The organism is Stenotrophobium rhamnosiphilum (genome assembly GCF_003052265.1).
GTDB lineage: Bacteria > Pseudomonadota > Gammaproteobacteria > Nevskiales > Nevskiaceae > Stenotrophobium > Stenotrophobium rhamnosiphilum.
In genome coordinates this window covers 115343-230685 of sequence record NZ_QANS01000003.1, presented here as the reverse complement: position 1 = coordinate 230685, position 115343 = coordinate 115343, and the positions used below count along the sequence as shown (strand labels likewise).

100 protein-coding genes and 1 pseudogene (2 of these 101 running past the window's edge) are annotated in these 115343 nt (G+C 54.9%); 52 read left to right on the top strand and 49 right to left on the bottom strand.

Annotated features, from left to right (window positions below):
* The 9 genes from dnaA to CJD38_RS08520 all read left to right on the top strand — a co-directional run.
* On the top strand, positions 1 to 548 hold the end of the coding sequence (dnaA, locus tag CJD38_RS08560; RefSeq protein WP_107939922.1) for a chromosomal replication initiator protein DnaA. The gene continues 811 nt to the left of window position 1, outside the view; 548 of the gene's 1359 nt are visible here — the last part of the coding sequence; its start codon lies beyond the left edge, outside the window; its stop codon occupies positions 546 to 548.
* A gap of 249 nt (positions 549 to 797) precedes the next feature.
* Positions 798 to 1898: a DNA polymerase III subunit beta gene (dnaN, locus tag CJD38_RS08555; RefSeq protein WP_107939921.1), complete on the top strand. Its 1101-nt coding sequence runs from the start codon at positions 798 to 800 to the stop codon at positions 1896 to 1898.
* Between the two features lie 13 nt (positions 1899 to 1911).
* Positions 1912 to 2988: a DNA replication/repair protein RecF gene (gene recF / locus CJD38_RS08550; protein WP_107939920.1), complete on the top strand. Its 1077-nt coding sequence runs from the start codon at positions 1912 to 1914 to the stop codon at positions 2986 to 2988.
* Positions 2989 to 3015: 27 nt separating this feature from the next.
* Complete coding sequence (gene gyrB, locus CJD38_RS08545; RefSeq protein ID WP_107939919.1) at positions 3016 to 5430, top strand: DNA topoisomerase (ATP-hydrolyzing) subunit B; 2415 nt, start codon at positions 3016 to 3018, stop codon at positions 5428 to 5430.
* A 163-nt stretch (positions 5431 to 5593) separates the two neighbouring features.
* Entirely contained in the window at positions 5594 to 6538 is a 945-nt protein-coding gene (locus tag CJD38_RS08540) for a DegV family protein (RefSeq protein WP_107939918.1), read from the top strand.
* Between the two features lie 100 nt (positions 6539 to 6638).
* A complete protein-coding gene (locus CJD38_RS08535; protein ID WP_107939917.1) occupies positions 6639 to 7385 on the top strand; it encodes a ParA family protein in 747 nt (248 codons plus the stop codon).
* Between the two features lie 67 nt (positions 7386 to 7452).
* Positions 7453 to 7917, top strand: coding sequence for a styrene oxide isomerase (locus tag CJD38_RS08530; RefSeq protein WP_107939916.1), 465 nt, complete (start codon positions 7453 to 7455; stop codon positions 7915 to 7917).
* 182 nt (positions 7918 to 8099) lie between these two features.
* Positions 8100 to 8798, top strand: coding sequence for a hypothetical protein (locus CJD38_RS08525; protein ID WP_146165956.1), 699 nt, complete (start codon positions 8100 to 8102; stop codon positions 8796 to 8798).
* Positions 8799 to 8825: 27 nt separating this feature from the next.
* The gene (locus tag CJD38_RS08520) at positions 8826 to 9581 is read left to right on the top strand and encodes an O-methyltransferase (RefSeq protein ID WP_107939914.1); all 756 of its coding nucleotides are present in this window, start codon (positions 8826 to 8828) and stop codon (positions 9579 to 9581) included.
* A 63-nt stretch (positions 9582 to 9644) separates the two neighbouring features.
* Here the strand turns inward: CJD38_RS08520 and CJD38_RS08515 are convergent, their stop codons facing one another.
* A complete protein-coding gene (locus CJD38_RS08515) occupies positions 9645 to 10823 on the bottom strand; it encodes a cation:proton antiporter (RefSeq protein ID WP_107939913.1) in 1179 nt (392 codons plus the stop codon).
* 103 nt (positions 10824 to 10926) lie between these two features.
* Between CJD38_RS08515 and can the strand changes: the two genes are divergently transcribed.
* Both can and CJD38_RS08505 read left to right on the top strand, forming a co-directional pair.
* Positions 10927 to 11577, top strand: coding sequence for a carbonate dehydratase (can, locus tag CJD38_RS08510; protein ID WP_107939912.1), 651 nt, complete (start codon positions 10927 to 10929; stop codon positions 11575 to 11577).
* Complete coding sequence (locus CJD38_RS08505; RefSeq protein ID WP_107939911.1) at positions 11574 to 12461, top strand: DMT family transporter; 888 nt, start codon at positions 11574 to 11576, stop codon at positions 12459 to 12461. The genes can and CJD38_RS08505 overlap by 4 nt, the downstream gene beginning before the upstream one ends.
* A gap of 6 nt (positions 12462 to 12467) precedes the next feature.
* Here the strand turns inward: CJD38_RS08505 and CJD38_RS08500 are convergent, their stop codons facing one another.
* From CJD38_RS08500 to CJD38_RS08480, 5 genes are all read right to left on the bottom strand, one after another.
* Positions 12468 to 13232: an ion transporter gene (locus CJD38_RS08500; RefSeq protein WP_107939910.1), complete on the bottom strand. Its 765-nt coding sequence runs from the start codon at positions 13230 to 13232 to the stop codon at positions 12468 to 12470.
* Positions 13233 to 13317: 85 nt separating this feature from the next.
* Entirely contained in the window at positions 13318 to 13671 is a 354-nt protein-coding gene (locus CJD38_RS08495) for a hypothetical protein (RefSeq protein WP_206362928.1), read from the bottom strand.
* Positions 13672 to 13846: 175 nt separating this feature from the next.
* Positions 13847 to 15073 (bottom strand): esterase/lipase family protein, encoded by a 1227-nt coding sequence (locus CJD38_RS08490; protein ID WP_107939909.1) that lies wholly within the window; start codon positions 15071 to 15073, stop codon positions 13847 to 13849.
* A 184-nt stretch (positions 15074 to 15257) separates the two neighbouring features.
* Positions 15258 to 16382 carry a fatty acid desaturase family protein gene (locus tag CJD38_RS08485; RefSeq protein WP_107939908.1) on the bottom strand — a complete coding sequence of 375 codons (1125 nt, stop codon included), beginning with the start codon at positions 16380 to 16382 and terminating at the stop codon, positions 15258 to 15260.
* A 15-nt stretch (positions 16383 to 16397) separates the two neighbouring features.
* Positions 16398 to 17522: a ferredoxin reductase gene (locus tag CJD38_RS08480; RefSeq protein ID WP_107939907.1), complete on the bottom strand. Its 1125-nt coding sequence runs from the start codon at positions 17520 to 17522 to the stop codon at positions 16398 to 16400.
* 114 nt (positions 17523 to 17636) lie between these two features.
* Between CJD38_RS08480 and fabR the strand changes: the two genes are divergently transcribed.
* From fabR to CJD38_RS08465, 3 genes are all read left to right on the top strand, one after another.
* Positions 17637 to 18365, top strand: a complete 729-nt coding sequence (gene fabR, locus CJD38_RS08475; RefSeq protein ID WP_107939906.1) for an HTH-type transcriptional repressor FabR — start codon at positions 17637 to 17639, stop codon at positions 18363 to 18365.
* Between the two features lie 188 nt (positions 18366 to 18553).
* A complete protein-coding gene (locus CJD38_RS08470) occupies positions 18554 to 19435 on the top strand; it encodes a crotonase/enoyl-CoA hydratase family protein (RefSeq protein WP_107939905.1) in 882 nt (293 codons plus the stop codon).
* A gap of 32 nt (positions 19436 to 19467) precedes the next feature.
* The gene (locus CJD38_RS08465; RefSeq protein WP_107939904.1) at positions 19468 to 20127 is read left to right on the top strand and encodes an NAD-dependent epimerase/dehydratase family protein; all 660 of its coding nucleotides are present in this window, start codon (positions 19468 to 19470) and stop codon (positions 20125 to 20127) included.
* A 16-nt stretch (positions 20128 to 20143) separates the two neighbouring features.
* On the opposite strand, the gene CJD38_RS18675 is transcribed toward CJD38_RS08465, so the two are convergent.
* Positions 20144 to 21235 (bottom strand): Fic family protein, encoded by a 1092-nt coding sequence (locus CJD38_RS18675; protein WP_107939903.1) that lies wholly within the window; start codon positions 21233 to 21235, stop codon positions 20144 to 20146.
* A 221-nt stretch (positions 21236 to 21456) separates the two neighbouring features.
* Between CJD38_RS18675 and CJD38_RS18920 the strand changes: the two are divergent.
* The 13 genes and pseudogenes from CJD38_RS18920 to CJD38_RS08400 form a co-directional block, all read left to right on the top strand.
* Positions 21457 to 21552, top strand: a pseudogene (locus CJD38_RS18920) (epimerase); the annotation flags it as partial.
* Between the two features lie 101 nt (positions 21553 to 21653).
* Positions 21654 to 23129 (top strand): type I restriction-modification system subunit M, encoded by a 1476-nt coding sequence (locus CJD38_RS08455; protein WP_107939902.1) that lies wholly within the window; start codon positions 21654 to 21656, stop codon positions 23127 to 23129.
* Positions 23126 to 24223: a restriction endonuclease subunit S gene (locus tag CJD38_RS08450; RefSeq protein WP_161554194.1), complete on the top strand. Its 1098-nt coding sequence runs from the start codon at positions 23126 to 23128 to the stop codon at positions 24221 to 24223. Before CJD38_RS08455 ends, CJD38_RS08450 begins: the two co-directional genes overlap by 4 nt.
* Positions 24224 to 24226: 3 nt before the next feature.
* Positions 24227 to 27709 (top strand): DEAD/DEAH box helicase family protein, encoded by a 3483-nt coding sequence (locus CJD38_RS08445; protein WP_107939900.1) that lies wholly within the window; start codon positions 24227 to 24229, stop codon positions 27707 to 27709.
* A gap of 219 nt (positions 27710 to 27928) precedes the next feature.
* Positions 27929 to 28690, top strand: coding sequence for an MbnP family protein (locus tag CJD38_RS08440; protein WP_107939899.1), 762 nt, complete (start codon positions 27929 to 27931; stop codon positions 28688 to 28690).
* Positions 28690 to 30105: a cytochrome-c peroxidase gene (locus tag CJD38_RS08435; protein WP_107939898.1), complete on the top strand. Its 1416-nt coding sequence runs from the start codon at positions 28690 to 28692 to the stop codon at positions 30103 to 30105. Before CJD38_RS08440 ends, CJD38_RS08435 begins: the two co-directional genes overlap by 1 nt.
* Positions 30102 to 33206, top strand: coding sequence for an efflux RND transporter permease subunit (locus tag CJD38_RS08430; RefSeq protein WP_206362927.1), 3105 nt, complete (start codon positions 30102 to 30104; stop codon positions 33204 to 33206). The genes CJD38_RS08435 and CJD38_RS08430 overlap by 4 nt, the downstream gene beginning before the upstream one ends.
* 506 nt (positions 33207 to 33712) lie before the next feature.
* Positions 33713 to 36331, top strand: a complete 2619-nt coding sequence (locus tag CJD38_RS08425) for a hypothetical protein (RefSeq protein ID WP_146165955.1) — start codon at positions 33713 to 33715, stop codon at positions 36329 to 36331.
* Between the two features lie 94 nt (positions 36332 to 36425).
* Positions 36426 to 37328 carry a peptidylprolyl isomerase gene (locus CJD38_RS18915; protein ID WP_161554192.1) on the top strand — a complete coding sequence of 301 codons (903 nt, stop codon included), beginning with the start codon at positions 36426 to 36428 and terminating at the stop codon, positions 37326 to 37328.
* A 2-nt stretch (positions 37329 to 37330) separates the two neighbouring features.
* A complete protein-coding gene (locus tag CJD38_RS08415) occupies positions 37331 to 38002 on the top strand; it encodes an ankyrin repeat domain-containing protein (RefSeq protein ID WP_107939895.1) in 672 nt (223 codons plus the stop codon).
* A gap of 7 nt (positions 38003 to 38009) precedes the next feature.
* Positions 38010 to 38858: an efflux RND transporter periplasmic adaptor subunit gene (locus CJD38_RS08410; protein ID WP_107939894.1), complete on the top strand. Its 849-nt coding sequence runs from the start codon at positions 38010 to 38012 to the stop codon at positions 38856 to 38858.
* On the top strand, positions 38855 to 39997 hold the full coding sequence (locus CJD38_RS08405) for an efflux RND transporter periplasmic adaptor subunit (protein WP_107939893.1): 1143 nt from the start codon (positions 38855 to 38857) through the stop codon (positions 39995 to 39997). The genes CJD38_RS08410 and CJD38_RS08405 overlap by 4 nt, the downstream gene beginning before the upstream one ends.
* Positions 39998 to 40070: 73 nt before the next feature.
* Positions 40071 to 41270, top strand: coding sequence for a choice-of-anchor tandem repeat GloVer-containing protein (locus CJD38_RS08400; protein ID WP_107939892.1), 1200 nt, complete (start codon positions 40071 to 40073; stop codon positions 41268 to 41270).
* 67 nt (positions 41271 to 41337) lie between these two features.
* Here the strand turns inward: CJD38_RS08400 and CJD38_RS08395 are convergent, their stop codons facing one another.
* From CJD38_RS08395 to CJD38_RS08335, 12 genes are all read right to left on the bottom strand, one after another.
* Positions 41338 to 42069, bottom strand: a complete 732-nt coding sequence (locus CJD38_RS08395) for a queuosine precursor transporter (protein ID WP_107939891.1) — start codon at positions 42067 to 42069, stop codon at positions 41338 to 41340.
* Between the two features lie 138 nt (positions 42070 to 42207).
* A complete protein-coding gene (locus tag CJD38_RS08390) occupies positions 42208 to 43773 on the bottom strand; it encodes a hypothetical protein (RefSeq protein ID WP_107939890.1) in 1566 nt (521 codons plus the stop codon).
* A complete protein-coding gene (locus CJD38_RS08385; RefSeq protein ID WP_107939889.1) occupies positions 43773 to 43979 on the bottom strand; it encodes a hypothetical protein in 207 nt (68 codons plus the stop codon). The genes CJD38_RS08390 and CJD38_RS08385 overlap by 1 nt, the downstream gene beginning before the upstream one ends.
* Before the next feature lie 13 nt (positions 43980 to 43992).
* A complete protein-coding gene (locus CJD38_RS08380) occupies positions 43993 to 46566 on the bottom strand; it encodes an efflux RND transporter permease subunit (RefSeq protein ID WP_107939888.1) in 2574 nt (857 codons plus the stop codon).
* A complete protein-coding gene (locus tag CJD38_RS08375) occupies positions 46563 to 47597 on the bottom strand; it encodes a WD40/YVTN/BNR-like repeat-containing protein (protein WP_107939887.1) in 1035 nt (344 codons plus the stop codon). Before CJD38_RS08375 ends, CJD38_RS08380 begins: the two co-directional genes overlap by 4 nt.
* Positions 47594 to 49420: a DUF1329 domain-containing protein gene (locus tag CJD38_RS08370; protein ID WP_240783570.1), complete on the bottom strand. Its 1827-nt coding sequence runs from the start codon at positions 49418 to 49420 to the stop codon at positions 47594 to 47596. The genes CJD38_RS08375 and CJD38_RS08370 overlap by 4 nt, the downstream gene beginning before the upstream one ends.
* Positions 49421 to 49608: 188 nt before the next feature.
* Positions 49609 to 50481 (bottom strand): alpha/beta hydrolase, encoded by an 873-nt coding sequence (locus tag CJD38_RS08360; RefSeq protein ID WP_107939886.1) that lies wholly within the window; start codon positions 50479 to 50481, stop codon positions 49609 to 49611.
* Positions 50482 to 52401, bottom strand: a complete 1920-nt coding sequence (locus CJD38_RS08355) for an Lnb N-terminal periplasmic domain-containing protein (RefSeq protein WP_107939885.1) — start codon at positions 52399 to 52401, stop codon at positions 50482 to 50484.
* A 77-nt stretch (positions 52402 to 52478) separates the two neighbouring features.
* Entirely contained in the window at positions 52479 to 52961 is a 483-nt protein-coding gene (locus CJD38_RS08350; protein WP_107939884.1) for a DUF3015 family protein, read from the bottom strand.
* Between the two features lie 288 nt (positions 52962 to 53249).
* On the bottom strand, positions 53250 to 54695 hold the full coding sequence (locus CJD38_RS08345; RefSeq protein ID WP_107939883.1) for an NAD(P)(+) transhydrogenase (Re/Si-specific) subunit beta: 1446 nt from the start codon (positions 54693 to 54695) through the stop codon (positions 53250 to 53252).
* Positions 54696 to 54701: 6 nt separating this feature from the next.
* Positions 54702 to 54995 (bottom strand): NAD(P) transhydrogenase subunit alpha part 2, encoded by a 294-nt coding sequence (locus tag CJD38_RS08340; RefSeq protein ID WP_107939882.1) that lies wholly within the window; start codon positions 54993 to 54995, stop codon positions 54702 to 54704.
* Positions 54996 to 55138: 143 nt separating this feature from the next.
* Complete coding sequence (locus CJD38_RS08335; RefSeq protein ID WP_107939881.1) at positions 55139 to 56263, bottom strand: NAD(P) transhydrogenase subunit alpha; 1125 nt, start codon at positions 56261 to 56263, stop codon at positions 55139 to 55141.
* A gap of 294 nt (positions 56264 to 56557) precedes the next feature.
* On the opposite strand from CJD38_RS08335, the gene CJD38_RS08330 reads away from it, so the two are divergent.
* Positions 56558 to 57040 (top strand): FKBP-type peptidyl-prolyl cis-trans isomerase, encoded by a 483-nt coding sequence (locus CJD38_RS08330; protein ID WP_107940336.1) that lies wholly within the window; start codon positions 56558 to 56560, stop codon positions 57038 to 57040.
* A 93-nt stretch (positions 57041 to 57133) separates the two neighbouring features.
* Positions 57134 to 57970, top strand: coding sequence for a class I SAM-dependent methyltransferase (locus CJD38_RS08325; RefSeq protein ID WP_107939880.1), 837 nt, complete (start codon positions 57134 to 57136; stop codon positions 57968 to 57970).
* Between the two features lie 49 nt (positions 57971 to 58019).
* Here CJD38_RS08325 and CJD38_RS08320 read toward each other — a convergent pair whose 3' ends face one another.
* The 10 genes from CJD38_RS08320 to CJD38_RS08275 are packed head-to-tail and all read right to left on the bottom strand — an operon-like array spanning position 58020 to position 68018.
* Positions 58020 to 58955, bottom strand: coding sequence for a response regulator transcription factor (locus CJD38_RS08320; protein ID WP_107939879.1), 936 nt, complete (start codon positions 58953 to 58955; stop codon positions 58020 to 58022).
* Positions 58952 to 62332, bottom strand: a complete 3381-nt coding sequence (locus tag CJD38_RS08315) for a hybrid sensor histidine kinase/response regulator (protein ID WP_107940335.1) — start codon at positions 62330 to 62332, stop codon at positions 58952 to 58954. The genes CJD38_RS08320 and CJD38_RS08315 overlap by 4 nt, the downstream gene beginning before the upstream one ends.
* Before the next feature lie 30 nt (positions 62333 to 62362).
* Positions 62363 to 62944, bottom strand: coding sequence for a HupE/UreJ family protein (locus tag CJD38_RS08310; protein ID WP_107939878.1), 582 nt, complete (start codon positions 62942 to 62944; stop codon positions 62363 to 62365).
* Entirely contained in the window at positions 62944 to 63618 is a 675-nt protein-coding gene (gene ureG, locus CJD38_RS08305) for an urease accessory protein UreG (RefSeq protein ID WP_107939877.1), read from the bottom strand. Before ureG ends, CJD38_RS08310 begins: the two co-directional genes overlap by 1 nt.
* Complete coding sequence (locus CJD38_RS08300; RefSeq protein WP_240783568.1) at positions 63615 to 64325, bottom strand: urease accessory protein UreF; 711 nt, start codon at positions 64323 to 64325, stop codon at positions 63615 to 63617. The genes ureG and CJD38_RS08300 overlap by 4 nt, the downstream gene beginning before the upstream one ends.
* Entirely contained in the window at positions 64315 to 64818 is a 504-nt protein-coding gene (gene ureE / locus CJD38_RS08295; protein ID WP_107939876.1) for an urease accessory protein UreE, read from the bottom strand. Before ureE ends, CJD38_RS08300 begins: the two co-directional genes overlap by 11 nt.
* Before the next feature lie 2 nt (positions 64819 to 64820).
* Positions 64821 to 66533: an urease subunit alpha gene (gene ureC, locus CJD38_RS08290; protein ID WP_107939875.1), complete on the bottom strand. Its 1713-nt coding sequence runs from the start codon at positions 66531 to 66533 to the stop codon at positions 64821 to 64823.
* The gene (locus tag CJD38_RS08285) at positions 66530 to 66835 is read right to left on the bottom strand and encodes an urease subunit beta (RefSeq protein ID WP_107939874.1); all 306 of its coding nucleotides are present in this window, start codon (positions 66833 to 66835) and stop codon (positions 66530 to 66532) included. The genes ureC and CJD38_RS08285 overlap by 4 nt, the downstream gene beginning before the upstream one ends.
* Before the next feature lie 14 nt (positions 66836 to 66849).
* Entirely contained in the window at positions 66850 to 67152 is a 303-nt protein-coding gene (locus CJD38_RS08280; RefSeq protein ID WP_107939873.1) for an urease subunit gamma, read from the bottom strand.
* A complete protein-coding gene (locus CJD38_RS08275; protein ID WP_240783567.1) occupies positions 67152 to 68018 on the bottom strand; it encodes an urease accessory protein UreD in 867 nt (288 codons plus the stop codon). Before CJD38_RS08275 ends, CJD38_RS08280 begins: the two co-directional genes overlap by 1 nt.
* Positions 68019 to 68246: 228 nt before the next feature.
* On the opposite strand from CJD38_RS08275, the gene CJD38_RS08270 reads away from it, so the two are divergent.
* The 6 genes from CJD38_RS08270 (at position 68247) to urtE (ending at position 75083) form a co-directional block, all read left to right on the top strand.
* Positions 68247 to 69350, top strand: coding sequence for a porin family protein (locus CJD38_RS08270; protein WP_107939872.1), 1104 nt, complete (start codon positions 68247 to 68249; stop codon positions 69348 to 69350).
* 60 nt (positions 69351 to 69410) lie between these two features.
* Entirely contained in the window at positions 69411 to 70688 is a 1278-nt protein-coding gene (gene urtA, locus CJD38_RS08265; RefSeq protein ID WP_107940332.1) for an urea ABC transporter substrate-binding protein, read from the top strand.
* A 101-nt stretch (positions 70689 to 70789) separates the two neighbouring features.
* Positions 70790 to 72457: an urea ABC transporter permease subunit UrtB gene (urtB, locus tag CJD38_RS08260; RefSeq protein WP_107939871.1), complete on the top strand. Its 1668-nt coding sequence runs from the start codon at positions 70790 to 70792 to the stop codon at positions 72455 to 72457.
* A 1-nt stretch (position 72458) separates the two neighbouring features.
* Positions 72459 to 73562 (top strand): urea ABC transporter permease subunit UrtC, encoded by a 1104-nt coding sequence (gene urtC, locus CJD38_RS08255; protein WP_107939870.1) that lies wholly within the window; start codon positions 72459 to 72461, stop codon positions 73560 to 73562.
* A gap of 2 nt (positions 73563 to 73564) precedes the next feature.
* Complete coding sequence (urtD, locus tag CJD38_RS08250) at positions 73565 to 74368, top strand: urea ABC transporter ATP-binding protein UrtD (RefSeq protein ID WP_206362951.1); 804 nt, start codon at positions 73565 to 73567, stop codon at positions 74366 to 74368.
* A 13-nt stretch (positions 74369 to 74381) separates the two neighbouring features.
* Positions 74382 to 75083, top strand: coding sequence for an urea ABC transporter ATP-binding subunit UrtE (urtE, locus tag CJD38_RS08245; RefSeq protein WP_107940331.1), 702 nt, complete (start codon positions 74382 to 74384; stop codon positions 75081 to 75083).
* A 27-nt stretch (positions 75084 to 75110) separates the two neighbouring features.
* On the opposite strand, the gene CJD38_RS08240 is transcribed toward urtE, so the two are convergent.
* Both CJD38_RS08240 and metH read right to left on the bottom strand, forming a co-directional pair.
* Positions 75111 to 75779, bottom strand: a complete 669-nt coding sequence (locus CJD38_RS08240) for a hypothetical protein (RefSeq protein WP_107939868.1) — start codon at positions 75777 to 75779, stop codon at positions 75111 to 75113.
* A gap of 73 nt (positions 75780 to 75852) precedes the next feature.
* Positions 75853 to 79638, bottom strand: coding sequence for a methionine synthase (gene metH / locus CJD38_RS08235; RefSeq protein ID WP_107939867.1), 3786 nt, complete (start codon positions 79636 to 79638; stop codon positions 75853 to 75855).
* A 249-nt stretch (positions 79639 to 79887) separates the two neighbouring features.
* Here metH and CJD38_RS08230 point away from each other — a divergent pair, with 249 nt between their 5' ends.
* The 11 genes from CJD38_RS08230 (at position 79888) to CJD38_RS08180 (ending at position 91178) form a co-directional block, all read left to right on the top strand.
* Positions 79888 to 81051 carry an alkane 1-monooxygenase gene (locus CJD38_RS08230; RefSeq protein ID WP_107939866.1) on the top strand — a complete coding sequence of 388 codons (1164 nt, stop codon included), beginning with the start codon at positions 79888 to 79890 and terminating at the stop codon, positions 81049 to 81051.
* A gap of 73 nt (positions 81052 to 81124) precedes the next feature.
* Positions 81125 to 81289, top strand: coding sequence for a rubredoxin (locus CJD38_RS08225; RefSeq protein WP_107939865.1), 165 nt, complete (start codon positions 81125 to 81127; stop codon positions 81287 to 81289).
* Positions 81290 to 81601, top strand: coding sequence for a pyrimidine/purine nucleoside phosphorylase (gene ppnP / locus CJD38_RS08220; protein WP_107939864.1), 312 nt, complete (start codon positions 81290 to 81292; stop codon positions 81599 to 81601).
* Positions 81602 to 81777: 176 nt separating this feature from the next.
* Positions 81778 to 82668 (top strand): DUF4394 domain-containing protein, encoded by an 891-nt coding sequence (locus CJD38_RS08215; RefSeq protein WP_161554191.1) that lies wholly within the window; start codon positions 81778 to 81780, stop codon positions 82666 to 82668.
* Positions 82669 to 82766: 98 nt separating this feature from the next.
* Complete coding sequence (locus CJD38_RS08210) at positions 82767 to 84236, top strand: M20 family peptidase (protein ID WP_107939862.1); 1470 nt, start codon at positions 82767 to 82769, stop codon at positions 84234 to 84236.
* 136 nt (positions 84237 to 84372) lie between these two features.
* Positions 84373 to 86178: a POT-type proton-dependent oligopeptide transporter gene (locus CJD38_RS08205; protein ID WP_107939861.1), complete on the top strand. Its 1806-nt coding sequence runs from the start codon at positions 84373 to 84375 to the stop codon at positions 86176 to 86178.
* 107 nt (positions 86179 to 86285) lie between these two features.
* A complete protein-coding gene (locus CJD38_RS08200) occupies positions 86286 to 86972 on the top strand; it encodes a hypothetical protein (RefSeq protein ID WP_107939860.1) in 687 nt (228 codons plus the stop codon).
* Positions 86973 to 87161: 189 nt separating this feature from the next.
* Positions 87162 to 87503 carry a hypothetical protein gene (locus tag CJD38_RS08195; protein WP_107939859.1) on the top strand — a complete coding sequence of 114 codons (342 nt, stop codon included), beginning with the start codon at positions 87162 to 87164 and terminating at the stop codon, positions 87501 to 87503.
* Between the two features lie 85 nt (positions 87504 to 87588).
* The gene (locus CJD38_RS08190; RefSeq protein ID WP_107939858.1) at positions 87589 to 88527 is read left to right on the top strand and encodes a homoserine kinase; all 939 of its coding nucleotides are present in this window, start codon (positions 87589 to 87591) and stop codon (positions 88525 to 88527) included.
* Positions 88528 to 88559: 32 nt separating this feature from the next.
* Positions 88560 to 89864: an MFS transporter gene (locus CJD38_RS08185; RefSeq protein WP_107939857.1), complete on the top strand. Its 1305-nt coding sequence runs from the start codon at positions 88560 to 88562 to the stop codon at positions 89862 to 89864.
* A gap of 12 nt (positions 89865 to 89876) precedes the next feature.
* Entirely contained in the window at positions 89877 to 91178 is a 1302-nt protein-coding gene (locus CJD38_RS08180; RefSeq protein ID WP_107939856.1) for an MFS transporter, read from the top strand.
* Here the strand turns inward: CJD38_RS08180 and CJD38_RS08175 are convergent, their stop codons facing one another.
* The 3 genes from CJD38_RS08175 to CJD38_RS08165 all read right to left on the bottom strand — a co-directional run bounded on the left by CJD38_RS08175 (position 91179) and on the right by CJD38_RS08165 (position 92740).
* A complete protein-coding gene (locus CJD38_RS08175; RefSeq protein WP_107939855.1) occupies positions 91179 to 91601 on the bottom strand; it encodes a PaaI family thioesterase in 423 nt (140 codons plus the stop codon).
* Between the two features lies 1 nt (position 91602).
* Entirely contained in the window at positions 91603 to 92349 is a 747-nt protein-coding gene (locus tag CJD38_RS08170; RefSeq protein WP_107939854.1) for a sulfite exporter TauE/SafE family protein, read from the bottom strand.
* Positions 92350 to 92410: 61 nt separating this feature from the next.
* Complete coding sequence (locus CJD38_RS08165) at positions 92411 to 92740, bottom strand: hypothetical protein (RefSeq protein ID WP_107939853.1); 330 nt, start codon at positions 92738 to 92740, stop codon at positions 92411 to 92413.
* Between the two features lie 136 nt (positions 92741 to 92876).
* Between CJD38_RS08165 and CJD38_RS08160 the strand changes: the two genes are divergently transcribed.
* Together CJD38_RS08160 and CJD38_RS08155 are read left to right on the top strand one after the other, a co-directional pair.
* Positions 92877 to 93476, top strand: coding sequence for a glutathione S-transferase family protein (locus tag CJD38_RS08160; protein ID WP_107939852.1), 600 nt, complete (start codon positions 92877 to 92879; stop codon positions 93474 to 93476).
* Positions 93477 to 93603: 127 nt separating this feature from the next.
* A complete protein-coding gene (locus CJD38_RS08155; RefSeq protein WP_107939851.1) occupies positions 93604 to 94077 on the top strand; it encodes a hypothetical protein in 474 nt (157 codons plus the stop codon).
* 177 nt (positions 94078 to 94254) lie between these two features.
* On the opposite strand, the gene CJD38_RS08150 is transcribed toward CJD38_RS08155, so the two are convergent.
* The gene (locus CJD38_RS08150; RefSeq protein ID WP_107939850.1) at positions 94255 to 94656 is read right to left on the bottom strand and encodes a CBS domain-containing protein; all 402 of its coding nucleotides are present in this window, start codon (positions 94654 to 94656) and stop codon (positions 94255 to 94257) included.
* Positions 94657 to 94888: 232 nt separating this feature from the next.
* Between CJD38_RS08150 and CJD38_RS08145 the strand changes: the two genes are divergently transcribed.
* Positions 94889 to 95590 carry a pirin family protein gene (locus tag CJD38_RS08145; RefSeq protein WP_107939849.1) on the top strand — a complete coding sequence of 234 codons (702 nt, stop codon included), beginning with the start codon at positions 94889 to 94891 and terminating at the stop codon, positions 95588 to 95590.
* Between the two features lie 40 nt (positions 95591 to 95630).
* On the opposite strand, the gene CJD38_RS08140 is transcribed toward CJD38_RS08145, so the two are convergent.
* The gene (locus tag CJD38_RS08140; RefSeq protein ID WP_161554190.1) at positions 95631 to 96611 is read right to left on the bottom strand and encodes a DUF3187 family protein; all 981 of its coding nucleotides are present in this window, start codon (positions 96609 to 96611) and stop codon (positions 95631 to 95633) included.
* Positions 96612 to 96863: 252 nt separating this feature from the next.
* On the opposite strand from CJD38_RS08140, the gene CJD38_RS08135 reads away from it, so the two are divergent.
* Positions 96864 to 97934, top strand: coding sequence for a 3-deoxy-7-phosphoheptulonate synthase (locus CJD38_RS08135; RefSeq protein ID WP_107939847.1), 1071 nt, complete (start codon positions 96864 to 96866; stop codon positions 97932 to 97934).
* Positions 97935 to 98005: 71 nt separating this feature from the next.
* On the opposite strand, the gene CJD38_RS08130 is transcribed toward CJD38_RS08135, so the two are convergent.
* The 13 genes from CJD38_RS08130 to CJD38_RS08070 all read right to left on the bottom strand — a co-directional run bounded on the left by CJD38_RS08130 (position 98006) and on the right by CJD38_RS08070 (position 113864).
* Positions 98006 to 99943 (bottom strand): CocE/NonD family hydrolase, encoded by a 1938-nt coding sequence (locus CJD38_RS08130; RefSeq protein ID WP_107939846.1) that lies wholly within the window; start codon positions 99941 to 99943, stop codon positions 98006 to 98008.
* 98 nt (positions 99944 to 100041) lie between these two features.
* Positions 100042 to 101079, bottom strand: a complete 1038-nt coding sequence (locus CJD38_RS08125) for a DUF5924 family protein (RefSeq protein WP_161554189.1) — start codon at positions 101077 to 101079, stop codon at positions 100042 to 100044.
* A gap of 153 nt (positions 101080 to 101232) precedes the next feature.
* Positions 101233 to 103215, bottom strand: a complete 1983-nt coding sequence (locus CJD38_RS08120) for an SDR family oxidoreductase (RefSeq protein WP_107939844.1) — start codon at positions 103213 to 103215, stop codon at positions 101233 to 101235.
* Positions 103216 to 103436: 221 nt separating this feature from the next.
* On the bottom strand, positions 103437 to 103952 hold the full coding sequence (locus tag CJD38_RS08115; RefSeq protein WP_146165954.1) for a hypothetical protein: 516 nt from the start codon (positions 103950 to 103952) through the stop codon (positions 103437 to 103439).
* Positions 103953 to 103963: 11 nt separating this feature from the next.
* Entirely contained in the window at positions 103964 to 104551 is a 588-nt protein-coding gene (locus tag CJD38_RS08110) for a hypothetical protein (RefSeq protein ID WP_146165953.1), read from the bottom strand.
* Positions 104552 to 104772: 221 nt separating this feature from the next.
* Positions 104773 to 105693: an outer membrane beta-barrel protein gene (locus CJD38_RS08105; protein ID WP_107939841.1), complete on the bottom strand. Its 921-nt coding sequence runs from the start codon at positions 105691 to 105693 to the stop codon at positions 104773 to 104775.
* Between the two features lie 63 nt (positions 105694 to 105756).
* Positions 105757 to 106608: an Aq_1264-related membrane protein gene (locus tag CJD38_RS08100; protein ID WP_107939840.1), complete on the bottom strand. Its 852-nt coding sequence runs from the start codon at positions 106606 to 106608 to the stop codon at positions 105757 to 105759.
* Positions 106609 to 106614: 6 nt separating this feature from the next.
* Positions 106615 to 107475, bottom strand: a complete 861-nt coding sequence (locus CJD38_RS08095; RefSeq protein WP_107939839.1) for a thrombospondin type 3 repeat-containing protein — start codon at positions 107473 to 107475, stop codon at positions 106615 to 106617.
* Between the two features lie 9 nt (positions 107476 to 107484).
* On the bottom strand, positions 107485 to 109203 hold the full coding sequence (locus tag CJD38_RS08090) for a hypothetical protein (protein ID WP_107939838.1): 1719 nt from the start codon (positions 109201 to 109203) through the stop codon (positions 107485 to 107487).
* Positions 109196 to 109828 (bottom strand): hypothetical protein, encoded by a 633-nt coding sequence (locus CJD38_RS08085; protein WP_107939837.1) that lies wholly within the window; start codon positions 109826 to 109828, stop codon positions 109196 to 109198. The genes CJD38_RS08090 and CJD38_RS08085 overlap by 8 nt, the downstream gene beginning before the upstream one ends.
* Positions 109829 to 109915: 87 nt before the next feature.
* A complete protein-coding gene (locus tag CJD38_RS08080; protein ID WP_107939836.1) occupies positions 109916 to 112351 on the bottom strand; it encodes a hypothetical protein in 2436 nt (811 codons plus the stop codon).
* Positions 112352 to 112485: 134 nt separating this feature from the next.
* Positions 112486 to 113433, bottom strand: coding sequence for a sterol desaturase family protein (locus tag CJD38_RS08075; RefSeq protein WP_107939835.1), 948 nt, complete (start codon positions 113431 to 113433; stop codon positions 112486 to 112488).
* A 5-nt stretch (positions 113434 to 113438) separates the two neighbouring features.
* Positions 113439 to 113864 carry an HIT domain-containing protein gene (locus tag CJD38_RS08070; RefSeq protein ID WP_107939834.1) on the bottom strand — a complete coding sequence of 142 codons (426 nt, stop codon included), beginning with the start codon at positions 113862 to 113864 and terminating at the stop codon, positions 113439 to 113441.
* Positions 113865 to 113955: 91 nt separating this feature from the next.
* On the opposite strand from CJD38_RS08070, the gene CJD38_RS08065 reads away from it, so the two are divergent.
* Positions 113956 to 114603 (top strand): NAD-dependent epimerase/dehydratase family protein, encoded by a 648-nt coding sequence (locus CJD38_RS08065; RefSeq protein ID WP_107939833.1) that lies wholly within the window; start codon positions 113956 to 113958, stop codon positions 114601 to 114603.
* A protein-coding gene (locus tag CJD38_RS08060; protein WP_240783564.1) for a cation:proton antiporter crosses the window boundary here: on the top strand, positions 114603 to 115343 show its 5' portion. 459 nt of this gene lie beyond the right edge of the window; only the first 741 of its 1200 coding nucleotides appear in the window; its start codon is at positions 114603 to 114605; its stop codon lies off the right edge, out of view. Before CJD38_RS08065 ends, CJD38_RS08060 begins: the two co-directional genes overlap by 1 nt.

Sequence of the window (115343 nt, the reverse complement as noted above, 5' to 3'; positions counted from 1 at the left end):
GTTTTACCTGGGGACTTTCGGTTGCTGTTGAACCGCCAGAACTCGAAACGCGCGTCGCCATTCTTTTGGCCAAAGCTGAGCAGAACAAAGTTCGCCTGCCAGAAGACGTCGCGTTTTTCGTGGCACAACGCATTCGCTCCAACGTTCGTGACCTCGAAGGCGCGCTGGCCACGCTGTCCGCCACCGCACGCCTGCGCGGCGAACCGCTAACCGTAGAGTTCGCCCGCTCGACGCTGAAGGATCGCCTGGCCGCTTACGAGCGCATGGTGACGATGGACAACATCAAGCGCACGGTCAGCACCTATTACAACATCCGTCTCACGGACCTAAGCTCGCCGCGCCGTACGCGCTCGCTGGCGCGTCCAAGGCAGATTGCCATGGCCTTGTCTAAGGAACTGACGCAACACAGCCTGCCGGAGATTGGAGAGGCCTTTGGCAAGGACCACACGACCGTTCTGCATGCTTGCCGCAAGGTGGCAGAGCTGCGGCATGAGGACCTAAAGATCCGTGAAGATTACGAAAACCTGCTTCGGCAGCTCGGTTATTGAAAGTTGTTAGAAAGTACTTAGGAAAATCTAGAATTAATTGTGGATATGTGCGGGATAAGTCGACTTAACAGATTAATTAAGTGCTTATCCACAGCTCGCTCTAGGATGAAATGACAGTATTGCAAGCAGTAAAAACGTTTATTAGTTATTGATTTTCAAGAAGAAAATTTAGTTATCCAAATAAATCTGTGTCGCCTAATACTACTGTTTAATTATCTTTTTTAAAAAATATACTTAATTGGTGATGACATGAAACTTCAAGTCGGCAGAAACGAACTTCTTTCTGCATTACAAGCCGTAATCGGTGTGGTTGAGCGCAGACAGACCCTTCCAGTTCTGTCGAACTTCCTTTTGGAAACGAAGGATGACGAACTGATCGTGACCGGTACTGATCTCGAGATCGAACTGGAAAGCCGCGCTCGCGTGCAGAACATCGCGCCTGGCCGTATCACCGTGCCAGCACGAAAGCTGTTCGACATCTGCCGAGGTTTGCCAGAAGGCGCCGAGATTCAATTGGAATCCACGGCCGACAAAGCAACGCTTAAATCAGGTCGCAGCCGTTACTCACTGGCTTGCTTGAAAGCGGATGAATATCCAGCGATGGGTCAGGTTGCCGATGGTCGCTCGCTGACTTTGAAGCATGGTCAGCTCAAAGCTATTTTTGAGCGCACGCAGTTCGCAATGGCGCAGCAGGATGTTCGTTATTACTTGAACGGCATGTTGCTCGAGATCACCGCAAACCGCGTTCGCACGGTTGCTACCGATGGTCACCGTTTGGCGATGAGCGAAGTAACGCTCGAAACCGGTTTCAAAGAAGCCACGCAAATCATCGTTCCGCGCAAAGCCATCATCGAGTTGCTGCGCGTGTTGGAAGCAGGGGACGAAGAAGTCACCCTCAAGATTGCAGCCGGTCAGCTGCAGGCAGACCTTGATGTTGTCCGTCTCACCACCAAATTAATTGATGGTCGTTTCCCAGATTACGAGCGCGTTATTCCTGAGTCAGGCGACAAGCGTTTGCAGGCAAACCGCGAGTTGGTGAAGCGTGCGCTGGGCCGTACCGCAATTCTGTCTAACGAAAAATTCCGCGGTGTTCGTCTTCAGTTGGAAAACTCCAAGCTGGTTCTGCAAACGCACAACCCAGAGCACGAAGAAGCCGAAGAAGATCTGGAAGTGAACTACGACGGTGGCGCACTTGAGATTGGCTTCAACGTGAACTATCTGCTCGACGCGCTCGGCGCGTTGACCAGTGAAGAGTTCGTGATGGAACTGAAGAATGCGGATTCCAGCGGCTTGGTTTACGCACTCGACGATCCATCGAGCAAATACGTTGTGATGCCGATGAGGCTCTAATCGGGTCTATTGCATGATGCATCTCGCCCGTATCAAGGGTGAAAATTTTCGACTGTTTGAGAAGCTGGACTTCAACCCGCATCCACGCGTGACCTTCATCACTGGAGAGAACGCGGCGGGGAAGACCAGTTTGTTGGAATCGATTTACTGCTTGGGCCGCGCAAAGTCGTTTCGCGGAAATGGTCCGGCAGAGTTGGCAGGTGCGCTGGGTAAGCATTGGCAGGTGATGGCCAAGTTGCAAAAGCCTGATGCGCCGTCGACGACAGTAAGAGTTGCGTGGAACACGGAAGGGACATCGGTTCGGTTTGGGGAAAGCACCAAGCCGAGCACCGCCGAATTGGTGTCTCAACTCCCGACTCAGATCATCGAGCCGGCCATGCACCGACTGTTACAGGATGGCCCGAGCTACCGGCGGAGCTTTCTGGATTGGGGAGTGTTCCACGTGGAACAACAGTTTTTCCCGGTCTGGCGGCGACACCAAAGGGCGCTCAAGCAACGCAATAAGGCGCTGCGCTTAAAGAGCAGCCCTAAAGAGATTCTTACGTGGGATGAGGAGTTGGCAGGTGCTGCCGAACTCATCTTGCAGTACCGGATAGAACATCTGGCCGCCTTGAAACCCATATTGGGTGAAATGGTGACCAAGCTGTTCAACACCGAGGATTGGTCGATTGAGCTACAACCGGGTTGGTCTACGGATACTCCTTATATTGAGGGTCTCCGCAAAAACCTGGAACGTGACCGCAAAATGGGGATGACCGTAGAAGGTGCCCATCGAGCCGAATTGAAGCTCAAGCTGAACAGTCATCAGGTGAAGAACCGGATCAGTCGCGGCCAGCAGAAGTTGCTGATCTCGGCCCTGATTCTGGCGCAGTCCGAATTGATGTACCGACACACGGGCAGGTCACCCATTTTGTTGGTGGATGACTTCTCCGCAGAGTTGGCCACGGAGTTTCAACGCGCCTTGGCCGGCTTGTTTGCTCAACATACAGGGCAGCTGTTTATCACGGCGTTTGAACGGGTTCCTGCGTTCGATTTGCTGCCTGATTCGTCAATGTTCCACGTGGAACATGGCCTGATTCGTGAGTGTTAAAATTGCCGCTTATTAAGAGATTTGCCCATGTCTGACCTGTCTGAAAAACCTACCGCCACTTACGACTCCAGCAGCATCCGCGTCCTCAAGGGACTGGAAGCGGTTCGTCAGCGACCCGGCATGTACATCGGCGACACCGACGACGGCACCGGCCTGCACCACATGGTGTTCGAGGTCGTTGATAACGCGATCGACGAAGCCCTTGCTGGTTACTGCACAGAAGTTGGCGTCATCCTGCACTCGGATGGCAGCGTCACTGTCACCGACAACGGCCGCGGTATTCCTACGGACGTGATGGCAGAAGAAGGCCGTTCCGCAGCCGAAGTGATCATGACCGTGCTGCACGCCGGCGGTAAGTTCGGCGGTAGCGGCTATAAGGTTTCGGGTGGTTTGCACGGCGTGGGCGTGTCGGTTGTGAACGCGCTGTCCGACAAACTGCTGCTCGATATCTACCGTGACGGCAAGCACCACCACCAGGAATACCACAACGGCGACCCTGTATTCCCGTTGAAGGTTGTCGGCGAATCCGAAGGCAAGCGTGGAACACACGTGCGCTTCTTCCCGAGCCCAGCAACGTTTACCAATCTCGAATTCCACTTCGACATCTTGGCGCGCCGTCTGCGTGAGCTGTCGTTCCTCAACTCCGGCGTGCGCATCGTTCTGCACGAAGAAGCTACCGGCCGCGAAGATATCTTCGAATACAAAGGCGGCATCAAAGCCTTTGTCGAGTTCCTCAACAAGAACAAAACCGGTATTCACGACACCGTCCTGTACATGGATGCCGAGCAGGATGGCGTGATGGTGGAAGCCGCGCTGCAGTGGAACGACTCCTACAGCGAGAACGTGTTCTGCTTCACCAACAATATTCCGCAGAAAGACGGTGGTACGCACCTCACCGGTTTCCGCAACGCGCTGACTCGCGTGCTCGGTGATTACCTCGAGAAAGAGGGTTACACCAAGAAAGAAAAGATTTCGATGATCGGTGACGACTCGCGTGAAGGCCTCACCGCCGTGCTGTCGGTCAAAATCCGCGATCCCAAGTTCAGCTCACAGACCAAAGAAAAGCTGGTGTCTTCAGAAGTGACGCCGGTCGTCTCCAACCTCGTTGGCGAAAAGCTCAAAGACTTCCTGCTAGAAAATCCACGCGAAGCCAAGTTCATTGCCGCCAAGGTTTGCGAAGCCGCTCGCGCCCGCGAAGCTGCCCGCAAGGCCAAAGAACTCAATCGCCGCAAATCAGTGCTGGATATCGCCGGTTTGCCGGGGAAGCTGGCAGATTGTCAGGAGAAGGACCCAGCTAAATCCGAACTGTTCCTCGTGGAAGGTGACTCCGCAGGCGGCTCGGCCAAGCAAGGTCGCGATCGTCGCTTTCAGGCGATTTTGCCGTTGAAGGGCAAAATCCTGAACGTTGAAAAAGCGCGCCTCGAAAAAATGCTCTCCTCGCAAGAAGTCGCCACGCTGATCACCGCGATGGGTTGTGGCATTGGCAAAGAAGACTTCAAGCCAGAAAAGCTGCGCTATCACCGCATCATCATTATGACCGACGCTGACGTCGACGGCGCGCACATCCGCACGCTGCTGCTGACGTTCTTCTACCGCCATATGTTCACCTTGGTTGAGAAGGGTCACATCTACATCGCGCAGCCACCACTCTACAAAGTGAAAGCCGGCAAGCTCGAAACCTATGTGAAGGACGACACCGCGTTCAACGAGTGGCTGCTCACCGCCGCGCTCAATGAAACCGTGTTGATTCCGGGCGAAGGCCAGGAAGCGATTCCTGCATCACGTCTCACCCAGCTGCTGCGCGAACGCGCCGCGGTTGATGAGTTGATCGAACGCATCTCGCGTCGCTATGACCACAACGTGCTGCAAGTTCTCGGACGTCGTGCGCCGGTGCCGACGGATGCCGCCGAACTCACGCAGTGGGCTGTCGATTTCGCTCACGAACTCAACTCCGCTGAAATCAACGGCCGTTTTGAAGTCAGTGCGCAAGCCAGCGGCGACAGCCAGCAGGTTCTGGTCAACAGAATTTCCCACGGCGTGACGCAAGTCTTTAATTTTAATAGTGATTTCTTCGCAACCGTCGAATATAAGCGCATCGCAAGCCTGCGCGTAGCGACCAACGCGCTGGTTAGCGCCGGTGCCGTGATTCAGCGTGGCGAGCGCAAGGTGCCGGTTTCAACCTTCGATGAGGTCTACGCCTGGTTGATGAGCGAAGCGCGCCGTGGTCTGCACGTACAGCGCTACAAAGGCCTTGGCGAAATGAACCCAGAACAGTTGTGGGAAACCACGCTCGATCCGGCAGTTCGTCGCCTTGTGCAGGTTCGTATCGAAGACGTTGTCTCCGCCGACCAGATCTTCACCACCTTGATGGGTGAGCATGTTGATCCGCGCCGCGAGTTCATCGAGAAGAACGCATTGCTGGTCGGTAATCTGGATCTCTAAAAAACGTAAAACCCTCTCGCTCATTCGCAGTAATGCGCGAGAGGTGGTTGCCCTGCATGGATGCGTGGGCATAATAGCGACGCGATAAGAATTCAATCGGCATGCCTAGCGAGCCGATCATCAATGCACGTTCGTGCGTTGTAGCGACGTTTGGGAGATAAGGATGCGTATCGGAGTCGTCGTCGACGCCAGCTGCGATTTGCCGCCGGAGTTCCTGCGCGAGCACAACATCGGCATCTTGCCGGTCAGCATTCGCCTTGGCGATGAACTGCTTGTCGACATGCGCGATCCCGATGTAACGCTCAAGTTCTACACCGAGCAACTCGCAGCGAAAGGACTCGAAGCAGAAACCAGTCCGTTCACCGCCGAACAAATTCGCCAAAAATTTCTAGATCGTATCGTCATCGATTACGACTACGTTTTTTGCATCACCGTTTCTTCTACGCGCAGCGCGATTTTTGAAAACGCCACGCGTGCATCGTTCGCCATTCTCAACGACTACAAATCGATTCGCGCTGCTGCCGGTGTCACTGGCCCGTTTGCGCTGCGTGTGGTCGATAGCAAAAACATGTTCTGCGCCACGGGTGTGCTCGCAGCAGAAGCAGCCAAGCTCGCACGTGCAGGTCTCGCCCCTAATGAGATTCGTCGCCGCGTAGACGAAGTGCGCGACAACCTCTGCGGTTACATGGTGCCTGGCGACCTTTATTACATCCGCACACGCGGCATGAAAAAAGGCGAAAAAAGTATTGGCCTGATGACTTACGCCATCGGCTCCGCACTCGATATCAAACCGGTGATTCAGTCGTATCGCGGCGAGACCGAGCCCATTGCAAAATTCCTCGGTTACGACCGCGCCGTAGAAAAAATGTTTGCCCACGTTGCGCGTCAGATTGAACGCGGCATTTCAACGCGCCACATCTGCATCAGTTATGGCGGTGATCCTGCACTCATCGCACGCCTGCCCGGCTACGCAGCGCTCGCACAAGTCGCGCGCGAAAACGGCATCGAAATTATGAGCAGCATCATGTCTGCTACCGCAGCAGTGAATGCCGGTGGCGCATGCGTCGCCATCGCATACGGTGGAGAGTTGCGCACCTTCGAAGGTTGAGCGCTACACGCTGCTGAAAAAGATTTGAATACCGTTCTCGCGTCATAGCGAGAGCGCAGTGGTTAAATCTCGTTTCATCAGTCGTGGGAGCTCGCAAGTCATGCAGACCTTGGCGCTTTACAACTTGAAAGGTGGCGTCGGCAAATCAGCCGCAGCAGTCAACCTCGCCTACCTCGCCGCAGCCGACGGCTACTCAACGCTCTTGTGGGATCTCGATCCCCAAGCCGCCGCGACTTGGTATTTCGATATCAAAACAGAAGACGGCAAAACTAAAAAAGTTGTCGAAGGCAACACGCCCATCGGCCGCCTCGCGAAACCCACACCGTACGACAATCTTGGCGTGATCCCGGCAGATTTTTCCAGCCGCTATCTCGACATCATGCTGAAAAAAGTAGTGCCGCCACGTGAAGCACTCAAGCGATTGCTCAAACCTTTCGGCGAACAATATTCATTGATCGTTCTCGACTGCGCACCCAGCATCTCGCACCTAGCAGACAACGTATTCACCGCCGCTGATCTCGTGCTTGCACCCGTCGTGCCCACGTTCTTATCACTGCGCGCACTTGAACAAGTGCAAGAATATTTCAAACAAGAAGGCTACGAGAACTCAGCCCTGCGCCCGTTCTACTCTATGGCGGATCGCCGTCGTGGACTGCATCGCGATCTGCTCGAGAATCGCCCAAAGAGCATGGCGCGCAGTTTAGAAACCGTGGTGCCCTACTCTTCTACCGTTGAACGCATGGGCGAACATCGCGCGCCGATTCCTGCGTTTGCGCCGTCTGATGATGCGGCGCTGATTGCGTATGCGGAGTTGTGGCTCGAAACAAAAAAATTATTAAAGTTCTAGCCGCGACGTAGCCCGGGTGAAACCCGGGTTGCACCCGGGCTACAAAAGCACGGAAAGGAGATCACACATGGATCGTGATATCGAAACTCTGAAAGCCAATCTCAAACGCTACACAATGTTGCTGGGCGTTTTACAAATTACAGTCGGGTGCATCGTCGGATTTATACCTCCGACTGCTGTGCAATGGTTTCGCGGCATTGTGATGGCGCATATTGAGTTCACAGCCAATGGTGTATTGATGGTTGTGTTCAGCTTTCTTGTCATGGAAATGCGCTTGAATGCTACGGCATTCAAAGTGTGGTTCGCGTCTTTGCAGATTGGCACTTGGATGAATGGTGGTGCGGGCGTTCTGGCCGCATTCATTGGCGCTTCATCAAAATTGATGCCGACGCTGAACGAAAAATTTCCGCCACCGAATGGAACCGACAGTGCGCTGGTATCGGCTTCACTTCAGGTGTGCGGCGTCACCATCATGATTGCTTTGCTGCTGACGCTATACGGGCTGTTCCGTGCGAAAAGCGCCGAACAATGAGCGACTAAAAATGGAAGGAGCCGGTCATGTCTCGTGAGCCTATCTTCTGCGAAGTTGCTGCCCCACGTGAACACAAAGGTTCAAAATTTTCGCGTGAAGCCATTTGGCTGACATGGTCAAAGTCATTTCGAGCGTTTGTTGCCGAGCTAGAGTCTGCTGGCGAGTTAAATCGTCGCGTCACGATGAAAAATATTCGCGGATGTGCGCCCTACTCGACGACGTATCATCCGGATAAAGATCCTCGAAAAGCGACTTACTGGCCACTGCTTCTGGATTTCGCAAAGAGCCTAGACGACTGGCGCATCAGCGACAAGATGATTCTGTTCCGCGACATGTTTCCGGCAGCTTTGGACAGTCGAAAAATGCGCGTACTGTTTTCGCTCTTACGCGTTGCAGTAACGGAAATTTACGGCGATCAACGAGCATCGTTATCGGCGCCTGTCACCCCAGAAAGAAAAGATCTTGGATTTCCCTTACATGCAGATCTTTTTCTTTCATCCAAACTCTGGCTAATTTTTGACGATGTTCCTGATGATAAAAGTGGTGCGTCGCTGTTCATGTCGCGGCAAAATCTTTTGCATCTTCTGAAGAAGCAGCCCAAGTTTCCTGTCAGTGCGTTGAAAGACGTCCGGCAGCTCATGTGCGGCAAAGTCTCGCGTGACTCATTCGATAAGCTGTTTCGAATACTTCACGGGGGCGCGAATGAATGGAGCGACGAGTTGAGTCTTTCTCTGCAAAAAGCAGCGATGAAAATCAGACTGCGCAGAGGTGAGGGATATCTCATGGATGATCGTCGCTGGTTACATGGAAGAGACGCAGCAACGCGCCCTGTTGCTGCGTGGCGTTTTCATCGACTCACGTTTGGGCCAATAGAAATTTAGTTTGCGCGGAATACAAAGGACAAGGACATGTCGACACTCTCGAGAAAAATCCCGTTTCTACGCTGGTCATTCATACGCCTATTTTTAGGCATGCCGCATCTGCTGAAGAATTGGCAGGTCGGCGATGGCCGTGAAGCGCGGCTTGCGGAGTATGTCGTTGCGAAAGCTAAGCAAGGTGATGCGAAGGATGTGATTCGTATCATCGATGAGTACTGCTACAACGAAAGCTTTCTAATTAATGTCGGCGATGAGAAAGGTTTGATCCTTGATGCCGCTGTCGAACGCGCAAAGCCTAGTCGCATTCTCGAGTTGGGGACGTATTGCGGATATAGCGCACTACGCATGGCAGCTGCTGCACCGACTGCACGCATTGTCTCCATCGAGTTCAATGCAGAAAACGCAAAGATCGCGCGACGCATCTTTGAACATGCTGGCGTTAGCTCACGCGTGACGGTTGTTGTGGGTACTTTGGGTGACGGCGGAAAAACAGCAAGTGCACTGAACCAAGAGCAAAACTTTGCAGCAGGCACTATCGATTTGGTTTTTGTAGACCACGATAAAAATGCTTATCTGCCAGATCTAAAACTGATCATGCGAGAAGGCTGGCTGCGACGCGGTGGATTGGTCGTCGCGGATAACATTAAGTTCCCTGGCGCGCCGGAGTACCGCGCTTATATGCACGAGAACGAAGGCAAAGTCTGGCGCACTGATGAATACGAAACGCATGCCGAGTATCAGACGATGATCAAGGATCTCGTATTGGTTTCGGAATACTTGGCGTAGGGTGCGCCGTGCGCACGCGGGGTTGGGGCAATGCCGAAAAAATGGTGCGCACAGCGCACCCTACTAGCCGAGCTCTGCGGGCTTGCCGATGATGCGGCCTTGAACGCGGCCTACGAGTGAAATCCAACTTGGTGAGAGCAACAAGGTAAGTGCGATCACTGCAACTGTGAGCTGATGTGAAAACTCACTGATCAGCGATGCTTGCGCGCCAAGTGCTGCAAGTACAAAGCTGAATTCACCAATCTGTGCCAGATGCGCGCCAGCGTAAATGCTGTACCGCCAGGGATCGCCAAGTGAGCGAAGTACCGCTGCGTTGATCGCGGTGTTGCCGACGAAAACCGCGGTGGCTATCAGCACGATCAGCCAAATGTTTTCGAGTGCGAAGTGAACGTCGACCAGCAATCCAACCGAAATAAAGAACACCGCCACGAAGACGACGCGGAACGGTTCGAGGCGGTGATGCACCCAGTTGGTTTCGCGTGCGACACCCACCAGCATGCCGGCAAGAAACGCCCCGAGCGCGGTGGAGAGATGGAACAGTCCCGTGAGCAGCGCCAAGCCCAGGCAAAGACCAAAGGCAAAGAACACTTGCAGCTCGTGATCGGCGCGCAGCTTGTCGCCCATCGGCAGATGCACATGCTTGCCCCACATCATCCACGCGACGAGCGCGATCGTGAGGCTGGCGCCAACCACTTGCAGCGACAGACTCACCGCATCCGGTTTATCGCCGCTGAGTACGCCAACGATGATCAGCATCGGAATTAGCGCCAAATCTTGCGCCAGTAGAATTCCGAGCGTGTCGCGACCGATCTTGGCTTTGAGCTGGCCTGAGTCGCGTAAATAATTGAGCACGACGGCGGTGCTGGAGAGGCTCAGCACAAAACCCGTGAGAACGATGCGCGATGTCGGCCAGTTCAACCACCAGCCGACCATCGCCATCAGGAACACGCTGCCGAAAATTTGCGCAGTGGTGCCAATAAATGTGATGCGCCAGCTCGCCAGCAAGCGGTGCGGCGAGGTTTCCATGCCCACAAAGAACAGCAGCAGCACCACCCCGAACTCACCGACGCGGGCCAGCGTTTCAGGCTCTTGCAGAAGGCCAAAGCCTGCCGGGCCGAGCACAATGCCGGATAGCAGATAACCGACCACATGCGGCTGATTCAGCCTGCGCGTAGCGAGCACGACCATTAGAATAACCAGCAGACAGCCGACCAGCTTCAACAAGATGGGATCAAAATGCATAAAATCTCAGAACTTGGGCCTCGGTATAGTCCCATAAAATATTAATGCCATCTGCACAGGCTAGTTTGGACGGCAGATACAGCGAACGCGGAGAAGTAGGCACATGAAAAAATTGGAAGAGCTGCTCGAACGCAACGCCAAATGGGCGGCTGCGGTTGAAGCCGAACAGCCAGGTTTCTTTGAACGTCTGGCGCGTTTGCAGGCGCCCAAGTATTTGTGGATTGGCTGCGCCGACTCGCGCGTGCCGGCCAATGAGATCACCGGTCTGCTGCCGGGCGAAATCTTCGTCCATCGCAATATCGCCAACGTGGTCGTGCATACCGATCTCAATTGTTTGTCGGTGATTCAATTTGCAGTCGACGTGCTCAAGGTTGAGCACATCATGGTCGTCGGACATTACGGTTGTGGTGGCGTGAATGCCGCGTTGCATAACCGCCGCCTCGGCTTGGTCGATAACTGGATTCGCCACGTACAAGACGTGCGCGATAAACACATCGACCATCTGCAGTCGCTGCAATTTGTCGGCGAACAAGAAGATCGCCTGTGCGAACTCAATGCGCTGGAGCAGGTGCTCAACGTTTGCCAGACCAGCATCGTGCAAGACGCATGGGCACGTGGGCAGCAATTGCATGTGCATAGCTGGATCTACGGTTTGATCACTGGCCGCGTGCATGACCTCGGTCTCACCGCCAGCGCACCCGAAGAAGTGATGACCGGCTATCGCGACGCAATCGGGCGCCTCAACAACAAATGAGCGTAGACGTCGGGCGCTCTGATCTGCGCGCCCTCGCCGCTCTCATCACGGGTGCGGTGCTGATCGGCTTGGCGCCGATCTTTGTTCGACTCAGCGATGTGGGTCTCACTGCGACGGGCTTCTGGCGCATGGCGCTAGCACTGCCCTTGCTTGGCGTCTTGATGCTGCGCGAAACCGGCGGCATCAAAATCAAGCCGGGCATCGGCTGGCTATTGCTCGCAGGCGTCTTCTTCACTGGCGACCTCGTGTTCTGGCATCAGTCGATACATCTCAGCTCCGTCGCCAACGCCACGCTGATGACCAACCTCGCACCCGTGTTCGTCGCACTCGCTTCATTCTTAATATTTGGCGAACGCTTTCGCCCCGCGTTTATTGCCGGCATTGCGTTGGCCTTGGTCGGTGCGGTGGTGCTGATGTCCGGCAGCATGAAACTCGGCGCACACAATCTGCTCGGTGATCTGCTCGCCTGCATCTCTGCGGTGTTTTATGCGGGCTACATTCTTGGCGTGTCGCGCGCACGTCAACGCTATGGCGCAATGGAAGTGATGTTCTGGTCCACGCTATCAAGCGCTGTGTTGCTGTGCATTGTTGGCAATGTGCAAGGCGATAGTTTCTGGCCGCAGTCTGCACACGGCTGGTGGGTGCTGATTGGTTTGGCGCTCTTGTCTCATGTCGCAGGCCAAGGTTTGATCGCTTGGGCGCTCGCACATTTGTCTGCAGCATTCTCAGCCGTGGGTTTGCTGGTGCAGCCTGTCGCAGCTGCAGCATTCGCATGGCTGATATTGGCGGAGCCTTTCGGAACGCTACAAGCACTCGGTGGCGCGATTGTGTTGGCAGGCATCGTGACTTGCCGCGTGGCGATGCCAAGAGCAACAGAAACCTAAATCAATTTAGGAAATATGTCCGCGCTGCTTTTCTAGCTGATTCGATTCGATGGAATTTCTGATCTGCTGCAAGTTTTCACGTAACAGATCCGCAACCAGTTCATCAGTCCGTGGATCAGTCAGCACTTCTTCAAGTACGCGCATCACAGCGTCGATCACGCTTTCGACGATGTCGTTGTAGAACGGCAGTCGATGCAGACGACCCGCCTGCTTATCCTCGCGCATCTTCTGAATAATCGTTGCGCGCAGCGCTGCCTGATTTTCTTTCAGCGCGCGCGCAATGTTATGCGTGTATGTACCGCGCGTGAGCACTTGTTGCACTTCATCAAGCACTGCCACGGTGACGGCACTACTGATGGAGTTAACAATCGCCGCTTTAAAACGATTGACCAAGCGATAGGTGAATTCTTCGCCGAGTGCGCGATCCGCCGCCATGCCAAAACGCGAGAACAAGGTGATGAAGCGCAGTACGCGAATCAAACGCAGACCGCGCAGCGCCGGATGCGCGACGGGGATCATGCCGAGTGCGTCATACCAATTACGGCGCAGATGCTGAAACGTCCACTTGGCGGCGTTCCAGCGCCAGAAAAACTCGATTGCGAAAATCGCACAGATCACGTAATCGGCGGTGAGAATGGCGCTGCGTACTTCTGCAGAAGCATTGCCCCAAGTTTCGAATACCAACAAACCTACGGACAGCACCGCGAGGACCAGCATCAGCCAATCGAGCAGATCAATGCGGCGCGGAGTAGATTTTTTGGGAGCGTTCATAGAAAAAGACTCAGCGAAGAAGCTTTTTATGAATAGCGCAAAACAGCGCAGCGATGGAGCGTGCCATCGCTGCGCTGTTCTTTAATTAACGCTTGGCGCGTGTGCTGACGCGGACTTTGCCAGCGGGTTTTGCTTTTGCTGATTTCTCGTTGAGCACCTTAGCGACCTGCTGGCTCTCTTCAAGATTTTCAAACTGATCTGAGATCAGCTGACCAATCTCACGATTGATACGACGGATCGCGTCGTAAACCATGCCGATGGTGTGGCGCTGTTTAGCTTTCAGCTTGAGCTTGTCGTCATCGAGCACGCCGGCTTTTTCCAGCGCATCAAACGGCAACTCGGCGATGTATTGGTGAACCTGCTCAACCGAGCTTGCGCCACGGTCGATAGCTTCTTGAATCATGTCTTTGAGTAATTGCAGGCGTTCAAGTTTTCTCATATCGGGCTCCATCAAGGTTGAAATACGCTATGACGCTACCTTAAACGAATTTGCAGCTAATGTAGGAGCGCCTCTTAGGCGCGATGGTGCAATCGCCAATCGCGCCTAAGACGAGGGCATGGATGCCCGAGGTAGAGCAAGGCAGGAGCAGTTGCCGAGGCGCTCCTACAAAAGCCTAGGTGTTTGATAGCCATTGCAGGATTTGCGTACCTACTTCGCGGCGATACAGCAGATCCCAGTGGCTGTGCTGATAAAACAGCGCTTGGTGAGACGGTGAAAAATACAGGCAGCGCGCCGATTCCGGATGTTTACCTAAAGCACTGTCCACCGGAACCAGACCATCACCGAGCAAGGTGTCTTTGTTGTCGCCAAGCGTTTTGCCCAGCGTTGCAGCGGCGACAAAGTAACGAACGCCCGGAGGTAGCGTCACGATGGTACGGTCATCCGGGGCGTGATCAAAACGTCCGCGACGATTCCAGTCTTCATCAACGAGCGCGCCATAACGTAGATCGGTAACGCCTGCGCTGCGCAACATGCCTAAGCGTGCAAGCGGCGCAGCAAAAGGAATCACGCCAACAGCGCGTTGAAATAAGTTGCCATGACGTTCCAGCGGCGCGCCGTGATGTGGCGTGCCGAGGAAAACCACATTCTTTAATACGCGCAGCCAGCGATATTCTTTCTGCATGCCGTAATGGCAGGCACTGCGCGTAACGAGGCCACCCATGCTGTGGGTAAGCAATGTCAATTTAGTGACTTTGGTTGGCCAGCTTGCGAGCAGTAGTTCCAGCGTCGCCGCAAATTCACGACCGTTCTGAGAAATATGACGGCCACTGTTGTAGCGGAGATGCACCGCACTGGCATTGAGCTGCTGCGCCACGCCATCGACATGACTGTAGCCGTCGCGCGTCCACTGCAAATCATTCATGCAGAGACCATGCACAACAACGAGTACATGACCACGTGCATCCGGTACTGCAGCACTGAGTGCTTCCGGATTTAAAGATAGCGGTTTGTCCTGATAACGAAACGTCATCTGCAGCGCGAGAGGGTTGTCACTCGCTTCAAGATGATCGCCGACAACGCCATTCACCACCGCGAGCAAAATTTCTCGCGCAGGCGATGAAGGCGTTTGCGCTACGGCTTTTTCAAGCAACGGAATAATCGGTTGCAGCGTTTGATCAATGCCAAAACCAATTGCACCAGTGATCTCGCGAACGCCGCGATAAACCAAACCGGTGATGCCGGTGGTGCGTTCATCTTTGCTTTGACCAAACAGCATCGATGGACGTGCAATGCGCTGGTGAATCGCTTCGACCAAATCGGTGACGCGTTGAGTCGCGTCAACAGCGAGCTTGCCGTAGCCGCGAACATCATTGGGTTTAACGTGCAGTTCTTTCGGCATGGCAGCACCTGACTACTAGGTTCTGAGTTTTAACGTTTCCCTCTCCCCTTTGAGGGAGAGGGATTAAGGGAGAGGGGGATGAGCGCAGCGATTGCTTTAAAGTCCACAAGCACTCACTACGCTCGCCCCTCTCTCTAACTCTCTCCCACGAGGGGAGAGAGGACAGTGTGGTTCCGCTTAAAACTTACGCCGCCAGCTTGTAAGCGGGCGCTGCGTCATTCACCGCATCAACCGTCACCAACGGACGCACAGCAGGCGTGCGGCTCGGGAAAGACAACTTCACGATACGCTTCCAGGTGCTCAGCGTCTGGCGCATGAACGAACCGGTGTTGTAAGGCAGGCCAAACTTTTCGCAGATGGCGCGCACTTCTGGCGAGATCTCTGCGTAACGATGTGCAGGCAGATCTGGGAACAAGTGATGTTCAATCTGGAAGCTGAGGTTGCCGCTCATGATGTGCATCAGTTTGCCGCCGCTGAAGTTGGCCGAGCCGAGCAGCTGGCGCACATACCACTGGCCACGCGTTTCGTTTTCGATCACGGATTCAGGGAACTGCTCAACTTCTTCTGGGAAGTGACCGTTAAAAATAACGGCGCAAGCCCAGACGTTACGCATCAGGTTTGCAGCAACGTTGCCTACGAAAACAAACGGCGCCATTGGGCCGCCGAGCAATGGGAAGAACACATAGTCCTTCGCCAGCTGCTTGCGCATCTTCTGCCAGACAGGCTTGAAGTCTTCCTTCAACTGCGCCTTGGTCTTGGTCTTGTAGATCAGCACGTCTTCAACTTTCAGATTCTGCACAGCAACAAAGTGCTGGAAGAAAGTGTGAAGGATGACGGTGAGCGGAACGTTGGCGAGGAAGCGTGGCTCCCACTTCTGTTCTTCCGACATGCGCAGCAGGCCGTAACCAATATCGTGATCTTTGTTGAGCACGTTGGTGTAGGTGTGGTGTTCGTAGTTGTGCGTCAGCTTCCAGTTCTTCGCGGTGTCGGCGCTGTCCCAATCGAACTTCTGCGAGTTGAGTGCAGCGTCGCCCATGAAGTCGTACTGACCGTGCATGACGTTGTGGCCGATTTCCATGTTGTCGAGAATTTTCGACACGCCCAGCGCAGCAACACCGAGTGGCCATGCTGGCGGAATCATCAGCATGATGCGGCCGCCGATTTCGAGCTGGCGCTGACGCTTGATCAGCGTGCGGATGTAAGTAGCATCACGCTCGCCGAGGTCGGCGCGCACGCGGTTGCGGATGGCGTCGAACTCGGCGCCAATCTGCTGGAATTGTTCAGGGGTCAGTTTGCTGAAAGTACTCATGAGTGAGTGCTCCTATTAAATATCGAGGGTGACGGTGCCAACTGGCACGCTCACGCAAATTTGGATTTCGGCTTCGCCGGCATCGCTGATTTCGCCAGTGCGCGTATCGCGCACCTTGCCTGCGGTCTTGATGCAGGTGCAGGCCTTGCAGATGCCCATGCGGCAGCCGGACTCTGGCTTGAGGCCAGCGGCTTCAGCTTGATCAAGCAACGTTGCGCCAGAATTCTTTGCGAGACGTTCGCTACGAATAAAACGCACTTCGCCTTCAGCATTCGCGCTGTCGATAACAACCGGTGCTGCGGTGAAGTGTTCAAGATGCAGCTGATCGCTCAGGCCTTCATCGGCCCAAACCTTCTGCACTACTTTCATCATGCCCGGAGGGCCGCAGAGAAAAGCCTGTGCGTCGGCGTAATCAGGCACTGCTTTAATGAGCTGCTCGCGGCTGAACAAGCCTTGCAGTTCGCCGCTCTGATCTTCGTTATAAGCGCGCAGCAGTTCTACGTTGAGAAACTGCGCATTGATCATCGCGAGTTCGTCGAGATAAATCTGATCGCTTGCAGCGTTGGAGTAATGCAGGAAAGTGATCTTGCCCTTGTGGCCTTCGTCGCACAGCGTGCGCAGCATCGACATCACCGGCGTAATGCCGCTGCCGCCGCTGATCAGCAAGATGCGATCCGGGCGCTGTTCGGGCAGCGCGAACTGGCCTTCAGCCTGCGACAAGAACACAGTCGTGCCGACGCGCAGATCGAGCTTCAAGTGTTTGGAAACAAAACCGTCGCCGTGAGCTTTAACGGTGAGTTCGATCAGGCCGTCTTTGGCGTGAACCGAGTTGGCCGGTGAGTAGCAGCGGGTGCGGCGCACGCCGTTGATCTCAACAGTCAGGCGAACATATTGGCCGGCCGCAAAGCCCTGCCAGTTACGGTTGGGGCGCAGCGTCAGGGTGACGCTGTCAGCGGTTTGGTGACGGGTGGCGATGACTTCGGCGCGCACTTCGCGCAGCGCAAAGGTCGGCGCGAACTGTTCAACGTAGCGGTCAACGCCATGCGGATAGGTCAACGCCGCGGCAAGGCGGGAGTTGAGGGCGCTGTGGACGAGGTCCAGAGCGCGGTCTGCAAAGCGGTTTGTGGTGAGCTGCGGCATAACAATCTCCAGTTACGGTGAACACATGTTCACTCAACCGGAAATGTTTGTCAACAACTGTTCACTGAAATTGTGCTGGCAGTCCCATAAAATGGAAAATACCCAATCAGGATAATGCGTTATACTCGATACACGCGTTTCATCAAAGAGGTCATTGTGGACAAGGGAGGCGGCAAATCATCGGCATCGGGTCGCTCCAGCGCGCCAGAATTGGCCACGCGCGATGAGCGAAAACTACGCACGCGCAGCAGTTTGCTCGATGCAGCGCTGACCCTGATGCAACAAGGCCGCAGCTTCACCAGCCTCGGCCTGCGCGAAATCACCCGCGAAGCCGGCGTGGTGCCCACCTCCTTCTATCGCCACTTCCGCGATATGGACGAGCTCGGTCTGGCGCTCGTCGATGATGGCGGCGCAACGCTGCGCTCACTCCTTCGCGAAGCGCGCAAAGAATCTGCACCGGTCAGCGACATCATTCGCCGCTCCGTCACCATCTATAAAGAGTTCCTGCTCGACCGACACATGCACTTCATGTTCATTGCGGGCGAGCGCAGCGGCGGCTCGCCGGTGATTCGCAGCGCGATTCGCAACCAAGTGAATTTGTTTGTGTTGGAAATGAGCCAGGATTTGCGGCGCCTCAATTTTCTGCCGCACCTCTCCACCGCCACGCTACAAATGCTCTGCGGCCTCGTGGTCAACACCATGCTCAATGCGGCGAGCGATATTCTCGACATGCCGCCCGATGAGCCGACGCTGGAACAAGAGCTCCTCGATAATTTTGTGAAACAGCTGCGCCTGATTTTTCTCGGCGCCATTTCATGGAAAGAACCAGTCGCTAAGCCTTAAGTTGCTTGTCATTAGTTGCTTGTCATTCCCGCGCAGGCGGGAATCCAGTTCTTCTTTTAATAGCTTGCAACACACTTGCTTCCCGCCTACGCGAGCATGACGACGAATAAAATTAGTACAGATGGGCGAGCTTGTAATATGTCCTCAGCGCGTCCCACGCGAATCAACACAACATTGAGACAGCCAACATGAACTACAACACCCTCAACTGGTCCGTCAGCGACAGCATCCTCACCCTCACGCTCAATCGTCCTGAGCAGATGAATTCATTCACCGTCGAAATGGCGAATGAACTCGTCGACGCATTTAATCGTGCAAGCGTTGATGACGCCGTGCGCGCGATCGTCGTCACCGGCGCAGGCAAAGCGTTTTGTGCAGGCATGGACCTCACGCGTTCGGGCAATGTGTTTGGTCTCGATGAATCACAGAAGCCAACGCTGAAAGATATGGCAGAGCGTCAAGACGATCTTGCGATTCATGAAGGCGTGCGTGACACCGGCGGCCGCGTCACTCTCTCTATCTTTAATTGCACCAAACCAGTGATTGCTGCCATCAACGGCGCAGCAGTCGGCATCGGCGCAACCATGATCTGTGCGATGGACTTCCGCCTCGCATCAGAAAAAGCTCGCATCGGTTTTGTCTTCGGCAAAATCGGCATCACGCCAGAAGCCTGCTCAACCTGGTTCCTGCCACGCATCGTCGGCATCGAACAAGCATTGGAGTGGAACTACAGCGCAGACATCTTCGACGCAGAAGAAGCCAAGCGCGGTGGCTTGGTGCGTGCAGTCGTTGCACCAGATCAACTGCTGCCCGAAGCCTACAAACTCGCGCGTCGTTTCGTCGACAACAAATCACCAGTCGGCATCGCCCTCACGCGTCAGATGATGTACCGCAACTCCGCACAGCCGCATCCGATGGATGCACACAAGGTCGATTCACTCGCCATCTTCTACGCCAGCCAACAAGACGGCAAAGAAGGCGTGAAGTCCTTCCTCGAAAAGCGTGCACCGGATTTCAAAGCGAAAGTGTCGAGCGATATGCCGTCCTTCTATAAGGACTGGGCCAAGTAAGTCCTTCAACTCATCAAGCCGGAGCGCAAGATATGAAAGTAATTCTGTTCGGCGCTACCGGCATGGTGGGGCAAGGTGTTCTGCGTGAATGTCTGTTGGATAACGGAGTGGAGTCAGTACTTTCCGTTGGACGCACAGCACTCGAGCAAACCCATTCCAAGTTAAACAATCTGGTTCACGCAGATCTCTATAACTACAGTGCGATTGAAAGCGAGTTGTCGGGATACGACGCTTGCTTCTTCTGCCTCGGCGTATCAGCTTCTGGCATGAGCGAAGCGCAGTACCATCGCATCACTTACGACCTTACTCTCGCCGCCGCACAAACTTTGTCGCGACTGAATCCGCAGATGACGTTTGTATATGTCACCGGTATGGGCACCGACAGCAGCGAACGCGGCCGCAGCATGTGGGCGCGCGTGAAAGGCAAAACTGAAAACGCATTGCTGCGCTTGCCATTCAAAGCAGCCTATATGTTCAGGCCGGGCATGATTCAACCGTTGCATGGCATCAAATCCAAAACGGGTTTGTATCGCGCGATTTACGCGGTCACCGTGCCATTGCTGCCGCTGATTAAAGCGATGGCACCGAGTGCCATCACCACGACAGAGCAAGTAGGTCGCGCAATGATTAAAGTCGCGCGCGATGGAGCGTCTCGCCCTGTGTTGGAAGCAGCAGACATCAGCACGTATTGAGTGCTTGTCGACTTCACTACTCGCCCACAGGCGGTGCTTCCCCAGTGAGAATGCGGAACAGCGGCTCATTGATGTAGTAATTGTTTCGTCCGAGCTTGCTCTTGCGCAGCAGACCATCATCCGCCAACGCATCCAGATAACGCGTAGCGGTCAGGCGCGAAACTTTAAGGTCATGCTGAACAAAGTCGATCTTGGTGTACGGAAACGAAAACAGATTGTTGATGAGATCTTGACTGTAGAAGCGATGTTTCTCGCGAATACGATGCTTATATTCCAGCAGTAGACTCTTGATGCCCTGAATGGTGGTGATGCCTTCAGCTGCAGTTTTCTCCACGGCGTCGAGCATGTACAACACCCACTCTTCCCAAGCATCACGTTCACGTACAGCCTGTAGCTTGCTGTAGTAATCCGCCTTGCTGCCCACAATCGCACGACTCAGGTAGAGCACCGGAATATCCAGCAGCTTTTCCTTCACGAGATAAAGCACATTGATGATGCGCCCTGTGCGTCCATTGCCGTCATAAAACGGATGAATGCTTTCAAACTGATGATGAATCAGTGCCATCTTCACTAGCGGGTCGGCATCGAACAATGAGTTGTCATTAATGAAGCGTTCAAGATCGCCCATCAGATCCGGCAACAGCTCTGGTGACGGTGGCGTATAAATGACGCGACCCGCGCCATCTTTGAGCGTGGTGCCAGCTACCTTGCGATAACCCGTACGGCTTTGCTCCAAGACAGCTTGAATCTCTTGAATGTGATTGCCTGTGAGCAACCCAGTTTCCTGAACTGCTGAAAAGCCGATCTGCAAAGCGTGCGCATACAGCCGCACTTCTTTGGCCGCAGCGCTGCCCGGTGCCTCTGGTGAGGCATCACGGAACAGTTCGTCATGCGTAGTGACAATATTCTCAATGGCTGAACTTTCCTTAGCCTCTTGCAGGCCGAGGGTGCTGATGAGGATGCCCTGATTAGGAATAGAGGCAGCCACGCCTTTGAGTTCAGCAAGCTGGCGATTGGCAGTGATCAGCTTCTTCAGCACAGCCGGGGTCTCAAACCGGGCCGGGTCAATGGCCTGTAAGAGTGACTTGGGTGGCGAATAAGTACTCATTTATGAACATCTGGCAGATAACGTGTATAGATAATGCCATTTTTCTATACATGTTTCATGGGACATGTATAGATAATGCCACTTTTCTATACATGTTAAATTCGACATGTATAGATTTAGCCAGAAATGCTCAGGGATTGCCCCATGCCAAACGCAGAGGCTTACGGTTTAAGGACATGGATGAGTCTGGCTCCATTTGTTTCTTGCGAAGCCCAGCGTGGCGTGTGCCATTCAAAGCCATATATATGTTTCGCTCAGGTTCGATACAACCGCGCCACGGCATCAAATCAAAAACGGACTGTTACCAAGCCTTTTACGAAAATCAATAATTAATGTTTTTGAATTGCCTGAAAATGATCGTTTTGCTGCACAATCCAAAAGAAATCAAAAATAACTATTTAAAACTGGGGCTGTACGCATGATCACCGGGGAAATCAAAAGTCAGGTTGATCGCATCTGGGATGCGTTCTGGAGCGGCGGTATCGCCAACCCGATGGAAATCATTGAGCAGATGACCTATCTGCTTTTCATCAAGCGTCTGGATGAGCTGCACACCGTGCAGGAGAAGAAAGCCAACCGCCTGAAGCGCGCCATCGAAAAGCCCGTGTTCACACCCGCGCAAGAAAAACTGCGTTGGTCGGTGTTCCGCCAAATGGGCGACCCCAAGGCCATGTACGCCATGGTCGCAGATAAGGTTTTCCCCTTCATTAAAACCCTGGGGGAAGGCAGTACCTATGCCACGCACATGAAAGATGCGCGTTTCACCATCCCCACACCAGCACTTCTGGCCAAGGTGGTGGACCTGCTCGATGCTATCCCGATGGAGGACCGCGACACCAAGGGCGATCTCTACGAATACATGCTAGGCAAAATTGCCAGCGCTGGGCAGAACGGCCAGTTTCGCACCCCGCGCCACATCATCAAGTTGATGGTGGACATGATGGCGCCCAAGCCTAACGACACCATCTGTGATCCCGCCTGCGGTACTGCGGGCTTCCTCGTTGCCGCCGCCGAATACCTGCAAGCCCAGCACGAATCGGAAATTTATAAGGACAAAGCCAGCACGCAACGCTTCAACACCGAAACCTTTCACGGTTTTGACTTTGACAACACCATGCTGCGCGTCGGCAGCATGAACATGCTGCTGCATGGCGTAGAAAGCCCCGCCATCGAAAACCGTGATTCCTTAAGCGAAGGCCACGCCGGGGTAGAAGGCCAGTTCAGCCTCATCCTCGCCAACCCGCCGTTCGCAGGTAGTCTTGATTACGAAAGTACAGCCAAAGATTTGCTGACGGTTGTCAAAACCAAAAAGACTGAGCTGCTGTTTCTCGCCCTGTTTCTGCGCCTGCTCAAGCCCGGCGGCCGCGCCGCCGTCATCGTGCCAGACGGCGTGTTGTTCGGCTCCAGCAAGGCGCACAAAACGCTGCGCCGTGCCATTGTTGAAGACCACAAGCTGGACGGCATCGTCTCCATGCCCTCCGGCGTATTCAAGCCTTATGCTGGCGTCTCTACCGCCATCCTGTTCTTTACCCGCACCGACTCCGGCGGCACGGATAACGTCTGGTTCTACGATATGAAGGCAGACGGCTACTCGCTGGACGATAAGCGCGCCCCGCTCGATGCCTCGAATTCCCAGACCAACAACCTGCCTGACATCCTGCAACGCTGGACTCACCGCAGCGCCGAAATTGGCCGTACGCGCACAGAGCGGAGTTTCCTCGTACCTAAGGCCGAGATCGCCGGCAATGACTACGACCTGTCCATTAACCGCTACAAGCAGATTGTCTATGCTGAGGTGCAGCACGAATCGCCGAAGAAGATTCTGGCGGAGCTAAAGGCGCTGGAGGTAGAGATTCTGAAGGGAATGGAGGAGTTGGAGGGGATGCTGTCTTGAATTGGGAGCAGAGACCATTAGAAGCAGTTGCAACGCTCCAGCGTGGATACGATCTGCCGGTTCAGGACAGACGGGATGGCACCGTTCCGATTTTCGCTGCCAACGGCATAGTTGGATTTCATGCTGAGCACCAAGCCCGCGGTCCAGGAGTCGTGACCGGAAGAAGCGGAAGCATTGGCAAGGTTCACTACTCAGAGGGTCCGTACTGGCCGCTTAATACGTCGCTGTACGTGAAGAATTTTCACGGTAATGAGCCACGCTACATCTATTGGCTACTACGACAAATGCGCCTTGAACAGTACCACGAAGGCACGGGCGTTCCGACGCTAAATCGCAACGTCGTGCATCGTGAACTGGTCCCAGTACCACCCCTTCCGGAACAACGCCGCATCGCAGCGATTCTGGACAAGGCTGACGCGCTACGCGCCAAGCGCCGCGAAGCCATCGCCAAGCTCGATCAGCTTTTGCAGTCAGTGTTCCTCGACATGTTCGGCGACCCGGTCACGAATCCTAAAGGTTGGCCGAAGGCTACCATCGGCGAACTTGCTTCCTTTATTACGAGTGGCTCGCGCGGCTGGGCGGCGCACTATTCAGAATCGGGAGCGCTGTTTATTCGAATTCAGAATCTAGTCGGTGGTGAACTAGACATGGAAGACTGCGCATTCGTAAATCCTCCGGATTCTGCTGAGGCACGACGAACTTTGGTTCAGCCCGGCGATGTGCTGGTCAGTATTACTGCAGATCTAGGCCGTACAGCAGTGGTTCCAACCGACATCGGGCGCGCACATATTAATCAGCACATCGCGATACTTCGTCTTGTCGACGTCAATCCGGCTTTCGTCTCACATTTCCTTGCAAGTTCTGGCGGCCAACAGCAGTTCCAGAAATTGAATAGGTCAGCTGTAAAAGCTGGGTTGAACTTCAATGATCTTCGATCTCTTGAGGTACTAATGCCGTCGCAAGCCGTACAAGAAAAATATCTGTCGGTGATCGCCAAAGTAAGGGCGTCTCAGGTGCAGATGACAAATCAGCTGCTCAAGTCGGATTTACAGTTTGCTGCTTTGCAGCAACAGGCATTCCAAGGCAATCTTTAATCCATGACTAACTTCCAGTATCTCCACCCTGAATTCAAAACGCTGCTCGAACCAGCTAAGGGTGCGGAGCAACTGGTTCATTCTGATTCCCGTGCATCTTGCATGCGCACCCGCTTTGCGTTGGAACAGGCGGTTCATTGGTTGTACGAACACGACCGCGATCTACGCATGCCGTATGACCGCAGCCTCAATGCGCTACTCACGGCCTCAGATTTTGAAGAGTTATTACCGCCGCCGATTCTGCAAAAAGCGAGACTGATTCAGAAGGTTGGCAACCAGGCCGTACATTCCAGTCAATTTATCGGCTCAGGTGATGCGCAAAATCTGGTGCGAGAGTTGTTTCATATTTTGTTTTGGCTGGCGCGCACGTATACACGGGCAAGTGATCCCAAATCGATTGAAGCTACCTTTGACGCCAATCGAATCCCCAAGCTGGTGCGAGCCGATGAAGCCAAAGAGGCGATGCAGGCGCTGACACGCGATGAGCTAAAGAAGCAAGAAGCACAGTTTAAGCAGCAGATTGACGCACAACATAAAACCTTAGAAGTGCGTGAAGCCGCCATTGCCGAACAGGCCGCCACGCTCGCCGAGCGTGAAGCGCTGCTGGCCAAGGTCAATGCAGATCTCGCCGCTGTGCGCGCAGAGCTGGCACAAGCCAAGGCTGCGAGCATTAAGGTACCTGACCATCACGACTACAACGAAGCGGATACGCGCCGTTACTTTATTGATGTGCTGCTGCGCGAAGCTGGTTGGGAGTTAGGCAAAACAGCAGGCATTGAAGTGCCCGTTGTTGGTATGCCGAATGAAAAGAGTGAAGGCTTCGTTGATTACGTGCTGTGGGGTGCTGACGGCAAACCGCTGGCGGTAGTTGAGGCCAAGCGCACGCTCAAAGATGCCGATGTGGGCCGTCAACAAGCCAAGCTCTATGCCGATTGCTTGGAACAAATGAAGGGTCAGCGCCCGCTGATCTTCTACTCCAACGGAAACCACACTTGGTTGTGGGATGACCAACGCGCGCCACCGCGTGAAGTGCAAGGTTTTTACAGCCGTGAAGAGTTGGAGCTGGCGATTAAACGTCGCAGCCTGCAAACCGACCTTAAAGGTTTGGCGATTAGCAAAACCATTGTTGAGCGCAGCTACCAACAGCGTGCCATTCGGTCGATGGGGGAGACCCTGAGCAAAGGTAAACGTGCAGGCCTGCTGACCATGGCCACCGGCACCGGCAAGACGCGCATGAGCATTGCCTTAATTGAACTGCTGATGCGCGCCAACTGGGTTAAGCGTGTGCTGTTTCTGGCTGACCGCGTGGCGTTGGTAAAGCAGGCGACAAATGCCTTTAAGGCACATTTGCCAGATAGCAGCCCGGTGAACTTGGTGACCGATAAAAATGGCCAAGGGCGCGTTTACCTTTCGACCTATCCAACGATGATGGGTTTGATTGAAGAGATGGAAGGCGACCGCCGCAAATATGGCGTGGGCCACTTTGATCTGATTGTGATTGATGAAGCGCACCGCAGCGTGTACCAAAAGTACGGCGCAATCTTTAAATACTTTGATAGCTATCTCGTTGGCCTTACCGCAACGCCGCGCGATGAGGTGCATCACGATACCTATCACCTGTTCGGCCTTGAAACTGGTGTGCCGACCGATGCATATGGTCTTGAAGAAGCAGTTGCCGATGGTTATCTGGTGCCGCCTAAGTCGCATTCTGTGCCGATTAGGTTTGTGCGTGAGGGCATTAAGTACAACGAGCTGAGCCAGCAAGAGCGAGAGCACTGGGATTCACTTGATTGGGGCGACCATGAAGACGATCAGCCGCCAGACGCAGTGCTCGCCTCTGAGGTGAATAAGCAGCTCTTCAATGAAAGCACGGTTGATCTGATGCTGCAGCATTTAATGCAGCACGGGCTGAAAGTGGATGGCGGCGACAAGCTAGGCAAGACCATTATCTTTGCAGTGAATCAAGAGCACGCAAAGTTTATTGCCAGCCGTTTTGATCATCACTACCCACACCTAAAAGGCGAGTTTGCACGCGTGATTACACACGCGGTGAGTTATGCACAGTCTTTGATTGATGACTTCAGCAACAAGGCCAAGAACCCGCATATTGCGATTTCGGTGGATATGCTCGATACCGGTATCGACGTGCCTGAGGTTGTGAACCTTGTGTTCTTCAAAGCGGTGCGCAGCAAGGTCAAGTTTCTGCAGATGATTGGCCGAGGCACGCGCCTGTGTCCGGATTTGTTTGGACCGGGCGCAGATAAATCTGAATTTTTTATCTTTGATTTCTGCGGCAACTTTGAGTATTTCAACGAGAACCCGAAAGGCGCTGTTGCGTCTGCTACCGAGCCCTTGCAGAAGCGTTTGTTTAAACGGCGCTTGGAATTATTGGCTGCGTTACCTAAGCATGAATCAACTAATACAGGTAGTCAGCAAGAGGCAGGCGGGTCTTATGATCCACTAGCGACACTGCGTAATAATTTAGCCGGACTACTTCACACTGAAGTGGCAGCAATGAATCTCGACAACTTTATTGTGCGTACTGAGCGTGAGCATGTAACGCGCTTTAAGCAGGCCGAGAGTTGGGTAGAGTTGGACGAGATGTCGTTCATCAATCTTCGCGATCATGTTGCAGGTTTGCCAACTGAACAAGAGTCAGAGCACATAACCGCCAAGCTGTTTGATCTCACGTGCCTTAATCTGCAGTTAGCCTTAATCAATTCAACACCCGGCTTTGTGACGTATCGAGACAGAATTATTGATCTGGCGAGCGATCTCGAAAAGAAAGACAGTATTCCAGCCGTGAAGGCTGAACTTGCTTTGATTCAAGATGTGCAAACCGAAGATTACTGGCGCGACATTTCGTTGCCGATGATTGAAGCATTACGCAAAAAAATGCGCGGCCTGATTCAGTTTATTGATCGCAATATGATCAAGCCGGTGTATAGCGCGTTTACCGACGAGATTGGTACGTCATCTGAAGTCACGCTGACCAATTTCAGCACTGGCATCAATCTCGCTCAGTACCGTCGCAAAGTAGAACGCTATATCCGCGATAACGAAAACCACATTGTTATTGCCAAACTCAAACACAACAAAGCGCTGACGCCGACTGACTTGGCTGAGTTGGAGCGATTTGTATTTGAATCTGAGGCTGTAGAAAGCCGTGAACGATTCGAGCAGATCTTTGGCGCTGATCGGCCACTGACTGTTTTTATCCGCTCCCTCGTCGGGTTGGATCGCAATGCAGCCAAGGATGCTTTCGGGCAGTTCTTAGACTCAGCTCGCTACAACAGCCATCAGATACGTTTTGTTGAAATGATCATTGAGAAGTTGACGCAGAGCGGAGTGATGGACCCAGGACAACTGTATGAGCCTCCGTTCACAAGTGCACACCATCAAGGCATTGACGGCGTTTTCAACGACGCGGAAGCCGATAAGATCATCGCAACACTCTCCGATATCAATAATCGGGCAGCAGCCTAAATTTGATATTGGTTAACTCGGTTCAGAACGCCAAACCGAATATTCATATTCCGACACGGTCTAGATTTGCCCGGTTATTAAACCAAACTGGAATATATGATTGCCCCGAACCGTTGAGCTCGCTGTTGCGAGCCAATGTTGGCTATCGCAATCAGGATTCGGGAACGCTGCAACATGGGGAGCGGAACATCATTCAGGCAGGCATGTGCTGCCGCGATTTTGGCTGCTCTCTTAGGTGGCTGCTCACCGAGTGCGGAGACGAATGCGTTTCCGGTCGGCATTGAAATCACGCACCACGTTGCGACGCAGCCGCTGCGTCTGGACGGCACGCTCTACAAAACTTCTGCTGGCGATGAGTACTCGCTTGATCACGTTCGTTACTACCTCAGCAATTTCCGGTTGAGGCGCGCGGATGGCACGTGGTTTGTTAATCCGCAGAGTGCGGAGAGCAGCCAAGGCTATTTCTTGGTCGATGCGGCATTAAAGGAATCGCTCACTTTTCCGATTGGCCTCGTGCCGCCCGGCGAGTATTCGGGCATTGAGTTTCTGATTGGCATTGATCCTGTTCGCAATGGCGCAGGCGTGCAAAGCGGTGAGCTGGATCCAGCTCGCGGCATGTTCTGGACTTGGAGTACGGGCTACATCTTCTTCAAGTTAGAAGGTCACTCGCCGCAGTCGTCCAGCAAGAAGCACGAACTCACTTATCACCTTGGCGGTAATGGACCGACATCCGGCGCGCGTCTTGTGTTCCTGCCTTTGGGTAAGGAATCGATCAAGGTGAATGCGAAAACGCGGGCGCAAATTCATCTTAGTGCGGATATCGCGCAGGTCTTTGAAGGTGCGAATCGCATTCGCATCGCTGAGCTTTCGGAAGCGATGTCACCGAAAGCAGGCATGCCGATTGCGGACAATGTTGCTGGGCTCTTCAGTGTTGAGCATGTGCACAATGTTGCTGTTGCGGACAATGCCGCAGCGCCCTGATGAAACGGTCACGACGATTACTATGGGCGGGACTGGCCATTGCTGTTGGCTTGTTGGGCGCTGTCATCTTGCGTGATCGCAGCGAGCACAAGGTTGTTGATGCGCCGAAATTCGAAGTCCCTAAGAACTGGCCAGCACCGCAATACGATTTCAAAAATAATCCGATCACCGCGGAAGGCTTCGCTCTCGGTCGAAAGCTTTTCTACGATGCACAGCTATCGCGAGATGGCAGCGTGTCTTGCGGAAGTTGCCATCAGCAATTTGCAGCGTTTGCACAACTCGATCATCCGGTCAGTCATGGCATCGGCGGCATAAACGGTAAACGTAATGCGCCGGGTTTGTTCAACCTCGCCTGGCAACCGCAGCTGATGTGGGATGGCGCGGCAACCCATCTTGAGACGCAGCCGATATTGCCCATCAGCAATCCGTTGGAGATGGGCGAAACGCTGTCGAACATTATTGATAAATTAAAAGCGGATCAAAGCTACGCGCCATTATTTGAGCAGGCCTTTGGTACACCGGGCATTGATTCGCAACGCACGCTGCGTGCATTGGCGCAATTCACCGGCAGCTTGGTTTCCAGTCATTCGCGTTATGACGGTTACGTTGCCGGTGAAGAAAAGTTTTCAACTGATGAAACTGCGGGCCTCAAGCTGTTTCGCCAGAACTGCGCCGCATGTCATCGCGAGCCCTTGTTCTCTGACTATAGCTATCGCAACAACGGACTTGATGCGCAGCCAGAAGATGAAGGGCGTAAAGGTGTAACAGGCAAGTCAGAAGATCATGGATTGTTCCGCGTGCCGTCGCTGCGCAATATCGCGCTGACGTCGCCTTATATGCATGACGGTCGTTTTACCAAGTTGGAACAAGTGCTGGATCATTACGATCACGGCGTCGCCGCGTCACCTGCACTTGATCCGCTTTTGGCCAAAGGCATTCCACTGAATCAACAGCAGCGCCGCGAGTTGTTGAGTTTCTTGAATACGCTGACCGATCAACAGTTCATCAATGACGTGCGCTTTGCGGAGATTGATCTGGCAAAGACGGCGAAACCATCGTTGCTTGATTCGGTGTTTGCTGCAAAGCGTTCTAGCGACATTGTTGCTCCTGCACGTGCAGGTCGTTCGCGCTTGATCTTGCAATCAGAGAACGTGGAGCTTGTGCTGGTGCATGAGATTGATGATCTGGTGATTTACGCCGATGACTTTGGCAGCAACACGCCGTTGAAAGGACTCAATCTGAGCGTGCGCGTTGGCAATCAATTGCTGCGTGCGGCGGAAGATGGTGAAGGTGTTTATCGTATTCCCGCAGAGCGCATCGACTTTAAACAATCGCAAGCAATCAAGATCAGCGTGCAAAGCTCAGGTTTAAATGAGCAACTACAAGGCACGTTGCTCGGCGAGAGACTGCAATGATTTACTCACGCCTCGTCGAAGTCAGTCTGCGTAATCCCGTCATCGTTGTCGCATTGGCGCTGATTCTTTTAGCCGTCGGAATATTCCAGACACAGCAGTTGCCAGTGGATGTGCTGCCGGATTTAACGCGGCCGATGGTGACGGTGCAGGCAGAGACAGCGGGCCTCGCGCCAGAAGATGTCGAATCGCAAGTAACGTTTCCACTCGAAACAGCGCTCAGCGGATTGCAGGGTGTCAGCAGAATTCGTTCGCTCTCCAGCCCGGGTTTGTCGGTGGTGTATGCGGAGTTTGAATGGGGCACCGATCCGTTTCGTAATCGCCAACTGGTTGCAGAGCGTGTCGACTCGATTCGTTCTCAACTCGCCGCGATTGCTGATCCGCGTATCGGGCCACTCACTTCCTTGATGGGTGAGATTTATCTGGTCGCATTGCAGGCCGTGCCAGCAACGAGCAATCCGCAGCAAGTGCGTGAACATGCGGATTGGAGTTTGCGGCCCAAGCTGTTGAGCTTGCCGGGTGTGGCGCAGGTTGTTGTGATTGGTGGCGAGGTCAAGCAGTACGAGATACGGCCTGATCTTGAAAAGTTGAAACTGCACGGCGTGACGCTCGCGCAAATTACTGAAGCCACGAGTGGCTTTGGCAATAACACTGGCGCCAGCTTTGCTGATGCGAATGGCGCGGAATTCGCGATTCGCAGTTTGGGTCGTCCGCTCAACTTGGAAGATCTGGCGCAGACTGCCGTTGCATGGCGTGGCACGGGTGCGCTGCGATTGGGTCAGGTTGCCGATGTCGCGGTTGGTGCAAAGCTGAAGCGCGGCGATGCGGGCATGAATGGTCAGCCCGCAGTGATTCTTGCAATCCAGAAACAGCCGGGCACCGATACGCTGCAACTCACGCATGCAATCGAACATGCCTTGGCGGAGTCCGATGTTCATCTGCCGAAAGGAACGCATCGCACAACATTATTCAGGCAAGCCGATTTCATCGACGAATCGGTTGCGAATGTCAGCGAGGCCTTGTTGGAAGGTGCGCTTGTTGTTGCGCTGATTCTCTTCTTGTTCATCGCCAGCGCGCGCATTACTTTGGTGGCGCTGCTTGCGATTCCACTTTCTGTGCTCGCTGCGATTCTTGTGCTGCATGGTTTTGGTTTCACCATCAACACGATGACGTTGGGCGGTCTCGCCATCGCTGTTGGCGAATTGGTTGACGATGCCGTTGTGGGCATTGAGAACGTCGTCAGACGTTTGCGTCGCAATGCAGAGTTAATTGAGCCCTCGCCGATCTGGCGTGTGATTGCTGACGCGACGTTGGAAGTCCGTTCCGGAATTCTTTACGCAAGCTTGCTGATTGTTTTGGTCTTCGTGCCGCTGTTTGCTTTGGATGGCGTGGAAGGTCGTCTGTTCATTCCATTGGCTTCTGCATACATGGCGGCGATTGCGGCGAGTTTGGTGGTATCGATCACCTTGATTCCGGTGCTGATCCGATTCTCGCTGCCCGTAACAACGCAGCTGCCGCAAGAACCGGCTTGGCTCAAGCGATTGAAGGTGCGTTACACCGAGCTACTGCAGCGCGCGCTGGCTGTGCCACGCCCAACGTTTATTGTGGTTGGCGTGCTCGCCGTGATTGCTGTTGTCGTGGCAACACAACTCCCGCGTAGTTTCCTGCCCTCATTTAATGAGCGCACGCTAACGGTCAACGTGCTGCTACAGCCCGGCATCTCGCTTGAAGAATCAAACCGCGTTGGCGCACTCGCAGAGACCTTGTCATTAAAAGTGCCTGAAGTACTCAGTGTTGGCCGCCGAACCGGACGCGCAGAATTCGACGAGCATGCCGAAGGCATTTATTACTCCGAGTTGGAAATGAAACTGCGTGCCGATGGTCGGAAGCGCGCAGAAGTTGTGGCTGATCTGCGTGCAAAGCTTTCTGTGCTGCCGGGCACTTTGATTTTTGGTCAGCCGATTTCTCATCGACTCGATCACTTGCTGTCAGGCGTGAAAGCGCCGCTGGCCGTAAAGATTTACGGTGATGATCTCGCCGTGCTTCGCGATATCGCCGAGAACGTGCGCAAGCGCCTCGCAGAAATTCCAGGCTTGGGTGATGTGCAGGTTGAGAAGCAGGCAGCAGTACCGCAACTGCAAGTTCGCGTTGATCCACGTCGCGCTGCACAGTACGGCGCATCTGTTCCGCGTGTGCAAGATGCGCTGACGGAGCTGACGATCGGACGAACGCTGTCGCGTGTGATTGAGCAGGAGCGGCGTTTCGATTTGGTGCTGCGTCTGCCGCAGGAAAAAATCACACCGAATGTTATTGGCCAAACCTTGTTTGATACACCAGCGGGCGCAGTGCCTTTGAACTGGTTGGCGGACATCGCGATTGCAGAAGGCCCCAATCAGATTCTGCGAGAAGGACAACGTCGTCGCATTGTCGTCTCTGCCTATTCAGCTGACGGACAATTTGATCACGGCGCAGCGAGCGTGCCGAATGCGCTGAAGAAAATTCCGCTGCCTGCCGGTTATGAGTTGAAGCTCGAAGGCGAATCCCTCGCCGCTCAACAAGCGACGGTTCGTATTCTGCAGCTCGCGCTGGTTTCCTTATTGCTGATGCTCGCCGTGCTTTACAGCCGTTACAGTTCGCTGCGTTTGGCTTTGATTGTGCTCGCCAATGTTCCGCTCGCCATGGTCGGCGGAATTTTTGTGCTGGCGATAACGAACACGCCGATCTCTATCGCCAGCTTGATTGGCTTTGTCACGCTCGCGGGCATCGCGGCACGCAATGGCATTCTCAAGGTCAGCCACTATCTGAATTTGGTACTGGCCGAGAATGAGCGCTTTGGCACGGCGCTGATTCTTCGCGGCTCGTCGGAGCGCTTGGCGCCTGTATTAATGACAGCGCTGATCGCCGCACTCGCGCTGCTGCCGCTGTTGTTCTCGGCAGACGCGCCGGGCAAGGAAATTCTGCACCCGGTGGCGCTGGTCATTTTTGGCGGACTGGTCAGCAGCACGCTGTTCGACAGCTTCCTGACGCCCCTGCTGTTCCATCGATACGGCGCTGCGCCTTTGCAGCGTTTGCAACAGCAGAAACAGGGCGCCGCGCTCTATTAATGTCTGCCCGGCTTCGGGCATCCCAAGCGGGACTTGATGGGTATAGGCATCAATTTATGTATTTTGATGGTTATAGACATTGAAACGTACTAAATATCCTACATATTTCACGTTATCTATCAGGCGAGCTTATGCTTTTGGAATATGCTTATAACCGTATAATAAAAATAACAAGAATAAACAATAAAATACGAGGATAAGATCAAGCAAAATCGGCTAAGTTCAATCTGGCCTATAGTCCATAACGATCTATCCTATTAAACATAACTTCTAGAAATCAGGCTTTTATAGCTGAGTATTCTTTGTATTATCGAGTCAGACGGAATGTAGGGTCACCCGTCTATATTCGGATGAGACGTGACGGCGTACAGAAACGGTTCTGTAGCGCAGTCATCAAGTCTCACAACGACTCAAGGGAATGCTCAGGAGTAGTTATGAATTCGCCATCTCAAACGAGAACGCGATCTTTACGGCGCTGGTTCGCCGGTTGTTTAGGGATCGGCCTGTTGGCCAGCGCTAGTGTTGTGAGCGCCGGTGCACCAGAAGCCATTAACAAATACACGGGAAAAGTCATCCCCAACGGCTCGACGCTGTTGGTGTGGACGGGCGACGGCTGCAGCACGCCAGTCTGCAATCCCACTTCAAGCCAAGACTTTTTGGCAGTCATCGATGCAGAGCCAAACTCAAGAACGTTTGGCAACGTGATCTGGACTGCTGAGTTGACGAACATTCTGGCGTCTAACGTCGCCGGCAATATTCTCGGCATTCTCGGTTCGGACTCGCACAACGATCCGCACCACATGCTGAGCTACACGTCATACATCTCCGGTGGCGGCGATGGACTCACGGCAGGTCACAAATACACGTTCGCTGGCGGCGTTATCAGCAAGAACGTATTCCGTTTTGATATCACCAGCGTCCGCAATATTGGTAAAGCGGATGTTGCTGTTTGCGGTACGCAGCCATCGCGTTCATCGCTGACAGACGATTTCATCGTCATGCCATCGCAGGGTCCGAATCACAAGATTCTGTACACCTACATGAGCAACTACGTTTACGGACCAGGCGGCACGGTGACGGAAATTGATCCGGGCCGTACGGCACCTACACTGCTCGGCGGCATTTGCCAGCCTTCAGTGCCGGGCGTCATCCCGCTTCTGCAGAGCGTTGAGCAAGGCGGCCTGATTGGTTGCTTGGGTGGTCTCGATTATGTTGATGACAGCCCGCTGCTCGGCCACGTCGGCATCACCGAATACTCGGCTTGCGTACAGGCAAATCAGCCACGCAATCCGACGGGCTACACCAGCTATCCGGATAAGCGCGCACAGCGTGCGTACAACCAAGGCGTGTTCTATTTCGGCAACAAAGATGCCGGTATCGAAGCACTGCCACACGGTATGGGCCTGACGTATGACGGCAAATATCTGGTGCACTCCGATTACGCTGTGGCTGCCAGTATCGGTGCCGCTGCAATCAACGGCGCACTGCGTGGACTTTGCAATCAGGAGTCACTGATTCCTGGCGCACCTTCGCTGGATCCAGGTCCTCTCGGCATTTGCGGATCAAGCTTCGGTTCATCCGTACGCGTCTACAAGACCAGCGAAAGCTACACGCACGGCAAGACGCAGGACTCGCTGTCCAAGTCCAACATCTTCCCAAGCAATCCGTACATCCGTTCGGTGAGCGCGGTGCCAGATGGTCCACGTGAAGAGCTGGTTGTTTTCCATGAAGAGAACGAAGGCCTGATGGCATTCGGTCTGCCTCACCAGTCGCATCACTGCAGCAACCAGAAAGGTTGGGTCAATCTTGGCGATCCAAGCTATGACCGTGCAGTAACGCCTGCTGGCGTTGGCGCAAACAGTGGCTCCAACATCGGCGTTGCAGATTGCACCGAAGATAAGAGCAACTTCATTCCGCACGATGGCGCATTCACTGCGGCGATGTGCGGTGGCGTTCTGTACTACAGCCCTGACATCACCATCCCAGGCAACCAGACCAATGTGTTTGGCGGCAAGGGTCCGTACTGGCGCGCTGTATACGACGTGGGTCCTTGCACCGGCGTTTCATACTTCTCGATTACAGATGACGACCGTTGGTTGATTCTGCCAATCGCAGGTATCGAAAGTCCGGCATCGGTTGATCCAGTTGGCGCAGTTGAGTTCGATCGTGACTATCCACGTGAACACAGCCGCCGCGTGTTGACGGTCGACATTCGTCCGCTGCTTGCTAAGGGTCGTGCAAATACGCCAGAAACGGCTATCCGTTGCGACTTCCCGCCGCCAGACAGCTCACGTGTCAGCAAGAACACGCTCGGTATCAAAGCGACGCGCGCTGATCTGTCGAGTGGCATCAGTGGCAAGTTCAACGTGCTCCGTCATAACAACGAAGCGGATGACTGCCCACGTGTTCGTGGTTCTATCGGACAGTTCGAAACGGGCCCAACCGGCATCGGCGCAGCGACGACTGAATCGTCTAACTCGAGCCAGCTCGGCGTTGGTTACATCCGTCTCGCACAGGTTCTGCAAGAAGTTGAAGGCGGCAGTCTGAGCAACGTGATTCTGAACAATGCGCAGGTTGGTGGCGAACCTTCAGGCACCGGTGGTGCACCTGGTAGCGGCAACCTCAACTCACCGCAGAATCTATACACGCATGGTGGTCCTCACTTCACGATCGTTGATCGCATCGGTTACCAGTCGACGCCTTCCGGCACGGGTGGTTATCTCGATCTGACACCGATCAAGACGGCCAACGGTTTGGGCTTGCCACGCAACGCAGTGGTTGGACAGCCAGCAGCATCGGGTGTCGAACGCTACGCCTTCATCCAGTACTTCGTGGAACTGAATCACGTGCCGTTGCCAGGTACGGGTTCGGACGGCGATCGCACGATCTGCCTTGCCAAAGTTGATCGCAGAACGGGTGCCTCGGTATTGGATACGTCATTCACCGACGAAATCCTCGGCACGCCTTGCCTCGACTTTGACAGCGCGGCACGTGATGGCTGGCTGTGGCCGGGTTCACGTGGACAGAAGGGTGCAGCTAAACCGCACGCGGCGATTTTTGAACGCGACGGCGCAGCACTGTTCGGTCCTGGTTACTACCCAGCTAAACCTGTCGTTCTTCACTAAGCATTAAAGGACTAGAGACGCTGCCTGCATGGGTAGGCAGCGTCTCCAAGTTCTCTACGCATCATTAGTTTCAATATGTTTTAGGAGTATTCAGATGTCGCAGTTCAAGAATCAATCGGCGTTCAAGCTTTCCTTGTATGCCATCAGCTTTACGAGTCTGTTCGCCGCTTATGCCGCAGTTGCTGCCAACGCAACGCCGTACGCCGCGGGTCTCGCCCCAGAAATTATCGTCAATGGCCAGTCGATCAGTGAGAACCATGTTCGACTGATGAGCTCAGGCTTTGCCAAAGACAAAAACGGTCGCCCTCTGAACAGCGCGGATGCTCTCGCTGCTGCGCGTGCCGAACTCATCACTGAAGAAGTCCTCGCGCAAGAAGCGCGTAAGGCCGGTCTCGACAAGCGTCCTGTTGTCGCCGATCAGCTGGCTTTCCAAACCCGCGAAATTCTTTCGCGCGCTTATCTCGAAAGCTATTTCGAAAAAAATCCGATCACCGATGCAACGTTGAAGTCGGCATACGAATTCAATCGTGCAAACGGCAAGATCGTTGAATACAAACTGCGCCAGATTCTGGTGTCGACTTCGGGTGAAGCCCGCGAGATTCTCAACAAGCTGAATTCAGGCACGGACTTCGCTGAAGCTGCAAAGCAGTACACGCAAGATCCAGGCGGCCAGAGCAATGGCGGCGATCTGGGCTGGTTCCGTCCAGACATTTTCGTTGACCACAATTTCACCGATGCACTGCCAGCGCTGAAGAAAGGCGAATACACCAAAGCGCCAGTACGCACGCGTTTCGGTTGGCACATCATCAAGCTTGAAGACAGCGCACGTCAGGTGACGAATGCTGAGCCTTACGATGCACTCCCCGACAACGTTCGTCAGGCACTGCGCCAGAAGACCGGCCAGATCCAAATCGAAACCTTGACTGCACGTCTGACGGCTAACGCCAAAATCAGCGGCGCCAGCTTGTCGAGCGCACAAGGCAACGGGAAGAAATAATCATGAAAGCATCTGTTCAATCCAAGCTGCGTCTGCGTTCTGTTGCACTGAGTTTCTCGGTGCTCGCGCTAGCAGGTTGCGCACAGAGCGCAATCAAGCCAACGGCTGAAGCGACGACGCCTGCAACGATCACGATCAGTGGTTTGACGCCAGAAGATCGCGCGGCCTTCTTTGTTAATCACGCCCGCAGTGGCGAGTTGGACGAAGTCGAGAAAAACATCGCTGCCGGTGCGAACGTTGATCAGATTGATTCCTTGGGTCAAACCGCGTTGATCGCTGCAGTCAGCCAAAACTCTTTGGCTGGTGTAAAGCTTCTGCTCAGCCACAAAGCGAATCCTAATCTGGCCGATGGCTCGGGTTGGACGCCAATCATTTATGGCGCTTACTTTGGCGCTAGCGATGAACTGCTGACGGAACTGCTGAAGAGCGGCGCGGATATCAATGGTCGCAATGATCGTGGTGTTACCGCACTGTTTCTTGCGAGCGCTGCCGGTCACGAAGAGCTGGTTAAGTTTCTGTTGAGCAACGGTGCAGACAAGAGCATCGAGTCGACGGCTGGTTACTCACCACTGCGTATTGCAAAGCTTCGTGGTCAGGGTCGTATCGTTACGCTGCTGGATCCATCAGTCGCACCGACGCCAAACAAGACTCAAAACCAGACTTCGGTGCACTGAGCCTTCCATGTCTCTGTCGCTCGCCAAAAATCCGATCACGATCGCCGCTATCAGCGGCGTGATCGGGCTTAGCTACTTGTGGCCTGTACAGGCTCACGAGTCGCAGGGCGTTGCGGTGGCGACGGTGCAGCAGACGCCAGTAGTTTCCGTAGTTTCCGCGCCACGCAGCGTCACGCTGCCTGGCACGGTGGTTGTCGATGCACGAAGAGATTTACGCATTGTTGCTGGGCAGGATGGCGTGCTTGAAGCGCCGCCCGGTGGTTTTGCATTGCCGGGACAAAAGATTGCTGCGGGACAAATCTTGGCGCGCTTGCGTCCAACATTTCCGCAGACCGAGCGGCGCGATCTGAGTGTCGATTATGCGGGCGCGCATCGCGATGCTTTGCTCAGTCGCTTGCAAGTTGAACGTTACAAGTTGGATGGCACGCAGCCTTTCGATATCAAGCTGCCGACGCCAACACTCAAACTGCTTGCCGATCACAAAAGTTCGCAGGTACGCGAAGCGCAGTTGAAGCGCGCACTACACGGTGAAATCTCCATCATCGCGCCGCGTGCTGGTGTTGTTGTGCATAGCCTTGCGCGAGCAGGAGAAGTCGTTGTTGCAGGACAAGAAATTTTTGAAGTGAATATGCAGGGCGGATTGGCGGTGACGGTGGACTATTCCGACCGCACAATCGACAGCTCGCAGTTGAAGCAAGCGCTGACATCCGACAATCAACAGATCGCGCTGAAATTCATCAGCGAAACCTACGATCCAGAATTGCGATTGAACCGCGCGTTCTTTGCGATTGGCGAGTCAGCATCTCAGCTGATGCCGGGCGAACCGGTGCAAGTCGCGGCTGGAGTCGGCCGATGACACGCGCGCAAATATTTCTACTGTGCTGTGGCGCAACTTTGTGGAGTGCTCAGACCAGCGCGCACGAAGGCGAAGTGCATGAAGAAGCTGTCGCGACGACGCAATCAGCAACGACTGCTGCGGATAAGCCACAGCGTTTAGCTAATGGTGATTTGTATATCTCCAAAGCCGTGCAGCGTTTGTTGGGAATTCGAACCGAAGCGTTCGTCGCTAACAACACCAGCACATCCATCAAATTGCAGGGTGAGATTGCTACACGTCCTGAAGCACGCTCAGTGACATCCGCACCACAAGCCGGTGTTTTGGAAGCGACAGAAGAAGGCTGGCCATTGCCTGGCGCAGTCGTCAAAGCGGGACAAGTGTTGGCGTATCTGGAACCGCAGATCAGTCTGCGTGATGCCGCTGCGCGTAGCACCAAGAGTGCTGAGTTCGAACAACGTTTGACGATTGCCGAGATCAATGTCGAGCGCCTGCGATTACAGAATGCTGCAGGCGATGGCGATAGCACCGGCAATGTGTATTACGAGCAAGCGGTTGCCGAATTGGAATCAGCAAAGCAGCAAAGAGATTTTATGGTGGCGAGTTTGCATGACCGACTGCCCTTGCGCGCTGCGGTTTCTGGCGTGCTGATTAGAAACAAGCAGCGCAGTGGCGAGATGGTGGTTGCAGGTCAGTCTGTATTTGAAGTCGCGAATCCAACGCAACTACGCGTTGTCGCTTACACCTTTGATCCGCGCCTGTTAGCGAAGCTGCAATCGGCCAAGTTAGTCAGTGAAGGACAAGGACAGATTCCGCTGCGTTTGCGTGGACAGGAAGCGCTGGTCGGACAACCGGGGTGGAAATTGCTGTTCGATGTCGCAGCCAACGATACGAATCTACTTCCCGGCATGCCGGTGAATGTTGAACTTGAAGTCACAGCAGATGCCGCCGCAAACCAACTCGCTAAAGCCTGCGTCATCAGTCAGGCCAGTGTCGCCAGTGTTTGGTTGCATGTTGAAGCTGAGCGTTTTGCACAGCGACAGATTGCAACCTGCGATGCAGCGAAGTTGCCCGCATCAGCAGAAGCAGCACGCAACAAATTTAAAACGGGTGATCGCCTAGTTGTTGCAGGCGGCGCCTTACTTTCGCAGTACCACTGAGGCCCGCGTGCGAACAAGCGGACCCCAGATCAAAAAAATTGTTCACGGCATACCAGTAAAAGGGATTAACACGATGATTACCCAGAACCACAACGGGCGCGCAGCATTTCCTTACTCACGACTGCTGCTGGGTGCAGCGGTTGTCGCGCTCACTTCAAACTTTGCAGCGTGCAGCAGAAGCAGCTCGCCAGATGGAGCCGCGACGCAGTACACCTTGAACCCTGCAAATAGCGATGGCAGCTTCCCCTACGCCGGCTTGGTCCAAGGCAAGGATGGCAATCTCTATGGCACCACTTTCTCCGGCGGCGCGAATAACGCAGGCACGGTTTACAAGGTTGCTCCAGGCGGCAAGCCAACGACGCTCTACTCTTTCGGCAGCAAAGAAACCGATGGCGGCGCGCCTTATGCATCGCTGGTGCAAGCTCGCGACGGCAATTTCTACGGCACCAATTCTGAAAATGGCGCAAACGGAAAAGGCACCGTATTCCAGATCACGCCAGCAGGCGTGCTGACCACGATCCACGCTTTCGGCGCGGGCACCGATGGTGCAGAGCCGAGTGCAAACCTGGTAGAAGGCAAAGACGGTAGCTTGTACGGCACCACGCAGTCGGGCGGCGCCAATGGTGGCGGCACGATCTACAAGATCACGACTAGCGGCATCGTCACCACGCTGTATTCCTTCGGCGTAAATGAAACCGATGCAGCCGGTCCTTATGCTGGTCTGACGCAAGCGAACGACGACAACTTCTACGGCACCACGCCATTGGGCGGCGCTAATGGCAAAGGCACCGTGTTCAAGATCACGCCTGCTGGTGCATTCAGCGTTATCTATTCCTTCACTGAGCTTGCAGCTGACAAGAATGTTGATGGCGCGCTGCCTTATGCCGGTCTGGTTCAGGGCGGCGACGGCAATCTGTATGGTGCGACTTCACACGGCGGCGCTAAGAACTTCGGCACGCTGTTCAAGATCACGCCTGCTGGCAACTTCACCACGCTGTATTCGTTCACTGGCGCAGCAGACGGTAGCAACCCACGCGCAAGCTTGGTGAAAGTTGGCGACGGTTTCTACGGCACCACTTCAGGTGGCGGCGCGAACAACCTCGGCACCGCGTTTAAAGTTTCACCGAGCGGTTCGCTGTCGACGGTTCACACCTTCGGCGCTAACCCAACCGATAGCGCAACGCCTTATGGCGCACTGGTCAAAGCCAGCAACGGTGCGCTGTACGGCACCAGTCTGGGTAGCGGTCAGGGCTCGATCTATCGTTTGAACTAAGACGTAGCGATAAAAAAAGGCCGCAGCATTTGCTGCGGCCTTTTTTGTGCGCGAAGAATAATCGTGTCTAGCGCTGAAATTCTTTTTGTACACCTTCATCGCCACGTAAAGAGAAGGGCGAGAAATTAGTGTCAACGTCGTAGGTGTCCACGCCTTCTTTGCGCTTAAGGTAGTTCACCACCGCATAGGTGATGGGTGTGAACAACACTTCAATCGTCACCTTAAATGCAAAGTTGGCGAACACCACCATTAGCATGGTGTCGTTGGTCCAGATGCCGTAAAACGCGATTGGATAAAATACGATGGAGTCGACAGCCTGCCCGCAAATTGTCGAGCCAATGGTGCGTGACCACAGGTAACGACCTTGTGTGAGCACTTTGAGTTTGGCCATCACATACGAGTTCACAAAGTCGCCGAGCCAATAAGCGACTAAGGCTGCCAAGACAATACGCAGGGTGCTGCCAAAAGCAGTTTCAAGTGCAGGCTGTAGTGCGGCGTTAAAAGGTTCGGTTGGGCTGGCAGGCAATGCAATCATGGCCCAGGACATGAAGCTGGCAAAAATCAGCGCAGCAAATCCAGACCAAATGGCGCGACGCGCGCGCGAATAGCCATAAACTTCAGTGAGGATGTCACCAAAGATATAGCCGAGCGGGAAAAAGATATTGCCCGCGCCAAAGTTAAATGGGCCTAAAAAAGGCAAGTCCAACACCGCGACTTTTGCAGGCCCAATCAGGTTCGAGCACAGCAGAACCGTGACCATGCCGGCAACGATGAAATCGTAATAGCGATAGGAGCGCATAAGCCCATTGTTCAAACGTAGGGTGGGTTAGCGCAGCGTAACCCACCATGACGCTCGATCAAAATTGGCGGGTTACGGACTGCGGCCTAACCCGCCCTACTATTTCGAGAATAGATCGTAGGGTGCGCACAGCGCACCCTACGAATCGGCGAACAGTGGTCCTAAAGATTTCATAAGTCCGAGCTTTTCTGCTTGAGCTTGAATCGAAGCAATACGATTGCTCAGCGGTAATAAGGCTGTCCGGAATTTAAGCAGTACGTCCTTATTCATGCGCGCCGCAATCGGTAACAACTGCGGCCAAAGGTCGTACTGATCGACACCCTGAATCAGGCGATCCAGCAGTGCAGCATCTTGTTGCGCAATCAGATCAGCAATCGTCTGCAGCTCGGCGTCGCCCATATCGCTGGAAAGTGCGAATAGATCTGGCCAAAGATTGAGTTGGTCGATGGTCTCAATCAAGCGCAGCAAAACTTCTTCTGGAAAATGCGGCACCAGCAGCGCTGCGGTTTTGCGTGCAGGCGCATCCATCATACGAACGAGTGGCAATACTTCACCCCACAGCCCGGCGCGATCCATCGCGAGCATCAGTTCTTTCAAGACGGCTTCGTCTTGTTCGCCGATGAGACGAACCACCGTGCGTTGTTCGGCTTCATCCATCAGCTTGAGAATAGAAACCAGATCAGGCCACAGCTTCTTGCTATTAGCAGTGCTCAAAAGATTCAGCAGCACTTCACGCGGCAAGTGCTCAACAACTTGCGCGGCAACGCGACGCGTTTTCTCGTGCATGTAACCCACGAGCGGCAGCAGATCACTCCACAGCGAGTGATGTTCGGCCGCATGAATAATGCCGTTCAGCACTTCTGGATCGGCAAGGCCCGGCAAGGCAGCAACTTTGCGCTGACTCTTGACGCTCATGCAGCCCACAATCGGCAACACCGAATCCCAAACCTGTAGACGCTGCGCTGCTTGCATCATGCTGTTGAGTACCGCTTCGTCCTGATCCGCAGCAAGATCACCAATCTTGCGCTTCCACTTGTCATCGGCGTGGTCCATCAAGGCCAATGCTTCAGTCCACAAGCCGGAGTGATCATCCGCAGCCAGCAGGATGCTGGAACGCAGACGTGATTCGGGCAGCAGACCAATCAGTGAATTGAGCTTTTCCTTCGACTCGACGAAGAACGCCGTGCGTAGCAAAGCTTCATCGCTGGTGACTGCTTTCATCGCCGCATCAATCACTGGCTCGGATAAGTAACCAACGAATCGACCCATCGTGATGTAGTCGCCGCGCGCAACCAAAATCAATGCAACAGCGACAACGCGTTTTGATGGCATTGCAGCGATCACATCGCGTGCGCTTTGTGGATCAAGCTCAACAGCGACGTCGGCCAGAAACGCATCAGACATTTTTAGCGAAAGGTCGATCGCGCGATCGGCTGGCATCAAGCCTGCGATACGTGCGCAAAGCACAGCACCAAATACTTTCTCGCCCATCATGGCGACCAAGGCGTTCGGTAATAAACGACTAGCCTGAGTCAGTTTTTGAAACATCGGCCGCGTGCGTGCGAACTCGGCTTCGCTGAGTCGTTCGCGCAGCTCGCGCAATTGCGCAGCATCGAGTGGCTTCAGATAGTCGAGTGCTTCAGGCGTTGTACCAAGTAGACGGGCAAGTTTGACCGTCTCGGCTAAAACTTCGAGTTGACTCATTAGAAAAGAATTTTCTTTAGCGGACCGCGCAACAACATCGGAACCATCCGCATGCCGTTTTCGATCGCATCATCCAGCGACTGGCGCTGACGTTTGCGTGAAGCATGGATGTCTTCACTTAATTTGGCTTGGGCAGATTCAGGAAGCGCCGCCAGGAAATCCAGGCGGCGCTCTGTACCCAAAGTCTCACGCAAATCTTTTTGCATGATTTGACGCGTACTACTTGTGATCTTCGCTGAGCGCATCATTTGCGCCAGCGGTGAGATCTTTACCTGCATGCTTGAGCTCTTCCTTCGACAGGAAGTGCGCAAGTGCTGGCAGTACAACGATGGCGCCAATCATGTTGGTGGTGAAACCGAAGACCAACAAGATGCCCATGTCTTTCTGGAACTGAAGATCAGAGAAGATCCACAGCGCCACACCGGTTGCGAGACCCAGACCGGTGAATAGCGTGGCTTTACCCGTTGAGCGCATCTTTTGGTAATACGCTTCTTCAAGTGACATGCCATTACGTAGGCCCGCCGCAATCACGGAGTAACTGTAAATGCCGTAGTCGACACCGACACCGCAGGCGAATGCCAAGACCGGTAGCGTCGCCACCTTCTGGCCAATGCCCATCGCAACCATCAGTGCATAGCCCAACAGCGTCACCATGCCCAAAGGCAGAATTACGCAGAGCACGCCGGAGACGGTGCGGAACGAGAGCCACAGGAACAGGATGATGACCGCATAAACCCAAGCAACCACCGGCAGTTCGTTACGACGAACTTCCTCGTTGGTTGCTGCCATCACGCCGATGTTGCCGGATGCGAGGCGGAATTTGATGCGCTTATCAACTTGGAATTTATCGCTGTATGCCTTCACCGCGTCGGTCAGATGCGTGATCGTTTCCGCCTTGTGATCGGTGGTGAAGATAAACAGTGCGATTGCCGAACAGGTGTTGTTAAGCATGCCGGTCGTCGTTGGCACCAGCGCGGTGATCTGCGCGAGTGCTTGCTGTTGATGCGGCAATACTTCAGCGTCCAGACGGCCTTCACTTAAACCGGCATGTGCGAACTTGGCGAGGTCATACAGCGACAACACATCACGTACGCCTGGCTGGTTCTTCATATACCAATTGAAGTTATCGACTTCTGAAGCGACCGAATAATCAACGCAACCGTCATCAAAGGATTCGACAACAACCTTGAGATGATCGACGCCCATCGTAAAGTTTTGCGCGATGGCGCGAGCATCTTGGTTGAAGCGTGAATCTGGACGCAGTTCTGGAACGCCGTCGGTGGTGTCACCGATCTGCACCTTGTGATACTGGCTAGCTCCAAAGATCGACAGCGCTGCGCAGATGACCAGTACAACCGTTGCTGGACCACGATGCGTCAACACCGCCATCTTCTTGAACACGGCATCGCCCATGCGTTCACGCAGTTCCTGTGCTTCACGGAACTTCGGAATATTCGGCAAGCGCATGTAAGATAGAAGCGCAGGCAACAGCACCTTGTTGACGATGATCACGCCGGCCATACCGAAGGCTGCGTTGACCGACATTTCGCGAATCACCTGAATGTTGATCAGATAAATCGTCGAGAAGCCCGCAACGTTGGTGAGCAGTGCAACAACGCCGGGAATTGCCAATGAGCGGAACGTTGCGAGTGAAGCCTGATACGGCGTGACGTTACGCGTCGCAACTTCATTCGCCCATGAGTTGGCGTATTGCACGCCGTGACTGACCGAGACTGACATGATCAGGAATGGCACCAGCATCGCGAATGGATCGAGGCCGTAACCGACCAGATTCAGCAGACCCAATTCCCAAGTACAAGCGACCAGCGACGTCGCGACAACCAACATCGCAAGACGGAAAGAACCGATGTAAGCCCACAGCAGCAAGCCGGTGAGAATCAGCGCGATCACAAAGAACGATGCGACTTCCATCGAAGCCTTGGTCATGTCATCAACAACTTTGGCAAAGCCAACGATGCTGACGGTGATGTCTTTGGATTCGTACTTGGCGCGGATTTCTTCGAGCTTCTCGCCAACCTTCACATAGTCGAGGCCCGGTTCAGGTTTGGAGCCTTTCATCGACAAGGTGCTGACGGCCTTGATGCGATCGCTCAGCGTTGGCTTTTCAGGCGCAACTTCGCCAGCCAGCGCGCCGCGTTCCCATGCTTCGCGCATGCGTTCGCTCATCGGCTTGGCGGAATCGCTTAGTGAAGCAGTCGTGCCGGCAGTTGGATCGTTTTCCAGCAACTCAAGTTGAATGAGTGCCGTGGTTTGATCTTGCGAAACCAATCGACCAATGACGCTAGCCTTGGCGACGTTGCGCTTAATGCGCTGCATCATCTCCGGCGATGGCGTGTAGGTTGAAGGAATGACGTTTTCGCCAGACAAACCACCTTCAACAACTTCAACGTAGAGAATTGAAGGCGAGAAGATTGACGTTACACGTGCGCGGTCAACACCTGGAATAAAGAAGGCGTCATCCGAGGCTTTGCGCAGCGTCTCCATGAACTCAGGCTGATAGATCGTGCCCTTGTTGTTATGCAGCGAAATCAGAACGGTGTTGGCACCGCCGAAATCCTTGTAGTACTGCATGAAGGTCTGCATGTACGGGTGCTCTTTCGGCACCATCTTCAGCCAGCCCGCATTCGGGCGCAGCTGTGCAGCGTTCCACGCAAAGAAAGCCGTCAGCAGAAACAAGACCGTCAGTGTGACTGCACGCCATTTGAAAATTGGCGGCTCAACAAGCTTGAGGACCGTGCGGGTGAAGTTGGTTTCACGCATCGGCGCGGTCATGGCAATCTCCCCAGATCTTGAATGCCTTGACGGCCCACCGCGATCACGCGGTTGTTAAAGGTCACGGCGTGTACCAGTGTTTCGACTGCAGACGTTTTCACTGGAGCCAACGCGCCTTCATTATTTTGTTGCTGCAACACGGTGCCATTGATTCCAAAGAACACGCGCGAAGATTTGAGCTGCATAACGCCGAACAGACTTTCATTCGAAGGGTTTTGGATTTTCTTCCAACCCAATGCTGCGATCTTTTCGGATGAGTCGGCGGTGACTTGCTTGTCCGGATCCCACTTGGCGACGTCTTCTGCTGGGCAGGCTGCAATATCTGAAGCTTCAAAAACATTACCGCGCATGCCGTAAACCAATGCGCCCTTGTCGCCTTGTGGAGCTGCGCCAAAGAAGGAGCCGATGTACGGAGATGACAAGGCTTTCCAGCTTGCGCCTGCATCAGTCGAATGCGCTAACAAGCCGTGCTCACCTGCGATCAGGATGCTGCCGTCTGCCAATTTGATAATGGCATTGAGATGCAGACGCTGGTCAGCGAGCGCAGGCGCAGATTCAGCCCACGTTGCACCGCCGTCACGGGTTTCAAGAACATTGCCGAAGCCGCCAACAGCAAAACCATGTTGCGCATCCAGAAACAGGATGTCGTACATCGCATGTTGTTCGGCGTTGTAGTGACGTAGCTTCCAAGTTGCGCCGCCATCAACGGTTTGCAGAATGCTGCCGCTGTAGCCGAGCACCCAACCATTTTTAGCATCGGTGAAACGCACACGCGTGAGCATGGAGTTCACAGGAGAGGGTGACTGCGTCCACGTCTTGCCGTCAGTCGAGCGAAGAATCACGCCCTGCTCGCCCACCGCCACCGCAGATGAACCTGCGGTGGTGATGTCGAGCATGCGTGCTTGCGCGGCCTTGGGCGCCATCAGTGCGGCCCGAGGGCCGACTGATGGCGCTGCTGGAGGTGCAGCCTCTTGTGCAGCTGCGTTGCCAGCCAGCATTGCTGCGGCTAGCGCCAGAGCTGCGCGCTTCATTTGGAACGTGCCTTACGCTTGAGGCCGTCGGATGAGAAGAAGTCGTCGGTGTAGTTGACCTCGAAATCCGAGATCGCGTCTTCGTTGGTCATCGACGTCACGAAGTAACGCTTCGACTGCAAGTCATAAATCGTTTCAGGAATACCGGTGACGGTCGGGATGAACGGCACGGTCAACAGATGCGCTTCTTGTACTTTCCACAGCAGGCCGCGGTTGTCGTAGCAATCGACAATCGAGATCGACCAGGAATCTTCGTCGATGTAGAAGCGGCGCTTGCCGAAGCGATGGCGCTGACCCGCGCGCAGCGTGGCTTCGACGACCCAAACGCGATGCAATTCATAACGTGCGAGATCTTGGTTGATGTGACCAGGACGAATGATGTCCTTGTACTTGAACGTTGGGCTGTTGATGACCCAAGAGTTGTACGGGATCAGGATTTCTTTCTTGCCGATCAACTTCCAATCGAAACGATCCTGCGCGCCGTTGAAGACGTCGATCTGATCGTTGAACTGTTCGCCGTCTGAACCGATTGAAGGATTGTCATAGCCCACGTCTGGTGCGCGGTTCACGCGGCCAAGGCCTGGGCTGTAGAGGTAAGCGATACGCGTGTTGCCTGCGCCGCCAGCGGTTTCCTGCACCAGCGTGATCTGACCAGCAACGCGTGGTGGCGAGAGCACGGACTGCATGTAGTAAGCAAAAATCTTGCTCTTGTCTGGAGACGCCGGATCTTTGAGGTTGGCGTATTTGAACTTCACATCTTCAATCAGCTTGGAGATGCGATAGGTGCCGTCAGACTGAACGATGGCTTGGTTGTTGTAACGCTTAACAGCAGAGCCGCGGAACTTCAGCTTGTGGTTCCAAATCGGTTCAGCGCCCGCTTTAGGAATTGGGAACGGGAAGCCGAGCTTGGCGCCGACGACATCATCGGTGCCATTCAATGACGCGGTGCTTGCGTTGGCGATCGTGGCTTTGTTGATTGCGTCTGGGAAGAAAGCGTTACGGACCGTCGGATAAACGATGATCTTGTAATCAGGGTAGGTCTTGAACATGGCCTTGTGGCCTTCGCTCAAGATCGCTTCGTACTTCGCCATGTTGGCGCTGGTGATGACGTAAAGCGGTTTGATGAACGAAGTAGGATCAGCGCCCGGCACTTTGTACGTGAGAAAATCTTTCACGTAGCCCGGTGCGTAGCTCATCATCAAATCAGAGCCGCTGCGGCCCTTGGTTTTGTCATCGGCCAGTGCGGCCAATTCCAATGCCTTGCCGATATCAAACGCGGCAACCAAGCGCGACACCATATTAGGCTTGTCTTTCATGCTGTTCAGCACGGCGACAATGTCAGGACTCAGATCGGTGAGTTTTACTTTCTTCTGGTCGACTTGCGTCAGCAAGCCATCAACACTCTTGCCGCCACGGGTGGCCAGCACTTTGTCGAAATCAGCTTTGAGGCTGGCATCCGAAGAAAGCATGCTGCGGACCAGCTTCATGACTTGCTGGAACTTGCCCGGATCGCTGTCCATGATCGATTGACCCAGCGCCAACACTTCGTTGACGGCTTTGGGGTCGGTGATGATCTGGTTGATGTCTTTGACCAAACGGCCACGCAGCTCTTCAAGCTTGGCGTGCGTCAGTTTGGTTTGTGCATCACCAAATGCGGCACGACCAACATATGCGGGGATGGTGCCGGCCTTGTTGCCAGCGCGTTCTGCGCCGACGTCGGTCAGATCCTTGCCGAGTCGTGCGGCTTCTGCGGCAGTGACTGCTGCATGTGCGCTACACGCCGTCCACAGAAATACCGCTGCACCTAGTGCGACCTTTTTCATTACGCTCCCCTCTCGCTGACAGACTGAATAATATTTTGGCCGATGCTGCGCTCAGCACAGGATACTCACATTGGCTGGCGCGACGTTACACACTGTCAATGTGGCGCATGCCCGCACCTATTGGGCGGGCAGCAAGCGATCCTTGCTCTGCAGGGTCTGACTGAATAGTAGCGCTGTTTGGCGCGGAGTTAAGGGGTCGGCGGGGTTACTGGCTGGCTGACGCTTTTCTGTAGAAAATCCAGAAAACGCAGGCGGATATCGGGGTGAAACGTGGCGTTGATGTGCTGACCCCCGGCGACGATCCACAACTGCTTGGGTTCGCGGGCGGCGGCATACAGGCGTTGGGCATGACTAACGTCGACGATCCCATCCATATCGCCATGCATGATCAAGAGCGGGATCGGGCTGATCCGGGCGATCTGATCTTCAGCCGCATACTGGTCTGAGACCAGAAACGAGAATGGCCACTGGAAAGGCCAGGTCAGCCAGAACAGGGACAATTTTTCGCGGGCGATGCGACGGTAGCTTGAAAAGGCACTGTCGATGATCAGAGCCGAGACTTTGCTTCGTAGCAGGCTGCGGGCGACCAGATAGGTGGCGATCGAACCACCAAGGCTTTGTCCGTAAACGATGATCGGCCCGGTTTTTTCGCGTGGCTGAGCGACAAGCCAAGCCAGCGCAGCTTCGGCATCTTGATGCACATCATCAATTGTCTGTATGCCTTCCGATGTGCCGTAACCACGGTAATCGAGCGCCAGCACTTGATAGCCCTGCGGCGGCAGCCAGCTCACCAGATGAGCATGTGTCGTCAGGTTTTCGGCATTGCCATGCAAATACAAAATGGTGGCTTTAGGCGTTGTGCTGGTTGGCATGAACAGCGCGTGGAGCTTGGTGCCATCGGCGCTGGTGATCCAGCGATCTTCGACCGGCGTGCCGAAAGAGCGCTCTGGATAGTGAGTGATGCGATCAGGCTGCAAAAAAATACCGGTGCAGCCCGCGAACAGGCTGCACAGTAACAAGGCGATAAAAGTTAAACGGCGGCGGAACGGGATTGCGCGCATTTAAAAATAATGGAGCCAGCTCAGTTGGATGTCATGTGCGTCGAGATTCGATTCTCGCGCGTAATTGAGTGAAAGGCGTAGCCCATTGTTAGGCGCCATCTGCCATTGAGAGCCCAAGCGCAGCGACAAGCGATTGCTGCTACTACCAACGACAGGCCCGACCCAATCGGTTTCGATCTGCTGCATGAAGCGCGAAGCGATGCTCCATGAGAAACCCGCGCGCAGCCCCGCTGCTACAGCGTAATCCTCATTGAGATCGCGATTGGCATCCGCTTCAGCAAATGCAAAGCCGTAAACATACGCCGTCTCAAAAGGCGCAGCGGCAATGCCGACGCCCGCATCAACGTAAGCGCCGGTGCGGCCTTGCGGATCTGCACGTAAAGCGTCGAGACCATAACGGCGCAGACCACCAGAGACCTGCCACGAGATTGGTTTGAATGCGCGGTCCCAAGCGCTGACGGCTTGAACATTCACAAGCGTGAAATTGGACAGCTTGAGCTTGCCGTTGCGAACGAGCAGGTTTAAATCAAAACATTCCAGTTCACCGCCTGCGAGATAGCCTGCGGGTGGATCAAGACGTTCGTGATACGCGGCGCGATAACCCAGCACTGCGGCATTGGCATCGTTGCTGTTGCGCCAAGCAACATTCCAGCGCGAGGTTGCGTGGCCGAGTTCTGGCGAAGTGGCAGGCTGAGGCACCGGATCAAAATCGGGCTTTGCATTGATCTTGCTACGCGCAGATTGCAATGCGTGGCTTTGCGGCAGTGCACGTTCGCGCTCCACGTTATTTTCTGAATACCCGAACAGCAAACGATCATTGGCGGCTTCCAACATTCTCGCTTGATCGCGTGGGCTCGCTAGTTTGTAAGCAGGATCATCAAAGTTGAGTTGATGCTCACTGGCATCCAACACCCAATCTTCTTGTGCTGGTGCTAACTGCTTGAGTTGATGTTGCAGACGACGTGCCAGCGATGGGCGAAAGCCGAGCTCGCCGACTAAGCCTGCATTACGCAGCGTGCGCAAAGTATCTACCGGCATCGTGTAGAGCCCGGGGAAATCGTATTGCTCGGTGAGATACAAACCGGGTCGCGCAGTTTGCAGCAGCGCCAACATCATGTAAGAACAATTTTCGGTGAAGAAATAATAGTTGGAGCCGACGCCACGCATCTCCCACAGATGCCACAGCACATGCCGTACTTCATCTGGATTGAGCTTCAGCGAATACTCCCAGAGGTCACGATTATTGATGCGTGCGTACTGACGCACTTTCTCGTGATAGCGATACACCGAGTATTGCCCGTCGAAACCGCCAGACAAACCGAGCACCGTGTAGGTGAGCATGTTCTCGCCCTGCGCAATATCCGCAGCGTAGTTCACGGCATAAGCGAGCAGACGTTGGTCGACGTCTTGTCCGCGCTTATCAAGGCGCAGCAACGAGTGGCCATACATCGTTGCCGGACTGTTGAGATCGTTCGAGGCAAATACCGCAGAGATCGCTACGGTGTCGAGATTGCCCATCCACTCGTCGTGCATCGGACAACTCTGCGTGGGTAAGCGCGCAGCGTCGAAATGCAATTGTTCGCGCAGCCATTCATAGCGTGCCTTGAAACGACACTGTGGCAACTCTTCCAGAATGGGTTCGTCACTGAAAAATTTTGCGAGCGTAGCGTCGAGCTCGGCTTGTGTATTTGTGTTGCCATTCGGCGCATTAAAGAAAATGGCCGCATCAATCGTGCTGGTGCTGCCCGGTAAGAGTTTATTTTTATGGAAATGCAGCAGGCGATGCCAGTAAGGATTTTCTGCAAGCTTTGCGCTGCGAGCGGATTGTTGTAGCTCAGCAAGATACTGTGGATCGCCGTTCGCCCAAGACAGGCTCGGCACAAGAACAAGCAGCATCAATAAAAGAGCGATAGAGCGCATCAGTAATCGTTATTCGATACACAAATAGAAACGGCGGCTGTGGAACAGCCGCCGTCGTCATTACATCACAACGCGTATTAGGCGCGGACGTACTGTGCAAGCTGCTTGTCGGCGCTCATCAGTGAATCAACGCGGGCAATCACGTCGGCGGAGCTGACGTCAGCGCGATCAAAGATCGTCGTGTAGTTGCTCTTGATCAGTTCGTAGAAAGCAACGCGATCAGCAGCGCTGTTGATGCCGTAGATGCCGGCCAGCGTGCTCAGTGCTTCGCCCGAACCTGCTGCAGCTTCTGAAGAGAACTGATCAAAGTTGCTCGACAGGAACGTGAACTTGCTGCCTTCCGTTACTGCATCGCGGCCATTGCAACCCAGCGTACCGGATGAAATACCGAAGGTGCCGTTGCCGAGGATGCCGTTGGTGTAGCTAGCAAGCAGTTTGGCAGGGACGCCAGACTGGCCAGCCATCAGGTGAGTACCAACGCCGCAACCGGCGTCTTGGTCAGCGAATGCGCTCATTGGCGCAGCAACGATTGCAGCAGCTACAAGAATTTTCTTAAGCATCGTTATTTCTCCCGGGAGTTTAGTTATCAGTTGGTTGACCAACTGCGCTTACACCATACGCCAGCATTGCCATCACTGAAACCCCCTCTGATGGTGGAGCGTGATGTAAAGCTCGCGACGGGTAAGCAATTTCCGACAAGCTTGCAGACTCCTCGGCATTCGGCAACTGCTCCTGCGTTGCTCTACTTCGGGCATCCATGCCCTCACCATGCCGCCGTCTGCATACCGTACTTCCTGTACATAATAAAAAAGGCCGCCCGAAGGCGGCCTTTTTAAAAAACACTTTACTTAGTGACCGCCATCCAGCGACTTCACGGCCTGAATCATCTGCACCATAACTTTCTGGGCATCGCCATAAACCATGTTGGTGTTGTCTTTGAAGAACAGTTCGTTCTCCACGCCAGAGTAACCCTTACCCTGACCACGCTTAACAACATAAACCTGCTTCGCCATGTCGACGTTGAGAATCGGCATGCCGTAAATCGGCGAGGACTTGTTGGTGCGTGCAGCGGGGTTCACGGTGTCGTTGGCGCCGATGACGATCGCAACGTCGGCTTCTTTGAATTCGCCGTTGATGTCTTCCATGTCCATGATGATGTCGTAAGGCACGCCAGCTTCAGCGAGCAATACGTTCATGTGGCCAGGCATACGACCCGCAACCGGGTGGATCGCGAACTTCACATCGACGCCTGCGTCTTGCAACAGTTTCACGAACTCAAAGAGCTTGTGCTGTGCTTGAGCAACGGCCAGACCATAGCCCGGAGCAATGATGACTTTCGATGCGTAACGCATGTTGATGCCAGCGTCGCCAGCATCGACCGGCTTCATGCTGCCCGCCATTTCGCCCTGCTCTTCATCGCCAGCAGCGCCGAAGTTGGAGAAGATGACATTGGCAACAGAACGGTTCATCGCCTTCGCCATCAGCAGCGTCAGCAGCGTACCGGCGGAACCGACCACCATACCGGCGATCATCAGCGCAGGGTTCTGAAGGACAAAACCTTCGAAGCCCACAGCCAGACCCGTGAAAGCGTTGTAGAGCGAAATCACAACCGGCATGTCAGCACCGCCGATTGGCATCGTCATCAGCACGCCGAAGATCAGGGCGAGAATGAAGAACGCAGCCGTCATCCACACTGGCGCATGGCCGTGTTCAACGAATGCGATGTACAGACCCAGTGCGAGTGTTGCGAAGAAGAATGTGCCGTTGATCAGCTGCAGGCCTTTAACGCGCCAGACGCCGTTGATGCGGCCATCCAACTTTGCCCAAGCAATCAGCGAGCCCGACAGCGAGATCGCACCAATCAGCGAACCCACGACCGTGACCACCAGCGGAATCAGCGTGTGCTGTCCGCTCGTGCGGAACAGTTCGATTGCGCCGATGGCAGCAGCAGCACCGCCGCCCATGCCGTTATAAAGCGCAACCATCTGCGGCATCGCGGTCATTTCGACTTTCTTACCACTGGTCCATGCCCAGCCCAAGCCGATGATGAGAGCGACAGCAGCAAGAATGACGTTGGTCGTGCGATAAGGCAGTGCAGCATCGCTGACGCTAAATACGTAGAGGAAGCTGGCAACAACTGCCACCAACATGCCCAAGCCTGCGACGCGAATACCTGAAGCCGCCGTGACCGGCGACGACATGCGCTTCAAGCCATAGATGAACAGGAATGCGGCAGAGAAAAAGCTGACGTCAATGATCAGCGATGCAATTGAAGCAGTGGAAAGATTGTCCATGGTCGCTTAGGCCTTTTTCTTGTCTGAGGACTTGAACATCTGCAGCATGCGTTCGGTCACCACGTAACCGCCAGCCGCGTTACCCGCGCCAAGCAATACACCGAGGAAACCAATCACCTGCTCCGTGATGCTGGTTGCGTTGAGCAGTGCGAACAGCGCACCGACCACAACGATACCGTGCACGAAGTTCGAACCCGACATGAGCGGCGTGTGCAAAATCGAAGGCACGCGACCAATGATCTCGAAGCCGGTGAAGGCGGCGAGCATGAAGATGTACAGCGCTACGAATCCAGTCAGCATAATGTTATGACCTCAACTATTTATGTGTTTCAGTGACGCCATCCATGGCGCAACATTGTTCCTATTCTGAGAGCCCGGCCCGGCCATCCATGGCCGGGCGTTCGCCGGGATGAGTGTCCACTGGACACTCATCTATTTCCGGCTCACCCCTCTACCGCTTTCTTCGCGGCTTCGTTCTTGATGTCACCAGCGTGCGTCAGCACAGTCTTGGCAATGATTTCGTCTTCCCAATCCAGCTTGAACTCTTTGTCCTTGATCATCAGCTCGAGCAGATTGAGCTGGTTCTTGGCGTAGAGCTCGCTGGCGTGTTCGCCGAGCAGCGACGGCACGTTGAGCGGAGCGACGATCGTGACTTGACCCACTTGAATCGTTTCGCCCGGCTGCGTGTATTCGCAGTTACCGCCGCCTTCTGCTGCGAGGTCGATGATGACCGCGCCAGCCTTCATGCCATCAACCTGCGCCTTGCTGATCAGCTTCGGCGAAGGACGGCCCGGAATTGCAGCCGTGGTGATGATGAGGTCAGCAGCCTGAATGTGCTTGGTCACAACCGAAGAAATCTTTTCTTTTTCTTCAGCCGTCAGTTCGCGTGCATAACCACCTGCACCGCGAGCATCAACACCGGTATCCACGAACTTGGCGCCGAGTGACTCAGCCTGTTCCTTGGTTTCCGGACGAACGTCATAGCCTTCCGTCATCGCGCCGAGGCGGCGTGCGGTGGCCAGAGCCTGCAGACCAGCAACGCCGAGACCCATAACGAGTGCCTTGGCTGGACGGATCGAGCCAACAGCCGTCGTCATCATCGGCAGAATACGTGCGAGGCTGGTCGCTCCGAGCAATGCGCCGTAGTAACCGGCGAGTGCGGCCTGCGAGGACAGTGCGTCCATCGCCTGTGCACGCGAAATACGCGGCACCAGTTCCATCGCAAAGCAGGTGATCTTCTTGTCGCGCATGAGCTTAACGAGGTCAGGCTCTTTATGTGCGTAGACGAAGGAGAGCAGCACCGAGCCATCTTTCATTGCGTTAACGATGTCAGCCGTAGGCGGCTGAACCGACAACACGATGTCAGCTTCGCTCACCAAACCCTGAGGGTTAGCGACGAAGTTAATGTTCTTATATGCGGCATCGGCCAGTTTCACGCTTAGGCCAGCGCCCGTCTGCATGCTGATTTCAGCGCCCAGCTTGATCAGCTTTTCAGCCACCGCAGGCACGAGTGCAACACGCTTTTCGTTAGCGCGAGTTTCTTTTAGCACGGCAATTTTCACTGCCATAAATGCTCCTCAGACTTCGTAAAAAAGATCAAAAAAAGACGCCTGTACCGACGTTTACAGATATGACAGGTCGGGGCAGCAAGACCAGTCCGCAGGTCAAGTTATTGAGGCGCGCCGAAAGTTTAGCCGATTGTGCCGGCGTATACATTCCCCTCAAAAGAGTAGGAAAAAAGCGATTTTGGGTAGGGTCGAGTAGGTCGCTGCGATCGCCGATTTAGCCCGTTTCCACTGTTCCGAGTTAGCATACGCGCCCTTTTAGCTCGTAAAGACCGTCCCCCGGTCATGGAATCTGCCATGCAAATCGCTGACAAAAGCGTCGTACTGATGCACTACACCCTGACCAATGAGAAGGGAGAAGTGCTTGATAGCTCCGCAGGCTCCGAGCCTCTCGCTTACCTGCACGGCGGCGGCAACATCATCCCCGGCCTCGAAAATGCCCTCACCGGCAAAAAAGCTGGCGACAAACTCAAAGTAACCGTGCAGCCACAAGATGGCTACGGTCTGCGTGATGACTCACTGGTTCAGCAGGTTCCGCGCCGCGCCTTCCAAGGCGTTGCTGATGTGAAGCCTGGCATGAGCTTTACCGCCGACGGCCCACAGGGCCCGGTTCGCGTCACCGTCACCAAAGTGCTCGGCGACATGGTCACCGTCGACAGCAACCACGCCCTCGCTGGCGAAGTGCTGAACTTTGACGTTGAGATCACCGAAGTTCGCGAAGCGAGCCAAGAAGAACTCGACCATGGTCACGTTCATGGCGCTGGCGGTCACCATCACTAAGCTGTAATTGTGAGATATCTGCCGGAGTGCATTCGCACTCCGGCAGAACGTTTAGCGATACCCTTGGTCATATAGAGGACTCAGGGAAATTGCATGAAAACCAGATTAATCTTGGCGCTACTCGCCACCAGCCTTACTGCTGCGTGCGCCGGCAACAGCGTCATTAAATTCTTCTCACCGCCGCCGACGCCACTTGAACGGGCCGTCGACAATCCCACTCGCAGCACCGAATTTCGCGCGCGCGATGTTTATCGGCATCCGCTCCAAACGTTGAAATTCTTCGATGTGAATGCGGATATGACCGTGGTCGAGATCTGGCCCGGCGCGGGTTGGTACACGGAAATTCTCGCGCCCTTATTGCGTGGTCGTGGCCAATACATTGCTGCTGGTTTTGTCGTGAGCGCTGAAAACAGTCCGCGCTGGCGCCAAGACATGGCGCAAGACTTCGCCAAGAAATTCGCCAATAGCCCAGAGCTCTATGGCCATGTGCAGGTCACGGAATTGGGCGCGCCTGATCGTTGGCAGATGGCACCCGCAGGCAGCGCGGATCGCGTGCTGACTTTCCGCAATGTTCACAACTGGATGACAGGCGGCTTTGAGCGCGAGATGTTTGCAGCGATGTTTACTGCGCTAAAGCCCGGTGGCGTGTTGGGCGTTGTTGAGCATCGTGCCAAACCAGACGCCACACTCGAACAAATGAAAAAGAGTGGCTACGTCACTGAGGCTTACGTAATTCAGCTAGCGGAAAATGCAGGCTTCAAACTGCAAGCCAAATCAGAGATCAACGCCAATCTCAAAGACAGCAAAGATTATCCGCAAGGCGTGTGGACGCTGCCGCCGACTTTGAGACTGGGCGAACAAGATAAACAAAAGTATCTCGACATCGGCGAGAGCGATCGCATGACGTTGAAGTTTGTGAAGCCGAAGTAGCCATCCCTTAGAACATCGTCATTCCCGCCTACGCGGGAATGACAGCACCTTACTGACTGAGAATCCGAACAGCACGCGCTGCTGCAGATGCACGATTCTCAACACCGAGCTTTTCGAAAACTTGCTCCAAGTGTTTATTCACCGTACGCGGACTGATGCCGAGAATCTCGCTGACATCGCGATTTGATTTGCCGCGACTGATCCACAGCAACACGTCTGCTTCGCGTGCAGTCAGTACAAGCGCACCTTGCAGCATCAGCGCCTGTTTAGCTTGTTCGACGTCTGTATCCATCACGATTTCGGCAAGGCGGAACAGGTACTCACCGGGACCCGCAGAGCTGATGTAGGAAAACTCTAGCTTACGTGTGCCAACCGTCAGTCCCATCGGACCTCCGATGACGCCTTCGACACGTAGTCGGGTTAGATAATCAGCAATCGTTTTAGGAAAGCGCAGTTCCGTCGGATTCGATTTAAAAAGTTGTGCGAGCAGCTGCTCTGCACGCGGCGTGCACCACTGCGGCTGGCCGCTGGCATCGACTGATAGCAAGAAGCGGCCGGTCGCATCTAATGCGGTGTGCGAAGCCTGCGCCACACGAGCATTCGCTAGATGCACACGTATACGAGCGAGGAGTTCGCTCAAGATGAGTGGTTTGGTGACGTAATCAACGCCCCCGACTTCCAAGCCGCGCAGCACATGTTCGGTTTCGGTAAGACCGGTCATGAAAATAACCGGCAGTTGCGTTAGACGTTTTTCCTGTCGGATGCGACGACAAGTTTCAAAGCCATCAATGCCCGGCATCATCGCGTCCATCAAGATCAGATCAGGCGTGACTTCATCGAGCAAATTCAGCGCGCCCTCGCCGCTGGTTGCGACGAGTACGGTGATGCCTGCGCTTTCCAGCGTATCGGTCAGCAGGCTCAGACTTTCTGGCGTGTCATCCACGGCCAGAACAATGTCGCGGCGTACGAGTCTTTCTTCGTTCATGAGGGGGTGTTGTCCATGGTATCCAAGGCGCTCAGATAACCTTTGAGATCAAAGCTGCTGGCGAGCTGTCGCAGATGTGCAAGTTGTGGAGCGCAGCCCGGATCCTCTGTTTCAATCTCGCGCAGCTTGGCTTCAATGCCGCGCACATGTCCCATGCGACCGAGTTGGCGCAGCGCGCTCAAGTGTTTGCGCAAGCCTAGAGAACTGGCACTCAGTAATGCCGCAGCAGGTGCTAAAGCAACAGGTGAAACTTCGGCGTAAATCCATTGAAGCTCCAGCAAGCTGCGCAGGCGCTCGAGCAGAAAATCGACGTCGATAGGTTTGGTGACAAAGGCATCGTGAGCAGCATGTGTTTCGTCATCGTTGTCGCCGGGGCGATGATCATGTGCATTCGCAGAAACCATGACGATGCGAAGCGCGGGCATCAACTCACGCAATCGAGCAGCAGCTTCCCAGCCGTTGGCGCCGGGCATCGCGATGTCCAGCGTCACCAAATCAGGTTGGCATTGCTGCGCCATTTCTACAGCAGCGAGACCATCGCTGGCTTGGAATAAACGGAAATCTAGCGGCGCTAAAAGATGACGAAGAAGATTGAGATGCTCGGGATCATCGTCCACCAGTAACACTTTTCTGCGCGGGCCTTCATAGCCGATGATTGGCCGACGAATTTCCGCAGAGGCTTCGCCGCGTGCTTCCGATAAATGCAGGCGCACGAGAAAGCGACTGCCTTCGCCCGGCGTGCTCTGCACGGAAATTTCACCGCCCATGATCTGCACCAGCACCTTGGTGATCGTCAGGCCCAGACCTGCGCCCGGCGCAGCTTTTGCACCCGGCATGCCGCCGCGTTCAAACGGCTTGAAGATGTCATCCATGTCTTGTGGACGAATACCGATGCCGGTATCAGCAATTTCAAACTCGGCGACATGCGAGCGATAGCGCACGCTGAGTGAGGCGTGACCGCTGTCAGTGAACTTGATTGCGTTGGACAAGAGATTGATCAGGACCTGACGCAGGCGTTTCTCATCAATGTTTACTACAGCGGGCAACCATGCAGCCGCTTCATAACGGAACTCAATGCCCTTGGCCACAGCCTGCACACGGAACATGTCGACGATCTGATCGAGAAAATCAGTCAAGCGGACCTTGTCGCGGTTCAGTCGCAGTAAACCACTTTCAATTTTCGAAATATCCAGCAGACCATCAACCAGATTGGATAGATGTTCCGCGCTGCGACGAATTACGCGCACAGCATTTTGTGGCGGATTCGCAGGCTCGCGTTCCAGCAACTGTGCATAGCCAAAAATTGAATTCAGCGGTGAGCGAATTTCATGACTGATGCCGACGACGTAGCGACTCTTGGCTTCGTTGGCAGCCTCTGCAACTTCCTTGGCTTTCTGCAGCGCGGCGTCAGTGCGTTCGTGTGCAGCAATTTCATCCATCAGCATCGCGGTCTGTCTGGATGACTCGCTCAATGCGGTGTTACGTGTGGAATGCGCCAGCACCAACAACCAACAAGCCACGCCTGAAAAAATGAACAGCGCGAGGAACACGATCCACAAGGTTGTGCCAATCACGCCACGCGCATCTGGCACTAGCGTTCCATATTGGAAATAGATGAACGACAGCAGGCAGGCAATCGCGAGCGTGAACAGAAACAACATGCCGAGAAAGTGTCCGACGCTGCGGATATGCATCGAGTTGGCGAGTTTGCCCGGCAACAGTCGCGCGAGCACTGCGGCAATCTGCTGACCGAAGCGACTCTCTTCTTTGCAGACGTCGTGACAGCGCGCTTCCAGTGTGCAGCACAGTGAACAGATCGGTCCTTTGTAGGCTGGGCAGAACGCCATGTCCGGTCGTTCAAAAGTGGTTTCACAAATCACGCAGCGAATTTCTTTTAGCCCTTCTGGCAATCCTGTTGGCTGGCGCGCCAGATAGAAACGCCCACCCGTTGCCCAAGCGATTAAAGGTGCTGTCACCATCGCTACGCCAAAACCAATGAACGGCGATAGCGCCTGCGGCAAAGTGCCGAACATGCCAAAGAATGCGCTGGTCGAAACAATGATCGACAGCAGCATACTGCCAACGCCGACGGGATTGATGTCGTACAAGTGCGCGCGTTTGAACTCGATATTTGGCGGACTCAGGCCGAGTGGTTTGTTGATGACCAGATCGGCAGTGAGTGCGCCGATCCAGCCGACCGCAAAATTGGCGTAGAGCATCAACAGACTTTCAATCACACTGAAGATGCCGATCTCCATCAGCAGCAATGCAATGAGTACATTGAAAACCAGCCACACCACGCGACCCGGATGTGCGTGTGTCAGGCGTGAGAAGAAATTCGACCATGCAATAGAACCTGCGTAAGCGTTCGTCGTATTGATCTTGATCTGGCAAGTGACGATGAACACGCCGGTGACGGCCAGCGCCACGGCGGGTGAATCCAACATGTCGCGAAACACGACATTGAACATTTCAACCGGCTGAGACGCCGCAGATTCAGGAACGCCATGACGCAGTGCGAACCAGGCAAGCAAACCACCGGCTGCGAGTTTCAGCGCGCCCATGAAAACCCAGCCCGGACCAGTGCTGAGCACTGCGGTCCACCAGCGCCAAGCGCCGACGCGTTCGCGATCTGGCATGAAACGCAGATAGTCCGCCTGCTCGCCAATCTGCGGCAGCAGCGATAAGAGTGTGGACGCTGCGACTGCAAACAAAGGCAAATCAATCGTGTTGCCGCCGGTGCCTCGCTGGCCTGCAAACGATTGCCAGTCGTGCATATCCGACGAGTAATTCCAAAACAGATAGATGATGGGTGCGATTTGAAGCACCAGCCAGATTGGCTGCGTCCACACCTGCATGCGACTGATCAAACTGATGCCGTAAATGGCGATGGGAATTACCACCAGCGCACTGACCAGATGTGCGATCCATAACGGCATGCCCGTCACCATGTGCAAGGCCTGCGACATGATGCTGGCTTCAATCGAGAACAATAAAAATGTAAACGAGGCGTAGATCAGCGAAGTGATGGTTGAGCCCATGTAGCCAAAGCCCGCACCGCGCGTCAGCAGATCGATGTCGAGTCCGTCACGCGCAGCGTAATAGGCAATCGGCAGGCCCACCAAAAACATGAACACCGACACCACAGCAATCGCCAGCATCACATTGGCAAAACCAAACTGCAGACTCAGGCTGCCACCAATTGCTTCGCAAGCCAGAAAAGAAATCGCGCCGAGCGCGGTACTGGCAATAACGAATGACGAGCGCTTGCGTGCCTTCTCGGCGGTGTAACGCAACGCGTAGTCTTCCAGCGTCTGACTACCCGCCCACTTATTGTATTGGCGGCGCTCGCGAACGATCCGCTGTTGCGGATGGATCACATATTCGCGAGGCGTGGACACCGTTTCTTACGCGAAGCTGTAGACGAGGCCAACCGCAACGGTGCCAAGACCACAAGCTCGCGCGAGCCAGCGCGAGTGACGTGCTGACACGGTGCCGAAAGACAAGCCTGCAATATGCAGCGTCGCTGTCGCGAACAAAAACCCAAGTGCGAATGCCGAAGGCTGTGCAAGTGTTGGCAGTTCACTGCCATGCGCTGCGCCGTGAAAAAAAGCGAAGACGCCAACAACACTCATTGCCAGTTGCAGTGGCAAGCGCCATGCGGTGGCACACAGCAGACCCAGTGCGAGCAAAGAAGCGGCGATGCCTGCTTCAACTTGCGGCGGCGTGTAGCCGTTGAAAGCGAACAGCGCGCCACAACCCATCAAGGCTAGAAAACTCGCAGGCACCCACAGACGCGCACGACCACCGAGTTGTGCGGCCCAGACGCCAACAACCAGCATCGCCAACAAATGATCGAGACCGAGTAGCGGATGCATCAGGCCTGCGACGAAACCTGCACCGGGCAGATCGTGACCGGGATGAGCAAACGCTGGCGCAGTCGCCAGCAACAGACTTAGTGCCAAGCCAATAGTAGAAATCTTACGCATTAGAAGGTCTCCGGAAATTCGCGCGGTGGTAGGCCGCCGGTTTTAGCGATGAAGGCGGCGATTTCATGCACGCCTTTATTGATTTTGAGATTGGTGAAAATGAAAGGACGCTCGCCACGCATTTTTTTCGAATCGCGATCCATCACTTCCAGCGAAGCGCCGACCAGCGGGGCGAGATCGATCTTGTTGATCACGAGTAAATCCGAGCGCGTGATGCCGGGGCCGCCTTTGCGTGGAATTTTGTCGCCCGCGGAAACGTCGATGACGTAAATCGTGATGTCGGCGAGTTCTGGCGAGAACGTCGCGGCGAGATTGTCTCCGCCGCTTTCGACAAAGATCAGTTCCAGCGCCGGAAACTTGCGATGCATTTCAGCGACCGCGGCCAGATTGATGCTGGCGTCTTCACGAATGGCCGTGTGTGGACAGCCGCCGGTTTCGACGCCAGCGATGCGATCGGGCGTCAGCGCGCCAGCGCGGGTTAGAAACTCGGCGTCTTCCTTTGTGTAGATGTCGTTGGTGATGGCGGCGACGTCGTAAACCTGTCGCATCAGTTTGCACAGACGCTCGGTCAGCGCGGTTTTGCCGCTGCCGACCGGGCCGCCGATGCCGACCCGCAGGGGGCCGTTGCCGGGCGAGAACTGCGGGACTTCGCGGAGAGGTTGAGGTGCGTTCATGATCGAAAGAGTCTTGTGTATTGGGTTTCGTGGCGGAGCGAGCAAAATTCCAGCGCCGGCGCGGCACTGCCAAGGTCGTCCAGATTTGTCAGCAAGGCGCGTGCCGTTACGGCTTCAACCACCGGGCCGAGGCGGGCAATAGCGATCTGGCCATCGGTTTGTCCCAGTGGCACGAGGCGCAATCCGGCGGAAACCAGATTGGCGGCGACGCTGTGTAAATAGGCATGCAAGGCCGGTTGCAGTGGCACTTCATAAGCTGCGCAACTCAGAGCCACAACCACCGTGTGTGAAGTGGCTTGGTCATGCTGACGTTTTGCATAGTCGTCCAACCGTGCATGCGGCCAAGCGCGGCGGGTGACGCTTAAAAAGGCTGAACCCTGCTGGCGACTTTCTAAAGCGGTTTCTGAGCTGGCGCGAAAGACGGCGGCCAGTTCAGAGATTTCATCAAGCGTGTCGTCATCGCCCGCCGCTGCAGCGCGATAGGCATGTGCAAACAACACGGCATCAATCCAAGCACCGCCGCGTTCCAGCACCGCACTGATGTAATCCACGACATCAGCAACACGCCGCACGCCGCCTTCTTCCACCGCCCATTCCAGACCGTGGCTATAGCTGAATGCGCCGGTCGGATAACTCGGAGAACACCAAGCCAGCAGTCGATACATCGCCTCAGGCGGTACGCGCGGCGTCAGCATTTCAGTGGCCATGTGTCGGCGCAGCGGCGAACACGAAGGGATGTGCGGCAGCGCCGTCGTGATGACCGTGGCCGCCCGCATATGCGCCCTGCTCTGGCGAGAACGGCGCATGCACTGAACGCACTGTCGCGCCGAGGCCGCGCAGCATGTCGGTGATGACGTAATCCTCTCGGATGTAGATGCAGTCGACGGCAAGTTGTGCGGGCAGGTGACGATTGCCGATATGCCAGGCGAGGCGCAGCAATTCGGCGGGGCTGTCGGCGCGGATTTCAGTCAGGGCTTCTGGCGCGGCGCGAACGACGATGATGAGGCCATCGGTCAGACGCAGGCCATCGCCGTCCTGCAATACGGTGGCGCGAGCCAGATCGAGCAAAAATTCCACACCGCTCGCGCTGACATAGCGGAAGCGGCGGCGATGACGCTCGTCGTAATCCAGTGTGATGGAGTCAGCGGCGTCATTCGACGACCACTGCCCGACCTTCAGCAATTCAGAGGCGCGGAGCATGGTTAGTACATGAAATAACGTTGCGCCATCGGGAGTACCGAGGCTGGTTCGCAGGTGAGTAATTCGCCATCGGCACGGACTTCATAGGTTTCAGGATCAACCTCAATATTGGGCAGGGCGTTGTTGTGAATCATGCTGCGCTTGCTGATACCGCCTCGCGTGTTGCTCACGGCGGCGAGTGGGCGGTAAATGCCCAAGCTCTGTGCATTGCCAACATCCACAAAAGCCTGGCTCACGAATAGCAAAGCACTTTCAATGCCAGCCCGGCCTAGCGAGCCGAACATCGGGCGGTAATGCACAGGTTGCGGCGTTGGGATGCTGGCATTCGGATCGCCCATCGGCGCGAGGGCAATGCTGCCACCCTTGATCACTAGATCAGGTTTGACGCCGAAGAACGCCGGCGACCACATCACCAGATCCGCGAGCTTGCCGATTTCAACCGAACCGACATGCTGCGAAATGCCGTGAGCGATAGCGGGATTGATCGTGTACTTGGCGATGTAACGGCGAACACGGAAGTTGTCGGCACCGTCGATGTCCGGCGCCAGTGCGCCGCGCTGCACTTTCATCTTGTGCGCGGTTTGCCAGCAGCGGATCACGGTTTCGCCGATGCGGCCCATGGCTTGGCTATCGCTGCTCATCATCGAGAACGCGCCGAGATCGTGAAGGATGTCTTCCGCTGCGATGGTTTCTTTGCGAATGCGGCTTTCGGCGAATGCGACGTCTTCGGCGATCTTTGGATCAAGGTGATGGCAGACCATCAGCATGTCGAGATGTTCGTCGAGTGTGTTGACCGTGTAAGGCCGCGTTGGATTCGTGCTCGACGGCAATACGTTCGCCAAGCCTGCAACGCGAATGATGTCCGGTGCATGACCGCCACCCGCGCCTTCGGTGTGGAAGGCGTGAATCGTGCGGCCTTTGAACGCAGCAATCGTGCTTTCAACAAAACCGCTTTCGTTGAGCGTGTCGGTGTGCAGCGTGGCTTGCACATCAAAGGAATCACAAACAGAGAGACAGCAGTCAATCGCCGCAGGCGTAGTGCCCCAGTCTTCGTGCAGCTTCAAACCGCAGGCCCCGGCGAGCACCATTTCTTCCAGCGCACGTGGCTGGCTCGCATTGCCCTTGCCAAACAAACCAATGTTGACCGGCAGGCTCTGCACCGACTGCAGCATGCGCGTCAGATGCCAAGGGCCCGGTGTGCACGTAGTTGCTAACGTTCCATGTGCAGGGCCAGTGCCGCCGCCAAGCAAGGTAGTGACGCCAGCGCACAGCGCATCATCAATTTGCTGCGGACAAATAAAATGGATGTGCGCGTCGATGCCGCCAGCGGTGATGATCTTGCCTTCGGCTGCGATCACTTCAGTGCCGGGACCAACAATAATGTCCACGCCCGGCTGCACATCGGGATTGCCTGCCTTACCAATTTTGACGATACGTCCGCCGCGCAAACCGATGTCGGCTTTGATGATGCCCCAATGGTCAATGATCACGGCATTGGTGATGACGGTATCAACCGCGCCTTCCGTGCGGCTCAGTTGTGATTGGCCCATGCCATCGCGAATCACTTTGCCGCCACCAAACTTCACTTCTTCACCGTAGGTCGTCAGATCCCTTTCGATGCGAATGAAGAGCTCGGTATCCGCGAGACGTACGCGGTCGCCCGTCGTGGGCCCATACATGCCAGCGTAGGCGCGGCGACTAATTGAATTGCTCATAGTGGCCCCATCACTTCGCCGCGGAAACCAATCACGATGCGGCTGCCGACGTATGGCACCAACTGGACTTCACGAGTCTGGCCTGGCTCGAACCGCATGGCCGTGCCGCTGGCAATATCCAAACGCATGCCGCGCGCCTTGACGCGATCGAAGGTCAGCGCAGGATTGGTTTCTGCAAAGTGATAGTGACTGCCGACTTGAATCGGACGATCGCCACTATTGGCAACGCTGAGCTTGAAGCCGGGGCGATCCGCATTAAGCGTGATATCGCCATCGGCGCTGATAATTTCTCCAGGGATCATAAATTTCTCGGGCTTCACCGGATAGGTTGATGAACGGTGACGAGCTTGGTGCCGTCAGGGAAAGTCGCTTCGACTTGAATCTCGTGAATCATTTCCGCCACGCCTTCCATCACCTGCGCGCGGCTGATCACTTGTGCGCCCGCTTGCATCATGTCGCTGACGCTGCGGCCGTCGCGTGCGCCTTCAATCACGGTGTCGGTGATTAGCGCAATCGCTTCGGGATGATTGAGTTTGACGCCGCGCTCTAAACGTCGACGCGCGACTATGGCTGCGAGCGAGACGAGCAATTTGTCTTTTTCGCGTGGGGTGAGATTCATCAGCAGCTCCAGACTCGGGGCAGGTGTGGACGCATGCCGGTGGCGAGATTTCGCAGGCCACCCGCAATACGCATGAGTGGAGGGCGCAGGCGCGTGGCGTCGTCTGCAAGAAAACGCACGATCAGCAAGCCATCCATGCAGGTGGCGGCGCCTAGGTCTTTGTCGGGCTCGAGCAACTCGCGCACGACTTCAAGGTGATTCGCTGCATCGTCGCCGACGTACAACAGCGTTGCGGTGATGCAGGCATTGCCAAATCCAAATGGCAGAGCGCGTTGCTGTGCAACGTCGCCTTCGAGATGCAGCGCATCCGCCCAGATCAGACGGCCATTGCGGCGGATACGCCAGGCATCGTGCAGCAGACCATGGTCGAAGCGTTCATTCATTGCGGTGCGACCAAACACAACACTCTCAAGCGCGAGCAAGCGTGCACCGGGGGCGAGATCCGCCGTGAAGCTGCGGCGCAAGCGCGCACGATCAAACAGGATGGTTTCTTGCGCGAGCCATTCCGCCCAAGCGTTCTCGCCAACGCGGTAGCGAATATCGACGCGAACGTCTTCTTCGCCGTCTGCGGCTTTGTAGAGTTTCTCTGCAGCTTGCGTGGTGACCGTGACGCAAGTGTTGACGCGCGCCTCAATCTCCACAGCCAGTCGATCACCGCCGGTGAGTCCGCCGCTGGTGGTGAGTAGCACCGCTTGCGCCGGTTCGTCAGGCTCGACATGTGGAAACAGAAACCGGCACGGCGCGTGTTGATACAAATCCGCCAGCCGCGTTACTCCCTCTTCAGCTTTGAATGCGATGCGTGCAGCACCGTGCACGCGTTGCGCGCGCGCGATCATTGGCAAGCTGTTGGCAGGACTATCAAACACAAATGGCGACTAACGCAGTGACCGTTATTGGCTAATGACAGTGCACATGCTGCCTGTCGAAGGTTTCTTTGAACCTACGTCAAACGCCCCATACCGGAGTTGAGAACCCCCACCTAGTCTGATCCCCGTAGCAATCGGGCGAGTGAGTTGGCAATGCAGCACCACTCAGCACTGTGCTCAGACAACGGGTGCCGCACAGCGGCAATTGATCCAACAGGGGGTTTATCAATGAAAGCTTCACCAAGGGACATCACCACTGGCGCGTTTGCGCCGAAGTTGCTCGCCATGGCGGGTGTTGCACTACTGGCGGCGTTGCCGACAGCGCAGGCTTTTGCGGCGGAAATTCCGCTGCCAACCATTTCCGTCGGGGCGGGAATGCGCAGCAGCTTCACGCACACCAGCGTTGATGGCGCTGCTGAAGACCCTAACGATTTCAATTTGAACAGCGCTCGCCTATATCTCGGCGGCACGGTGAACGACTACATCAAGTTCACGCTGAATACCGAATACGACAATGCCGACAGCAAGGTGCAGGTGATTGATGCCATTGCGCGCTTCGAATTTTCACCGCAGGTCAACATCTGGGCTGGCCGCTTTTTGCCGCCTAGCGACCGCGCGAATTTGAATGGACCGTATTACTCCAACGAATGGGGCTTTGCGACGGAAGGCGTGCAGGATGGTTTTCCATTCTTCGCTGCAGGTCGTGACAACGGCGTCGCTTACTGGGGCGATTTTGAAAAGCTGAAAGTTTCTGCTGGCTTCTTCGATGTGCCTAGCACCACCGGCGACAGCAAAGTCGTGAGCGCCGCGCGCGTTCAATACGATTTCTGGGATGCAGAACCGGGCTACTACCTCAACGGTACGTACTACGGCGAAAAGAACATTCTTGCACTCGGTGCGTCGACGCAATTGGTTAGCGGCGATAACGCTTACACCATCGACGGCATCATGGAAAAGAAATTGGCTGGCGGTGGCGTTGTGACGCTTTCTGCTGAATACGCCAAGTACGACGGCTTTGGTGGTTATGGCGTCAGCGTTCCGTTCACCAAGAGCGATGGCTATTTCGGCCTGGCTTCTTACTTGTTCCCAACCACTGTTGGCGTCGGCAAGTTGCAGGGCAAATTCCAGATTCTCGGCAAATACGCTTCCAGCAGCTATGACGCAGGCGGCCCGAGCATTGGACGCAACACTGCAGAAGTCGATGTGAATTACATCATCAAAGCTTTCAACGCACGCCTCAGCCTGTTCTACATCGACACCAGCTTCGACGACGCACCTCCGAGCGAAGTGGATTCGAAACAGATCGGCCTCGGCTTACAAATTCAGATTTGATCGATCTCACGACGATCTCTTAACCGAAATAAGGAGCATTGATTCATGAAAGCTATTCCTATGATCCGTCGCGCACTGTTGAGCGCCGCGGCTGCGGGCCTTCTCGCTGCCAGTTCGCTGGCGCAGGCTGCAGACACCATTAAAGTCGGCGTACTGCATTCGCTCTCGGGAACGATGGCGATTTCAGAAACGACATTGAAGGACACCGTCCTGATGATGATCGACGAGCAGAACAAGAAAGGCGGTTTGCTTGGCAAGAAACTCGAAGCGGTTGTGGTTGACCCTGCTTCAAATTGGCCACTGTTCGCAGAAAAAGCGCGCGAGCTTCTGGCTAAAAATAAAGTGGATGTTGTTTTCGGCTGCTGGACTTCGGTCTCACGCAAATCCGTATTACCAGTGTTTGAAGAACTGAACGGACTGCTCTTCTATCCCGTGCAGTACGAAGGCGAAGAATCTTCCAAGAACGTTTTCTACACCGGTGCCGCGCCTAACCAGCAGGCGATTCCGGCTGTTGACTACCTGATGAAAGATTTGAAGGTTAAGCGCTGGGTTCTTGCAGGTACCGACTACGTGTACCCACGTACCACCAACAAGATCCTCGAGGCGTACCTGAAGTCCAAAGGCGTGAAAGCTGAAGACATCATGATCAACTACACGCCGTTCGGTCAGTCGGATTGGCAGAGCATTGTTTCCGACATCAAGAAGTTTGGCTCGGCTGGTAAGAAGACAGCAGTTGTATCGACGATCAACGGCGACGCCAATGTTCCTTTCTATAAAGAACTCGGCAACCAGAAGATCTCGGCTGAAGACATTCCAGTTGTTGCGTTCTCGGTCGGTGAAGAAGAACTCGCTGGTATTGATACCAAGCCGCTTCAGGGTCACCTCGCTGCCTGGAACTACTTCCAGTCAATCAAGAGCCCAGCTAACAAGGTTGCGATTGATAACTGGCACAAGTTCATCAAGAACGACAAGCGCACGTTCAACGATCCAATGGAAGCGACGTACATCGGCTTCAACCTTTGGGTGAAGGCTGTTGAGAAGGCCAAGACCACCGACGTGAGCAAAGTTTCTGACGCCATCATCGGTCTGGAAACGCCAAACCTCACCGGTGGCGTAGCCAAGGTTCTGCCTAACCATCACATCACCAAGCCGGTCTACATCGGCGAGATCAAGGATGACGGTCAGTTCGACATTGTTTGGAAGACCAAAGCAGAAGTTCCAGGCGACGCTTGGAGCGACTTCCTGCCGGGTAGCAAAGATCTGGTGGCGGATTGGGTGACGCTGAAGTGCGGCAACTACAACACCAAGACAAAGAAGTGCTCAGGTCAAAATTTCTGATGGCGTGACAACGTGTAGCAGCATTGGACTCCGGGCTGTTATCGCCCGGAGTCCGATTTCTGCCTTAAAGGCAGACTCGGTGAGTGAATGAACTACCAAAAATGAAGAATCAAACGGCCAAAATTTTCTGCGGACTGTTGCTTGCCTTGAGCGCGATCTGCGCCAACGCGCAAGACGCAGCAGAAGATGCAGCGCCAGCAACCGTACTGCCGACGACGTACGAGGCGATGGTTGCCGCATTGCCGGAAGCCAGTTACGACGATAAAGAATTACTCCTGCAAAAGATTTCGCAAAGCGGAAATCCGCAGGCTCCCAATTTATTACATGCACTGCTTGATGGCCGCTTGATGGCGACTGAAGCAGGCAAGGTATACATCTCTCAAAGCAGCGACGAAGCGCTTGCTGCTAAAAACCTGAGCGATGCGATCACCGGTGCTGCGGTGACGGGGGTTAATGCTGAATCAATCAGTCCTATCGGTACTAACAATCGACTGCGCAAAGGGCTCAGAGCGCTTTGTGCACAACTCGATCTGGCCAGTGCGGACGCAGATGCTCGTAGCAAGGCGGTTCAATCGATCATGCGTGATCTGGATGAAGCCGGCACAGCAGCGCTGCGCGCGCGTTTACCGCTAGAAAAAGAGTCCAGCATTCAAAAATCCATCAGCAGTGCGCTGGCGCTCGCTGATTTGCAAAGCGCTGATGCAAACATTCGACTTGCCGCCGTCGAGACTTTGTCAGGCGATATCAGCAGCGAGGTTTACAACGGCCTGACGACGCTGATTACAAAAAATGACGACGGCAGCTTTACCGAACCTGATCTGCGCGTGCGCACAGCTGCAGCCGAGGGCATCAGGAAAATTGAAACACGCCGCAAAGCCTATGGCGCACTCGAAACATTGTTCTTCGGTCTCAGTCTCGGCTCCGTGCTGGTGCTCGCTGCGATTGGTTTGGCGATTACCTTCGGGGTGATGGGCGTCATCAACATGGCCCACGGCGAGTTGATCATGCTCGGCGCGTACACCACCTACGTGATGCAGCTGTTGATGCCGCAGCACATTGCCTTGTCGCTATTCCTTTCGGTGCCTGCAGCGTTTCTGGTCTCTGGCTTGGTGGGTGTGGGTATTGAACGTGGCATTGTTCGCTTCCTGCACGGGCGTCCGCTGGAAACGTTATTGGCGACTTTCGGCCTGAGCTTGGTTTTGCAGCAACTTGTTCGTTCGGTATTTTCACCATTGAATCGCTCAGTCGCTTCGCCAGAATTCATGAGCGGTTCGCTGGTGATCAACGATGCCTTCTCGGTGACCTATAACCGTCTCTACATCGTGTTCTTCATGTTGATTGTGTTTGCGGCACTGCAGCTGATTCTTAAGCGCACCTCACTCGGTTTGAAAGTACGCGCCGTTTCGCAAAACCGTGCGATGGCACGCGCGATGGGTGTGCGGACTGAATGGATCGACGCAGCTACATTTGGTTTGGGCTCCGGCATTGCGGGTGTTGCCGGTGTCGCGCTGTCGCAGCTCACCAACGTGGGTCCCAACCTCGGACAGGCCTACATCATCGATTCATTCATGGTGGTGGTGTTCGGCGGCGTCGGCAGTTTGTGGGGCACGCTGATCAGCGGTATGTCGCTCGGTGTGGTGAACAAATTGCTTGAGCCTTGGGCTGGCGCAGTGATGGCCAAAATCTTGGTATTGGTTTTCTTGATCGTCTTCATCCAGAAGAGGCCGCGCGGATTGTTCCCGCAGAAAGGCCGCTCGGTGGAGAACTAATATGATCATCAAGACGTTGAGCGAGCGTTTCTTCGCAACCGATCGCGGCAGCAGCATTTTCTTTAGCCTGCTGTTACTCGTGACGGTGTTGGTGCCGACCCTGAACCTCGCAACAGGGGAAGGTTCTTTCCTTCACATCCCCAACTATTCCGTCGCGTTGATTGGCAAATACATGTGCTACGCCATGTTGGCCATCGCAGTGGATTTGATCTGGGGCTACTGCGGTATTTTGAGTTTGGGTCACACCGCCTTCTTCGCTCTGGGCGGTTATGCGATGGGCATGTATCTGATGCGTCAGATCGGAACGCGTGGTGTGTATGCCGATCCTATTCTGCCGGACTTCATGGTGTTCCTGAATTGGAAAGAACTGCCATGGTTCTGGCATGGCATGGATCACTTCTGGCTCGCCGCGATCATGATTGTGCTGGCGCCGGGTTTGTTGGCTTATGTATTCGGCTGGTTCGCATTCCGTTCACGCGTCACCGGCGTGTATCTGTCGATCATCACGCAAGCACTGACCTATGCGCTGTTGCTCGCCTTCTTCCGCAATGAAATGGGTTTTGGCGGCAACAACGGTCTGACCGACTTCAAAGATATTTTAGGTTTTGATTTACAGGCTCAGTCGACCCGCGTTGCACTGTTCATTGCAACCGCCGTTGCCTTGGGTCTGGCCTACTTCACTTCACGCTATGTTGTGCGTTCACGTTTGGGTCGCGTGATTGAAGCGGTGCGCGATGCTGAAAGCCGCACGCGTTTCATTGGCTACAAAGTTGAGTCCTACAAACTTTGGGTGTGGACTTTCTCTGCGGTGCTCGCAGGGATCGCAGGCGCTTTGTATGTGCCGCAGGTCGGCATCATCAATCCCGGCGAATTTGCGCCAATCAATTCAATTGAAGTGGTGGTGTGGGTTGCCGTCGGTGGACGCGGAACGCTCTACGGTGCGGCGCTCGGTGCGGTGTTGGTCAACTACGCCAAAACTTATTTCACCGCAGCTTTGCCGGAAGTGTGGCTCTACGCGCTCGGCGCGTTGTTTATCGGCGTCACGTTGTTCTTACCGCAAGGCATCGTCGGCTTGATTAGTCAGCTGGCACGGAGGCGCGCATGAGCATGACCTCAATCGGCCGCTTGTTATCGCGCGGCCATTACTCCGCTCCGCCGCCGTTGGATCTGAGCCACAACATTGTTCTGTATCTTGAAGGCATCAGCGTTAGCTTTGACGGCTTTAAGGCGCTCAACAATCTCAATCTCTACATTGAGGCGGGTGAACTGCGCTGCATCATTGGCCCCAACGGTGCGGGCAAAACGACGATGATGGATGTCATCACCGGCAAGACGCGTCCTGACACAGGCTCTGCCTGGTTTGGTCAGACGATTGATCTGTTGGCTTTGAGCGAACCTGAAATTGCGCAAGCCGGCATCGGCCGTAAATTCCAGAAGCCGACCGTATTTCCAAATCACACCGTGTTCGAAAATCTGGAACTGGCACTCGCTGGCGAACGTTCAGTCTGGAAAGTTTTATTCGCCAAGCTGAGTCCATCGCAGATTGCGCGTATCGATCAGGTACTCGAAACCGTCGGCCTTAAAGATCATCGCAGCACACAAGCAGGCAGCCTTTCTCACGGGCAAAAGCAGTGGCTGGAGATCGGCATGATGCTGGTGCAAGAGCCGAAGCTGATGCTGGTCGATGAACCCGTAGCCGGCATGACGCCACAAGAAACTGAAAAGACCGCGGAGCTGTTGGTGTCGCTTGCGGGTGAGCGTTCAGTGGTTGTGGTTGAACACGATATGGATTTTGTGCGTTCGATTGCGCGCACGGTCACTGTGTTGCACGAAGGATCGGTGCTGGCTGAAGGCAGCATCGACAAAGTTCAGAACGATCCCAAAGTGGTGGAGGTTTATCTTGGCGAGTGAACCTGCCAGCACACTGCTGCACGTCAAAGGGCTTAACCAGTTCTATGGCGGCAGTCATACGCTTTGGGATGTCGAGATGGCCGTGCCGCGCGGCAGCATCACCTGCTTGATGGGCCGCAACGGCATGGGCAAGAGCACTTTGCTTCGCTGCATCATGGGGCTGACGCCTGCGGCCAACGGCGAAATTATTTTTAACGGCGATGATCTGCGCAAGAGCAACGCCGATGCACGCGCCGCTTTGCAGATTGGTTATGTGCCGCAAGGGCGTGAAATTTTTTCACAGCTGACGATTGAAGAGAATCTTCGTATCGGCTGGTACGCACGCAAAGATAGTGAGCGCATGGCTGATGTGCTGGAGCGCATCTACAGCATCTTTCCCGTGCTCAAGCAGATGTCGAAGCGACGCGGCGGTGATCTCTCAGGCGGCCAACAACAGCAACTCGCCATTGGGCGCGCGCTGGTGCTGAATCCGACCTTGCTGATTCTTGATGAGCCTTGTGAAGGCATTCAGCCGAATATCGTTCACGAGATTGGCGATCTGTTGATCAAGCTCAATCGCGAACTGGGTTTAACCGTATTGCTGGTTGAACAAAAGCTGCCGTTTGCTCGACGCGTCGGGCAGCGTTTTGAAATTCTGGATAAGGGCCGTTTCGTTGCGAAGGGCGATATCTCGGAATTGACCGACGACCTCGTGCGACACCACCTGACCGTTTAACAACGGAAAAGCTGGCTGTCGCGCCGATTAGTAAGCCTTAACCGGCGTTTCGCCGTAGTCACGATCCCACTGATCGCGCTGACGGGTCAGGCGCAAGTCTTGCCAGATCACGAAAGGACGAGCGCGCAAAGATTGGCCGACGTCGCTGCGAACCAGATCGACGTTGGTGCTGATGCGCAGAGCACCGCTGATCAATAAGGCATCGCCGATGCGATTGCGCTTCAGATCCGGATACGCGCTACGCACTGCGCGTGCATAGCTGGCCGGGTCTTCAGGGATGAACTCAACCTCATAAAGACGGTTGTTGAAGAACTCCAAATTCAAGGAGCCTTCATTGTCGAGGTGCGTGTAGGCCTCGACCGACAGCGTGTCCATATCGTGCGGCGGATACAGTTCGCTGAACGGTGTGTGCGAGCTTTTGGTCGTGAATTGATAATCAGCTTTGGTCAGCGCTGCGCGAACGGTTTCCAGCGTGCTGTAACTTTGGAAAGCGCCCAGTGCGACCTTCTGCCCCACCGTCGAGGTGTAGAGCTCGGTGAGCGGATGCGGCGTTGGTGGCAACACGTATTTCTTAATCGTCCACGTCGTGGACAACACAGAAAAGCCGATGACACCTAGCGCAAGAATGCGCAGCGGTTTCCAGCGTTTCCACCACGAGGGTGGTTCGAGCCAATCGCGTTTCAGGGTCGTAGCCATATCAGTCGATTCTAGCGCGAAAAGAATTTTGTGCAGGTAGGAAAAATGCCAACAGGCGTTTTAAGGCCCGTTCTTAGTCTTCCGGCTCGTAACCCAGATTAGGCGACAGCCACTTTTCCGCCTGCGCTAGCGTCCAGCCTTTGCGCGCTGCGTAGTCAGCAACTTGTTCCTTGGTGATACGGCCGAGGACGAAGTACTGCGACTGCGGATGCGCGTAGTACCAACCGCTCACGGCCGCGCCTGGCCACATCGCGTAGCTCTCGGTCAGCGTGATGCCGGTGTTCTTCTCAGCATCGAGCAGTTCCCACAATGTGGCTTTCTCGCTGTGTTCAGGGCAGGCGGCATAACCGGGTGCAGGACGAATGCCCGCGTACTTCTCATTGATCAGCGCTTCGTTGTCCAGATGTTCATCCGGCACATAGCCCCAGAATTCTTTGCGGACACGTTGATGCAAGCGCTCGGCGAAAGCTTCGGCTAAACGATCGGCAATGGATTCCAGCAAGATCGCGCTGAAGTCGTCGTTTTCTTTGCGGAACGCAGCGACGCGTTCGGAACAGCCCAGGCCCGTGGTGACAGCAAAGCCGCCGACGTAATCGTGCAGGCCTGTGCTCTTCGGTGCGACGAAATCGCCGAGGCAGCGATTGGGCACGCCTTCGCGATGCTCGCCTTGTTGGCGCAGATTGATCAGACGCTTAATCGGCGTTGTGCGCGATTCGTCGCTGTAGATCTCGATGTCGTCGTTGTCGACCTGGCTGGCTGGGAACAAACCAATCACGCCATTCGCGGTCAGCCATTTCTCTTCGATGATCTTGTCGAGCATGGTCTGCGCGTCCGCAAACAATTTGCGCGCAGCATCAGCCGTGACCGGATTGTTGAGAATATCCGGATAACGACCCTTCAATTCCCAAGCGATGAAGAACGGCTGCCAGTCGATGTATTCGCGCAGCTCAGCCAGCGAATAGTCATGGAAGGTTTTAACGAACTGCGTCGCCGCGTGATGCGCGTGATCACAGCCGGGGCCGTGGCAAACGTCTTTAGCCTGCTGCAACAACATGCGTGGGCGTGGCGGCTGATAGCCGTTCCATTCAATCGGTGTGCGGTTTGCGCGCGCAGCAGCAAGGCTCACGAACTTGTCGTGGCTCTGCTTGTTGGCGTGGCGCTCACGAATGGAGTCGTATTCCTTCTGCACGTCTTCCATCAGCTTCGGACGTTGTTCTGCCGAAAGCAGCGCGGCCGCTACGGGCACAGAGCGTGACGCATCCTTAACCCATACGACCGGGCCGTGATATTGCTTGTCGATCTTCACGGCGGTGTGCGCACGCGAAGTCGTAGCGCCGCCGATCAGCAATGGAATGTCGAAACCCTGACGCTCCATTTCCTTGGCGAGATTCACCATCTCGTCGAGCGAAGGCGTGATCAAACCGGAGAGGCCAATGATGTCGGCCTTATGTTCTCTGGCCGCATCCAGAATCTTTTGCGCAGGCACCATCACGCCGAGATCAACGACGTCATAGTTATTGCACTGAAGCACGACGCCGACAATGTTCTTGCCGATGTCGTGCACGTCGCCCTTCACCGTCGCCATGATCAGCTTGCCCTTGGCTTTAACCACATCGCCAGGCTTCTTCTCAGCTTCGATAAACGGAATTAGATAGGCCACGGCCTTCTTCATCACGCGTGCGGATTTCACGACTTGAGGCAAGAACATTTTGCCTGCGCCGAACAAATCGCCGACGACGTTCATGCCATTCATCAGCGGACCTTCAATCACTTCAATCGGACGACCGCCGCGCGCGAAAATTTCTGCGCGCAGTTCTTCGGTATCGGATTCAACATGCGCGTCGATGCCCTTCACCAGTGCGTGCGTAATGCGCTCGCCAACCGGCAACGAGCGCCAGACTTCATCCGCCACTTCTTGTTTCGAGCCATCGCCTTTGAACTTGGCAGCAATCTCAAGCAAGCGCTCGGTGCTTTCCAAGCTGTTGGCACGGCGATTCAGAACAACGTCTTCAATACGCTCACGCAGTTCAGGATCGAGCTGGTCATAAATCACCAACGCGCCGGCGTTGACGATGCCCATGTCCATGCCCGCTTTAATCGCGTGATAGAGGAACACAGCGTGAATTGCTTCGCGCACTGGATTGTTGCCGCGGAACGAGAACGAAACGTTCGACACGCCGCCGGAAATCAATGCACCCGGCAGATTCTGTTTGATCCAGCGCGTGGCTTCGATGAAATCAACGCCGTAGTTAGCGTGCTCTTCGATACCGGTGGCGACTGCGAAAATGTTCGGGTCGAAGATGATGTCTTCCGCAGGAAAGCCAATCTGCTCAACTAGAATTTTATATGCACGCGCGCAAATGACTTTGCGGCGTTCAAGATTGTCCGCCTGCCCTTGTTCGTCGAAGGCCATCACGACAACGGCTGCGCCATATTTGCGGCACAGCTTGGCTTCGCGAATGAATTTCTCTTCGCCTTCTTTCATCGAAATCGAGTTAACGATCGGCTTGCCCTGCACGCACTTCAAGCCCGCTTCAATCACTTCCCACTTCGAGGAGTCGATCATCACCGGCACGCGTGAGATGTCGGGCTCAGCGGCGATGAGCTTGAGGAAACGCTCCATCGCGGCCATGCCGTCGAGCATGCCTTCGTCCATGTTGACGTCAATCACCTGCGCGCCCGCTTCTACCTGCTGGCGTGCAACGGTGAGTGCGGCGTTGTAGTCGCCTGCTTTAATCAGATCGCGGAATTTGGCGGAGCCGGTGACGTTGGTACGTTCGCCGACGTTGACGAACAGCGTGTCGTCCATGATGTTGCAAGGCTCAAGGCCTGCGAGGCGACAAGCGCGTGGCGGCGTCGCGATTTCGCGTGGCTTCTGCGTCGCAACGTGTTCGGCAATTGCACGAATATGATCCGGCGTGGTGCCGCAGCAACCGCCGACGATATTGACCAAACCGGATGATGCGAATTCTTCGATGATCTTCGCCGTGTCTTCTGGCTTCTCGTCGTATTCACCGAAGGCATTCGGCAAACCGGCATTCGGGTAGCAAGAGATCTGGCAATCGGCGAGACGTGAAAGCTCGGCGATGTAAGGGCGCATGTCTTTGCCGCCGAGTGCGCAGTTGAGGCCCACAGCGAGTGGCTTGGCGTGACGCACCGAGTTCCAGAACGCTTCAGAAACCTGACCCGACAAGGTACGGCCGGATGCGTCCGTGATCGTGCCGGAGATGATGACTGGCAAGCGCAGGTCGAGTTCTTCGAACAAAGTTTCAACTGCAAAGATCGCTGCCTTGGCGTTGAGTGTGTCGAAGATGGTTTCGATCAGCAGGATATCGGCGCCGCCATCAATCAGGCCGCGCGACTGTTCGATGTAAGCGGTGACGAGTTCGTCGTAGCTGACATTGCGAAAGCCCGGATCGTTAACGTCTGGCGAAATGCTGGCGGTGCGGCTGGTCGGGCCGATGGAGCCGACGACAAAGCGTGGACGCTCAGGCGTCGAAAATTCATCGCAAGCTTTGCGCGCGAGTTTCGCCGCTTCAATGTTCAGCTCATACGCCAGCGCTTCCATGCCGTAGTCGTGCATGCCGACCGTGGTGGAGCTGAAGGTGTTGGTCTCAATCATGTCCGCGCCGGCGTCCAGATACTGGCGGTGGATTTCGAAGATGATTTCGGGCTGCGTCAGTACCAACAGATCGTTATTGCCCTTGATGTCGCTCGGCCAATCTTTGAAACGCTCGCCGCGGTAGTGCTCTTCCTCGAGCTTGTGGCGCTGAATCATCGTGCCCATGGCACCGTCCAGCACGAGGATGCGGCGGCTGAGTAGTGATTCCAGGGTTTTAAACGAGGGATGTAGGCGCATGGCGGCAGGTACACATATAAGGTGTGGCAAGCAGGAAATTATATTCCTTTATGCGGATAGACGGATGCTTTAGGCGTTCCATCTGTCCCGCATCTTGTCGCAAGTGAGGGCTCCTTGTCTGCCCCGGGTAGGGGAAAAGCGAGCATGGGTAGGCACTTAAGGGTGTTGACCTTCCTAAAAACGAGGCATAGCTTCGGTTGCAGTCCAGTCATCGCCATGCCCGATGACCACGACACAGGGAGGTGGGGGATGACAACTGCGACGCTATTGCCTGCGCAGTGGACGGACAGCAAGCGCTATTTATGGCTGCTGGGAATTCCAATGACGCTGCTGCCGCTAGTCGGCGGTCTGCTGGTGAATCTCACCGGTAATGCGCTGTTTTGGTGGACCCCCATCGCTTTCGTCTACGGCCTGATCCCATTTTTGGATTGGTTGATCGGCGCTGATGCCAGCAACCCGCCTGACGAGGCTGTGCCCACTCTCGAAAAAGATCGCTACTACCGCTGGGCGGTCTACTTGGCTGTGCCGCTGCAATACGTTTCGTTTATTTATGGCGTTTGGGTCATCGCTACGCATGATCTGGCTTGGTATTCATGGCTGGGATTGGCGATGAGCGTGGGCATGGTCGGCGGCATCGGCATCAACACCGCGCATGAGTTGGGTCATAAAACGGATTCTTTCGAACGCTGGTTGGCGAAGATTTCCTTGGCGCAAACCGCCTACGGCCAGTTCTTTGTCGAACACCCACGCGGCCATCATGTGCGCGTGGCGACGCCAGAAGATCCGGCGACTTCACGTTTCGGCGAAAGCTTCTGGGAGTTTTATCCGCGCGTCGTGATTGGCAGCCACATTTCGGCGTGGCGCTTGGAGCGCGAGCGACTGACGCGTCACCGTAAATCGGTGTGGCACTGGAGTAATCACAATCTCCAAGCCTGGGCGATTACCGTCGTTTTATATGGCGCGCTGACGGCTTTGTTCGGCTGGAAAGTCCTGCCATTTATTTTGCTGCAAGCCTTTTACGGCTCCAGCTTGTTGGAAGCGGTGAACTATGTGGAGCACTACGGCCTTTGCCGTCAGCGCATGAAAAACGGACATTACGAGCGCTGTCATCCTAAGCATTCTTGGAACAGCAATCACACCGTGACCAATTTGATGCTGTACCAGTTGCAGCGACACTCCGATCACCACGCCAACCCCACGCGCCCCTACCAAGCGCTGCGCCATTTTGATGAAAGCCCCCAGCTACCTTCCGGCTATGCCTCGATGGTGCTGCTGGCCTATATGACCCCGATCTGGTTCGCGGTGATGAACCCGCGGGTGGTCGCCCACTACGGTGGGGATATGACAAAAGCCAATATCAAACCCTCGCTACGGCGCAAGGTCATCGCCCAATACCCGGCGCTTACGGCATAATAGTCACCATTGAACCGGCGGCGCAGCCAGTTGGCCGCGCCGCTTTTTATTGTCCTGAGGTCGAGAAGCTGTCATGAAAAAGTGGCGTTGCCTGATTTGCGATTATGTTTACGACGAAGCCGTTGGCGTGCCCGATGAAGGCATCCCTGCAGGCACCCGTTGGGAAGACGTGCCGGATACTTGGACCTGCCCTGACTGCGGCGCCGGTAAATCCGACTTCATGATGGTCGAGGTCTAAATGTCCCAGTTCGACCAAGTTAGCGTTGTTAAAAAAGCCAACGTCTATTTCGACGGCAAGTGCGTTAGCCACACCGTTTTGCTGGCAGACGGCACGCGTAAAAGCGTCGGCGTGATCCTGCCTTCCAAGCTCACCTTCGGCACCGGCGCTCCAGAAATCATGGAACTGATCGAAGGCCGTTGCCTTGTGAAGCTTGCTGGTGAGACCGAATTCAAAGAATACAAAGGCGGCCAGTCATTCGACGCCCCGGGCAATTCGTCCTTTGATATCGAAACGCTGGAAACACTGCATTACGTTTGTCACTTTGCTTAAAAGCGAAGTAGCTTTACCAGAAACGCCGGCCTTAGTGCCGGCGTTTCTATGTGCGATATCCGACAGACGCGCATCCATAAATCGCTATTCTGCGTAAAGAATCTATAAGGACTTCCGAATGGGTCTCCCCAGCCGGATTTTCACCCCGTGTAAGCGAACACTCAATGGAGATGAACATGCGTAAGAATGCGATCTGGGCTTTTAGCCTGACGTTGCTCTCGGCGACGGTGTTGTCGGGCTGTGATGGTGATGCAGATGTGGTCGGAGTCGGCGACTGCGTTCCAGCGGCGAATCTGTTGGCAGTGACTGAAGACGACAGACTCATCAAATTTAGCAGCGCGGATCCTTCTGTTCAGATCAGCAGCTTCGCGGTCACCGGCCTCGGTGCTGCCAAGGTGGTGGGCTTGGACGTGCGGCCTGCAACCGGCGCCACGTTTATTCTCGCCGACAACAACCGCGTCTATACGGTTGATCCCACCACGGGCGCTGCCACGATTGTGGGCGCGGCCGCAGTGACATCCGTTGGCGCCGACGTCGGCGGTTTTAATTTCAACCCCGTGCCGGATCGTATTCGCCTCATCAATAAAGCTGGCAGCGTCAACGTACGTTTGAATCCAGATACGGGCGCATTGGCGGCCACGGATACCTCACTGATGTATGCCACCGGCGACATCAACGCAGGCAAAACATTTTCTTTACGCGGCATGGCTTACAAAGCGACGACTGGCGCGGGCACCGGGCCGGATCCATTTGTAACAACTGCTTATGTCCTCGATGCTACGCAAGACGTGCTGGCAACTTTGGGTAGCGTCAATGCCAACCCACAGTCGCCCAATGGCGGACAGCTCTTCACGGTTGGCGCTTTGGGCGTGAATGTTTCCACGACTTCTGCTGCGCAGACCTTCAACATCGACACCGTGAACAACGTCGGCTATTTCGTTCACGAAGGTTCGACGCGCACGCTGCGTAAAGTGAATCTCGCGACCGGCGCAAGCGCACCTTGTGGCGGTACGGTGAAGGTGAGCGGCACGTCGTTGAAGCTGCGGGCCTTGGCTGTTGCCCCCTAACTTTTAACGCTTTGCTTTAAATAAAACGCCGGCCTTTGTGCCGGCGTTTTATTTGGGCGCAATCCAGTTACAGTGCTGTCATAGCATGGGGAGCGCACATGAAACTTTTGAGCAAAATTGCTGTGGCCGGGCTGATTGTGATTGCCACGATTCTGGCGTGGAACACCGCGCATCTGCCTGCGTCGGCAACACATGCGGCAACGACAAAGTTATTGGATGTTGATGCGACAGCCAGTGCGCAACGCTTGGCTGGTGCGATTCGAATTCCGACCATCTCTTTTGAAAATCGTAGTGACATCGATATCAAACAGTTCGATGCGCTCGCCAGTTATCTGCAAAAGAATTTCCCGAAAACGCACGCCGCGCTCACGCGCGAACGTCTCGATGGCGGCAGCTTGCTCTACACATGGACGGGCAAAGATCCCAAAGCCAAACCGATTTTGCTGCTGGCGCATATGGACGTTGTTCCCGTAGAGCCCGGCACTGAAAAACAATGGACACATCCGCCATTCTCCGGTGATATCGCAGAAGGTTTTATCTGGGGCCGCGGCGCGCTTGATGACAAAGGCAATATGGTTGCCTTGCTCGAAGGCGTCGAAACTTTGTTGTCGCAGGGCTTCACCCCTAGCCGCACGATTTATCTGGCTTTTGGTCACGACGAAGAAATTGGTGGCGATCAGGGCGCAGTAAAAATGGCCGCGCTACTCAAATCGCGTGGCGTCAAAGCCGAGTTCTCGCTTGATGAAGGCGGCGCCATCACACAAGGCGTTATCGCTGGTGTTGATAAGCCGGTTGCATCAGTCATGGTGGCGGAAAAAGGCTATGTCTCTTTTCGTTTAACAGCGCGCGCAAAAGGCGGGCACTCATCCATGCCGCCTGCGGATACGGCAGTCGGCGATCTCGCACGTGCGGTTTCACGCGTGCAGGCAAAGCGCATGCCTGGGCGTCTAACGCCACCCGTTAATGAAATGCTGAATCGCCTCGCACCCGAAATGCCTTTAGCGCGCCGCGTTCTGATGGCGAACCGTTGGCTGTTTGAGCCCTTACTGGTGCGCGCCATGTCGGCCACGCCAGTGAGCAGCGCGTTAGTGCGAACCACTACAGCGCCGACCATCTTGCGTGCGGGCATCAAAGACAATGTTTTGCCGACAGAAGCTTATGCCGTGATCAATTTCCGCTTGTTGCCGGGCGACACGGTCAAAGATGTCGAAGCGCATCTGCGTGATGTCATCGATGACGAGCACATCGAGATTGCGATCGATGGCCATATGGAGAGCGAAGCCTCGCCCGTTTCAGATTCGAATAGCGCGAGTTTTGCGGTGATCGAAAAGACCGTGAACCAAGTGTTTCCAGAGGCCTTGGTCAGCACCGGCATCGTGACCGGCGCAACCGATAATCGTCACTACACCGACGTATTCGAGAGCCGTTATAACTTTTCACCGAGCCTCTATCGTCCAGAAGATTTAGCCCGCGTGCATGGCGCGAACGAACGCATTGCTGTGCAGTCTTATGTCGGCATGATTCGCTTCTACGCACATCTGATTCAAAACGCGGCAGGCCTGCAGTGACGACAGCGGCAAGCAAGTTGGTAGAAATTATTCAGCTGACAGAAGCAGAAATTTTTAGACGGCTGAACAAACCGGTAATCTAGGCTCTAAGCGACACTATTAGCATCAGCATCAGCATCGGGGAGTACGCATCAAAATGACGACTGCCACACGCAGCGACAAAATGCCGGCCGGCATTCCGTACATCATCAGCAACGAGTTTGCCGAGCGTTTCTGTTTCTACGGCGTGAACGCGATCCTGGTGCAGTACATGATCGAGTTCTTGCACTTTGGCGATGCCAAAGCTGCGAGCTGGCAGGCGATGTTCAAATCCGCCGCGTACTTCTTCCCTTTGCTCGGCGCGATTGTTTCAGACGTATTCCTCGCTAAATTTCGCACGATCATTTCGTTCTCGATTGTTTACATCGCGGGCTGCACGATCCTCGCTTTGGGCACTGGCGAAGACATGATGATTGTCGGCCTGTTGCTGATGGCTTTTGGCACGGGCGGCATCAAACCTTGTGTATCGACCAATGTCGGCGATCAATTCACCGAGCAGAACGCGCATCTGATTGAGCGCGCCTTCAGCTATTTTTACATCTCGATTAATGCGGGCTCAGTAATTTCAATCTGGCTCTGCCCTGAGTTGCTGAGCAATCCTGCATTCGGGCCCAAAATTGCATTTGGCGTGCCTGCCTTGATGATGACGTTTGCGACCATTGCCTTCTGGTTGGGTGGACGCAAGTTTGCGGTGGTGCCACCAGCGATGCGCACCGGTGCAGGCCCTGCACTTGTCGTGTTCTCGCTGATTTTTGCGGTGATGCTGGCGATTACCGGCGTGGTGCTGGTGCAGACCAATAAGCTGTGGGCAACGGCAACGATCTTGTCTTTGCTCGCAGGTTTAATTTTTGTTTGCTTGCGCCCGAGCATTGGCAACAAGTTGCCTGAAGATTTGCATGCTTGGCTTAAACGCTGCTTCACCGGCGATTCACTCAAGCTGATTGGCCGTTTGCTGGTGCTTTATATCTTCGTCGCATTCTTCTGGTCCTTGTGGGATCAGAGCAATGGCAACAGCTGGACCATTCAAGCGCAGTCCGCGTTGATGGATAAACATCTGTTGGGCTTTATGAGTGGCGTGTCGGGTTTTGAGAGCGCAGCCGCGTGGGAGATGTTGCCAGCGCAGGTTCAAGTGGTTAACGGCATTTTCATTTTGATTCTCGTGCCGGTTTTTACCTTCGTCATTTATCCTTTGCTGGGCAAGTTTTTTACGGTGACGCCACTGCGCAAGATCGGCATGGGCTTGTTCACGGTCGCTGCGTCTTTCTTAATCGTTGCGTGGATTGAGCAACGTATTCAGGAAGGGCATGTAGTGAGCATGTGGTGGCAGATCAGCGCTTATGTCGTGCTGACTGCAGCGGAAGTATTGGTGTCGATCACCGCACTCGAATACAGCTACAAACAAGCGCCGCTGTATATGAAGAGTTTTGTCATGTCCTTGTTCCTGTTGTCCGTCAGCGTGGGCAATATTTTTACCGCCGCAGTTAACGACTACATGGTGGAGCCACTCAAAACCGAAAGCGTGAGCACGGGTGAACAAACCTGGGTTGCACTGTCGAAAGTGGATGGTTACGTCACCGGCCAGAAGATCGATTTCAATGGCGAAAACGGCGTGGAAGTCATTACCGCTGACGGCAGCAAAGGACCTTTGGCCGGCACCTTCCTGATTGCGGAAATTGATGTTGCGGGCAATCGCGTCCGCCTGATGGACAAGGTTTATCGCAAGCCGGTGTCGAGCAATGGCAACTACGATCTGAGTAAAGGCGAGGTCTCAACTTACACGCTGGTCGGACCGATCTATTTCTTGTTCTTTGCCGCATTGATGGCTTTAGGCGCAGTGCTGTTTATCTTTGTGGCGATGGTGTCCAAGGAGCGCACCTTTGTGCGCGAGGCCGAAGCGACGTGATTTTATGTAAAGCGGTGTAGTGCCATTCGAGCATCGGGTTTATATTTGCGGCAGCCGACCACGCCGCATCCAAAATCCCAACTCAAATAGTCGGCAAAGGAAGAGACATGAAAAAGGAATTACTGCTCTCGATATTGTTTGCAAGCAGTTCGCTGCTGGCGAGCTTTGAATCCGTCGCACAAGCAAAGGGACAGTGGCAGGAAACGCCGACTGACGCCGCGCTTGAAGAGACCCCGGTTGAATTGCGCGCAGACGCATCAGCGGCCGCCGCAGCTGCTGCAGCGGCAGCACCAGGCGCTGTGCAACAAAAAGCGGAGTTGCCGGGTTTAACCAACACCGCCGCGGTAGCGCCGAGAGTGGCGCCCGCTGTGCCTACGCCGGTGCCAGTTCCGGTTCCCGTGTCTGAACCAGTCCCTGTAGCGGTGCCAGCTGCAGCGCCAGTAGTGGTTCCAACTCCAGTTGCCGTGCCAGTCGCTGCTCCTGCGCCAGTAGCGGACACGCAGCTAGAAGTTCTGCCTGCGCCAGTGTCGGCACCGCCGCCGGATGAATACAGATCCGTCACGCCAACGGTATCGGTCTGGAATACCTCCAAGTCCACCGCCGTAGTGCTGCATCCGGTGCCGCTGCGCACGCGACCTGTTGTGGCCAACACGGGCGACATCATCGATGCCGAAACGCGCGTGCGTTTGGAGTCCAGCACGATTAATGCGGACGGTATTTGGTGGTTTGTCACCGCTCCGGGAATCGGCGGCGGTTGGCTGCTGGAAAGCGCAATGGGCAGTCCACAGCGCTAAGTCGCAGCGGGCTTCAGCACGCCGAGAGCATGTCCTCTCGGCGTGTGATTTAAAAAATACGCTTCGTAAGAAATTCGCCAGCTATGTGGTGAAACGCATAGTCGCGCCCCTTGATATTTATTACTCTGAAGCCAGTGTTCAATGCTGGCTGCTCGCGGGCAGGGCAAATTTAAGTCGTTCAGGAGTGTTATGAAGAAGATCCTATTGGTTTCAGCGGCGCTGTCCGCTTTGTCGTTTTGTGCTCAGGCCGCCGCTGAATCGGTGCCGCCACAAGCATCAGCCTCCGTAGCGTCGGCAGCGTCTGCTACGCCACAGACCTCTAAAGCGACGGCCGTCGTACTGCGCGCCGTAGCTCTGCGCGATCGCCCTAAGCTCGACAGCACAGGCGAAGTCGTGGTCCCAGCCGAGAAACGCGTGCGCTTGGAAAAAAGCACCCAGAATGCTGATGGCACCTGGTGGTATGTGACTGCCGATGGTCTGGGCGGCGGCTGGGTAGTCGAAACCGAAGTGGGAAGCGCACAGCTGCAATAGTTTTTGCACAAGCCGCGTCCGTCCCACGTAGGCGGACGCGGCCGCATATGAGACGATAGGGACAGGCCCTTTTCCCTGATCCCTCATGTCCGTTTTTACCAAGGTCTCGTACAACGAGCTTCGCGATTTTCTGCAGCAGTATCCGGTCGGCGAACTGATCGGCTACCAAGGCATCGGCGAAGGTATCGAGAACACCAATTATTTTGTTGATACCAGCGATGGCCGCTGGGTGCTGACGCTGTTCGAGCGTCTCAACTACGACGATCTGCCGTTCTTCCTCGGTTTGATGGATCACCTCGCCTCGCGCGGCTTCACTGGTGCGATGCCTGCCCGCACACACGAGGGCAAGAACCTCGTCACCCTCAATGGCAAACCGGCTGCATTGGTGCATCGCCTCACCGGTCAGGGCGTGCTGTTTCCGAATCTGGCGCAGAGTGCTGCCGTTGGTAGCGCGCTCGGCGATTTACACGTCACCGGACTTTCATATGCAGGCCGCTGCGAGAACTCGCGTGGTCCGGCATGGCGTGAGCAGACCGCGAAGGCATTGCTGTCACGCGTCGATAAAGACACCCGCGCGCTGATTGAAGACGAACTCAAAGCACAATCCAAACTCAATTTCGCGGCGTTGCCACAGGGCGTGATTCACGCCGACCTGTTCCGCGACAACGTGTTGTTTGTAGATGATCGCCTCACCGGCGTCATCGACTTCTATTACGCCTGCAACGACGCACTGATCTACGACTTGGCCGTCACGCTGAATGACTGGTGCTTTGAAACCAACGGTCATCCGAATGCTGCGCGCTGGACCGCGATGACAGATGCGTATCGCGCACGTCGCGAGCCTGAAGAAAGCGAACGTGCTGCATGGTCGCTGGTTCTGCGCGCTGCGGCGCTGCGTTTCTGGCTCTCACGTTTGTACGACTGGACCTTCCCCCGCGAAGGCGATGTTGTGCATGTGAAAGATCCGGACCAATACCGCCGCATTCTTGAGCATCATCGCAACACAGCACCGCCTGCGCTCTAAACGCACTGCTGCAATCCAAGGAATCAATATTGATGAGTGACGCCGCCTCTTCCAGCACGCCGCCCGTAAATTCACCGCGCACCGTGCTGTTCGCAAGTTTGATTGGCACCACCATCGAGTTTTTCGATTTCTATATTTACGCCACGGCAGCGGTGTTGGTGTTCCCAACGCTGTTCTTCCCGGCGGGTGATCCAGCAACTGCAACGCTGCAATCGCTAGCAACGTTCGCGATTGCGTTCATCGCGCGTCCGATTGGCTCAGCAGTGTTCGGACATTACGGCGATCGTATTGGTCGCAAGGCAACGCTGGTTGCAGCATTGCTGACGATGGGAATTTCCACCGTCGTCATCGGTTTGTTGCCAACCTACGCAGCCATTGGCATGTGGGCGCCGTTGTTACTAGCGCTGTGCCGCTTTGGTCAGGGCTTGGGTTTGGGTGGTGAATGGGGCGGCGCTGTTTTGCTCGCGACTGAAAACGCACCACCGGGTAAGCGCGCTTGGTACGGCATGTTCCCGCAGCTTGGCGCGCCAATTGGTTTCATTCTCTCCGGCGGCATTTTCTTGCTGCTGAGTGATGTGCTGACCAACGAACAATTCTTCAGCTACGGCTGGCGCATTCCGTTTCTCGCCAGCGCAGTTTTAGTTTTGGTTGGTTTGTATGTGCGACTCAAAATTACCGAGACGCCGGTGTTTGCACAGGCTCTCAAAAATCATGAACGTGTCGAAGTGCCGATGTTCACGGTGTTCCGCGAACATGGCCGCGCACTATTCCTCGGCACGGTCATCGCACTCGCAACGTTTGTATTGTTCTATCTGATGACGGTGTTCGCACTCAGCTGGGGCACTTCAGCACTCGGCTACACGCGCGCAGAGTTCTTGAAGATTCAGCTCTTTGCCGTGCTGTTCTTTGGCCTGATGATTCCGCTGTCCGCGGTCTATGCCGACAAGCGCGGACGTCGTCGCACGCTGATTATTGTGAGTGCCGCCATCGCTGCTTTTGGTCTGGTGTTGGCGCCAATGATGCAAGCAGGAACTGTAGGCGTTGTTCTCACCTTGGTGCTGGGCTTGAGCTTGATGGGTCTGACTTACGGACCGCTCGGCACCATCTTGTCTGAGCTATTCCCAACGTCTGTGCGTTATACCGGCTCGTCGCTCACGTTTAATCTGGCTGGAATCTTCGGCGCTTCGTTCGCGCCGTACATTGCAACGTGGCTCGCCAAAAATCACGGCCTACAGTTTGTTGGTTACTACCTCACGGCCGCAGCGTTGCTGACGCTAGGCGCGCTACTGCTGTCACGCGAAACCAAAGACGACGATCTCGTCGCCGTGCAGAGCTAAGGAGCACCACAGATGTTGAGCCTCACGCGATATCAATGGGCAGTTCTATTCGCGGCGTGGTTGGGTTGGGGCTTCGATATTTTTGATGGCGTGCTGTTCAACTACGTTGCGCCGAATTGCGTGCCAACGCTTCTGGGTTTGACCATTGGATCGCCAGAAGCCAAGCAAGCGACGTTGTTCTGGACCGGCCTGCTCACTTCTCTGTTGTTGATTGGCTGGGCCATCGGCGGCGTGGTGTTCGGTTGGGTTGCTGATCGCATTGGTCGTACGCGCACTTTGTTGTTGACGATGTTGGTCTATGCACTCGGCACGGCCGCTTGTGCTTTCGCGCCGAATATCTGGGCGCTGATGGCGTTCCGCTTTATCGCTTCGCTTGGTATTGGCGGCGAATGGGCTGCTGGCGCGTCGATGGTTAGCGAAGTGATGCCGGAGAAGCGCCGCGTAGAAGCGGGCGCCTTGCTCTATACCTCCGCACCCTTCGGTTTGTTTCTCGCCACCTTCGTTAATTTCCAAATCGCTGGTGTCTGGTTCAAAGACGTTCCAGAAATTTCATGGCGCTATGTTTTCCTTTGCGGTTTGATTCCTGCGGCTGCTGCGTTCGCAATTCGCATGTTCATTCACGAGCCTGAGCGTTGGAAAAAAGTTGCAGCCGTTAGCACGCCGCCAAAAATCAGCGAGCTGTTTAGTCCGGAATATCGTGCGCTCACATTGAGCGGATTCTTGATGGCGCTGGTGGCCTTGCTCGCATGGTGGAGCTGCAACGCGTTTATTCCTGTCGTCGCCACGCAGCTTGCGCGGGCAGAAGCACTAACGCTTGGCCTCGATAAATCTGGCACGCTGGCATTGATTGAACACTGGAAATACATCGCCACCGTTTGCTTCAACGCAGGTGGTTTGATCGGCACGCTGCTGACGATTCCTGCGTCCAAGTTGCTCGGTCGCAAGCCGATGTTCGCCATTTACTTCGCGCTGTCGGCTGTCTCGATCCTGTGCACCTTCGGTTTGGATCTGCCATCAGAAACCCGTTTGTACATGTACTTTGCGATTGGCTTGTCAGTGTTCGGTGTGTTCGGCAGCTTCACCTATTACTTGCCAGAACTATTCCCGACGCGTTTGCGCGGCACGGGTTCAGGTTTTTGCTACAACATCGGCCGCGTACTGGCTTCGATCGGGCCTTTCCTCGTCGGCGCTGCAGCATCGCGCGGCACCGATACAGTGTTGGAGGTTTTGTTCTGGGTCGGCTTTGTGCCGCTGCTCGGACTTCTCTTCATGCCTTGGATTATTGAAACCAAAGGCCGCCCGCTGACCGATTGATTATTTTTTTGATGGAATCGAATAGCTGCCGGTTGCATGTGCAACCAACGTTTCCGGATCAGCAGACGAATACAGCGACACTTCCATCACTGCGAGCTTGCGGCCGAGCTTGAGTAAACGGCCATCGGCAATGATGTTGCCCGGCGTCGCCTTGTTCAGAAAATTCAGATTCATATTTGCGGTGACGGCCATCATCTCAGGGCCGATATGCCCGATCACCAAGGCGTACATCGCAAGATCGGCGGCAGTGAATAAGGATGGGCCTGATAGCACATTGCCCGGACGCAACATGCGCGTCTGATACGGAATCACCAGACGCAGCGAACCCGGCACGAGATTTTCGATGGTGAACATCTTTTCTTTGGCGCCGAAGCCCATTTGAATCAGCTGTTCAATTTTGTCGCCGCTCAGCTTCACTTCCACGTCATGCTCCTGCCTTCATCAAACCGTGTACGCCATCCCACAATAGTTTCACCGACATGATCAACAGCACGGCGTTGACCAGGGTTCTGAATCGTTCTTCGCTCAATCGCTGATTGAGTTGCTTGCCAACGACGGTGCCAAGAATGACCGCGATCACCAGAGGCACCAGCAAATCCATTTGCTCAAACGGGCTGAGCCCAACAGTGCCATAGCCCAATAATTTTGTTGCGTGGCCCAAGCACTGACATAGCGCCAATGTGCCGATCATGGTTTCTTTGCGCCACTCGGGGCGTAGAAACAATCGGCCAACAAACAAACCTGACGCGCCGACAAACATGCCGATGCTGCCGACCAATACACCGGCAATCAGATACGCCCAACGCAAGGGTAAAAAGTCGTCGGCCTTCTTGCCGGGAATCAGCGACGCGATGATCAAAACACCCAATACCAACTCGATGATGTGAGTGTTGACCAGTGGCACATAAGGCGCAATCAAAAACGGCGCAGGTGCACAGCCCAACATAAACCAACCCGCAGCGCGCCATTCCACTGCGCTAAAATACGCGACGGTGCGAGAAGCATTGGAGGCCAATTGAACGGCAGCGTGCAGCGGAACCGCTTGTGCGGTGGAGAGGCCGATGGCGTAGAACACGCCAATCAAAATAGTGCCGCCGCCGACACCAGCGATGCCAGACAAAGCGGCCGTCAAAAACGCGGCCGCAGCAATAGAGAAGGCGAAGAAGCTCACCCGCGCATTTTAGGGGGTGTCGCTAGGAATTACTCGAATAGCTTTATGGAATGCCGCCGCCCTACTTGGCCGCTGCTCGCGACGATCTCACTGCGCGCAGTTCGTTTGATGCAGACAATATCGGCATCATCTTCCGCTCAGTAAACTGCACCGTGCTCACGCACTGTGGCGCAATGCGTTTGCTGCCGGTGTTTTGAGCTTGAGCTGGCTTGGCTCTATGGCGCGTGAGATAGGTGTAACGCTGTTCTGTTCGCAGCAATAAATACAAACAGCCGGTTGCGCCCATCATCAAGAATGCAAGGCTGTAATCAGCCTGCCGCTGTAACTGATAAAGGAAAAAGCCCAAGGTCGCCAGAAAGACGAGAAGGCAGATTTGAGTGAGGCGAATCATGGTGGGGCATCCATGCAAATTGTGCGTACAGAATAAACTTTGCACAGGTAAGCAAGGTTGCCGGTGGCACCAAAGAAACATGCCGCTCGTCACGAAGCGCGGTAAATTAAGAACAGATTCTTAAGGGGGCCGCTTCATGATCAAGCTATACGGAATGACAGGGTCTGGAAATTGCTGGAAGCCTGCGGTGCTGATGAAACAGCTCGGGCAGCCTTTTGAGTGGACAGAGATCAATACGCTCAAAGGTGAAACACGCACGCCAGAGTTTCTCGCGCTGAATGCCAATGGCCGAGTGCCACTCCTGATCGTCAACGGCCGCAAGCTCGCTGAGTCCAACGCGATGCTGTGTTACCTGGCCGATGGCACCGATTATTTTCCGGCAGATCGCTGGCAGCGCGCCAAGATTCTGGAGTGGATGTTCTTCGAGCAATACAGCCATGAGCCCTACATCGCCACCGTGCGTTTCTGGGTTCACTTCATGCAGAAGCAAGAAGAGTGGAAAGACAAAATCGCAGAAGCAATGAAAAAAGGTCACGCCGCATTGGGCGTGATGGAGCAGCAGTTACAGAAGACTTCATTCCTCGCCGGCGCTCGTTACAGCATCGCGGATATCGCGCTTTATGCGTACACGCATGTGGCGCATGAGGGCGGGTATGACTTGAACGCTTATCCGGCGATTAATGATTGGATGAAGCGGTTGGAAGCACAGCCCAAGTTTGAGAAAATGACAGGCTAAGAAGTTGTAGGAGCGCCTCTTAGGCGCGATTGGCGATGAAACCATCGCGCCTAAGAGGCGCTCCTACATTGACCACATTGCCTATCACTGCCAGCATCCGCACAACTTAGATTCAAGGCTAAATCCCATGCTCGAAATCACCGCCCTTTCCCTTCCCGGCGTCCGCATCAGCATCATCGCCGCCGGCATATTTTTCAGCAGCGGCCTGCTCACTGGCGCATGGAAATATTTTTGCATCGCCCGCAGCCCTGTCGCGCAAGCGCCGGTGTATGTCGATATCGCGCATCGCACTTCACTGCTCTATTCCTTCGCCGCAATTTTGCTCGCGCAATTTGCTGCGTTGTCAGCGTATTCACCAGCAGTAAATTTCTGGGCCGCTGCAATCCCACTCGTATTTTTCGGCGCTGCAATCTTCGGCTACATCGTGCACGGCGTTCTCAACGACACCGACAACCAACTCCGCAAGCCGCACAAAGTCGGCAACACCTCTCTGCCACGCGGCAGCATCGCCATTTTTATGTGGCTGTTGATGGCAGGAGAAATCGGCGGCTTCGCCGTGTTGTTCGCAGGTGTGTTGAAGCGAATCTGCGAAACGACCTAAAGCATTTTGTAGGCTGGGTTGGTTTCATCAACCCAGCAACTCACTGCGTAAATGGAGATGCTTGGTTTTGTTGCACTTCAACCCAGCCTACGAGTTGAATGTAGCCCGGGTGAAACCTAGGTCACTCAATCACAAAGAGGAACGCCCCGGGCTGCACCCAGCCTACGTCGCGATTGATCAACAAATCTCGTTAATCGCGCGAAGCACATCCGCACGCGAAATCTGCCCCACCAACTTGCCACTCTTCACCACCGGATAACGCTTTACCGCCGAGTCGAGAAAGCGACTGGCGATTTCGAGAATGGGTGTATCGGGCGAAACAGTGAGCGCATCGTGCGTCATGTATTCGGCGACGATGCCGGCGGGGACGCCTTCGTAGCCGGCGGTGAGTGCGACTTTCAGACAATCTTTTTCTGAGAGCACGCCGACGAGATTGCCGTCGGCATCCAGCACAGGCGCGCCGGAAATGCGGTGTTTGACGAGATCATTGATGGCCGTCATCACTTCCATGTCGGCAGTGAATGTAACGACTTGCGTCTGCATGTAATCACGGACGACGACTGAACCGAGTGTGCGCATTACTTCTCTCCAACGCATTTATGTGTGCTTTATGCGGTAGGCGTACCGTAGCGCGGAATCGTGCTGTGTTCCAGCCCTGTGAGGGTGGGTTTTATGACTCAGGACGAAATGTTGCAGCGCAAAGGCATTGATCAGTCCTTTAGATGGGTTTGCACGGAAAATTGATCTTTAATCACGGCGCTCTGGGCCGCATATTGGCACTCATCAACACACGCTAATTGCGGAGAGCAACATGATCACCTTACGTCGTTCAGAAGATCGCGGTCACGCCGAACATGGCTGGTTGGACAGCTATCACACGTTTTCTTTCAGCGACTATCAGGACCGCCGCTTTATGGGCTTTTCTGACCTGCGCGTGATTAACGAGGACCGCATCGTGCCCGGCACCGGCTTTGGTACGCACGGCCACCGCGATATGGAAATCATCACGTATGTGCTGGCTGGTGGCGTGCACCATCAAGATTCAACCGGCGGCGAAGGCATTTTGCGCCACGGCGAATTGCAGATGATGAGCGCAGGCAGCGGTGTGCGACACAGTGAGAAGAACCCTTCGAACTCTGAGCATCTGCACTTGCTGCAGATCTGGATTGAACCGAATGAGCTCAACGTTGCGCCCAGCTATGACCAGCAGGCGCTGGATGCTGATGCACTACGCAAAGGCTTTGTCACCGTGATTGCACCCAAGGATGAAGGCGCACAGTTTCCGATTCATCAGGACGCGCGCTTACTGATTGCTTGGCCGGCAGAAGGTCAGACGCTAGAGAAGACGCTGGATGCGCAGCGCCGTTATTACCTGCACGTTGCGACCGGCTCAGTGCAGTTAGGCACGCAGCGTTTGGTTGCGGGTGATGCGGCGATGATTGATCAGGAGACGGCTTTGTCTCTGACGGCTACGGCAGAGAGCGAAGTGCTGTTGTTTGATCTGAAGCCGTAAATCTGTAGGAGCGCCTAAGCGGCGCTCCTACACCAAGTGCTTAGCGAACCGTTACGCCCACATGCAAACTGAAATCCGGTGATGAATAAGTCACCGGATCTTCTTGGAAAAACACGTCCATGCTCACCTTCGGCGACCAGCGATAAGTGCCGCCCATCGTTAGCTGTAAGCCAGGTTTTTTCAGGCTGTCGAGTTCGCTGTTCTTGTACAACGCGCTATGCGCGTAAAGCTGGCTGCGCAGCTCAAAGTTTTGCGTGACGAAGTAACCGAGTCCAACGCCGCCAAAGATCGCAGCGTTACGTTGTTGGTCCTTAAGTGCATCCGCTTTTTGCGCCACGGTTGCGCCGAGTGAGGCGAAGCCGTCCCAGCTGGAGCCCGCGTCAAACGGCAGAGCAAAGTCGCCCCACAGCGCGCCGCCCCAATTTCCGCCAGTGAGTTTGCTGTCGCTGCCTGTCGGCAGTTTGACCATGCCTCGCAGTGCGGCACCTTCTCCGACTTTCCAGCCCGCTGCGAGTTCGATATCGCCCAGCGTGGTGCCGCTTTGCTGCACATCGAGCACGGGGTTGCCGTTAACCACGTAGCTGATCTGACGCACGTCGCTAGCTGCGAGGGGGCGACCGCCATCGGGCAGGCCGAAGGTTTTGTGCCACTGATCAATAAAGTGATCCATGAAACCGCCGCCAACAATCAGCACTGGCAGTCGCGCGGAGAGTTCCAGATTATTGCCGATGCCCTGACGCCAGCTGAGCGCAAAGGCAGAAGTCTCGCCATCGATCGTGATGCTTTCGTTGAGACTGGAGTCGACGTAGTACTCGGTGGTGAGGTCGTAGTCCGCCGAAAAGCTGGACTGCGATGCACCGAGCACGCTGCTTTGACCAATGGCGGGCAGTGCAAAACTGCGTGCGAGCGTGCCTTGGTTATAGGCCGGCAATGCGTCCCAAGCGTAGACGTTACTGCTGCATGAAATGGCCGCGAGGACTGCGAGACGCGCAGTCCGGTTCAAAATCCTTTTTGATGTCACCCGCACTCTCCTTTTTGCGGCAGATAGATTGTTCTATTTTATGTACTTATAAATCTGTAACAAGCAAATAAGAACATCCCAATTAAACCCAATCGCAGTACGAGCGCATCGTGCGCTTGATTGCTGCAACTCAAGACCCCATATGAGATCGAGGCACGCTGCCAAGGACCTCACCTCTTGGCAGCTTACCCTGCGGCGCGTGGCTCTGTTAGCATCCCGCCCCCAAAAAGCTTTTTACACATTATTAGTGCCATGACGCTTGCTACTCAAAATCTGCGAATCAACTCGATCCGCGCTGTGTCCACACCTGCTCAGGTTCAGGCCGAGATTCCGTTAACGGAAGCCGCTGCCAATACCACCAGCACCACACGCACCGAGATTCAGAACATCTTGCAGGGCAAAGATGACCGTTTGTTGGTCGTCGTTGGTCCTTGCTCGATTCATGATCCTGCGGCTGCTTTCGATTACGCCGCGCGCCTCGCGCCGCTGCGTGAGCAGCTGAAAAAAGATTTGTTGATCGTGATGCGCGTGTATTTTGAAAAGCCGCGTACGACGGTGGGTTGGAAGGGTTTGATCAACGATCCTGAACTCAACGACAGCTACCAGATCGACAAAGGCCTGCGCGTTGCACGTAGCTTGCTGCTCAAGCTCAACGATCAAGGCATGCCAGCAGGCGTCGAGTTCCTCGACCTGCTCACGCCGCAATACCTCGCTGACCTCGTCAGCTGGGGCGCAATCGGCGCGCGTACGACGGAATCGCAGCTGCATCGCGAAATGGCGTCGGGCTTGTCATGCCCAGTTGGTTTCAAGAACGGCACCGACGGCAGCGTGAAAGTTGCAGTCGATGCTGTGCAATCTGCACGTAGCCCGCACCGCTTCTTGTCGATGACCAACGATGGCCAGATCTCCATTTTTGAGACAGCTGGCAACCCCGACAGTCACATCATTCTGCGCGGTGGTAGCCAGGGTACCAACTACGATGCGGGCGCAGTGGAAGCTGCAAGCGCAGTGATGACCAAGTCCGGTCAGCAGCCACTGATCATGATCGACTTCTCGCACGCCAACAGCTCCAAGCAGCACAAGCGTCAGATTGTTGTTGGTCATGACGTTGGTAGCCAGCTCGCTGCAGGCGACAAGCGCATCATCGGCGTGATGGTTGAATCGCACATCGTTGAAGGCCGCCAAGAAATTGGTCCACGCGACAAGATGGTCTACGGCCAGAGCGTTACCGATGCGTGCATTCATTGGGATGACACCGCTGAACTGCTGCGCAATCTTGCTGCTTCGGTAGAAGCGCGTCGTGAGACGGTTGCTAAGGGTTAAAGAGTTTTCATCAGTAATAAAAAGGCCCGCAATCGCGGGCCTTTTTATTTGTGCCGTCGCGGGAATGACGGTTATTTGAGAGCAGTCACCGGAACGACCGGCAATACAACGCTTGATGGATGTGCTGCATCGCTATAAATCGTGAGTCCGCCGATGAGGCCGTTCACGAGATTTGGCAGTGGCGGCAAACCATGTGGAAAGTCGCTGGCGCCAACCGAGATGCGAAGCTTGTGGCCTGCCTTGATCATCGCGCTCGTCGGGAAAATTTCGACAGGCATCAACACCGGCGTGCCACTGGTCACAGGCAACACAGCTTCTTGTGTGAAGGGGTGCCAAGGCTGAATGCGCTGACCATCAAGTTTGCGTGAACGTGTTTCATCTACGGCGCGCATCGATGCAGTGAGCAGCCCATTGCTGATCGGCGTAACCGTGCTACCAAACACATCGTCTACGCGGACTGACAAACCTGCGTCGGTACCCGTCGTCGCAATCCAGATATCGGCTGCAATCGGACCGTTGAAGTAATAGTCCTCTGTCATCGCTGGAGTTTCGTAGTGAACATCCAGGGCTTCAGCCAGCGTGTTGTCCTTGAAGCAGGACAAAGGCAGCAGGCCAAGCAAGCCAGCAGTCCACTGCGAAGTGCTAGCTGAGCAAATGCCACTCACTGGTTGTTGCAACGCAAAGTTGGTGGCTTCGTCTGCAGTCGGCGCAGTCAGCGAAAGGCTCTTGTCGCCACGCAAAAATAAACGCTGTGCTTTTGCTTGTGGATGCGGCCAGTCACTCGCGGTAACGTAGTGGCCTTCGCCATAAACGTATTGCGTCACGTTAGGCAATTTGTTGGCGCCAACATTCATGCCTTTCACGTATTGGTCGAACCATTGCAGCGTGATGTGATCAAGTACAGGCACGCCATCGAGCGGTAGGTTGGCGCCCATTGCAGCGTCGACGTGTGTCCAAGGGCCGATCAGCAATTTAGTTGGCGTGTGGTTCTTCAACGCTTCGTACAACATCGGTTCGCCGCGCTGGAAAATGTCCTGCAAGCCGCCAACGATGAATGTCGGAATCTGAATTTTTCCAGCTTGTTCGATCGGTGAGCGGCTCGCCCAGAAGTCGCCATCAAACGCAGTGTCAGGATCACCGACAACTGCATTCAGAATAGTTGGTACCTGGAAATTAGTGACGGCGCTGAGTACGCGATCGAGTTCTTGCTGCAAGCCTGTTGCAGGATCGAGAACAATATTCGGATCAAGCACACCGAGTGCGGTGACGAGTCCAAGCCAGAGTGGAATGAAGCCGACGTTGACCTGCCCGCCGTTGAAAACGATATCGCGATAAGCATCGCCCATCGGCACAATCGGGAACATCGCTTTCACTGCCGGATCTTGCTGCGCAGCAGAAAGCACGGCAGTGATCGCCAGCAGAGACGCACCGTAGAGACCAATGTTGCCGTTGCAGAACGGCTGCGTTGCCACCCAACGAATGGTTGGTTTGTAATCGCCTTGTTCGGTTGCGCCAAAGGCTTCCCACTGGCCATCAGATGCGCCGGTGCCGCGCTCATCCACGATCACATGCGCATAGCCATGTGAAACCAGATAAGTGTTCGCGCCACCAATGGCTGGCACGTAGGTGCCTGCGGCTTTGTTGTAACCCGTGATCGTCAGAACAGTTGGAACTGGATGATCAACTGCTTTGCCACTGGCATCTGCAGGCAACACGATAGTTGCCGCGAGCTTGGTGCCGTCGGCCATCGTGATGGTGTCTGTGCTGGTGACAGATTTGGGATAAGTGGCTTCAGGGTTGTAATCAACCCAGTCGCTAGTCGCTTTAATTGGCACATTCTTTTTTGCCAAGGTGCCGCGGGTGCCGTTGGTGGTCCAGCCATTGCTGCCGGAACCTTCTGACGACGAGCCATCCGGCGAGCTGCTTCTGCTGCAACCAGCGCTAAAAACAATCGCAGCAACTATCGCTGCAACACCGATATGCCGCATGGCTTTGATTGAACGTTCCATCTTTCTCCCCCACTTCTTATATGTAGTTCTATTTTAGCCGCTGCGCTCGAGGCAGCTATGGCCGAAAAAGTCTGCGTATTGTCGCTCAGGCAGGCCCCTTATGACACCCTGAAATTCATGCGTGCAATCAGCTGTCCATCCGGAGTGCGCAGGTTTACCGTCCAACGCCCACGAGATTCCAGCGGAAAGTTCTGTTTGCGGCTGTAAGTACGGAACCCTTCAGCGCGGCCGCCCTTGATGGTGGCTGGAATGTTGTCCAGCAGCTCGGACTCATGAATCCACTCAAACCTTACGGACTGTGCGAGCCCCAGCGGCGCATGCACCGAGACGAACGCATCAATCCCATTGGCCAGATCCGCGGCGGAAATGGTTTTTAGTTCCGCGCCGGGTTGTAGATCATCCGACACCGTTGCCGTGATCACCGACTGTTTCACGACCAAGCCTGCCGGCGGAATATGCGAGCGCGCAAACCATACAACGGCGAGCACTGCGAGCAGCACACTGATACGCAGACAGCCACGCAAGCGCGATGCGCCCCTGAACAAACGAGGCACGCAGAGCAATGTCAGCACTGCTGTTAATGCAAGTGATAGCGGCACAGCTTTTTCGAGCGGCAATTGCAATGCAATAGGCAGAACAACGAGGCCGGCCAGAAAACTACAGAACGCATGAAACGCAACGCTACGCGCTGCGGTACCTGCAATGCGGCTTGTATAGAGCGGATCCACCGTGCAACCCACGGCTGCGATGATCGCTGCGCCAGTGAAAATGATCTGACCCGCATCATCGTGAGTTGCCGCGATCAGGAATGGCAGAGCGAAAAACAAAATCTCGATTTGCAGTGACTGCGTCGCAAAGTGCACCAGATTTTCACTCAGTCGCCCGCGAGTCACTCTTGCAACCCAATTGCCGAGGAAGTCTTCCGCCAGCAATGCAATCCAACCCAACAAGGTTAGCGCCGCAATCAATCGCGACAAATGCTCCCCTCGTTGGACTAGAGCGAAACTAAGCCAACCCGCCGCAAAACTGAGCAAGGGCAATAGCCAGGGATACCGCTGGTTAAACGCCAACGCACGCTCAAGCCAACGCGATAAACGCGAAGCTGTTGGGATGGTGGGATCGATTTGCTCTGTCAAAAGAAAATGCCAAACGTAGGGTGGGTTCGCGCAGCGTAACCCACCATTTCTGAAAGTTCGGTGCGGTGAGCAACGCTCAGTAATTGCTCCGCCCTCGTGCGCTAATCCACCCAACAAGATGGATTAGCGCCGATAGAAGACCGCAGGGTCGACTTAGAAATACTCACCCTTAAACACGTTCGCGAACACCACCTGTTCCAACGAAGGCTTGTTGCCCTCTTTGCGGCCCTTTGCAGCAGCCGATGAAGGGAACAGGTTGTAGCCCTTGTTGAGGAAGTAGTCGTTCATCTTTGGCCACAGTGCGTAGCTGATCGCGGCGGCAGTGCCGAGCGGAGTGGCGACAGACTTAGGACGGCTGATGATGGCTTTTACAACAACGTTCGCGGCGTGGTCGGGTGACCAGGTCGGCACGTAGTCGTAGACCTTGGTTGGCGCAATCATCGGCGTGCGCACCAGCGGCATGTAGATGGCGGTGATCTCGATGTTCTTGTGCTTGACCTCAGCAGACAAGCAACGCGAGAACGCATCAAGTGCGGCCTTGCTCGCAACATAGGCGGAGAAGCGTGCAGCGTTGGCGAGCACGCCAATCGAGCTGATATTGATGATCTGACCCGAGCGGCGATGCGCCATGCTCGGCAGCAAGCCCAGAATCATGCGCACAGCGCCGAAGTAATTCAGCTGCATCGTGCGTTCGAAATCGTGGAAGCGCGTCGTCGATTCCATCACGCCGCGGCGGATTGAACGACCTGCGTTGTTAATCAAGATGTCGACGTGACCGAAGTCTTTGAGAATGGCGGCGATGCAATCATCAATCGCCTTCATGTCGTTGAGATCGCATGGATACACATGCGCTTCACCGCCAGACTTTTGAATGATCTGCTGGGTTTCTTCCAGCTTCTCGCGCGTGCGTGCAACCAGAATTACTTTGGAACCAGCAGCGCCGAGTTTCTTGGCGACGTTGAAGCCAATGCCGGATGAAGCGCCCGTGACGATCACGACTTTGCCCGCGAGTTTTTGCATCGCGTTCTTCGGCAGCTTCACATTCAGATCAAGCTGTAGTTCCCAATAGGCCCAGAGCTTGTCGATGTAGTTCTTGATATCCGGGCAAGCAACGCCTGTGCCCTTGAGCGCGGCGCGCGCATGCTTGTCATCGAATACCGCTTGGTTGCTGACGTAGCCGAGTACGGAAACTGGAACGCCAATCGCTTTGGAAATATTTTTCTTAACGGAATCTGGGATGCCACGCGTCACGCGATTCGTCAGTTTGCGCAGGCCCGGCGGTAGCGTTGGCACATCAAGCTTGCGTGCAAACTCGGGGCCGTGTGCGGCTTCAAGGATTGTTTGTAGCAAATCGCCAACGCTTGGCGAATGCGATTGAATCAGGTGAAACGCTTTGCCATCGAGACCGTTCTTGTGTGCGAGCGCATCCATCGCGGCAGCGACGTAATCCACTGGTGCCAATGGCACCTTGCCGCCTTCGATGCCGAGCAGTGGCAGCCACTTTGGAACAGCGTGGCTGATTTTTTGAATCGTCTTGAAGAAGTAATAAGGACCGTCAATCTTGTCCATCTCGCCGGTTTCGCTGTGACCCACAACGGCGCCCGGACGATAGATGCGGAACGGCACTTGCGATTCGTTACGCACGATCGCTTCTGACTGGAACTTGGTGCGGAAGTACGGATGATCGGTGCGCTGCCCTTCATCAAACATATCTTCGGTAAAGCGGCCGACGTATTCGCCGCCAGCAACCGCGATGCTGGATGCGTGGTGCAGACGCACTTCGCCGCCGAGATCATTCACAAACGCAACGAGGTTGCGCGTGCCTTCGTTATTGATTTTGTCGCCCTGCTCGTTCGACATATTCATGTCGTAAACAGCGGCGAGATGGAACACATGGTCGATCTTGCCTTTTAACTTTTTGAAGTCAGCGGCGGAAATAAGGCCCGGGGTGGTGATGTCGCCCGCCATCATGTGCAGGCGCTTGCCCGCATCGCCATAGCGCTCTTGCAGGGCTTCAAACTTGTCGACCGAAGATTCGCGGACCAGCACATAAACCTTGGCATCTTCACGAGCGAGCAAACGCTCCAACAGAAACTTGCCAATAAAGCCGGTCGCACCGGTGACAAAGTAGTTCATCGCAATCCCCAGAGAAATTTTCAGCCAGCAGTCATCTTACTGGTGTTCTATGACCGCATAACAGGCTCTTGGCGTCATTTTTGTGGCCGCAGCGGCCAATGTGCTGGCTGAAGGTTCACTCGGCGGACCGGGGCAGATATTGGATGTCTGGGGTTTATTGGCCTAACAAAAAACGCCACTGGACCATGAGTCCAGTGGCGTTTTAAGTTTCCGCGTGGGGTCTACCGAATGCCTTGGCGTGTCCCCATCGCTGGACGGACGAGCCACTTGGCAACGTCTTTGCCCAATGCGTCGCTGATCCGGTTAAGTGAGCCACAAGCTGAATAATCGAACATGCCCGCGCCACGGCTTGTTGCACGTTCCATTAGAAAATCACCAATGATTTGTCCGTTTTCACGGAGCTCACCGCGGATGCGCGCTGTCTTTTTACCGGTATAAGCGCCACCGCCCTGTGCATAGACGTACTCGGTTCGAATGCTCAGAACACGGCCAACTGCGGTGTCAATATTTGCGTCGGTCAGCTGTACATTCAATCCTCTATCTTTTGCCTCCTCGGCAATCATTTCTGGCAGCTCGATTGGGAAGCGACACTCTGCTCGAATTGCGTCGTTTGCTGCGCCTTCCACATAAGGAACCGTGCGCGGAATTGTGATCGATCCAGGATCAGCATTTGCAGCAAAGCTCAGAGCCGACAAGCTCAAGCTAAAAGTGCAAAGTAAAAAATTTTTCAGTGACAAATGAGGCTCCATTAGTAAGCAAGATCACTAACGACGGCATTGCCTGCGCCGACGATTGCGGTGGCGATTGCCGAATCAATATTGGGGTAGCTGGGTGGTTGATCCCACGGCGGAGTGACAGATTGATTGCGCAGGCTGGAGGTGCTCCAAAGTATCTTGCCTGTCTTTAAATCAACCATCTGTCCGCTCGCTTTAGCCACGGCAATGGGCGGGCTAGTTGGAGCAAAACCAAAATAGGTACGACTGGTTCCCACTTGATCAAGGCTCAGCAAGAGCAAGCGGTCAATTCCATCGCTGCGTTGAAGCGCTGAATAATCGCGAAGGGCAATGTACTTTCCTTTACTGGAGGAAGACATTTCAGGATATTGCGCGGGGTCCACTACACCCGGAACAATTTTTACAGTTAGCCCACGCGCCTTGAGTTTGTCGGCTAGCTGCAGCTGCACTTGCTGGAATGCACGTGAATCAAAACTTTCCAGATGCGTGGTTAGGTCCGACGCCGCTGCAGCATTGATGGCGAGATCTAAAAAGCCCTGCGCGCCGGATTTATAGGTATCACCTTTGGGCATTGGAGCAACCGCGATGCCGATGATGGCCATCTTGTCGTTCCAGATAGACGCGTCAGATGCAACGATTGCAGTGCGTGTTGCGCAGCCGGATAGCAAACCAACCGTGGCAATCGCAGCAAACAGTGTGCGAGCAGGGGCAGCCTTATGGAACAAGCCCGTGGACCCAAACCTTTTTTTGTTGAACAGCTTATAAATTTTTATGTACTGCAGGCTGTGAGGGGGCACAAGTGCACCCTCACAGCTGCGAGTGATTAGTGCTGCAAATCTTTTTCGTTGACCCATCCCTTGAGGCGTTCACCGCTGACCAACCACCACGAGCCTTCGGCGTTATCAATGCGCTGTGAATCCAGACGCACGGCCTGACCATTTGAGAGCGTCGTTGCAATAGCGCTTTTGGTCGACGGTTGGCCGCGAACCGCACCGCCCGCAATAACTACAGCCGGAGAACCGGCAACAAATTGAGCTTGTGGCGCTACAACTGGCGCTGCCGCTACGGGTGCATACGTTTGCGGAGCTGCATAAGGCGCAACATAAGGTGCGGCCTCAGGGATCGGTGCAGGTACCTGCACGGCAGGTGTATATACCGGGGCTGGCTGATAGCGTGGCGCAGGTTCAGCGCCGCCAAATGCAAACACAACACCAAGGTTGAAGAGCGTCACGTTGCTCTTGTGTCCGGAATCTATGCCAGGGAGATCTTTAACGTTGAGGAGGCCGCCAATGTCGGCGCGGAAACCAAAGTTGCGAGCGACCATCCAGTCAACGCCGAAAGCGTAGGTCGCACCGCTACTGGTTTCTTCGACGGAGCCACCTCCAGAGGTGTCTTTCAGTTTGGAATCACCGGTGTAATAACCGACCTTGGCAAAAAAGCCAGAACCCTTTCGATCGAATTTGCCGAAATAACCGACGGATGCTGCTTGGCCTTTAAATGACAATGCGACATCCAAGCCGTCGACGTCGTTATCGCCCGTGGTGAGATAAGCCACTTCAACCATCAAGGGAACGGTTTCGCCGCGATAGCCGGCAAATATTTGGCTGCCGAAGCCACGTTTCACATCGTCGTACTTACTGAATTCGGACATAGTGCCGGTCGCGCCGAGATAAACAGCCGCAGAACTAAGCGGGCTGAAAGACAGCAGCGCGCAGGCCGCAATGGCCTTACTGGATAAACGCATGGACAACTCCCTGATATCGAGTTTTATTTGATTTTTACAACTGCGAGCCCCACTCGCAGTGTCTCAATAATCGCCTTCGCGGTGCCGTGTTGCAATAGACCGTTCGGCTAATTGCTTTAATCGCGCGTCTCTGTCTTTGTCGCTGGCCCAAATCACATCTGGGAACAGCAGCACTCGCAGCAGGCCAATCAGCATCCACATGTAACTAATGCTGAAGAGGATTCCGCAGAGCATCGATACGTATTCAAAACTGGCATCGATGTATTTGATGCCCCACCATGAGATCACGTCGGTGAGTGATGCAGCGAGGCCTACGGGGAACACCCATTGATAGGAACGGATGTGGGGGAACTGCAGGGAGAACGGAATGCCGATGATGAAGAAGCTGGTGGTGAAGCCGAACAGATGCGCGTGCGTCATCACGATGAGTTTGCCGAGTGACATCTCATCAAAGAATGCTTTGGTACTGCCGTGGAGTTGTAGCTGATACCAAATTTCTGATGCGCCGAAACAAAATGCGATGCCGAACAACACGGCAGCCATGGCGATGCCACGACGTGCGGCCGGAGGTAGATCGCGCAGGTTGATATCGAAACTGTGCTTGTCGAATGGGACCAGCCACCAGACGGCAAAATTCAAGAAAAAGAAAAATGCGACCAAGGCCAGCGGGGTGCCGATGGTGAGCCAGCGCGATTTCTCGGCTGGCACTTCGACAATCTGCGCGTCTTGTACAGGCTTGTCGCTGAAGAAGTCGAAGTTGTCGCCCTTGGCAGCGGGTGCCGCTTGTTGCTGCGTCGTGCTGGCTGCCGCAGCCTGATCTTGCTGTGCGGCGTTTTGTGCCAAGGCACGAACGCCAAACAAACCTGACAGCAGAATGACAGCGAGAAAAATCTCAATCAGGCGTTGTTTAAACATGTTTTCTTAAGCGCTCTTCAATCGCACAAAAAGAAGTGTGCCTGCTTTCTTCACCGCAGCCGTAATCGCGGCATCCAGATCATTGCCTTTGGCGGCTGACAGTTTGTCTACAGCAACGCCGTTAAAGCTTGCGTAGACCGTGCTCTTAGCCGCCGCAGGCATGCGTTGCGTGTTCATCGCTTTGACCGCGATGACGTTCAATTGGCGATCAGTTGCGAGCATCAGGAAGAAATCTTTGCCCTGATAGTTCGCCGCAAAAATGATCGCAGTGCCAGCAGGGCGCTGATCCTGTAGCGGAATGTAGATGGTGTTCTCGTCAGCTTTGGACAGCGTTGCGCCGAGCGTTTTGGCGCGTGCGATGTCGGCGTCGGTTAACACCGCATCTTTCGGCAGATAGGCGCGTATGCCGGGAAACTGCGCTTGCACTTCTCTTGGAATCAAGCTGGCGGTATCGAGCCAATCGCCGGGCGTTTTAGGCGTTGATGCTTTGCTGCCGGGATTGGATTTGGCTTGTGCTTCGACTGCATTGGCAAAGCCGTCGCCATCGGAATCGAGTTTGGCGATTTTGTCGAAAGCGGCGAGATTCTTTCCGGCTTCTTTAAATTGTTTGCCGAATGGATCGAGCGTCGAGCCGCCGCCGTCGGTGTGGCAGGCGTTGCAGGAAGGTGCGTAGCCGTATTGCTGCTTGTAGTAGCGCGCGAAGGTGGGTTCGGCAACTGCTTGGGCCGACACCATCAGCAGCGTCATCCCCACGAAGGCGGGACAAAAGCGCGCAGCGCGTTGAACGCCCGCTTGCGGGCGGCCCGAAGGGCGAGCGTAGCGAGTAATCCAGTGTTTGTTTGCCAGTAATGACGAAAAGCTATTCATGCTCACTTCCTAAAAATCAAACAAAGACGGCACTGTCTTGCGCATGTCTTCCAACAGCTTCGGATTCTTCGCCATGCTTTCTTCCAGCATTTTGTGCTGGTGAGAATCTGGCGGCGGCATCAGCTTATTCGCCTTATCGGTATTGCGGTAGCGTTCCCAGTCCAGCGCATCACGGATTTCGGATTTGGCTTTGATATTGGCCAAGGTTTCTTCTTCTGTTGTACCCGCCATAAAGTTGAGACGCTTGCTCGGATTGCCGCGGTGGCAGGCGAAGCAATAGTGCTCAAAGTTCTTGAGTGGTGAACCATCACTGATCTTGAGCGGTGGCACGCCCAGCACAACAGGCGGCGATAATTCTTTGGTATCCAAGCAGCAATAACCAAAATTGGTTTTGTTGCCGAGTGCGGCAAGCAAGCCTTTGATCGCTTTAACACGCGAAAACGGTGTCGGCGTGAATAGCGATGCATCCGCGTGGTCGACAGAAGCCAGCAAGACATCGAGTTTGTAATCCGCGGCTTCTTCAAGCTGTTTGAAATCCGGGACCGTGATCATTGACGCCAGACCAAATGCACCGTCGATATCTTTTGCAGTGAGCACGCGCAGCGGTGGGCGTGGACTCAGGGGATCAAGATCAGCGGGTAGTTTAGGCAGGCGATCAAAGGCGTCGAGATCTTCGTTGCTCTTTGCGCCGGGCTCGGTGGACTTGGGCGTGAAAAGCGAACGCCACCAGCCTTTGATGCCGCGGGACTCAGCGAGTGGATCACGATTACGCAAACTCTTTTGCCCGACGGCTACGCCTTCGCTTGGCCAGCTCTTAGCTTGTAACGCACGCAACGTTTGAGCATCAGCTTGGGTGGCATCGAACTCTGCGGGATTCCACAAATAGCGCAGTGCAACTTTCAGCATTTGCTTGCGGCAGTCGGCGCTATCGGCACAGGCATCCACCCAGATCTTTTGGGTGGCGACAATGAAGTTGCCGACTTCTGCGAGTTCGTCGATGCGCTCGGGCACTGATAAGGGAATGCTCATCGGCACGCCGAGATAAGCCATGTCGCTGCCGCGCGCTTCACGAAGCTTGGCAGCGATTTCTGGTTGTGCGTTGGTTTCATTCCAAGGGCGCTGTGGGAAAATCGGCGCGCCTGCTTGGTGGCAAGTCGTGCAGATCGCGCGGCGTGCGTAGACGATGCGCGGCACACCGCCGGGGCGATAATCCTGAACCAGCTGAAATTCGAAGCGACCTGCGGCTTCGTTGTAGCTGATGACTTCAATCTCGCCCGCATTCTCAACAAAGCCAAGAAAGAGCTGACCGCGTGGTGCAAGACCTAAAGCGGCAGAAGTGTTTGGGGCTTGGAAATCCGCTGCGAGCAACAAACGTGGATGCACGAAATCTGCTTGTGCCTTGAGCAGCGAGCGACCTTGTGGAATTAACAAAGTCAGCGGCGCTTGACCTTCTGGTGCTTGCTTGGCGATCAGTGCGACGAGCTTTTCAAACGGATACGGCAGCACATCGTTCTGCGCAATCAGATGATCAAACAGTGAGCGCGTGCCTTCTGGTGGCAAGTCTTCAGTCGAGATTGATTTTGCGGTGAGAGCAGCGGCGCGTGTACCGGCATCGTTGACGCGATCTTTGACTGACGGCGCAGAGAGCGCAGTGCTTGTCGGACGCAGCCACCAGACGGTGCCGGCCAAAACGACGAGCAATAAAACAATCCAACGAACTTTATTCACGTTCAATTCGCCACGCGACATACGCAAAAGCGCCGTATGACAGCAACGCCATGCCTGCGAATGCGAGTGCAGAAGGTGGCGTTGGGCCGTAGGTATTTCCGATTTGGATCACTGCCAACACGGCGCCAAAGATCCACATGGCTTTCGCGTGTTGTGGACAGCTGCGTGCGTACAAGGCAATTGCGCCTGCGAGCAGCGTCAGTTCCAAAGCGGTTGCAGCGAAGGCGTGATTCCAAAGGCCAAGACCGACTTTGTGAGATTCATCGAACAACGCCAAGTCGCCCGGGTGCATCGGATAATCGAGGAACCAGTGCGATAACACTGCGAGCCCAACCAGTGCTGCAGCTGCCGCGCCATCGCGACGACGCCAGAGAAAATACAAAGCGCCACCAGCCAGCGCCCAGATCGCTGAAGCAAGCAGGCTGTGTGTGTATGGCATGTAGTAAAGATCGAGCGGCAGGACTTCAGTGAAGCCTTTAATGTAACGCGCCTTCTTGATGCCGAGCAGCATCAGCGTTCCCCAGCCGATATCGACGGCCTGCACAGCGACGAACAACACCCATAGTGGAATTGTGGGCTTGGCTGCTTTGATGGCAAGGCTGGCGCTGTAGTGTCCGACGAACATTTGTGTCTCCGGTGGCGCTTATGCAGAAGCGGCAGTGAAGATTTCCTCACTGCCGCTTTTGTTTCACATGATTACGCAGCGCACTCTTTACATCATCTTCAAGAATTCACGCAGCGCCATCTTGTCGTCTTTGCTCAAGCTGATGCCGAACTGGTGACCTTTGTTTTCCACCTGATCATCGCACTTCATAAACAGCGGACTGTGCGGATTGCTCGAGGTGAAATTGGCCAACGGCGTGCCTTTCGCAACCGGCAACTTGATCGGACCTTGACCATCTTCACGCGGCGCGAGTTTGAAATCGCGGTCGGTGACGGTGATCTTTTGTGGGCGATGGGGTTTGTCGTTCGGATTGTCCGACATCATCAGTTCGTCATACGCAATTTCAAACTGCTTAACGCGGCCGCGGACGGAAGCATCAAGCGTTTTGCCGTCTTTGAGGAAAGTGACTTCGCCGATTGCGTTGTTATGCAGGAATGGCGCGGTGGCCCAGACCGACAACAGTGAAATGTTACGCAGATAACCAGGGCCGCCTTCAATCTTGCGCTCACCGACCTTCATACCGCCAAGGCCAGGAATCATGCGGTTGATGACTTGCGGCACAACACCCGGCGAGGCGCGCTTCTTGTAATCCTCTGAGGAGAATTCTTCGAAAATATGGCCTTGACTGTGGTTGTCGTGCAGCGCGCGGCATGAATTGGTGCCGATGATATTGAATGCGGTCAGCTCATCGCTGCCGAGCCAGTCCTGACCAAAGACATCTTTCTCTGCGAACTGTTTCGGACGCAGTTTGCCGCTCTTGTCTTTGCCCATGTACTTGGCTTGGAACTCTGGCGAGTTGCGTTCGGCTTCGGAGAATTCGATCTGCCAGTAATCTTCTTTGCCAAAGACGTGACCGGCGTAGAAACGTTCCAACGCAGCTTTGTCATTGCGCACATTTTCTGGCGCGACCAGCGAGCTATGGCAGCCCGCACATTCGCGCGCAAAAATCTTGCGGCCTTTTGGAACGAGTGCGGTGTCGATCATCTGCGTACCTGGCGTGCCATCGACATCTTTGGCGCGCATCAAATACGTGGGGCCGCCGGTGACGAGGAACGCGGCGAGATCATCCATCTTGGCGTCGGCGTAATTCCAAGCATCGCAATCCTTGGCGCATTGTTTGATGCGGAACGGACGTTGCGAGGTCTTGTCACCAAACAGTGCGCCGGGCTCAGGGAAGTTCGGTGCCCAGCATTCTTCGGTACACATGCCGATGTTGACGTAAACGCGGATAAGCGCGAGGTGATCGCCAACGGTGTCTTCACCACCTTTGAGCACATGCTGCGTGCGGCCGGGTTTGATTTCGCCCGTGATCGGGTCCTTCATCATTTCCGTGAATACGCGACGGTTATGGAAGTCCATGATGTTGTTTTGCGTGCCCGGATTATTCTGGAAATCGTTGGCGACCAGCGAGGTATCGATGGTGCCGCGACGTCCGGCTTGCAGTGCCATGCGTGCCAGTGAATCTGCTGGCGCGCCTTGGAAGAACATGGTCGGCTGATTGATGTGTTGATTGCCGATCAGTGCGTTGATGTTTTCCCACTTCGGACTGTTGGGATCCGCCGGCGGATTGGTTGGATCAAACGAGACGTGGCATTGCACGCAAGGATGACCAATGATGAATCGCTTGTTCTTCTTCAGCTCGTCCGCTTGATAAGGCGAAGAAGCAGGATCGAATACGACCTTGCCCGTGCTGTCTTTGGTCGGGTCTGCAAAATATTTGCGATAGCCGAGCACGCCAGAAGAATGCGGATCCGCGCACTTGTCCCACCAGTTGGTGCTGGCATCGCCTTCGGTGCAATCCGGATCGTTGATCACGCCATATTTAGTGAAACGTGTTTTGCGCTCGCGCGTATCGAGCCACGGATACCAAATGTCGGCCTTGCCGTTTGGCACGGTGCGTGAGAAATGCAGGTACGGTTCGTCTTGGTTGCCGAAGGTGCCTTTAAACCAAACATCGCGACCTTTGCGAACTTGTTCGCGCAGCGCCTTGGCTTTGGCTGGATCTTTAACGTCTTTGAACAACGAGTTCACATAGCGGCAAGATTCAGCGTCGTAACCGGTCGGCTGTGGTTTGTCGCAAGGTGGCGGTGCGGGTTGTGGAATTGGCACCACGTCCCAAGTGATCGGGCCTTGGAATTCATGCGTACTAGGGCCGGTGCCCTGATGCCAGACTTTGCGTGCAGCGAGCGTGGCGTAATAGTTCTGATCCAACCACTCGCGCTTGGCGGCGAGTTGCGGTGTGCCTTTGTAAACGCCCATCGGCAGCAGATCACGTTGTAGCAAATCTTCTAAAGAAATCGAACGCAGCGTGGCGCTGTAAGGCGCGGCGGGTACAGGGTACTTACCGGCTTCTGGCCAAATTTGATCATTGACCGCGACAGGAGCTGCTGGAGCCGGAGCGGTTTTGTTCGTGGTTTTGCTATCAGCGGCGGCGGCCACGAGTGGCGCGCACAGGAGCATCGTCAGAGCGAGCTTCTTGAACATGATTTTCCCCAATTCATTTCGCGGGTTGCAGCGTCCAGAATCCCCTCGCTGCGCGTGCCACAGTCTAGGTAGATGCTGGAGTCTGCACAAGCAAGCTCCGTATGGGCTGGAATGGCATGTTTATGAACACGCAGTCATTTTTGTGAGCGCTTGCGTTTCTTTGGCGAACGATCCGATGCCGACGTGGCTGGGAAGTGGTTAAAAGGCATCAGCAAGGTATGAATGCTGCCACTGCTGCGCGTCGCCGGGATTTCTTCTACGCCTGTGAGTGGCGCTGCGCCCTTTTGTGCGGAGCGCGATTTGTAAGTGCCGAAAAGGCGATCCCAGAAGATGAAGGTGGTGCTGTAGTTGTAGCGATCTTCCGGCGCCAGCACGGAATGATGAATGCGATGCAGTGAGGGCGTCACAAATAGGTAGCGGGCCAAGCGCTCCAGCCGTGGTGGCAATTGAGCATTGGCGTGCGTGAAGTAATCGACAGTGAGCGTAAGCAATGCATTCGCCATCAGCGCGTACCACGGCATGCCTAGCGCTAGCGCCGGCGCCAACATCCACGCTGTGGTGATGGCGCCTTCAAATGGATGGAAGCGCAAGCCGGTGGTGAGATCAAAATCGCGATCACTGTGGTGCACGCGGTGGATGCGCCAGAGCCAGGCCCAGTGATGCATCAGTCGATGAAAAAAGTAATGCCAGACATCGAGCACCAGAATACAAATCAACGTGATCAGTATCTGGTTATCAAAAGTGTCTGTGAGCCAGCCACTGCCGTAGGAAACCTGATAGCTCACCGCCAATAGCACGATGGCTTGCCCGAGCTTCGAGCCGATCAAAATATTGAGCGCCCACATCAGGCCGTTAGCAGGCCAGCGTTGCCAGACATTCATTTGCAGAGCTTGCAGTGGGCTCAGTATTTCCCAAGCAAAGACGGCGATGAAAAACAGCAGCATCGGCAACACATAAATCATTTCGGTGTCGAACGCCCACAACACTGCAGCGAAGACGGCGCAGGGTAATAAAATCTGCGCGCTGCGTGCGAGCACGATAGCGGCTGAGAATGGTTGCTGAGTTTGTGGCGTGCTAGACATGCGGCTTATGCGAGTTGCGAAGGTTCAAGATTAAGCAGCGTACGCAATTGCTGCAAACGTTCGTTGAGGGCGGCGCTGTCATAAGGCTGCGCGGGATGTTTTCCCCACACTGGGGCTGGCCAAGCTGGATCGCCTTTAAAGCGCACGATGTGATGAATATGAAGCTGCGGCACCATATTGCCCAGTGCGGCGACGTTGAGTTTGTCGCCAGCAAACGCCGTCATCAGTGTTTGCGAGAGCTGGGCGGATTCACGCCAGAAGCACAGCTGGTCGGATTCGTGCATTTGAAAAATCTCACGCAGGCCAGCGCGGCGCGGCACCAGAATCGTCCATGGATACTGGCGATCATTCATCAGCAGAAGACGACACAGCGGCAGATCGCCAATCAAAACGGTGTCAGCAGCTAATTGCGGATGCAGTTCAAAGTTCATATTAATGCGGTGCGGGTGGGTCGTGCGGGTAGGCGCATGATAGCGCGTGCCTCCGCTACACTTGGGCTCATTGAGATTATGGGAGCGCAATATGCCGCGCATTGCATTGGTAGCCGGGGCAACTGGCCTCGTGGGACAACTTTTGGTGCAGCGTCTGTTGGCCAGCGGCGCCTATGACCGCATTAAATTGCTGGCGCGTCGCGCGCTGTCGATTGATGATGCGCGCATCGAAAACGTCATTGGTGATTATTCAGATCTCGGCACGCTCGGTAAGAGTCTGCAGGCCGATGATGTTTTCTGTTGCCTCGGCACCACGCTGAAAAAAGCCGGCTCACGCGCTGCATTCGAGCGTGTGGATTATCAAATGGTGGTGGACCTCGCCCGCGCTGCACATGCACAGGGCGCGAAACAGTTTTTGGTGGTTTCGGCTGCCGGCACTGCAGAGCATTCGCCCTCTTTCTACAGCCGCGTTAAAGCGCATATGGAGCGAGATGTTTCTGCTGTCGGCTACGACGCGGTGCACATCGTGCGACCGGCGTTGCTGATTGGCGCACGCGAAGAATCACGACCGGCTGAGAAAATCAGCCAAATGATCATGCCCCTGTTCAATCCGTTGTTGATTGGCAGCATGAAAAAATATCGATCCGTGCGTGGAGAAGATGTTGCCGATGCGCTGCTGCAACTGGCTCGTCGTGAAACACGTGGCGTGCACATTCATCACCTGCCTTTGGGCGGCTAATGGCTATGGCTGCCGACACCGCCGTCTCTGCTGCTGAACATGCACAGCATTTATTGCTGGGTTTGTTTTTGATCTTTGCTGCTGCAAAGGTGATGGCAGAAGTTTTTGAGCGTCTGAGACAGCCTGCGGTTATTGGCGAAATTCTCGCAGGCGTTTTGATCGGGCCTTATGTGCTGGGCTGGGTAGAACCCAGCGAGATCACTCACACTTTGTCCGAGATCGGCGTGATTCTATTGCTGTTCTCCGTAGGGCTTGAAACCAAACCCGCCTCCATCATCAAAGTCGGAAAAACCGCGACGATTGTTGCCGTGCTCGGCGTTGTGTTGCCGTTCGCCGCGGGTTGGGGATTGATGGAGTTGTACGGCGCAACAAACATCGAAGGCATGTTTGTTGGCACTGCAATGGTCGCAACGAGTGTGGGAATTACCGCGCGCGTGCTTGGCGGCATGGGCATGCTCGGCGCCACTTCGAGCCGCATCATTCTTGGCGCTGCGGTCATTGATGACATTCTTGGTCTGTTGGTGCTTGCCGTAGTTGCGAGCATGGCCGCAGGCAGTACGGACTTCGTCAAAATCGGTACGACGGCTGGCTTGTCGCTCGGGTTTGTCGCGGTGGTTGCGCTATTGCTAGCGCCGATGTTGACGCGTCACGTGCCGCGACTTGGCGCAGGCGTTCGCATCAGCCACGCGGCCTTTGCGGCGTCGATTGTTCTTTGTCTCGGTTTGGCTGCAGCAGCGTCT

Coding starts and splice junctions, on each gene's coding strand:
- CJD38_RS08120 (WP_107939844.1), bottom strand. CDS start 103,215: ATGAACTACTTTGTCACCGGTGCGACCGGCTTTATTGGCAAGTTTCTG.
- CJD38_RS08205 (WP_107939861.1), top strand. CDS start 84,373: ATGACGACTGCCACACGCAGCGACAAAATGCCGGCCGGCATTCCGTAC.
- CJD38_RS08455 (WP_107939902.1), top strand. CDS start 21,654: ATGATCACCGGGGAAATCAAAAGTCAGGTTGATCGCATCTGGGATGCG.
- CJD38_RS08500 (WP_107939910.1), bottom strand. CDS start 13,232: ATGAACGCTCCCAAAAAATCTACTCCGCGCCGCATTGATCTGCTCGAT.
- CJD38_RS08485 (WP_107939908.1), bottom strand. CDS start 16,382: ATGAGTACTTTCAGCAAACTGACCCCTGAACAATTCCAGCAGATTGGC.
- CJD38_RS08095 (WP_107939839.1), bottom strand. CDS start 107,475: ATGAATAGCTTTTCGTCATTACTGGCAAACAAACACTGGATTACTCGC.
- CJD38_RS08325 (WP_107939880.1), top strand. CDS start 57,134: ATGAAAACCAGATTAATCTTGGCGCTACTCGCCACCAGCCTTACTGCT.
- CJD38_RS08185 (WP_107939857.1), top strand. CDS start 88,560: ATGAGTGACGCCGCCTCTTCCAGCACGCCGCCCGTAAATTCACCGCGC.
- CJD38_RS08525 (WP_146165956.1), top strand. CDS start 8,100: ATGAAAAATATTCGCGGATGTGCGCCCTACTCGACGACGTATCATCCG.
- CJD38_RS08515 (WP_107939913.1), bottom strand. CDS start 10,823: ATGCATTTTGATCCCATCTTGTTGAAGCTGGTCGGCTGTCTGCTGGTT.
- dnaN (WP_107939921.1), top strand. CDS start 798: ATGAAACTTCAAGTCGGCAGAAACGAACTTCTTTCTGCATTACAAGCC.
- CJD38_RS08330 (WP_107940336.1), top strand. CDS start 56,558: ATGCAAATCGCTGACAAAAGCGTCGTACTGATGCACTACACCCTGACC.
- CJD38_RS08415 (WP_107939895.1), top strand. CDS start 37,331: ATGAAAGCATCTGTTCAATCCAAGCTGCGTCTGCGTTCTGTTGCACTG.
- CJD38_RS08340 (WP_107939882.1), bottom strand. CDS start 54,995: ATGCTGACTGGATTCGTAGCGCTGTACATCTTCATGCTCGCCGCCTTC.
- metH (WP_107939867.1), bottom strand. CDS start 79,638: ATGCGCCTACATCCCTCGTTTAAAACCCTGGAATCACTACTCAGCCGC.
- CJD38_RS08230 (WP_107939866.1), top strand. CDS start 79,888: ATGACAACTGCGACGCTATTGCCTGCGCAGTGGACGGACAGCAAGCGC.
- CJD38_RS08535 (WP_107939917.1), top strand. CDS start 6,639: ATGCAGACCTTGGCGCTTTACAACTTGAAAGGTGGCGTCGGCAAATCA.
- CJD38_RS08100 (WP_107939840.1), bottom strand. CDS start 106,608: ATGTTTAAACAACGCCTGATTGAGATTTTTCTCGCTGTCATTCTGCTG.
- urtA (WP_107940332.1), top strand. CDS start 69,411: ATGATCCGTCGCGCACTGTTGAGCGCCGCGGCTGCGGGCCTTCTCGCT.
- CJD38_RS08350 (WP_107939884.1), bottom strand. CDS start 52,961: ATGCTTAAGAAAATTCTTGTAGCTGCTGCAATCGTTGCTGCGCCAATG.
- CJD38_RS08480 (WP_107939907.1), bottom strand. CDS start 17,522: ATGCCGCAGCTCACCACAAACCGCTTTGCAGACCGCGCTCTGGACCTC.
- CJD38_RS08145 (WP_107939849.1), top strand. CDS start 94,889: ATGATCACCTTACGTCGTTCAGAAGATCGCGGTCACGCCGAACATGGC.
- CJD38_RS08070 (WP_107939834.1), bottom strand. CDS start 113,864: ATGAACTTTGAACTGCATCCGCAATTAGCTGCTGACACCGTTTTGATT.
- CJD38_RS08405 (WP_107939893.1), top strand. CDS start 38,855: ATGACACGCGCGCAAATATTTCTACTGTGCTGTGGCGCAACTTTGTGG.
- fabR (WP_107939906.1), top strand. CDS start 17,637: ATGCGTTATACTCGATACACGCGTTTCATCAAAGAGGTCATTGTGGAC.
- urtD (WP_206362951.1), top strand. CDS start 73,565: ATGACCTCAATCGGCCGCTTGTTATCGCGCGGCCATTACTCCGCTCCG.
- CJD38_RS08180 (WP_107939856.1), top strand. CDS start 89,877: ATGTTGAGCCTCACGCGATATCAATGGGCAGTTCTATTCGCGGCGTGG.
- CJD38_RS08385 (WP_107939889.1), bottom strand. CDS start 43,979: ATGCAAAAAGATTTGCGTGAGACTTTGGGTACAGAGCGCCGCCTGGAT.
- CJD38_RS08225 (WP_107939865.1), top strand. CDS start 81,125: ATGAAAAAGTGGCGTTGCCTGATTTGCGATTATGTTTACGACGAAGCC.
- CJD38_RS08190 (WP_107939858.1), top strand. CDS start 87,589: ATGTCCGTTTTTACCAAGGTCTCGTACAACGAGCTTCGCGATTTTCTG.
- CJD38_RS08335 (WP_107939881.1), bottom strand. CDS start 56,263: ATGGCAGTGAAAATTGCCGTGCTAAAAGAAACTCGCGCTAACGAAAAG.
- ureC (WP_107939875.1), bottom strand. CDS start 66,533: ATGAGCAATTCAATTAGTCGCCGCGCCTACGCTGGCATGTATGGGCCC.
- CJD38_RS18675 (WP_107939903.1), bottom strand. CDS start 21,235: ATGAGTACTTATTCGCCACCCAAGTCACTCTTACAGGCCATTGACCCG.
- CJD38_RS08150 (WP_107939850.1), bottom strand. CDS start 94,656: ATGCGCACACTCGGTTCAGTCGTCGTCCGTGATTACATGCAGACGCAA.
- CJD38_RS08370 (WP_240783570.1), bottom strand. CDS start 49,420: ATGAAAAAGGTCGCACTAGGTGCAGCGGTATTTCTGTGGACGGCGTGT.
- CJD38_RS08360 (WP_107939886.1), bottom strand. CDS start 50,481: ATGCGCGCAATCCCGTTCCGCCGCCGTTTAACTTTTATCGCCTTGTTA.
- CJD38_RS08135 (WP_107939847.1), top strand. CDS start 96,864: ATGACGCTTGCTACTCAAAATCTGCGAATCAACTCGATCCGCGCTGTG.
- CJD38_RS08505 (WP_107939911.1), top strand. CDS start 11,574: ATGAGCGTAGACGTCGGGCGCTCTGATCTGCGCGCCCTCGCCGCTCTC.
- CJD38_RS08375 (WP_107939887.1), bottom strand. CDS start 47,597: ATGAAGCGCGCAGCTCTGGCGCTAGCCGCAGCAATGCTGGCTGGCAAC.
- CJD38_RS08465 (WP_107939904.1), top strand. CDS start 19,468: ATGAAAGTAATTCTGTTCGGCGCTACCGGCATGGTGGGGCAAGGTGTT.
- recF (WP_107939920.1), top strand. CDS start 1,912: ATGATGCATCTCGCCCGTATCAAGGGTGAAAATTTTCGACTGTTTGAG.
- CJD38_RS08395 (WP_107939891.1), bottom strand. CDS start 42,069: ATGCGCTCCTATCGCTATTACGATTTCATCGTTGCCGGCATGGTCACG.
- CJD38_RS18915 (WP_161554192.1), top strand. CDS start 36,426: ATGTCGCAGTTCAAGAATCAATCGGCGTTCAAGCTTTCCTTGTATGCC.
- CJD38_RS08300 (WP_240783568.1), bottom strand. CDS start 64,325: ATGGCCACTGAAATGCTGACGCCGCGCGTACCGCCTGAGGCGATGTAT.
- CJD38_RS08075 (WP_107939835.1), bottom strand. CDS start 113,433: ATGTCTAGCACGCCACAAACTCAGCAACCATTCTCAGCCGCTATCGTG.
- CJD38_RS08410 (WP_107939894.1), top strand. CDS start 38,010: ATGTCTCTGTCGCTCGCCAAAAATCCGATCACGATCGCCGCTATCAGC.
- CJD38_RS08530 (WP_107939916.1), top strand. CDS start 7,453: ATGGATCGTGATATCGAAACTCTGAAAGCCAATCTCAAACGCTACACA.
- urtC (WP_107939870.1), top strand. CDS start 72,459: ATGATCATCAAGACGTTGAGCGAGCGTTTCTTCGCAACCGATCGCGGC.
- CJD38_RS08280 (WP_107939873.1), bottom strand. CDS start 67,152: ATGAATCTCACCCCACGCGAAAAAGACAAATTGCTCGTCTCGCTCGCA.
- CJD38_RS08320 (WP_107939879.1), bottom strand. CDS start 58,955: ATGAACGAAGAAAGACTCGTACGCCGCGACATTGTTCTGGCCGTGGAT.
- CJD38_RS08540 (WP_107939918.1), top strand. CDS start 5,594: ATGCGTATCGGAGTCGTCGTCGACGCCAGCTGCGATTTGCCGCCGGAG.
- gyrB (WP_107939919.1), top strand. CDS start 3,016: ATGTCTGACCTGTCTGAAAAACCTACCGCCACTTACGACTCCAGCAGC.
- CJD38_RS08380 (WP_107939888.1), bottom strand. CDS start 46,566: ATGACCGCGCCGATGCGTGAAACCAACTTCACCCGCACGGTCCTCAAG.
- CJD38_RS08215 (WP_161554191.1), top strand. CDS start 81,778: ATGCGTAAGAATGCGATCTGGGCTTTTAGCCTGACGTTGCTCTCGGCG.
- CJD38_RS08390 (WP_107939890.1), bottom strand. CDS start 43,773: ATGAGTCAACTCGAAGTTTTAGCCGAGACGGTCAAACTTGCCCGTCTA.
- CJD38_RS08445 (WP_107939900.1), top strand. CDS start 24,227: ATGACTAACTTCCAGTATCTCCACCCTGAATTCAAAACGCTGCTCGAA.
- CJD38_RS08285 (WP_107939874.1), bottom strand. CDS start 66,835: ATGATCCCTGGAGAAATTATCAGCGCCGATGGCGATATCACGCTTAAT.
- CJD38_RS08520 (WP_107939914.1), top strand. CDS start 8,826: ATGTCGACACTCTCGAGAAAAATCCCGTTTCTACGCTGGTCATTCATA.
- CJD38_RS08080 (WP_107939836.1), bottom strand. CDS start 112,351: ATGTTCAAGAAGCTCGCTCTGACGATGCTCCTGTGCGCGCCACTCGTG.
- CJD38_RS08130 (WP_107939846.1), bottom strand. CDS start 99,943: ATGGAACGTTCAATCAAAGCCATGCGGCATATCGGTGTTGCAGCGATA.
- CJD38_RS08105 (WP_107939841.1), bottom strand. CDS start 105,693: ATGCGTTTATCCAGTAAGGCCATTGCGGCCTGCGCGCTGCTGTCTTTC.
- CJD38_RS08435 (WP_107939898.1), top strand. CDS start 28,690: ATGAAACGGTCACGACGATTACTATGGGCGGGACTGGCCATTGCTGTT.
- CJD38_RS08400 (WP_107939892.1), top strand. CDS start 40,071: ATGATTACCCAGAACCACAACGGGCGCGCAGCATTTCCTTACTCACGA.
- CJD38_RS08155 (WP_107939851.1), top strand. CDS start 93,604: ATGCTCGAAATCACCGCCCTTTCCCTTCCCGGCGTCCGCATCAGCATC.
- ppnP (WP_107939864.1), top strand. CDS start 81,290: ATGTCCCAGTTCGACCAAGTTAGCGTTGTTAAAAAAGCCAACGTCTAT.
- CJD38_RS08195 (WP_107939859.1), top strand. CDS start 87,162: ATGAAGAAGATCCTATTGGTTTCAGCGGCGCTGTCCGCTTTGTCGTTT.
- CJD38_RS08240 (WP_107939868.1), bottom strand. CDS start 75,779: ATGGCTACGACCCTGAAACGCGATTGGCTCGAACCACCCTCGTGGTGG.
- CJD38_RS08165 (WP_107939853.1), bottom strand. CDS start 92,740: ATGATTCGCCTCACTCAAATCTGCCTTCTCGTCTTTCTGGCGACCTTG.
- ureE (WP_107939876.1), bottom strand. CDS start 64,818: ATGCTCCGCGCCTCTGAATTGCTGAAGGTCGGGCAGTGGTCGTCGAAT.
- CJD38_RS08160 (WP_107939852.1), top strand. CDS start 92,877: ATGATCAAGCTATACGGAATGACAGGGTCTGGAAATTGCTGGAAGCCT.
- CJD38_RS08085 (WP_107939837.1), bottom strand. CDS start 109,828: ATGTTCGTCGGACACTACAGCGCCAGCCTTGCCATCAAAGCAGCCAAG.
- CJD38_RS08310 (WP_107939878.1), bottom strand. CDS start 62,944: ATGCGTAAGATTTCTACTATTGGCTTGGCACTAAGTCTGTTGCTGGCG.
- CJD38_RS08345 (WP_107939883.1), bottom strand. CDS start 54,695: ATGGACAATCTTTCCACTGCTTCAATTGCATCGCTGATCATTGACGTC.
- CJD38_RS08470 (WP_107939905.1), top strand. CDS start 18,554: ATGAACTACAACACCCTCAACTGGTCCGTCAGCGACAGCATCCTCACC.
- ureG (WP_107939877.1), bottom strand. CDS start 63,618: ATGAACGCACCTCAACCTCTCCGCGAAGTCCCGCAGTTCTCGCCCGGC.
- CJD38_RS08490 (WP_107939909.1), bottom strand. CDS start 15,073: ATGCCGAAAGAACTGCACGTTAAACCCAATGATGTTCGCGGCTACGGC.
- CJD38_RS08065 (WP_107939833.1), top strand. CDS start 113,956: ATGCCGCGCATTGCATTGGTAGCCGGGGCAACTGGCCTCGTGGGACAA.
- CJD38_RS08495 (WP_206362928.1), bottom strand. CDS start 13,671: ATGAGAAAACTTGAACGCCTGCAATTACTCAAAGACATGATTCAAGAA.
- can (WP_107939912.1), top strand. CDS start 10,927: ATGAAAAAATTGGAAGAGCTGCTCGAACGCAACGCCAAATGGGCGGCT.
- CJD38_RS08430 (WP_206362927.1), top strand. CDS start 30,102: ATGATTTACTCACGCCTCGTCGAAGTCAGTCTGCGTAATCCCGTCATC.
- CJD38_RS08210 (WP_107939862.1), top strand. CDS start 82,767: ATGAAACTTTTGAGCAAAATTGCTGTGGCCGGGCTGATTGTGATTGCC.
- CJD38_RS08355 (WP_107939885.1), bottom strand. CDS start 52,401: ATGCGCTCTATCGCTCTTTTATTGATGCTGCTTGTTCTTGTGCCGAGC.
- CJD38_RS08270 (WP_107939872.1), top strand. CDS start 68,247: ATGAAAGCTTCACCAAGGGACATCACCACTGGCGCGTTTGCGCCGAAG.
- CJD38_RS08110 (WP_146165953.1), bottom strand. CDS start 104,551: ATGGCCATCATCGGCATCGCGGTTGCTCCAATGCCCAAAGGTGATACC.
- CJD38_RS08200 (WP_107939860.1), top strand. CDS start 86,286: ATGAAAAAGGAATTACTGCTCTCGATATTGTTTGCAAGCAGTTCGCTG.
- urtB (WP_107939871.1), top strand. CDS start 70,790: ATGAAGAATCAAACGGCCAAAATTTTCTGCGGACTGTTGCTTGCCTTG.